Below are 113,332 nucleotides of genomic sequence, written 5' to 3'. Positions count from 1 at the left end.
AGAGAGTTAATTTTATTTTTAATAATTAAACATGCAAAGAATCCTTGCATCAGAAATGAAGAGTTAATTTGTGAAATCATAAATTTAGAAGAATGTACAATGGAAAAATCCATAGAAATAGTTACAGATATGGAATCATTGGGACTCAAATGTTGTTTAAAACTTAATGAAGAGAGACTAGCTTATGATCTTCTAGAATTTGCATTATTAAGAAAATACATCAAACATAATGGAGATTTTATTGATAAAATACATGCATTATGGATGATACATCAACATAGTTCATTTGAAACCGACGATTTAAACAGAAAATATCTAAAAGAATTTAGAGGAAGAACTACATGGAGTGAAAAAACACATGAAAAATTTGACGAGGAGATGAAAGCCATAGAAGCGCGTCGTGCAAAGGCAATTGCAGGCACAATAACAGACATTATCAATAATGAAGATGACGGCGTTCTCAGCGCAGAGACATTTATTCGATATGCAAAGTATATGGGAACATTCTTTGGAAATCGTAAAACTGTTTTGGAGGGATTAATTTCTGATTCTTTTGAAACTAATGATGAATTTCTTTGAAGAAAATACAAGAATCTCAACATCATTATTCCTCAGTGAAGAATTTGATGAGAATACTATGAATACAAATTTGGAATTTAATTAATAAAAAATGAACATTCAAAGATACCACTCACAAAAATTATGATAATTGAATTTGCATTTGATGAAAATTTAGAAAATTTTTATTTAATTACGACATTATTTTTTCCATTATTGTTTTGATTTCCTCCCTTTTATCTTCGTATTCAGAATCATCTAACCAGTCGTTGTATCGATTTTGGCAAAAATCTATGGCATTTTCTAGTTTATTGTTTTTTTCATTTCCAATGTAAGTTTCCAAATCACCTTGTTTTAAGATAAAAATACCAGAAGTGTATTTTGTTTCTATATCTACCACGCTTCCCCCAAAATTATCATTATCTCTAATGAAATAACATTTTATTTTCCAGCTATCAAAAAATAACTTCCATTTACTGTAGTAGTTTTTCCCAATAATGTGAATAAACTCAATTTTTTTCAAATTGGATTTACTTTCTCTAAATTTTTCAAATAAAAATTTGTAACAGTATTCATCCGAATCTCCTTCCACTAGTACCACCTTAGTATTAAACAGAATTTTTGTAGCTCGTGTAAAATCCAAGTACCTTACAAGATCATGGTTATCATTAGTCAGTTGAGGTAAGATAGTTTTAGTAAATTTCTCATCTTTTTTATAAAATCGCTGAACGCCCATTATAGTTTTAGAATTTACAAACACTGGTGAATGTGTCGCAATGATGAATTGCATAGTTTGTAATTTGGCAGATTCTAACATAATCTCAAGACAAGTTTCCTGTAATTGTGGGTGTAAGTGAATTTCCGGTTCATCTAATATCATTTGCCCATTTTCAAGATCATTTCCAAAAATACTAAAAATAAAATGGATCAATCCTCTTTCACCTGAACTTAATTCTTGAACTGATACTTGTTGGCCTGTATCGAAATATCGATAAGAAAAAACATAATCTAAGCTGTTTGGGCTTGTTTTTTTAATATGCAGTCTCATTCCCAAAGTCTTTTTCAAAAGCGTATTGATTTTTACAAATAACTCATCATCGAATGCATCTATAGGATCGGTTCCTGATTCAGTAAATTGTTTACTGCCGATTTCTTCTAACATGTGGTGAAAGGCAAAACCTAATCTCTTTCTTACATACATGAAGATGTATGGTTCTTGCTGTTCTGACTCCAGAAGGTTTGCTCTGCTAAGAGCTAATTTTGCACTGTTAATTTCACTAGATTCATCTCCTCCAACTTTAAAGATGGACTCGATTTGATTGTAATTTCTTTGGCTATTCAGTAGTGCGAATGTATTTTTGAAAAGAGTCCATCCTTTTGCCTCTTCTCTGTTTGCAATATGAATTAGATTTTGTAGTAAACTAAAGAACTGGATATAGAAAAGAACAAAAAGTTCTGCTCCGTTATGTCTCGATGTAATAGATAATTTGCGTGGAGGATTAGATGATTCAAATTCTACCGTAATAGAATCAATCTGCATTAGCTCTTGCTCAGAAATATTTGGGAAAGTAGGAAATTTTTTACAGTATTTTTCACAAAGTGAATTTATTTCTGAAGCATGTTGATGAATAAACCGAAGATTATCTTTATCGCTATTGCTTAATCCTATTGTTGCCTTAATCTTTTGTGCATCTGAAGTTGCATATCGATTCTTTGCGATTCTAACTTCTAGATCTTCCAGTTGAATAGTATTTGTAAAATCGGGTGGTCCACCCTTAATTTTATAGCTTTGAATACTTGCTTCAGAATAACTAGCTTGCTGAATTAGCCCATAATTGATAAACTTGTTCACAATTTCAAGAAAATTACTTTTTCCTGATCCATTTGGCGCAATTAGTGTGTTTATACCATCTTTGAATTTAATTTCCTCACATTCGTCAATATTTTCATGATATTCAAAACTCAGCATATTTGAAATCTTAATAGATACTAAATTCATGAATTACAAGATGTTGTGAAAATATTATATTTTTCTGTAATGCTTTACCGATACAATTAATTTTTGAAAATAATATCAATATATTATTCGTATCTTTTCCAAAAGATAGTAAAGCGGTTTAAATTTAACTACATGTTGAAAAAAATATGAAAATAATACTATGTTATGTGATGTTCATTCTAGTCGTTTTTTCGTTATCTCCGTTTTCAGTAGTTTATTCCCAGTATTCTGAAGATTATTCAGAATACACCTCAGATATTCTGACAGGTTCGTCTGAAGAAATTGAAATTGCATTAAATCATACGAGACAGTTGTTGAATGATAATCCACTTCACAAAGAGGAGAGAACCAATGAATGCGCATATCTGTTAGAATTAAAGCAATTAGACGATGCAGAAGACTGCTTGGTGAAAGCTGTTCTGGATTTTCCTAATGATTCTGTATTGATAGGAAATCTAGCAGCACTCCACTTTGTTCATGGTGATTATGCGGCTGCAAAAATACAGTCTGCAATAGCTCATAATTTGGATCCAGATAATATTGTTGCTCATTCCAATTTATTGTCTGCCCGCGTTATGGCAGGTGATGACCCAGAAGAGGTTTTACGTGAAGCTAATGCTCTCATAAAAAAAGGCAATAACATTGACAATCTTTTCTTAACTACTGCTAAGTTGCTTAATGATAAAAACAGACCAATAGAAGCCAGATCATTTTTAGAAAAAATCACGGTCTCAGATAATACTGATATCAAGTATTTTACACAACTAGGGATTTCATACGGATTGGAACGAGATTTTGAAAATGCTGAAAAATATTTGTTGCAAGGATTTCAAAAAGATCCAAACAACGTAGGTGTTTTAAAGAATTTAGGTAAAGTGTATTCAGATAAAGGGGATGAAAGCAACGATATTGAGTACTATAGAAAATCTCTGGGTTTTTACAATGACGTACTAAAACAAGATCCAGAAAATTTATCTGTAAAAAACGGTGCTGAATATGTTCAAGACAAGATAAATGACATTCAAATGTTTCAACTATATGCAGCTATTAGTCTACTTTTAGTCGCAATAATTTCAACTGTTAGTATCACAATATTTTTTAATTATCGTAAAACCGTAGAAGACGAACGTAAAGAAGCAGTTGAAAAAGATCCCACAAAAAAAGATAAGCTAGGGAAAAAAATAATCACTTCAAAAATTTTCATGGTAGTTTATTCAGGCTTTGCGGTGATTTCCTTATCTGTTCTTATTATTCCCATAATCCAACCCGGCTGGGATTTTTCTGAAAGTACTGATTTAAGTAATTGGGGCACAATGATAGTAGAAATTGCAATAGGCGTAATGATTGCAATGACAATTAAAATTTTAGATGATTCTAAAAACACAAAAATTGCAAGACAGCAAATAGAGATTACAAAATTAGCAAATAAAACAAACACTTTGATCACTAATACCAAAGATGCCGTCGCTGAAATTAAGACAATAGAGAAAAACCAACAGAATCTGATAAAAGAAGTACGAGGATTCATTCAGGAAGAAAACCAACGTATTAAGAAACGTAAAACACGTTTTGGAAATTTAATCTACGAAGATCTATCTAGCATTAAACAGAGATACGATGCTCTGGAAATGTGGATAAAAGATTATCAGAAAAATCCAAATCCAAAACTAAAAGCCGATATTATTAGGAATTCAAAAAATAATGGGGATTCAATAACATTTTTCGCTCAAAACATTACCAGATTCGTTTCAAAAATTGAGAATGATTTTGATGATCCGGTTCTAGGAGTTAATTTAGTAAATCTTTGTAAGAATTATTCGTCTTTGTTCTTTTCAATGGAACAAGATTACGTGTGGACAACTGATGGTTTAACGGGAACCCTTCGAAGCATAAACGAAAATCAAAAATTACTAGATAGGGATCTTCAGCGTATCATTAATGAGGGTGCACACAGCGACGAGCAATAGATACAAAAAATCAATTAATTTTGAATTTTTAGAAAATGTAATTATTTTTTCAGTCATGTACCCAATGATTGTGGTCTCTCCCACAATTCTGACATTTACAACACTGGCAATCATCTTTGAATACATCTGATGCTCTCTCCATTCCTTTTGCAAATCTGATTTGATCCTTTTTTCTCATACTAAGTAACAACATGATTACTCCCGTAGGAATGGTAGCAACTCCAATTAGCATACGTTTCTCAAAGTCTACAAAACTTGAACCATACAACATTACCAAAATTCCAATTCCTAGTACTATGGCTCCAATTACTGCTAGTTTTGGCTTTGCACGTCCTTTACGATAATCCCGATTAGAATGTCGTCTAGGTTTGCGTCCATATCCCATAATTCTATCCTAGGAAGGTATGAAAATAAGATTTTCCAAAAGCAGGCTAAGATTATAGCAAAAATAGATTTATCCTCAAACCTTATTTTTCATACATGGATATTCCTGATTTTGAAACCATAATGGCCCCATTACTGAATACTGTAAAAGATGGTAAAGAATATGCAATGACAGATATTGAAAATAAACTAATTCAGCACTTTGATTTATCTGAAGAAGAACGAAATCAACTAAAACCAAGTAGTTCACATGAAACAATCTTTCAAAATAGAATGCGATGGGCTAGATTTTATCTGAAAAAAGCAGGACTACTTGAAGATCCAAGACGAGGACATACAAAAATTACCTCTCAAGGCATAGAAGTTGCAAAAACAAACCCTCAACGAATTGATATTAAATTTTTGATGCAGTTTCAGCCCTTTGTTGAATTTTACTCTAAAAAGAAGTCACCTGAAATTGAAAGGCCCATGGTCCAATATGGAGAAAATTTTGCAGGATATACACCAGAGGATCTAATCATAGAAGGATATCAAGAACTTAGAGCAAATTTACAAAAAGAATTACTGGATAGATTAGAGAATAACTCTCCACAGTTTTTTGAAAGACTAGTTTTAGAATTGATAAGAAAGATGGGTTATGGAATCGATCACAAGGTACTAGGAAGAACAGGGGATGGAGGAATTGATGGAGTAATTAAAGAAGACAAATTGGGTTTGGATGAAATTTATTTTCAAGCAAAACGCTGGAAGAATACTGTTCCAATACACCAAGTAAGAGATTTCGGAGGCGCACTCTTAGGGAAAAAATCTAAAAAAGGAATTTTCATTACAACATCTGATTTTTCATCAGATGCCTATGAATATGTAAAGACACCAGATGCAAAGATTGTCCTGATTAATGGAGACCAACTAACACAATACATGATTGACTATGATGTTGGTGTACAAACTGCAGAAACATATAGTCTTAAAAAAATAGATGAAGATTATTTTGAGAGTTAATTCTTTTTTGGAATAGAATTTTTTACTTTTCTCTTTTTTGTAGATGGTTGTAACTCTTTTAGAACTGCTTTGATTAACAGATAGTCTCTTTCTAGTATTTTACCCAGAGTTTGATTAATGTCCTTTAGAGTGGGGTCAGTATATTCAAAGGGATTTTCATTCCATCTGATAAATGAGCGTTCTAGGTGGTCTGAATACTCTTGTAGGATTTTGATTGCTTTTGCTTTTGTCATTATGATAAATTCTTACATAAGTTAATCTTATTCTTAATCAGGTATCTGATTAATTCTCTCTAAATCTGAAAATGGGTTTTTTCTTTCAAATTGATTTAGAAGAATATACGCTGCAATTCCAAAACATCGAACTGCATCTTTTTGAGTTATCTGCTTCCAATCATGAACAAATGAATTTCGCTTTTTTCTCATTTCATCGATAACTTTTCTAGAAGAATCAGGTATTTTTCCAACTTGAGATAATACTTCGATTTTATTGTATGCCGTCCATGAGACAAATCCTGCTAATGCATCTGTTTCAACTTTTGTACGAGAAAGAGTTGCAATATGTTTTTTCCAAAATTCATCAATAAAATTTTCTATGAAAACCCAACAGAACATGAAACCTGCAGAAGGGGATAATTCGTATATGTGACTCCAACCCTCAGCCAACAATATGAGGCGGTTTACTAATTTTGTATTTTTTTTATATTTATTAGCACGATTTAGAACAAAATTCATTCGCTCAATAGAAATCCAATTCCTTGGAAAAGCATGAGCTATTCGACCATAACGTCCTCCTTCATCTCTATCTAAGGCAATGTAGTTTCTTTCAGTTAATTTTAAGGCATTAAACTCAATTTGATTTAGATTTTTATGAAAAATAACATGTCCAAGATCAGGAGAAGTTGCCTGTTTGGCATAATGTATGCTGTGTAATATTGATGTGGCAAAAATCAAGTTGATATAATTTAATGTCTTTTTTTTATCGTCTGAAATTACGGCTACAAACCCATCATCAGTTACCAGTGTAACATGATCCTTGAATTTTCTCTTTATCACGATGTTTCTATATGACCGGCCTGATTTTTTTGGTGGGGCCCTAGGTAAAATACCGGGTTTATCATTTATGAATACAAATGGGTAAAAAAATATCCCAAATCCAGTAACACAGTTGTTATCAACGTTCATCAATTTTACATAATTTACAACAAAATAACCATTCTCCAACAAATCATAACGTCCGTTAGTTCTAGATGCGTCGTAAAATTATGCCTAAGAGGGGGTCGTTCTCTTTTTACTCTTTATCGATAAACTCATCAACAGTTGGTGGGTCGGGTGCCAGTCCCTTTCTCTTTCGAATCTCAACTATTGCTTCAGATAATCTAGATTTTGGAACCTCAGCCCACATCTTAAAGTGAGAGTTCCACATTGCTTTTCCAGCAGTTTGTCCTCTCATCTCTTCTGATAGTGTAAAGGTCTCTGATGCTGGAATCTCACCAGTTACAATACTTAGTGCGCCTTTTTGTGACATGTCAAGTACTTTGCCCCTCTTTCCAGAAAGAACAGTTGCTACGTTTCCAACCATGTCAGTTGGCACTCTAACTTCTATAGCTAAAATTGGCTCTAATAGTGAAGTTCCTGCAGTGAGTAGTGCACCCATGCATGCACGACGTGAAGCAGGTCCTAGTTGTGATAGACCTCTGTGTGCAGTGTCCTCGTGTGGAACAAAGTGAGTAAATGTGAATTTACAGTCCCTCATCTGCTCTTTACAGAGTGGACCTTCTTTCATTACTTCTTCAAATCCAGAGTTAATAGAGTCAGTTGATTCGCCAACAAACTGGACACCTTTTGTTCCATTAATCATAACGTTTCCACGTGAATCTAATTTCATAATTCTCTTGATAGTATCAGTGTCCCACCCTTGGGCTTTGAGCAAATCTGCCATCTCCTTTTTGTCTTTCATCTCACCAATTTGGCCAGAACGTAACATGTCACCAATCTTTGGCTCCAGTGGCTCAACTTTCATGAAAATCTTGTTGTGTCTGTTTGGTGATTTTGACATGATAGGCTCACATGCGCCCTTGACAGTCTCTCTATAGTTGATCAAGGGTTCTGATGTAATAATTTCAATTTTGGTATCCTGAATACGATGAGTTGCAACATCAAGGTGCAGTACACCCATTCCAGCAATGATAGTCTCACCGCTTTCTTCATCAATTTTTACAACAAGGTTTGGATCCTCAATGGTTAGTTGACGTAACACCTCAACAAGTTTTGGTAAGTCCTTTGGATGCTTTGGCTCAACTGCAACCTGAACTACTGGTTCAGATACATAGCTTACACCTTCAAACATTTTGATTCCGCTAACAGAGGATATGGTATTACCAGAACGAGCTTCAATTAGTCCCATTAGTGCTGGAATGTTTCCTGCACCAAGCTCACCTACCTGTTCCCTTTGGTTTCCCATGAAAAAGTTTACTGATTGAATTCTTCCTTCACGTTTTGCATCAATGATGTTAATTGTTTGGCCATCTTTTATGGTTCCAGAGAATAATCTACCTACTGCCACAGGTCCTGCTGCCTTGTCAAGTACCATGTTTACTACCATCATGATAGTTGGACCATCATCTTTGCATGCAAGCAAAGCCTTTCCAATATCTGAATCCAAATCACCCTTCCAAATTTTTGGAATTCTGTATCTTTGTGCTTCATGTGGTGGTGGATGATGTTTTACAACCATTCCAAGTACTGCCTCAGCTAGTGGCGCTTTTGCTACTAGTTCATCTACTTTACCATTTTGATAAGCATCAATTACATCTTTGAATGTGATTCCTTTTTCCTTCATAACATCAACGTTGATTGCCCACTTGTCTTTTGCAGAGCCAAATGTTACACTAGCCTCCTGAATCTTTACCTTCCACTTGTCTTTGTAATCAGGTTCTGCATAGGTGTCAATTAGGTCATTAAAGTTAGATACTACATTTGCAAGAGTCTCTTGCATCTTTTCAGGAGTTAATCTCAATTCCTTGATGAGCCTGTCTACTTTGTTGATAAACAAAACTGGTTTTACTCTTTCCTCAAGTGCCATTCTAGTTACGGTCTCAGTTTGAGTCATGATTCCCTCTACTGCATCACATACTACTACTGCACCGTCAATTGCTCGAAGGCTTCTAACTACTCTACCACTAAAGTCTACGTGACCTGGAGTATCAATCATGTTAATGACGTATTCAGTTCCTTTGTGGGTATAGTGTAATGTTACATTTGCTTGGTAAATTGTAATTCCTCTCTCTTGCTCTTCTTTATCAAAGTCCATTGCAAGTGCAGTTCCTGCTGCAGAGGGTGCAATAATTCCAGAGTGAGCTAAAAGGCTATCACTCATTGTTGTCTTTCCGTGGTCTACGTGAGCAATGACACCAAAGTTTCGGATCTGCTCCTTATTTTTGATGATCTTTAAGACCTGCTCAGTTGACTTGTACTTTGCCATATTCGCAAATCCTTGGTCTTGAGGTATTAAATCTTATGAAGAAATATCAGTAGATCATCTTATCACTTGCATTACGTAGTTTTTTTGATGTAACAAAATGACAATCTTTTTGGCCTTTTTTCTTTGCCAAGTTTAATGGAACAAGCTGAGAAAAAAAGGTGTAAAAAAGAAATTGTGAAATTTTATTAGCACTTGGCGGATCAGGATGAATAACGTTTAATCCTATTTTTTTGAGTTGTTTTGCAAGATTAGAATTGTGTGGATTTTTTTTCTCAAAGATTACAATGGTATCGCCAGGAACACATGAGAATAACTCCATGTGTGAGAACTGCTCAATTCTTTCATAGTATGCGTCATATCCCAAAATTTCATAGAGTTTTGCAGCAGCATACATTGCAGAAGGATATGTTAACAGATTTCCTAAAAAGAAGACCCTCTTTCCAAGACTAATTCTTTGTGCCTGTCTTTTTGCACTCTGAAAAATTTTCTTAGAATCTTTAATTTTAAAATGATTCACCAAAGAGATACACATTAATGCAGATTCTAAATAGCTGATACTTCCTGCAGTAAAGACATCATTGTTTGGAAACTTTAATGGAATGATTCGTGAAACTGTTTTGCCAAGTTTGTTTTGAGGGTTTGCAGTTATTCCAATGGAGTGCTTTGCAAGCTTTGCCACCCGGATATTAGATATTGTTCTGCCAGATATTGATACTATACAGACATCATTATTTCTTGGGATAGTAGGATTCTTTAGCAGGTCTAGTGGGTCCATGGCACGCACACGAAATTCAGAGAATGCTTCAGCAAGCATGGATGCTGCAAGGGAATCACCACTGCCACAAAAGATTGTTTTTGATTGTTTGTTCCTTGGGATGACACTACATGGTTTGAATTTTCCCAAACACTCTACCTGAAGGTTGATGTCTTTTTCATATGCCTCTATAGTTTGCACTAAAATGTTGTATTGTACCCCAATTATTATTTTGAGTGTTCTCTAATTTTCTATAATTTCTAGATGAGATTTTTCTAGATGATCGGATATTTTGTTGAGCTCTTTTGTGTTTAGATGAGGTAGTCTCTTTGATGCTTCTCTGATTTTGTCTGCCATATGGGTTGTAATTACCATGGAATAATCAAACAAGTAAAATCATAAGTAAACTAGTATGTTCAAAAAAGAACACAGATTCTTTGTGACTTTGATTTTTATATCCAAGTTTTTGAGCTAGACTGTGGAAATTTCAGTTGGACATACTCCTGATTCTGATGATGCATTCATGTTTTATGGAATGTTTACAGGAAAGGTTCAATCATCAGATTTTACTGTAAAGCATGTCATTGAAGATATTGAAAAGCTAAACAGAAAAGCGATAAATCCAGTATTAGATGTCACTGCAGTCTCTGTTCATGCATGCGCCTACATTCCAGGATATACCATTCTAAGAAGTGGGGGAAGTTTTGGGATAGGATACGGACCAATTGTTACTGCAAAAAAATCCATGACACTTGATGAGCTAAAAGATTCAAAGATTGCAATTCCAGGAAAGATGACTTCGGCATTTTTGCTACTACAACTAATGATTGGAAAATTTGACTATGTCGAGATGAATTTTAGTGACATTCCAAAGGCAGTCAGTGATGGAAAGGTGGATGCAGGACTAGTCATTCATGAAACGCAGCTGTCCTATGAGCAAGAGGGAAACAAAAAGCTCTTTGATGTAGGGGAGTGGTGGAATGACACCACAAATGGATTGCCAGTACCACTAGGAATCAATGTAATGAAGACATCACTAGGTACTGATTTGATATCAAAGTTTGATAGATATCTCCAGGATTCCATAGAATATGGATTGAAGAATCTTGATGATGCAATGGAGTATGCCATGCAGTATAGCAGAGGAAAATCAAAGGATTTGATTGAGAAATTTGTAATGATGTACGTAAATGATGTAACTGTAAACATGGGTGATTCAGGTGAAAAATCAATTAGAACATTTTTTGAGATGGCAAAAGAAAAGAATCTTGTGCCAGACTTTGAGCTAAAAATAGCTCCATAATTATACTCCAATTTCCAATATACAACATGGGTGACGGAATCGGAGGTCCTGTGATTAATTGTCTCTCAGGCGACATTTTTGAAATGTCAGTGACACATTTTCGCAAGGACAACAAGGAGCAGTATGATGTGCTAGAAAGAATTCAGATATCAAAGATCGATAATCCAGATGAGCCACAGTACCAAGAAAAGACAAAAGAAGATCTAGAGCGAGCACTGAAAGGAAAGTTTGTCACATGTAATGTAATGTACAGAGACAAAAAGACAGACAGATTGGTTTGTAACATTTTTGTTCAAAGACCACCAGAAGGATTCTAGGAAAATACTCTAAATACGGTAAAATGCCAAGTATTATTACAAATGGTTCTAATCGATAGAAAAATTCTACTTGGAGGAATTGCAATGATTGCAGTTGGAACCATTCTCACACTTTATCTAAACGAATCAATGCCAGTTGGAGTTTCTGGAATGTCAGATGAGGAAGCAATTGATCTAATACTAAAACAAAGAGAGAATCAAGACTTTACAACTTTGGCAGGAATTTTAATTGGAGTAGGATTTCTATTGGTACTGATTAGCTTTGGTGCAAGAAGAAAGAGACCAGGCAGTGCTAAAAAGACAGAAAAAAAGCCAGCACAATAATCAAAGATTTTAATCAAACACAGAGTAATTACATTCATTGATTCATGCAGAAATTAGCCTGTATCCGATTGGCACCAACACAACTAGTGCAAGCTTTTACATCGCAAAGGCAATCGAGGTGATTAAAGACTATGAAGGAGTACGATACGAGGTAAATCCCATGGGTACAATTCTGGAATCAACTAGCATTGATAAAATTTATGATGCTGCAAAGATGATGATGGAAGTAATTCACAACCTAGGAGTACATCGAGTAGAAGTAATCATCAAAGTAGATTCAAGGATGGATAAAAACCAAAAGTTAGAAGAAAAGATGGAATCAATAAAAAAGCAGTTAGGTTCCTAGAATTTTTTTAGAACTTTAAAGTGAGTGTTTCTCTGAGCGGGAACGCGTCCAATCTCTTTTACCATGTTTGCAAGCTCTAACACTGAGGAATCAGTAGGCTTTCCTGCAGCACGATAAATCTCCTCAGAGAATGCTGTTCCAACCAAGTCACTTCCACCATTTGATAGTGCAACTTGAGCTAGCTTTTTGCCAAAGGCAACCCAGTATACAGAGATGTTGTTTAACACACCTGCAAGCATCAATCGAGACAATGCAATAACTTTTAGATCATAGATTGATGATGATTCATGAGTAACAAGGTTCTCTTGCTCTAGCTCAGTATTATCAAGACTAAACTTTAATGGAATTAATGTTAAAAATCCATTTGTCTTTTTTTGCAGTTCGCGAATTTTTATTAGATGATCAACTATGTGTTCTGGTTTTTCAATGTGACCATACAGCATTGTAACGTTGCTCTGAATCCCAAGATTATGTGCTTCTTCGATGGTGTTTAGCCATTCTTGTCCACTACACTTTCCACGAACAATCTTTTGTCTAATATCTGGATGAAATAGTTCTGCTCCTCCACCAGGCATAGAGTCAAGACCTGCATCTTTTAGTCTAGATAAGATTTCTTTAGTAGAAATTTTTGTTAGTTTTGAAAGATAGAAGATCTCTGCAGCAGTAAATGCTTTGATATTCAAATCGGGATGATTCTTTTTGATAATTCGCATCATGTCTTCGTAATAGTCAAGTGGTAATTTTGGATGAAATCCTCCAACAATGTGAACTTCAGTAGCGCCCATGTTTTTTGCGATTCCAACTCTTTGCTCAATTTGCTCAGGAGTCAGTGTGTAGGCATCTTCTTCGTCACCTTTACGATAAAAGGCACACATCTGGCAGCTTGCAGCACAAACGTTTGTGTAATTCATGTAGTATGATGCTGCAAAGGTTACAGTATCGCCAACTAGTTTTTTTCGAGTGATATCTGCTACTGCGCCAAGCATGTGAAGATTATCATAATTTAGCAGCTCCATTCCGTCATCAAAGGATAATTCCTCTCCAGCTATTGCCTTCTCAAGTGCCTTTGATTGACCGATTAGTTGCTCTAACATAATCACCTCACCGAATCTGCAAATATATAACTTGAGAGAGGATATACAGTATCATGGTACTTCCTCTAGTTGATGAAGCAGATCCAAAATGTTACCTGTGCCATGAAAAATTCAAAAGTATTGACGAGATGCAAAAGCACCAAAAATCAGCACATAAGGAATTCTTTGAGTTTCATGAACAGACTCAAAAACGCGAGCCAGCACCAGGCGATGTTACTGTTTTTTAGATTCTTTCTTTATTGATTTTAGCAAGTCTTTAGCTATTTCTGTACTGATATTTGGCAGGTCATAGTCTTTGTCAATTGCCAGTGCTTTCTTAAAGTATGATATTGCGTCTTGGAGTTTTCCCATCTCACCTAGTGAAAGGCCCTTGTATGCTAGTGCCATTGCAGATTTTTTATCGATTCGAATTGCCTTGTCATAGTATGAGATTGCCTCATCATATTTTTTCATCGTATGCAGTAAAGAACCAAGGTTAACTAGAAGATCAGTATTTTTGGAATCTATTTTGAGTGCAGATTGGTAAACCTTTAGTGCACTCTTGTATCTTTGCATGGTTTGTAGTGTAACTGCTTTATCAATTAATGCTTGAATGTTTTCTGGTTCTTCATTTAGTGCCTTGTCATAAATTTTCAAGGCCTCATCAAAGTTACCATCTTCACACAAATCATATGCTTCCATTAATAGCTGCATAACCCTTTTGCCCAACAGAATCAATTAACATTTGATAAATCTCATACATTAACCCTTGGTTAAGAGTACACAAAATTATGATGCTTGTTTGTCTCGAGGATCCAATTCGAGGGATTTGTTAAAGCATTCTACTGCCTCATCGTATCTTCCCATACTACGTAAAGTGACACCTTTTAGATTCCAAAGATCAGGATTAGTTTGGTCTTGCAGTAACGCTTGATCAAAAAAAGCCAGTGCACCCTCAAAGTCACCATCTTGGAGACGAGATTTTCCTTTTTGGACCAGCTCACCAATAGTAACCATACAGAGAATCCCTGTCTGTTTATTTTAAACATACGTGTGTTAAACTCTCAATGATATAGAGGTAAGATAATGAGTCTAAACATTCTCATTGCAGAAGACAATCAGTATACTGCATTACAGTATGAGCGAATACTATCAAAGTATGGCCACAAAGTAGTACTCACAAAAGATGGACAGGAGTGTATTGACACATACAAGAGCTCTGCTGGAAAAAAAGAGTTTGAACAATTAGACAAAAATCCATTTGATGTTGTAATTTTAGATCAATCAATGCCAAAGGTCACAGGTTCCCAGGCAGCTGAAGAGATTCTAAAGACAAAACCAAGTCAAAAGATTGTTTTTGCATCAGCATATGGATTAACAGCAGAGAAAAATTCTGATTCCTTTAAAGACAGAGTTCAATTTCTGCAAAAACCATTCTCATTGACAAAACTGGTTAAGACAATTACTGAATAAATCTCAGTATTGATTTACATTCATTCAAAAAAATCAAAAAAAACTAAATGTATTTTTACTTGATTACTCAACATACATCATGGATGAGATTGATGAGAAGATTCTCAGGAATCTGTTAGTAGATGCACGATTATCTGCAAGACAACTATCACTAAAGCTTGGAATGTCAACTGTTACAGTATTATCTCGAATAAAAAAGCTAGAAAAGCAGAAGATTATCAAAGGTTATTCAGCAAGGCTAGATGATGAGCAGCTTGGATATCATCTTACTGCGATTATAGAAGTGGTAGCAAAAAAAGACAAGTTAGTCCAAGTAGAAGAGAAACTATCAGGAATTGAGAATGTTTGTGCAGTGTATGATATTACTGGAAGTACAGATACGTTAATCATTGCAAAATTTAAGGGAAGAAGTGATTTGAGCTCATTTGTGAAGAGTTTATCATCAATTCCAAATGTAGAAAACACAATCACACACGTAGTTCTCAATACGGTAAAAGAAGATTTTAGATTAACATAGGTAAACCATCATGAAGAAATTTCTACTGGTTGGATTTGCATACTTGATGTTTATTCAAGGTGTATCTGCTCAGGAATCAAACGCTACAGATGATGTACCAGACCTTACCATGACAGAGCTAATCATACTCTTTTCGGTATCAATTATTGTGGTAACTGGGATTATACTCTACATCACAAGGGAGATTATCTTTAGAAAAAAGTTAGAGTATGATAAAAAAAATCTAGGCTCTAAAAAGGATAGAGATTATGAAAAGTATCATTCTGATTGGACAGATGACTATGAAGACTTTACTTCAAAAAAGAAGAAATTTGATGATAACTTTAGAAAGGACTTGGAAGAATCAAATCTGCCAAATTTTTACGAGGTGCTTGGAGTTCCAAAGACTGCAACTCAAAATGAAATCAAGACAAAGTTTAGACAGCTTGCAAAGGAATTGCACCCAGATAGAACAAAAGACAAATCATCAGAGGATAAAATGTCAGAGATAAACAGGGCCTATGAGGTATTATCAGATCCTGACAAAAAAGAGCAGTATGACAAGTATCTAAGCTAGGAATATTCAGAGTTTACAACGATAAGATTTAGCTCAACATGAGATGAGCTCTGCATTGAATTAGTCAAGTATGCCTTGATTGAGACTGCTTTTTTTGCACCATCTTCAGATATGCTAGTCATGATTTCAAGTGGATGATAATCAGTATTAGGACCTAGCATGAATTGTGATAATTTTGAGACTATACTGGTATCATCAACTGTTGCTTTCATCTTGTATGCTATCTTATCAGAAAAGTAAACTCCACCTCGCAGAGTTGGAGAATTGACAGGAGTTGTTGATTTTTTTATAGAGACATTCCTTAGATTGAATTTTTGCTCATTGATATCAAGTGAAAAATCTAATGATGTGGCATTATCAGAGATTAACTCCAAAATATTCTCACATTGCATGTGTTTTAAAAAAAATAACTATTGTATTGAATCTTACTGTAAAAATAAGAAAAAAGGGTTAGATTCTAACCACACCTGATTGAAGGACATTTAATTTCTTTAAAAAATCCGCTCTGACTTGTCTCATAGAATTTCGAATTTCAGAGGGAGCGACTTTGTGCTTTTCTTGTAATTGCTCAACGATCTCTTTTTTTGTTACACCATCTTTGTCAAGCAGAGACAGTATATCGTTGTAAAGATTTTGAGTATTTTTCTTCATTGATAAAGCCTGTTTTGTTTTCATAAAAGAAGAGACGGCCAAAGAGGATTAGTTCATTCGTGTGTCATGAATAGACAAACAATTGTTGTTCATACTGGTAAAGCTACACCTCAAATCACATTTTTTTAAAAGAATTTCTTATTGGACAAACAGAATTTCCTTGAAGGATTGATCGTATTTTCTGTTATGACAGGTATTTTACTTCCAGTTAGACTAGTTTTTGTAGAATATGTTTCAGATGACTGGTTTGGTTCGTTTGGAATCATTTCAGCAATTTCAGTTTTAATGATAGTGCTCATCAGAAAGAACAAACTTGGAAAGTTTGGAGTAATTTTCCAAAGACAGATTGATAAAATTCAGCATGGCAAAAAGGGAAAGTTAGTCTATGCACAATCAGTGTTCTTTCTTCTCATATTGGGTGGAACAATCTTTGCAATTGAACAAGGAAACTCCACATATCTTGATATCAAAAATTCAATAGAAACAGAACATGCAGAGTTTTCAAACCCACAGGAACTACTAGAACAGACTGAGCAGATTCAACCACATGAGTGGGTTTATGGCATAATTGGCCTGTTTATGGCAATATTTCTTGCATTTCCACAGGTTGCAGCAGTGTTTGCTGTGTTAAATGACACATTTGATGGCTGGATTCTTCACTTTTACACAGTAGCATTTGTAGAGTACCTAGAATTGATTGCAATCTTGATAGGATATCGTTTTGCATTTAAAACAAAGCCAGATGTGTCATTTCAAAATTCTCATCATTGATTGAAACATCGTTTCAATTCATCTCAAGAGAATCATCCCCTGATACAACTTTAAAAACCAGAATCATACTTTGATAATGATGCAAAGGGTCGCGGTCCCCCACGCTTTAAGAAATGAAATTAGAACTTTGGCATCAGAATGCGGTCTAGATTCTGATTGCTATACTGAGATGTTAGACTATACGATTGATTTGTTTAATTCACAAGGACTTGGGTCAGATTATTTTGGTTATCATAACATTGATCATGAATTAGAAGTGACATATGTCACACTATTAGCTGCCAAATGGGACAGCATATTAAATGAGATAAAAGATGAAGATATGAAGTACCTTTATGCTGCAGCTTTGTTTCATGATTTTGATCCTCAAAAGAGTGTAGACAAACCACACGAAGAAAGCGTCATTAAATTTATCAGCCTTGATAGAAAATTACGAGAACTATTAGATTCTGCAGGATTAGATATTGAGCTCATCAAAGTTTTGATTCACAGAACGACATTTCCTTGGGCAGGCAAGCTGAAAAAAAATGCAGAAGAAAAAATCCAAGAATGTTTTCAAAATTCAGACATTACACGAAACAATCAACAAGCAAGACTGCACTTTATGCAGCTTGGAGAATTTTTATCAATTGTAGACAGAGTTAGCGGGTATACTCTTGGCGACTTTTCAAAAGGAATGGACATGGCAAAAAAGAATGCCCATGCACTTGGTTGGCATCCATCACTTATCACACAGCGTTCTGTTTCATACTTTGAAACGCTCTTAAACGGTGAAGCAGTTCTTACCCAAAGAGTTCTAAAGTCACTGCCTCAAGAAATGAGAAAAAACTTTATGGATAATGTTTTGTCATTTTTTAAGTTAAGAGAAAGAGAGATACAAATTCAAGGCGATTACATATACGATAACCTAAAACTTGTGCCTGTAATTGAAAAGATGAGCACAAGAAACGATGAAGAATTTATCAAAACACTGTATGATATCTATATTGAGCTTCCAAAGCCATTACAATTTGATCGAGAAAACTTTGAGCAGTCAATAAAAAATCCTGAAATAATTTTAAACACATTACGAAAAGGAGATTGCTCTGGGGAGATAATCGGTTTTGCAAAGGGCGGTCCACTTGAAGGATATACTCTCAGACCGGAGATAAGAGATGAAAATTACGGATTAAACAATACTGCATTCTTAGAACCAGTTGCATTGAAGATGGGATACTGGGGACTGCGTGGTGGAAGTGAGATGAGACACTTGTTTACAATGCAAGCTCATGCAAAAAAATTCAAGTATCTAACAAGCTTTGCACTGCGAGACGTAATTAGAAAACGTGTAGAGAGTCATGAGAATGCAGAGTTTGTTGCATTATTTGATCCTGAAAGATGGGACTATTACAGGATTCAACTCTAAATTAATGAATTCAAAATTACTAAAGCTAAAACTCTCAAAAATTATCAAAGGAGAAATCTTTACTCAAAAAGAAGTACTAGCATTTTACTCTGTAGATTCTAGCTCATATCAGGTCTTTCCACGTATAGTAGTGATTCCAAAAGACAGAAAGGATGTCATTAGTATCGTAAAGTTTGCGGTAAAAAATAAAATTCCAATAGTACCCAGAGGAGCAGGCACAGGCCTAGTAGGTAGTGCTCTAGGAAGCGGCATCATCTTAGATATGAGAAATTTTTCCAAGTTTTCACTCTCAAGGAATTATGTAACTCTAGAGCCAGGAGTACAAAAGGGGATTTTAGACAAGGCACTATCGAGTAAAGGAAAAATTTTTGGACCAAATCCTTCAGTTGGCTCTTATTGTGCAATTGGAGGAATGATTGGAAACAACTCTAGTGGAAGCAGGTCATTAAGGTATGGTGCAATAATTGACAATCTTTTAGAGATTACCATAGTCAATGGAGAAGGCAAAGTCATCAAATTTCCAACAAAAAGCAAAACCACACAAAAAATTCTCAGCCTTGCCAAAAGGATAAACAAAGAAAAATTCCCAAAAGTTACAAAAAACTCCTGTGGGTACAGATTAGATAGAATAACGAATCTTGATGATGTTCCAAAGATTATTGCAGGCTCTGAAGGAACGCTTGGAGTAATTCTTTCTGCAAAGTTAAAGATCTATGATAAACCAAAAAAACGAATCCTGTATTTACTAGAATACAAATCTGCACTCGATGCACTAAATGACTGTCATTATATCGTAAAAAGTAATCCAGTTGCCCTTGAATATGTCGATAAAAACACCATAGAAAGCATTCCAGAAAAGTTTTCAAAAAATATTGGTGCAATGCTATTTTTAGAGTATGATTCAAACAACAAGTATCAATTCAAAACACAGCACATCCACGGTAAAGTATTCAAAAAGATAACAAAGGATAAAGAAATCAACACGTGGTGGAAGTACAGAGACTCTTCTTTGGCATATAGCCTCAAAAAGATATCAAAAAAAGAAAGGTCATTTCACATAATTGAGGATGGAACTGTTCCAGTAAAGGAGCTACGAGTGATTTTAGAAACAATACACCAAATAGAAAAAAAATACAAATGCAGATCTATAATCTATGGCCATGCAGGAAACGGAAATTTACATGTTAGACTAATTATGAAAAATCAAAGTGCGCAAACAATTCGAAGTATTGCCCAACACTATTTCAAAAGAATCATCAGTGTTAGGGGAAGCATCACAGGCGAGCATGGAGATGGCTTGGCAAGATCAGAATTTGTTAGAAAACAATATGGGAATCAAAACTATACCATCTTTAAAATTCTCAAAAAAGAGTTTGACCCACATAATATTTTGAATCCGGGCAAAAAGATCACATCAAAACCAATGACTGAAAATCTAATAATCGATTCAGGATTGAAAAGTTCGACTATAACTAAATAAAAATTTGTACGCAAAGGCTTTAGTATCTAAAACATTTGAAAGGGACGTGATAAGATCGCTTGCCTTGATGATGTGCGTTATAGGAATAATGCTCATCCCCCAAGTCTACGCATTAGACCCCTTAGAGCGGGTTCCAATTGAGTTTCCAAGGCTAGTTAATGCGTTTAATTCTCCTGTTTCTGAAAATGTGAATGTAAATCAACAGGTTCAGATAGCCTCAGAGGTGACAAACAAGCAAGGCACGATACAAGATTTTGTGTACATTGTTCAGATTCGAAATGAGGATAACATCATAGTATCACTAGGATGGTCAACGGGAACGCTTCAACCATCTCAAACATTTAGCCAGGCAAGATCCTGGACTCCAGATTCTCCTGGAACATATACAGCAGACATTTTTGTCTGGAAGAGTTTTAGTGAACCAGAGGCATTATCTGAAGGAAAGACCATCAAGATTACAGTCAGCTAGCTAAAATTTTATTGCAAACTCTTTTTGCAAATATTACCCCAACAATTCCCATTACAACTGCAGGTATTAGAGTAATCAAAAAAACATCAGTTATCATTTCAAAGTATACTTGGGGAATTAAGCTAGGCCAAACGGTTTGTTGTGTTAGAATTTCATTATAGGTAAAAGTAGTTAATGGAAAATATATCGCTAGAAAAGAAGCACCCAAAATTCCACCAACAAATAATACAGATTGCTTATGATGATTAACAAATCGTAACAATAGATCTGCAGAAATAATTGGAATCAAGCTTAGAAAATAAAAAGGAATGGTAAATAGTATTGCAGAGTTTGGAAGAATTGCAGTAAAGGAGCTAACCACTAAAAACAAAAATCCAGTTACTGAAAGGACTCCAAACTGATATTTTGAAACTGCAGAGCTTAGCAACAAACAAAAAGATACAAGAAATGGAAATGCAACACTTGCAAAGAGTACTGCAAAAGTTGGATCTGGGTTGAAATTAAAAAATTCAGTATTTGAAAATGGTAATGAACCAGAATGAAACAATCCTGATGCAGATAGCCAAATTGGTAAAACAGCAAGTACAGAAAGATAGTTGAATCGAGAATCATTTTTTTCTTTTATGAATTTAAAAATTCCAACGAGTGAGCCAATTGCAGTTAACAGCATTCCAGTGATTAATGTAAGATGAGGAGGACTCAGCAAACCATCCAATCCAAAATTTGAATGCCAGACAAAATCAAAGGGTCCGGCACCAATAAGAAGTGCCATTCCCAATAATGAAATCAAAATTGATGATTTGAAATTTTGTTTATCAGATATGATTCGCCAGGTGAAAAATGAAACAATTGTTCCTATCAGAGCTATTGCAACCCCAATGTATAGCAAAGCATGAGGAGGAGAAAAAAATGTCTCAGGTTTGTTTAGAAGATGATTTGTAATATCCCAGCTTCCACCTACTGTGACTAGCAAAATACCAAAGCTGGTCATAACAAGACCAAAAAGCAAAACGAGTTTGATTCGTCTAAGTGAGAGGGTAGGTTTTAGAGTCAATTTATCACCATGAAATATCCATTTTCTATAATTATGGCTTTACAGTAACGCTATAGACCTCAACTAATTCTGATTGATGATCCAAAATGCCTTCTTGTGGATAGTGAGATGCATCAGTAAAGTGAGGAATTCCTATTGATTTTACATAGACATCAAATATGCCAGGCTCTGGTGGGGTGATTTGTACTGATATAATATTGACTGTCCCGCTTGGAACAGGTCTACTGTATGCCTCAATTGATGGATATTGTGCGAGGATTGTTTCTTTTCCTCCAGAATATTTTGCACCGATCTCATCTCCAATCTTTACATAATGAGGAGATTGTGTGAAATCATAATTTTTTATTTTCACAGCATCCAAAGTATCATCTAATCTAGGAAATGCAATTGAAACAATTTGGATATCTGCAATATCACCAGTATTTTTTGAAACTACATCTAAAACAAATGATTCGCCGTTTTGAATTTCATTTGAGCTTAATGTAACATCAAGAATTGGAATCGGAACTAGATTGCTCTGTTGGTAGATTTGATTTGGATAAATGTAAAACGTTACAGAAAAAAAGATTGCAATCAAAATTAAAATTCCCAATAAACTTGCAATATACTTTTTATCCATTCTAGATTTACAATTTCCAATACATTTGAATCATTTTGAAAATTTGATCTGCTGCCAACCTTATTTTTTAAACCTAACTTACGATTTATACCTAAAAATGTCCAAAATAGCATAAAAAAGTGCTTTTTTTGGAAATTTTTCAATATCCAATTTGCCATGTAGTTAAATAATTTTCACAGGATTCTGCTAATACGACCTTTTTTGAGTAATAGTATGACTACAGGATATTGTGTCAAGTGCCGTAGTAAAAGGGAGATCAAAGGCGCAAGCCCAACAACCCTGAAAAACGGAAAACCAGCAGTAAAGGGCACTTGCCCAACATGCAACACAAAGATGTTCAGAATAGGCAAAGCCTAGAACATCGTTCTTCTTTTTTAAAAAAAAAGTTAATGCTTTTAGACAAAAATTAATTTTTATATGAAATTATCAAAATTCCATCAATAGATTTCAAGCTTGTATTCCCAATACCCCATAAATTGCACCAACAAGATTGCTCAAGCGGTAGGGTTTTTGAATTATCACAGAGGCACCAATCTTTTTTATCGAATCAGGATTCGACAGATCACATCCTGTATACACTATAATCTTTGACTCGGAATCAAATTTTTGAATTTCTTTGATGGCAAAGAATCCATCATACTGCGGCATTGTTAAATCAGTAACAATGACATCTGGTTTGTAATACTGATAAAGTTCTACTGCCTCCATTCCATTTTCCCCAACACCAACTACATTCATTCCGTTCATTTCTAGCAGCTCCTTGAGTACATCTGTAATATCAGAGTCATCATCCACAATTACAACTCTTGGTCTTATCGATTCATTTTTTTCGTATTCTTCATGTAGATTCATTGGTAGTATCTATGATCTAATTTTTACAAATATTATTAAAATTTCATGAATTTTTTGCAACAAAGAAAATTTTCCTAAACAATTTTTATTCACTGCAATCATTTGTATGCATTTTCGTGCAATGCAAGCAAAGGCTTACATGCAATGCTTACTGTAAGAAAGTATGAGTGAAGTTAAAAAAACAAAAACAAGTGTCACATTCAGGCTTGATCCAAACAACCTCAGGATATTAAATGAGGAGGCAAAGAAAAAAGAGATTTCACTTAATACACTTGCAAACCAAATTGTAAGCTCTTATGTGGATTGGCATTCTGCAGCTACTCAAGCAGGTTTTGTTTCATTACGAAAACAGTTGATCAAGTTGCTTTTGGAAAAATATTCCGGAAGTGAGATAATGAATATTGCTGAAAAGGTAGCAGCAGATACGACAAAAGACATTGTATTGTTATTACGACAAAAATACAATATCGAAACAGCACTGAATGTGATTGAGACATGGATACGAATATCAAATTATCCATACAGTCACATTATAGATGAAACAAAGCACACTTTTGTTATTCAGCATGACATGGGTGCAAAGTGGTCAATATATCTTTCAGGATTGTACAAATATGTTTTTGAGAGTTTTCAGTTGAAAAAAGTCGATTTTGATTATACAGAAAAATCCCTATCATTTGAGGTTGATACCACCCCTCCCCAATAATATTGCAAAATACTTGCGTCAATACATTATTTGTAACAATGCATCATCATTGTTATCCTACTAAAGAAATATTCAAAAAATTACAGGGTTTTTAAAAACTAATACTTCCATTCATCACTGATTCCATTCCACAGCGATCTAAATGGTTGAGGATCTTTTTTGATCTCTTCTTGAATTCTATTTCTAATTGCAAAGAAAAAGTTCTCCATTGCATCTACACCACCATCATCATACAGTTCTTGACCAATTTGAGAGATCCTTTGTTTTTTTTCTTCTACATCAGATGATTCAGGATTTTGAAGACAGTGAGTCATAAGATCGATTAATTCTTCTTCCAGCATAAAATCCATGATAAAATGCAGATTTTTTATCAGAAATAAAGATTCGTAAAATTATCTGATTAGTTGACTTTGATTATTCCCTTTTGGATTAGAAACTCCACACCCTTTAGGAAATCATTATCTGAGATTTTTCCTTCAGACCACCAGCCTGCATTACTCTTAATCCATGATGGGATTTCAGGAGAGGATTCGCCTGTAGACGATGCAGACACTTTGATTATCTTTTCTTTGACTAGGTATTGAATTCCTGAGACAAAGTCAGAATCACCAATACTGCCTTTTGACCACCATCCAGCATTGTTCTTTATCCATGAAGGAACCTCAGGAGAACTAGTTTCAGTAGTGCCCCCTTTAGATGAGATCTCAAATTCAGTTTGGGATGTAAAGAATTTTGCAAAGTTTTGTTCTCCTTGACCAGTCAAGATTACCTTCATCTGATATTTCCCATCCTTTGCGAGCAATACTGATTCATTGAAGGTTCCACTTGAAGACAAGATTCCAAGATATTTTTGATTAGAGCCAATGTTTGACCAGAATTCTTTTCCTGATGAATCAAGTAGGCTGTATGCAAACAAGATGTTTTTAGCTGGAGCTCCATTAGAGTCAAAGAATGAAAAACTAAATGGGATTTTTTCACCAGATTTTGATTTTGAGTTCCATGAGACTTTTGCTGTGTATCCATTTTCAAATTTAAAGTCCAAGTGATTCAGCTCTGATTTTTCACCAGAGGAGATCTCCACCAACATGGAATTTTTATTAGAATTTTTGTTTTGAATTTGCACTAATTTTTCATGTGATATGCTCAAACGAATTTGGTTCTCATTAGCAGATGAAGAATCAAACAGGATAGAGCTTTGTTTAATTTTTTCTCCTTCTACAAAGACATCTACATCATGACCTTGTTTAAAAATTGAAAAGCTTTTTGGAAGAGATATTGTTTGTTTTATTGCGCCTTCATGGTGTTCTAAATGATTCCAGTCAAATGGAATTTCATATGAAAACTTATTTGATGAATCATCAAACTTGAAGTTTAATACATCACCTGAAAATGACTTTACAGAGATTGGATATTCTTCAGCATTTGCAGTTTTAATGAAAAAGTTTTGTGTAGAAGGAAGTGAAAGAAATGTTTCAAAGTGTAAATCAGTAGTAGTCATTGTTCTAGGATTTGTTGCACCAACAATTGAGACTTTGACATTATAGTCTCCACTCTTATCAAATACAGGACCTTGAATTATTGGAATAGAGCTTCCTCTTGCATAATATGCACCAGCAATTGCATGTTTTTCACCGAGATATTTTGTGCATTTCCATAAATCTTCCTGAGTACATCCAGTAGTGGGTCTGATTTCTAAATCAAGAGTTCCATCTTCATCGTAAAAATACTCATTAGCAACAAGATTATCATCTTGGAAAATTTGCACACGGTATGTTACGCTTTTGATATTGGTATCACTTGTACTATCAAAAAATCGTATGGACAGGTTGGCACTTTTACTATCTCCAAATGAAAAATCCTCAGGAGATAAGACTGAGCTTAGTGCTACCTGCATACCACCAAAGTCAATTGGTGGTGCTAATGAACCACCATGATGCTGAGCAAAAGCAGGGGTAACTGTAATGAATAACATAGAAACGGCAATTAAAACTCCCAGTCCGTAAATCATCGATATCGATATCTGTTAGATACTAAAATACGATTCGGAGTTTTGAAACGTACTCTAAAAGCAATTTACGATAAAAATCAGGATGTTCCTCAAAATAAAAAGAAAAGATTAGTCCCTATTGGAAGGGATCAATGAATGGACAGTTCACTATGTGATCTGAGTCCATCGGTTTTGCGATATTGACTTTGAGTTTGCCTGCTTCTTTGTAGTAGTTGATATCACCAGTTGTCTCTAACAATTTTGCATGATGAGGATCTTCCCATCCAACCAAAAAGATTCTCCACATTGGTGAATAGTTTTCATCACCAGGTGCACCTGCTGCAATTCCAGGTTGGAATCCTAATGGTCCAGTACCCTTAAGTCCATTCATAAATTGGAATAGGTCTACTGCTCCAGAGTTTGCCAAGAGACTTGCAGATGTTGGAGAATAAACTACACCCATCATTTCTGCAGGACCACTCGGGGTAGCGTCAGTTACAATGTAGTAAATTGTTCTACCGTCTGGTCCCCAACCTCTATGTGCAATAAAGGTCACAGTCATTTCTTCAGTATCAATATCTAGTACTTGTCCTCCACCGTATGGTGTTTTATCAGTGAGAGTCTTGTCCTCTTTTACCATCATTTGCCCATCAGGCCATACAATCTGAGGCATGTTGATTACCACAGGTAGTGGTGATAGTGCAACTTCGCCTGCTTTTTCAGCATTTAGAATATCTTCTTCAGACATCAAAAGACGTGCTTTTGATGCATCAGTCCATGTTACATGGATGTGAGAAGTCAATCCGCTGTACATTTCTGGTTGTGCAGGTGTAGATGTAAAGACTTGACCTTGATATCCATGAATACCGTCGCCTTTGACTCCGTTAGTAAAGAAGTATGTCGTAGACAATGCTTCTTCAGGAGCATTAGCTAAAAGTGGAGCTAATTCAACTTTCCAACCTTGCTGTTCGGTAATAACATCAGCATGTTTAGGATCACTGGCATCAGTAATGATATAGTAAACATCTCCGCCATCATAGAATCCATGATGTAATGGAATCGTTGCCGGGACATTTGCTCTAGATAGTTTCAAGCCAGAACTTTCTTTGTGAGCTTCCATGGATTTCATGGATTTGTCTTTCATGTTATCATCTTTCATGTGATCATCTTTCATGTGATCATCTTTCATTGCTGGTTTCTCCATGGATTTCATGGATTCATCTTTCATTGCTGGTTTTTCTTTTGGAGGTACAGTAGTTTGTGTACTTGTGTTTCCAGATTCAAATCCAGCTTTTCCACCAGGAATCTCAGAACAAAGTCTGTCACCACATACCTGAGTTTTAGAACCGTATGATTTTGTTGGAACGCCTTGCCCTTTTGCAGCTTCTGCATCAATTGCAAAGTTTGTCGTCAGTGCCACAGTAAATAGTGGAAGGATTAGTAACAATCCAAGGTACTTGATAGTCTTGTTCATTATGCAAACGATTGGGAAATTAGTTAAAAGACTTTATCCAAATTATGCCGAAATTTCAGAGAATTGGTAATCAATCGAGTCCCAATTTACAACATTCCACCATGCATCAATATAGTCAGCTCTTTTGTTTTGATATTTCAGATAGTAAGCATGTTCCCAAACATCTAGACCTAAAATTGGCCTTCTATTTCTTGTCCAAGGACTAGTTTGGTCTTGAGTGCTAAGATACTCTAATCGCTTAAAGTTATCATCATAGACAAGCCATCCCCATCCACTTCCTTGGATTAAAGCAGTCTTTGCAGAAAATTCCTCTTTGAATTTCTCAAAGCTTCCAAAATAGACATCAATGGCATCTCCAATTTTTCCACCAGGGGAACCTCCGCCATTGGGGCTCATCATCTCCCAAAATAATCTATGATTCTCATATCCCCCGCCAAAGAAATTCACTTTACTTCGAGCAGATTCCGGTACCAAATTCAAGTCAGATAAAATCGCAGAGATGTATGTAGGGTGAAATTGTCCGGCAATACTATCAAGTACAGAGTTTAGGCCATCAGCATATGCCTTGTGATGCTTTGTATGATGAATCTCCATTGTTTTTGCATCAATGTATGGTTCTAGCTCATCATACCCATATCCGAGCGGAGGAAGTTCGTATCGTACCATGACTAGCCCAAACTGAGTTTTTAATTATATTTTTGGGACATCACATTTATGCGGCGCTGAGGGATTTTTCATATGTCAAATCTTGGAACATTGGATTTAGAATTTTTGTATTTAGGAATCAAGAAGAATGGAACGTTTAATGAAAAAGACATTGAAGAGTCAGAGCTAAAAAGACTAGGAGTCGGAAGAACATTGGATGCACTAGCATCGCTTAAGGAAAGAAATCTGATTTTAATGAACAGTGATGGAACGTTTACTATTACAGATACTGCAAAGAATATTTTTTGGGATCATCAAGTACCATTGCGCTTAAAGATTCTAAGAATTTTAGACATCAAAGCATTTCCATTAGAAAAGATAGCCACATATCTAAATGAAGATGAGAAGATAGTTTTTGAAGAGATTGAAAGGTTACGAAAAGAACAGCTAGTCATGATGTCTCCTTTACGAACTGATTCGGGTTTAGAAAAGATGTATGAAATTTTAGATGCAGGAATTGCAGAGATTGAAAAACCTCACAAAATCACACATAGTAAAAACAATGATGAATTAATTGACGAGTTAATTTTACAGATAAAGAAATTACAAATTACTGATGAGCAAAAAAATTCTATCCTAGATAAAATTACACTGATTAAGGAACAATCAAAATAAATTATTTAGTACGTAGTCTGTCTTGAATTTGTGCCAGGATTAGTTGGGCCTTTTCTTTGTTCTCATATGATTCTGCCTTTTCATCCATTATAGCATCAATCTCATAGCTCTTATCGACTAGAACGTTTGCCACATGATCATCAAGGGTACCATTTCCAATCAAATAGTATGCAAATACGGTATTTTTCTGACCAATTCTATGTAGACGGTCTTCTGCTTGCCTGTGAATTGCAGGACTCCAGTCAAGCTCAGCAAAGATTACGTATCTTGCTCTTGTAAGATTAATTCCCACATTGCCAGCACGCAGACCAGCAATCATTAGTTTTGATTTTCCTTCCTGGAAGAGATCAATTTGCTCTTGTCTTGTTTTATCAGTCTGGCCACCAATTACAGATACCGGAGAGAATTCAGCAAGACTCTTGTGCAATAGTTGATGAATCGCCTTGTGATGGCAAAAGACAACTACGCTTTCCTCAATTTCCATGATATTTTTTACAAAGTTGATCACATGAGGTAGTTTTGCAGCTCCTGCTACTTGCCTTTCACTTTGAATTGCACGCTGATATGATGCTGATTTATCAAATTCAGAGGAGGCATCCTTTTGCTCTTCTTCAAGCTTCTTCCAGATTTTATTTAATTCATTGAAATAGTAATCAGTATCAGCATCAATAACTTCCTTGTATCGTACCTTGTCTTTTAGCTCCTTTAAGACATCAGTTTTTTTTCGTCGAAGCATTACATGCTTTTGTAATTCTTTTCGAAGGGATTCACGCTTGTTTTCTAAAACTATAGCTTTTCCCTTCTCATTAATGAAGCAAAAATATCCACAGAATTCTTTAAAGCTTCCAAGCATTCCAGGTCTTAGAATATCAACAATAGGCCATATTTCAGAACCACGATTGTAAATTGGAGTACCGGATAATCCAATTCTATGCTGAATTGTGGGAAGTGCAGCAAGTTTTTTTACAGCAGAGTATTTTTTGGTAGTTTTTGAGCGAAGGTTTTGTACCTCATCACAAACAATTGATTTAATTTTTGTCTTTGCTAAATCAGGAAAACGTTTGTCTAATAATTCGTAATTAATGATGTAAAAGTCATATTCTCCAAGTTCCTCTCTCTTTCCTTTTCTAATAATTGTTGAAGTTGGAATTTGATCATCAAGTATTCTTCCGTTTCTGCTTTTTCGTTTAAGGAATTTTCCAATCTCACGTTGCCAGTTGTTTAGTGTTACAAGTGGTGCGACAATTAATGCTGGAAATGCTTGTGTCTCAGATGCAAGATATGCCAATGTCTGAACGGTTTTGCCCAATCCCATCTCATCAGCAAGTAGTGCATTTCCACTAGATTTTATGAGAAAGTCTAATCCCTCTTTTTGGAAATTTAGCAATGAGCCTTTGAAGAGGTCACTAGGTTTTACACGGTTTAGCTTTTCAGTTTTTTCAATTTTTTCACGTGTAGGATATGATTTTACAATCTTTCTATTCCATGCAGATTTTGATAAGACCTCTAGTGGATAACGATCTAAAATCCATTTTATCTGTTGTATATTTTCAGTGCTGTCTGGAATGATTGCCTCATTTGGCCCATCACCATACCACGATTCTGGAATCAACCGAGAGATCATGTTTACTGCTCTAGAGCCAGTAACTTTCCAGCTCCAAGCTTGCGAGTATCGATCTAAAACGTACTCTAATGTTCCAAAATTTTTCATCAGTATCTCCGTAATTTTTGGAAGGATAGTTTTCTTTACTTATGAATCTTGATTTTCTTTTTGTGCTCAAACATGCTTGTTTTATAATACAATTCAGATCACAGGCCTTATGAAGACCGGAGATCTGCTATCAGGGAAGAATACCAACAATTTAGGGTACATCTCTGCATTTGTCTCTGCAGCATTATTTGGCTCGATCTCAACTTTAGCAAAACCAACAGTGTCAAATGTAGAGCCATTACTTTTAGCAGGAATTGTCTCATTGATAGCAGCTGCTGCATTTACTCCAATAGCTGGAAGAAAAAGGATCAAACTAGATCGTCAAGAGTTTGGAATTTTAGGATTAGTTGCCTTACTGGGTGCAGTACTGGCCCCTAGTTTCTACTTTTTTGGATTACAATCAACTAGTGCATCAGATGCCACAATATTATCAAATTCTGAAATTGTATTTACAGTGATTCTAGCAATACTGTTCTTTAAAGAAAAGATACGACGGACAGGATACTTTTCAATAGGTCTTGTTTTTACAGGGGTGGTTCTGGTTACAATAAATACAGATTTCTCATCAAATGTTTTAGATTTTGCAAATGTTGGAAATCTCTTTATAATTTTGACAATGTTTTGCTGGGCACTAGATAATAACTTGAGTAAAATTCTAACTAAAACAATAGATGTATCACGCATAGTTCATCTAAAGTCCTTACTTGGTGGCATTGCATTATTGGGAATTGTTTTCCTACTTGGAATTCCAATTTCAGTTAGCGAAGAGAGCTGGATTAATTTAATTCTGTTAGGAATAATTGGATTTGCCGCGCCAATGTTTCTATTTTATTATGCAATAAAAAATATTGGAGCAGTCAAAACAATTCTAATCTTTTCAACATCATCAATCTTTGGTGTAGTGTATGCATTTATTTTCTTACAAGAGCAGATACAATACCATCAGATTATTGCCATGGGAATAATGGTTTTTGGAATAATGCTTTTACGAAAAGAGAACATTCACACTACAGACTAGGAGATTATTGGCAATGTATTTGAAATGTCTTTAATTGATTCAGAGAAGTCCATATAATCAAATCGTTGAGGGTGACGCTTTAGGTCATTAATTCCATAACGAAGTCGTTGTTTTACTGAATCAATAGTTTGAGTAATCTTCTTTTTTTCTTCTGGTCCTAGTTTGTCTTTTAGCTCATTTAGGTTGTCTTCAATTTGTTTGATGGTTTTTACTATACTTGTGATTTGATTTTTTTCCTGCTCTGTGATTATTCTTTTTTCATATGCAATTGGCTGTAGCATTCTCATCTGATACAAAAGATAGTAGGTATCGTTTCGTAGTTTACTTCTAACTGTAAATGTACGCAGGGTCTCATGTTCTTTGGCAAGGTGTATTTGTATTGCAAATATAGTAAACGTAAAGAGTAGCACTATGCTTGCTGCAAAAACATTTGTCATATCACATTCTGAATCACATCGAAAAAAATATGGCGCCATATCATGCATGATTGAAGACAGTACGATAATCTCCAATGGGTTGGCAAACATATCAAAATATGGTAATTTTAGAAGAATTAGCTTTTGATGTTCATTTGGACGAACATCGGTTTTCACTCATTGTGAGCTTGCTCGCTGTGAGGCGGGGTGTTTTCATCATGACAATCACAGTTGCACAGGTACGTCTTATGGTCATTCATACAGTCAATGCAGTCATAGTGCTTTCTATTTTCACACGCTCCACAGATCATACCTAGAGTTACTAGAGATTATTTGAAAAGCTTTTCCGATAATGAATTTAAGAGTCAGTAGGTAGTCTCGCTTTTGCCAAGTAGTTCTTGTGTCATCTCCATGTATCTAGCTGGATCCAATTCCTTTGCAAATCCCTTGTCAATGTGAATCAAATAGATAGAGTGTAGCCTAGCATTTTGGATATCAGAGTACTCTATTGGTGGGTTTTTGTAAAATTGATCGCATAGTGATTTTACTTTGTTGATTTCATCTTGCGTTCTAAATTGAGGAGCAACTAGGAATAGTTTTGCCAAAGGTAAGATTCCAATCACAGGCGTTGCTAGTGAAAATTTAGAGCAGTACTTGCTGTATCTTGCAATTTTACTCATTATTCTTGCAGCATAGTAATCCACAGTATCTAGTGCATGCTCAGGTGGTGTAAACCCAGTCTCTATTTCAATAATTGTTGTGCCATCTCCTTTTTTGGCAAATATATCACATACTAGCACATCAGAAACTTGCTTCTCTACATCAACCGAATAGTCATGAGAGATTAAATTTGAAGCACAGATTAACTCTAAAACAGAATGGTTAATCTTTACCAAATTTTTTTGGTACATTTCAATTAATCTTTGCCGAACAAAATTTAGTCTAGGTTTCTGCTCATCATTGAGGTGTAAGGATAGCTTTTCTGTAATCTCATAAACATCATCACGAAACTTTTCTAAATCCATAAATCATCAGAATAATTGACCAAACTAAAGAGATTTCTACTGAAAAGATCTCATTTAATTTGCTTTATAAAAACCACGAATGCTTTTTGGAATTCGCAGTGTAAATGTAGTTGGCGATAAGGTAACATCAATTGTTCCACCGTGTTGCTCTACAATGTTTTTACAAATAGATAATCCAAGACCTGTTCCTGTCTCTTTTGTTGTGTATAGTGGTTCAAACATCTTCTCCATTGTTGCTTTTGTCAATCCATTTCCAGAGTCAGTGAATTTTATCATTGCATTTTCCCCATCATCTAAAATTTTAATCAAAATTTCACCAGATTCATTCATTGCCTGTATACCATTTGTAATCAAGTTGGTAAATACAGCCTCTAACTTTTTGGAATCACAGTTTACTACGACATTTCGATAATCACGAACAATCTTGACAGATTGTGGTACCATGATGTTAGATATTGATGAATCCATGATTTCAGATAATGGAACACGCTTTAGATGTAATTCTGATTGTCTGACAAAATCAAGTACATCTTCGATTTGATAAGAGATTTTTTTAGTTGCAGATTCTATTCTTCGAAGTTTTTCTTGAATAGACTTGTCAAGATCCGTGTGTTGAATTTTTAGTATTTCAACGGTACCCTTGATGACAGATAATGGATTTCTAAGATCATGGGCCAGTCTTGATGCCAGTGTACCAACGGTTGCCATTTTTGATGCCTTTGCAAGCTCTTTTGATTTTTGTTCAACAGTAAATGAAAGTCTCTTTTGCTGAATTTCGAGCTCCTTTTCTCGAACGATAAGACTCTCAAGATCACGTTTCAGTTTTTCATTTAGTTTGTTGTATCTTGCTTTTTCTGATTGTAATTCGGCGTTTGTTTGTTGAAGACGTTTATTTTCATCATCTAAATTATGAGATAGTTCTTGGAGAAAGTCAACCTTTGATTTGAGGTCACGGTTTGTCTTTGCAGCTTCCATAATCTTTTGACTAGATGTGTGTGCCAAGTCTTCTAGTAAAATCTGCTTTTCATCTAGCTCTTGTTTTGCTAGCTCCAAATCTTTTTGTGCCCTAACGGTCATTTTGGAGATTTCATCCAATAGCTTAAAGTTGGACTCTTCTGATGCTTGCAATGACTTTCTACAGTTTTTTGGCTCAAAATCCTATTACACTGTGTATGTTGCTATTGAACACACACTGAACCTAGCCTCAGACTACATCAAAATGTTACACATCACGTAAAAAATAGTAGATATCGGATCTTAACAGGAAAATTTCTGAGCGAGTCTCATGAAGTCACTTGTGGTATTTTTTGGAATTATATCATTATTTGTCATACCTGGAATTGCATCCTCTGAATCAACATTATGGGATTTGCTAATTTCTGCAAGTGTAGAAAATGAACCATTATTCAAGGGAGAGAATCCAATAGTTACAGGTCAAGTGATTAATCATGCTGGAAAACCAGTCTCTAATGTCGATGTAAAAATAAGATTAGATGTACAATCAGTAGTGGTAACAACTGATGAAGAGGGATTCTTTTCTCACGAGTTTACTGGGTTAGACCTCTTACCAGGAACACACATCATTAACATCATGGGAACATCACAGGATGAAAAAATTGGATTAGCAAGCACACAGTTTCAAGTAAAGGGTGAGCTGCAGGTTTCATCGCAGACATCAAAACTGCTTCAAACGCCAGAAGCAATCAAATACTTGAATGCAAAGGCAAGTGACTTTGAAAATGATTCTATTGGCATCACGCTATTCAACTATTATCAAGAGTTACAAAGAAAGCTAGTATTACAGGAATCAATACAAAAGAAGATTGTAGAACAAGATTACATCTTAGAGCAGCATCGTAAGGTATCAACTGAGATTAGTCAAAAAATAATTGATGAAAAGAATCCAGGTGCAGGTACATACTCGGGATGGAAAAAAGATGTCTTTGTGGATAATCTAGACCCCTCAGTAAAAGGAATTATCAAAAATCAGTTAAACTATACTCTAAATGTTTTCAGTGAGGCACAAAAGGCAATGAATGAAGTACTACAAAAGGGAGGAACCATGAAGGAGGCACGTGAAGCATACTTAGCAAAAGCTATAGTTCCACGTGATGTCATGGAAGGATTAACTGTAGAGAAGAAACAAGTGAATGCAACTGTACCGCAAACAGAAGAGATTATCATTCCAGTGGAAATCACGACAAACTCTACACTTTCAAATACTCAAAAATCAAGTGTCGATTTGATTGTAAATGGCACTTCAATTAAGGTAGGGTCTAGTCAGACCACAATATACCTAAACATCAATGGGACACTAATTGAGTTCATAATTAATGGAACGCAGATAATTCCAGTCACAAATTCCTCTCAAAATTAGATATTTTATTCCAAAATGGAACTATATGATACGATCAATTTCCGACCTCGATATATCAAAAGCCCGTTCATGCCCAATTAATGTTTGAAACGAGGGTTAGCTTGGGCAGAGGGATACTCAAAAACCTATCATCGATACTAATCGATGAGCAGGGAGTACCTATTGAAAACATTTGGGAGACCATAGAGGACTTTGGCATAAAGCGGGACGAATTAAAGAAGATAGACCCCACCTACAAAGAACTCTTTGAGATCTATTCAGCAATTAGGGCATACAGAGTTAGTGTAAGGTACCTAAAGGAGCTGAAAAACAAATTCAATCCTGCATAGGGAGAATTTGTAAAATGTTAAACCTCACCTAAGTGAACAAAAAATGGGCATGGGCATAAAATGGACAAGTGTGATCTTAAAGAAAAGTTAGCGATACTAGCTATCACTACCGGAATCTTTCTACCAGTTAGGGTACTCTTTGCATCATATGTATCAGAACACTGGCTTGGAAGTCTAGGACTAGGAACTGCATTTGGATTATTCTTTGTCATAATGATTAAGAAAAAACAGCTTGGATGGTTTGGCAGAATTTTTGAAAAACAGATGAGAAAGACCCTTTCAGGAAAGACTGGCAAGTATCTCTTTGTATTTTTGATAATCTTTGCAACCTACTTTGGTACTAGCCTATATTTGATTGACAGAGGAAATACATTTTATGAATCAGACAAAGAGATATTCTATATTGTAATTTTAGAAAAAGGTACCAATCTAACTATCTCAGATATTCCAATTGAGCAATTAAATGGACCAATAAGAACTGCTGCACCTGAATTTTCCTGGATATACAATATTGACTATGCCATGAGTATTGCATTTGCAATAATGGATGAGTCCACAAATGGATGGTTAGGTCATTTTATCTTTGTAGTATTTGTGGAGCAGTTAGAAGGAATAGGCCTAGTATGGTTCTACAGAAAGACGTTTAAGAAAACAGCCCCTCTGCCTGTAAATTCATAAAAATTGTTTGTGCTCAAGACACATACACAGGATAATAGGCTCTAAATTTTTCAAAGCTGTGCCTAATGAGTTTAAAGCATTCATCTCAAAATAATCAAGACGTTGATTTTGAGTCACTAAGCTCACTTGAGACAGACAAGCTAACCATAGATGAATTACCAAAAATTACTGCAAAATTAGAAGAAAATCTAGAGTGTGAAAGCCTCGAAGTCTTGCTATCCATAGCAGTCAAAGACAGTATTCACAGAATTGTAGAAAATGTAATGGGTACTCTTTCTATAAAAGATGAAAAAAACTATTCCATAGAGGCATTAGGCATCAAGATTCAAAATTTTGTCAAGGACCAAAATGCAGGAACATTTGAGTTCTATGACAGAGCAGGAAAGAACGTCTTTAAAATTGAGCACAGTTTAGGCAACATTGGGACTCAGTTCTTTAAAGATCTAATAACTTCCTCCTTAAAGGCAAACTTTGCTGATGTTTCGTATCATTCAACAGAATCAAATGATTCAGTAAGTGTTGTGTTCAGACAGATCTAAGCTACTTATAGATTTCTCACCAATTATACAGATTCGTTAAATTTTAGATTAGAATATTGCAATACATGTTTGAATCAGAATCAAACTGGTCTAGTCATAATACAGATCTAATTGATTATGTAAAACCATCAAAGTCACTTATTCATTTCAAAACGATCTCAGTTTGTAATTCATGTGGAAATCCATCACCAGATCCACCAAATGATCATTTCTTTGAAGCTCCAAACATGACTCTCTGTGAATCTTGTTATCTTGATTATACAATGTTAAACAATAACTAAGATCACAGTAATACTTCAAGTATAATTTATCAGTCCTACGCGCGTCTTATATTCAAAATTTACAAAATGGAATTATGAAAGTAGACATACCAATTCCATGTCCCTCTTGTGGTGGAAAGATGTACTCAGTTGCATATAATCCAGCATTAAAAATTCTCAAAAACAGAAGCTGGCATGTTTGTAAAGAGTGTAATTTTGAAAGAAACGTAGAGGACTTCAAAAAAGCCATCTGTTGTGCGTAGCAGCAGATTCTTTTTTTCTTTTCCATGTCTGTTCAAAACGCACAGACAAATCAAAATGAACTCATATTAGCATCTAAAGTGGGGCAATGTTACTATTTCCACCAATATTTCATGGATTGCTAGGATTTTTTCTAGTTAGTATCATGGCCCTTTCATTGTTTGTTTTTCCAGAAATTTTTGCAGAAGAATGGACAATTGAGATTCAAAATGGAGCATCAGAAGGCATGTTGGAGATGGCGTTTCTGCCAGACAAAGTTGCATTTGCAAAAGGAGACACAATCAAAATTAGAAACAATGACTCAGTCAATCATCACATAACCAGCGGATTGCCAGACTTTCCTGATTACTATGGATATTTTTTTGATGCAGGAGTAATCAAACCAAAGATGGAATCTATCATTCCATTAAAAGAAGTAAAAAATGAGGCATACTACTATCTGTGTGAAATTCATCCCTGGATGACAGGCAAACTGTTTGTAAGTGATACTATAGTTGCACAGCCTGAAACACAAAATCCAATTACATTAAACAAGAATCTAGTCAGTAAAGGAGAATCAGTAACAGTGACAGGTACTGTACACGCTGATTTTTGGGGCTCAGAGTATCAAATGCAAATTTATGATGAACAAAATAAACTCATAGACATCATTTATGGAAAGTTTGATGATAAATCAAGCTATTCCGAAACTATTGATACCAACATGCTTGTTGCACCTGGAAATTACAAAGTAAATCTAGTCTATGCATTACCAAGTAAAATTGCAAAAGCTAATTTTGAGTTCTCAAATGAATCTCTGTTAGCTCAATCAGATGTTCCTTCATGGATAAAAAATGTAAGCAACCTATGGTGTTCAAGTGATATCAAAGATGCAGAATTCTTAAACGCATTACAGTACATGATCAAAAATGAAATCATTAATGTTGATTCCAAAGTAAAAATCTATTCTGAAAAAAGAGATATTCCAAATTGGGTGAAAAATAACACATGCCTTTGGTCTGATGATAAAATCTCAGACATTGAATTTATCTCCGGTATAGAATATTTGATTAACACTGGTGCAATCAAAGCATAGTTCAAATGTTTTTTTACTGGTCTTAAAACAAATCAATAATGAAGATTCTTCACAAAGGTTCCTGCATTACTTGCAAAAAGACCATATCTCAGCTTGATAGAATGAAAGTTGACCTACAAAAACGAGACTTTTTCAAAGAGCCACTTTCAGAATCAGAACTAAAAAAAATCCTAAAGCTAGCTGGAAAGAAACCCTCAGAAATAATTAGAAAGAGAGACAAGATGTTCAAAGAGCTAAATTTTGAGCAGAAAAGCTACTCTGAATCTCAAATCATAAAATTTATGATAAAATACCCAGGATTGATTCAAAGGCCCATAATCATTACTAAAAACAAGGCTCACATTGGCAAGGTTGATCCCAAAAAAATCTAAAATTACTCGCTGTTTTCTTTTAGAAATATTCGTACAGCTTCAAGATGAGAGCAGTTTGCCTTGATTCCTTTTCCATGGTGAAATTTGTAAAAATTTTTGAAACCAGGACATTCACAAGAATCAGATGTAACAACATATGATTTGTCTGGATCGCTTGAGGACTTTATCTGATAGAGATCATCATCTATTTTTACAACGCCTCCACTTTCAACCAATTTCTTTGCTTTTCGTATAGTATTTGCACTCATTTTGTGATACTAATAACGCATTTAGTAATTATTGTTATGGTAATTATGGAAAAAATTATTTTTCTAGTTTTTCTAAATAAAAAAAACTGATCCAAGATCAGAGACATTCTAAAATAGTTATTTAAAATCCAAGATAATCGGAGAGGGGAGAATACTGGTAGTAGAACGTAGGTTTAACCAAACACCGGGAGATACAAATTTGAGTATCTTAGGATACATGAATAAAATAGGAACCTGGTTGAATCTAAGACAGATTACAACGGGAACACCAGGTTCAGACCTAAACAGAGACAGATTAAAAAAAATCATCGACTCATTTATCGCCAAAGGATTTGTAGAAGTCAGAGATAGTGAAAATCCAAAAGCAAAATTTGAATACAGAATTACTGACAAAGGAAAATCATCATTTAGAAAATGCATAGACTTTGATCCAGATATCAGATTTGTTTTAGGATTACGGGATCCAAAGGGAGTTTAGAACCTAGTCGATCCAAAGCATAGAGTAGCCTTGTTCTTCTTCAAAGATGAGATCAAGCTTAAAGTATTTGGGAATAGAATCCATCAGGTCAACTAATTTGTTTGACTGTAAATCATCATCAAAATCTTTTGCGATACACAGTACACGAAAAACTCTAGAACGTCCCTTTGCCAATGCAGAACATAATGAACTCAAATCATCAAAAGTGACTTGTTTATCGTAAAACTTTACGATAAAATCACCTTTCTTTGTAGAAACAACTGCATCCACTTGTTCAGAACCAACTGATACATCTTTACGAACACGCATTGAATTTGCATATTCTCCTCTTTGGAGCTCTTTTAGTGCAGGAAATACTAGTGAGGATTGATTTAGAATTTTTTCAACTCTTGTTTCTCCTTCAGGAATTGACGTCTCAAAATTTACAAGATATGATTGCCTGATAAATTGTCTCTCTATTGATTCAAATTCTTTTCTATGAGAATGTCCTCGGTATGTAACCCAGAGAAAAAGAAATGACAAAAGACCAATTACAATACCGTTGCCAACCATAAGCCAAATTTGGGTCATATACAGAGTAACTATGCCATCTGCTGGAAAGATCTCTTCAGAATATGGTATAAACGCAAGAAGAGTCACATCCTCATCTGCAAGGTAGATTTCTTCAATGTGGCCGTGCTGGCCTATTTCCTGATGAAAGTAAATTTGAGATGCCGAAATGATTCCAGAAAGCGATACTAATCCAACAATTACAAAGATAATTGTAATTCTATACCAAAAACCAAGTTTAGTGATTGCAGATTCTAATCTTTCAGATAACGTTAAGTTGGCCTCTCCACTTGCCACATAAACCCCCTTAACTTAGCGTATTTAACGAATTGTGACAAATTGTAACATGATACAAAGTCTTCAAAACCGCTTTTATAGATAAAATTGTCTCACTCTCATGTCACAAGCAAATTTCGGACAACCAGTAGTGATTGATTCAGATGTAATTCTTAAAGAGTTTCAAGAAGGACGTTCACTAAAACCAATTGCAAAAAGAATCAAGAAACACAAATCACGAATGGTGATTCCAGAATCAGTATTAGGAGAGATAAATAAAATCACTGGGACAACTCCAATTCAAGTTTTAGACAAAGTTTACGAGTATCACAGACATCCAATCACAATGGATCAGACAGAGGAGATAAAAACAGAATCAGAAAAAATTTCTGGAAAATACACTACATGTGCATATCCAGATAATCTGATTTTGGCAACTGCCAAAGTCACAGGCTCTGCTCTAGTAAGTTTAGACAAAGGTTTGTTAGATACTGCAAAACAGGAAGGAATTCAAGCATTTTTGCCAAGAAATTTCATCAGATGGTGGTAATTAGGAGAAGGATGATGAAGTTTCTTGTTCTAGAACCAAATGAAAGAGTGGCAAAAATGTACCAAAAGTTCTTTGAGCAAAAACAGTATCAGTCATCTATCGTACCCGATGAAACAGAATGTATGAAGGCATTTGAAGCAGGGAACTTTGATTGTGTCATACTAGAAAAGTCAATCTTTGTAGAGAATAAAAGATTGGAGGATCAAATTCTGGAAAAAAATCCAGAACAAAAAATTTTATTTTTATCACCATACATGAATATGGATGCTCCTGGCATATCCAGAGCAACACAAGAGATCATTGAAAAGCCATTTGCCATGGTTAGGCTTCTTAGTCAGATCCAATTTCAAAAATCTAAAAAAATTCTAGTAACGAATTAGAAAAATCATTTGTATAATTAACAAAATTTACCTGTAATAATATAAGTCAAGTTTCTATCCGATTTTTGTGGGAATAAAGCGATACGTCTCAACACGGCTAATCACCATGTTTGGGGTCCTTATGGCAACGCTGCTGCTAACAGTAGCGTTAGTTGGCTCTAACATGGACACCATTTTGACTCAAGGAGTAGTGTTTCAAGTAAGAGCAGAGATTACTGAGAATCCAGAAATCGTAAAGAGTTTTTCAAATGCAGAAGAGTTTGAAAGTTTTGTTCAAGACCAAATCAAACAGAGAGTCAAAACTTTAGGATTAGACGAGCCGTGGTATGCTCCACAAAGAATTGGCCTGACAATGTTTAAGATCTTAACATTAGATTTTGGTCATGCTACATTTCTAACAAGTGATTCAGGTTCATCAGATGTCAAGGAGATCATATTAGAAAAACTTCCACGGACAATTCTGTTGTTTACCACAGCAACAATAATTATTTCAGTTATTGGGATTTTTCTCGGGGCAGTATCAAGTAGTAAAGTTGGCTCAAAGATGGACAGATTAACATCAAGTTTTGCCATTATTAGTTCAAGTTTTCCTGTTTGGTGGATAGGAATGATGATGATCTTTTTGTTTGCATTTGTGTATCAGATCTTCCCGGCAAGGGCAACGCCGTCAATATCACCTACAGACCCAGGTTATTTTGCAGCTTTGCTATACCACATGGCTTTACCATTAATCACTATCGTACTAATTGGGTTTGGGTCTTGGGCATATCTTGTTAGAAACTTTATGGTAGGAATTATGCAGGAGGATTTCATCTCAGCAAAAAAAACTATGGGCATTAATCAAAAAAAGATCATATATCGACATGCATTAAAAAACGCAGCACCTCCAATAGTTACCATTCTTGCACTAAGTCTTTCAGGTTCTTTAGGCGGAGCAATCATCACAGAAGCTGTGTTTGATTGGCCTGGAATGGGAAGATTGTACTTTGAGGCAATTACAGTAATGGACCTACCAGTAATTATTGGTGCAACATATGTTCTGACTGTCTTTTTTTTGATTAGCATATTTGTTGCAGATGTGCTGTACGGTTATTTTGATCCAAGAGTGAGAACGTCATGAGTAATGTAACTACCAATGAGATACGACATGAATTACTACATAGTAAATTGGGCATATCTGGAATTGGAATATTAGCAATTCTTGTTTTGATTTCAGTAATTGCAATAATTGCAATTCCACTTGATACTTTTAAAGAATGGAATAATCCTAGCAGTTGGCTCACTTATCCTAAAACATCAGTTCCAGCATGGGTGAATAGTTTTCAAGCTGAAAAGATTCCAGAACATAGAATTTTACAAGAGACATCATCAGAGAATCAAATTGCTGGAGACCTGTACGTTTACACAGAACAGTTCAAATTTAATTATTCATTTGATGATTATCCAAATGATTTCATCTACGAGTTTACAGCAGATTATGTTGGTTCTCCATTAATTGATATCATAGTAGTGAGACCAGACGGCCTTAGTTTAGATTTAATTTCAACATCACTCCCAAATGCAGAATCATCTGTCATACATAATGAAAGAATTTTTTCAACGGATGAGGTAGTAAAGAAGAATTTGCTATTGCAATCACATAAATTCAATTTTGACTCTACAAAATTGTCTGCTGAAGATATTGTATTTTCAAATCAGATGAATCATGAAATTCTAAAGGGAGATTACGTATTTGTGGTAAAGATGTTTTCTGTCAATTCTGAAAGCAAAATTCAAAGTTCTAGTTTGATCATAGGAGGAAAGGCATTTGGAATTATGGGCACTGATGAGCTAAGACGTGACCTGGCAATAGGCCTACTTTGGGGAACTCCCCTTGCATTGTTTATTGGAATTGTAGTTGCAATAGGCTCTGTCATCATGGGATTACTATATGGAATCTATGCAGGCTACAAAGGAAAGTTTGTTGATGAATCAATGATGAGATTTAATGATATCATATATGCACTGCCTGCTCTTCCATTCCTAATCATACTGGCAGTAACGATTAGCAACAGCATATTTTTGATGATTGGCTTTTTGATGATCTTTGGATGGGTAGGAGTCGCCAAAGTTTCAAGAAGTATGGCACTACAAATTAAGACAAAAGGATATGTCGAAGCAGCAAAGATGATGGGTCAAAAAAACTCAAAGATCATTCTAAAACACATCTTACCCCAGTTGCTACCATACGCCTTTGCAAGCATTGCAATTTCTGTTCCAGCTGCGATAACTACTGAAGCAGGTCTGAGTTTTTTGGGGTTGGGAGACCCTAGTTTTCCAACATGGGGTCAGATTCTTCATGACGCAAACACATTTGGTGCTGCTGCAAGAGGACTTTGGTGGTGGATAATGCCACCGGGGATAATGATTGCAATTACAGGTCTTGCATTTGTATTCATAGGAAATGCATTAGATGCAATAGTTAATCCAAAATTAAAAAAACAGTAAAACTAGAGAGAAAATTTTCTTATGATGTCTAGTGTTGCATCATTTAATTTAAGAGTGTATGCTGCAGCATTAGGATCTTCTGATTCAGATAAAATTTCTGCAAATTTTGTCTTGTCTTTTCCTCTCTCATGCATTCCACCAGATTCTTTAATGCATAAGGGAAATTTTTTCATGTTTAGTTTGTTCTTTGTAAGATAGTCAATGAATTTTTTATAATTTTCAGTCTCATACCAATCTAAGTCTTTTTCCTCACAAGCAACAATCCAAGTATCAATTGAATTTTGATAAATTGCTTTCTTGCGTAGTTCTTCTAAGGTCATCTTTGTAATTTAGAAATCTGCACGCTTCATCTTGGAGCCACAACGTGGGCATTCTCCACCCTTGTAACGATTGTTACAAACAAGACAGACGTACTTTACAGCAGAACCAGCATTAGAATTCATGCCAAAGAATCCTCCAGCACCAGTTCCAGAACCACCATAGCCTCTAAATCGGCTCATGTATCGACGTCTAAGCATTAATGGAAATGCAATAAAGATTGCAATTGCAGCAACCAAGCCGTATGGCGGAGGAAGAAGTAATTGTAAACCTATGCTTACTGCTAGAGATGCAAACAGGAAAATCAAATATGTCTTATAATTGAACAAATCATTGTAATTTCTTTAAAATACCATATAAGGTTTTGTCAGTTTTTTGTCTACTTAGACTATGGATATCGGAATTGAGTTTCCTTTACTATCCCATGCCAAAATATCATCATCCTCATAGGGGGATTTTACAATCATAGATACTAATCCAAAGAAATTATGTAAATCAGTTACTGATGGTTCTGCAGGACCAGTTGGGTGCGAATGTACAGTTCCAACATAGCTAGTATCAAAAGGCAAGAATGAATGTGGAAATCCAGCAAATGTCGGACCCCCGTGTGAAAAAGGAGGAATAACCAAACCATCAATCATTATGTTTCCATTTTTAGATTTTCCTTTAAGAATTAAAATTCCTTCATTTGGATGCTTCATTTTACAATAAGAAAGAATTCCATCGCGTACATCGGCTTTTAGAGAAACACGTCGCTCAAAATTTGATTTTTTAAAAATCATGTTTGGATACTACTCTGAGGTAATAGAATAACGTATGGCAGAGATTCCATCTAATCTCTGCTGTATTTGAGAAATAATTCTAGGTCTAGAGTCATTTAGTTCCTTAACTTCAGATTCCAAGGAGCTAATTCTTGATTCTAGATCTTCTATATTCTCAACATGTTTTTGCAAGGCATGTTCTTGATCCTTTAGTTTTTTTGAATCAAAAACATCAAGTGTAGATTCCAAATCATTTAATTTTGCATTGTATTCAAAGATCTGCTTGATGTATCCATCAAGCATTTCTGTTGTCTCATCAAGATAGGTAAGTGATTTTTGTACATCCTTAACAGATATAGATTCAGAAACGACTGCCTTTCTTACAGACTGAATAATCTCAATTAAGGCAGACTTGTTTTCAGATGTGAGTACATCAAATGGGTCATGAAGTAACTTCTCCAAGAGGTTACGCTTATCCTTATCCAATGAAGATACATACTGATACTTTCCCAAAGGCCTAGAAATCTTTGTGAATTGTAAGTCAATTTCATTTTTTATATCATGCTTTGTGATTTTAAATTCGTCAATTTTTGCATTAATATCTAGATATTTTTTGTATTCCGAACTAGATCTGAGTTGTTTTATGTTATTGTCCACTTCTTCATGTGATTTTTTGGTTTGAAGTAGGGTTTCAGAGAGTTCAGAAATACGATGTTTCTTTTCTTCGATTAAAGACTTTTCTTCATCTAATTGTTTGATGTAATCTAAGATGTCGTTTCTGCTGGAATCTATTTGGGTAAAATTTTGTAGTATTGTTTGTATCTCAGAGTTGTCAGAATTTAGAACTGATAAAATGTTTTTGAGTTTGTCAGCATATTTTTTTGCAAATATGTGTATGACACGGGATTGCCTACCTAAAACATCACCCATTTTTTTTAATGCATGTGATACATCATTACCAAGAGCCACAGCATCATCATAAGAGTCAATTTTTGAGAATTTTTTATTGGCTTCGTTTTTAATTGTGGAGATTACTAGTTTTTTTCCTCTTACCACTAGAACCTTGAGATGCTTATCAATATCATCGACATTCAAGTCATCTTTTTCCAATTCTTTTGCAATTTTGATTAATTCCTCCAAATTAGGATTAATTTTTGCACCAAAGTTGTTTATTTCAGCAATCAGAGTCTTTCTTCGAATTTCTTTGATATCATCGACTATACTTGGAATCTGTTCTATGATAATTTGTTGTTGTTTTGGTTCAACTTTAACTTGATTTTCACTCTTCTTTTTTCCCCAACCAAAGACCATTTTTGTTATTATTCATAAGTCCGATAAATGTGTTAGAGTGTTTGAAAATTTAAATGGTCATCTAGTGAATCGGTAAATCATGAAAAAATACCACACAGGAACAGTCAAAAAAACAGTTACAATCAAGGCATCAAAACAAAAAGTTTGGAAAAAAATTTCAAATATCGTTGGACTGGATTGGCTTGAAGGACAAAAACGTACAACTTACTTGTCAAAGAAAAAAAGAGATGTTGGTTCCATTAGAAAAATTTTCTTTGATAATGGAGATATCGTAGAGGAGCACATAGTCGGCTGGAAAAATAACGAGTATTTTTCATACATTGCAGTAAGTGGATTGCCACTTCGTGCTTATCATGCTACAATATCAATGGAAAGTGGGAAAAATTCCCAAAAAATAACGTGGCAATCGTATTTTAACAGTGAAAAGATGACAAGAAAAGAATTTTCAGATTTTGTAAAATTCCTAAGTTGTTTTTACCAAAATTCATTAAAAAATTTAAAGATTTCTTTGGAGTAGCTATTTTTTTCTAGACATGCTGTCTATCTTTCGCAATAGCATGTTTAATGAGAATGGCTTTTCAATAATGTCTAATTTTCCTAGTAATTTTTCTCCAGTTTGATCCTCAATTAGGCTTCTAAGATAGCCTGATGCAAATAATATTTTTTGATTTGGTTTCTTTGAAAGAATTTCTTTGGCTGCCTTTGTACCACTTTTTTTTGGCATATTATGATCTAACAATACAAGGTCAAATGGGTGTGAATCTATAGAATCAAATTCAGAACTAGACAATGCATCAGCATATTTTTTTACACATTCATTTCCATCACTAGTAATTATTACAGTGTGTCCATTGTTTTCAAGTATCTTTTGATACTGCATTGCAGTAAATTTGTTATCTTCTGCAACTAGAATTCTTAATCCCATATTACTCAATTTTTGGCCAAATTTTGAGTCTATTAGTATCAGTATGTCTAGTGTGAACAACACAATTACACACTCAAACTGTAAATATGATTATGAAGGATTTAACCTGTGAGCGATACAAGATTTACTTTAATTGGAGTCGGATTCATCTTTGCGGGATTTATGATACTTAGCATCTTTGGAAACCAATTCTTCTTTGTATCAATTGAAGCTGAAGAGTTTGGAGAATGTTTTGAATATTTTGAAGATAAACCACCTGTCCAAGTGGATTGTGGACTAAAGACTCAGGATAAAGGAATCTTTCTTGGAGGAGTAGTTGCAACTTTAGCTGTTGGAGTTGTGTTTTTGATAAAGGGTGTCAAAGGACGATGGGATCAAGATGTAAAACCAGAAGACATGGTAGGTCCAGGCCATGACAAACAAACTGGGAAAGATGATTCAGAAAAACCCAACTAAAAACGAGTTATGACAAAAAAGGCTGCAAACCCAATAAGAAAAACTATTCCAGCATAACTTAGAATTTTTAACCAGAGTGGAGGCTGAGAATCCTTTGTGAGATACTTTCCAGTAACTAGTTTAAAGTTAAAGATTGCAATTACAGGTGCAATCAAAAATGATAATGTAGTTGCAAAATCAACGAGTAGTTTCAAATTATCTTGGAATTGGAACACAACAATTAGAGAACCAATGCTCAAGATTAGAATGAAGAATACATAGTACCTTTGGAAACTAGTGCCTGAAGGATTCCAAAGTAGTGTGACTGTTCTGTGAAGAGAGCGAGAATAACCATCTAAAACCGCAATTATAGTACCAAACATTACGCTAAATGCAGAAGCTGCAATAATGATATAGCTCCATTCCCCAATTGTTGTAGTGTATAAGGTTACAACTTTATGAGCAAACATTGAGTTATCATTTGGTAAATCTTCAGTTGTTCCATAAAATATGAAAGCACCCAAAGTTACAAAAAATACTGCCAGTACTGCTGTAATGATATAGCCAATTCGAAATTCGAGTAATGTCTCTTTTAGTGTTGGCTTAAAATTAGTCTGTTTAATTCTCTCCAATGTCCACAAGCTATTCCAACTGGAAAGATCAATGGCAGTTGGCATCCATCCCATCAATGCAATTAAGAAAAATATTCCAGACTGTGACCAAATTTCCTTTGCGATAAATTCCTCCTCAGGTTTTATTGGCCCGTTTATCAGAACTAGTGCAAATGCAATAACAGTGGATACAACCAATACAGAACCAATAATCTTGATCAAACTATCTAATGTTCGATATTTACCAACGCTTAGAATTGTCACACACACAGCAAATAAAATTATTATCGGATATACCCCAAGAAATTCTATTTGAAATAAATTTTCCAAAAACCCTGCAGTGACAAAACCTACTGCAGCTGTTACAAAAAACATAGAGCCTATTGTTATAAAAAAATAAAGCAACAAGGCTTTGCGCTCTAATCTTTGATATCCATCTATTATACTGGTTCCAGTGACATTTGCATAACGGGAGCCATACTCAAAGAAAGGATACTTTAGCAAATTTGCTATCAATACAATTCCCAATAATAGAAATCCATACTCTGCTCCCGCTCTAGTAGATTGTATTAGATGAGACACTCCAATTGCTGTACTTGCAAACAGAATTCCCGGTCCGAGTGTCTTTAAGAGACGACTATATTTTTCCTTCAATTACATTTCAGGGTTTAAGAATGAAAGTATATCAGGCTAATGTCGAAGCAAACCTAGAGATTTTAGACCCATAGTTACTGCAAATATTCCAATAGATAGGAGCACAATAGTTCCTGATGGAGTGATACTAAAGGCATATGATAGTAAAATTCCTCCAACTACAGAAAAGATTGCAAATCCAATCGATATTAGAATGGTCTTCTTGAATCCTTTTCCATACATAATTGCAGTCACATTAGGAATAACAAATAGAGCAGAAATCAAGAGTATTCCAACTAGCTGTATTGATGTAACAACGGTAATTCCTGCAATAAAGACTATCAGATAGTTTAATCGTTCAACATGAATGCCGCTAACTTTGGCTTGCTCTTCATTAAATGTAGAATAAATTAACTGACGATACAACAACAATACAATAATCAGAATTGCCCCAGTTAATCCAAGAATGAGAATTGTATCGTTTGTACTAACTAAAAGAATGCTTCCAAAAAGAAAGCTAAGTATGTCAATTGTAAATCCACCGGAAAGACTAATCAGTACAAGACCTGCTGCAATTCCTGAAGACAGAAGAACTGCCACTGATGCATCCCCAGAAATTCTAAAACTTTGTTTGATTCGTGTAATGATTACTGCACTGATTAAGGAGACAGCATATGCAGTCCAAAGTGGATATATTCCCACAAGCAAACCTGCAGCAATTCCACCAAAGGATGAGTGTGCAACTGCATCACCAAACAATGAGTATCTCCTAAGAACAAGAAACAAACCAATCACAGAGCATAAAATTGCAATTGCAATACCAGAGATTAGAGCTCTCTGCATAAACCCGTAAGATAGAATTTCAAGGGACATGATTACTCGTGGTGATGCATGTGCTCCTGCATTGATGCTTCTGAATACTGCTTAACAAGTTCTTTATTGGTAAAAAAGTCACTTGATATCCCGTGAAAGAATAAAGTTCGATTAAGGCACGCAACTTTGTTTGCTAAATTATTTACTGCATCCATATCGTGTGAAGACCAGATTATGGTAATGTTTTGAGTTTTGTTTAGCTCCTTTAGTATGGAATAAAACATCTCAGTACTTTGTTGATCAATTCCAGTGACAGGCTCATCCAAGATTAGGACTCTAGGATTATTCACAAGTGCCTTTGCAATAAAGACGCGTTGTTGCTGGCCTCCAGACAATTCTCCAATTCTTCTATTTGCAAGCTCATGAATCCAGACGTCTTGAAGTACTGTCTCAACCCTTGATTCATCAATGCCACGACGCATTCCCATCTGAATGACTTCACGCACAGTTGCTGGGAAATTAGCCTCAAAAACTGGCTTTTGAGGCACATATCCAATATCATATAGGTAATCACGAGATTTTCTAATGTCCTTTCCAAAAAACTTGATGTAGCCATCATATTTTGTCAGCAATCCCAGCATACAAGAGAATAATGTTGATTTTCCAGCTCCATTAGGACCAATGATTCCAAGAAAGTCTTTTTCATTTACAGAGAAGCTTATTCCATCTAATGCCTTAACATCACCATATCTAACTGCAAGGTCTTGAATCTCTACTAGTTTTGACATAATGCCACCTTTAGATTCTCAAGATTGTCTTGCATTTTTTTAATATAGGACTCATCATCTGCAATTTCAATTGGCGATAATGTCAAGACGTTTATTCCAATCTCTTTTGCTAAAACTTGTGATGTACGTTCATCAACGCCCTCTTCAGAAAATATTATCGTGATTTCAAATTTGTTTGCTAATTTTACAATGTTTTCAAGGGTCTTGGGATTTGGCTCTGAATGAGGTCCACTGGTATCAACAACGGTATGTTGGGTTAAACCATATTGATTGGCAAAATATGAAAAGGCATTATGGAATGCAAGAAAGTCTCTTTTACAATTAGAAAGTTCATTTGAAATTCTTTGATCAAGTAGAGACAGTTCTTCTTTGAATTGATTTGAATTTTCTCGATATGCAGATTCGTTTTGTGAATCGATTTCAGATAAGGCATCGGCAATGTTTTGAACTTGAATTTGTGCCATTACAGGATTGAGCCAAAAGTGAGGATCAATTGATGACTCATCATCACGTGATTGAATTAACTCTATTCCATGACTAGTGTCTATTATTTTCACTTTGGAATTAATCTCTGAAATATTATCAATCCAGTTCTCAAAACCTGCGCCATTAATTATTACTGCACTTGCACTCTCAATTTTTTGAACATCCTTTATTGTTGGCTCCCAATCATGTGGTTCAACACCTTTTGGTACAAGTAATGATACATTGATGTTATCACCACCTACTTGCTTTGTAAATTCGTATATCGGATAAAATGATGTTAAAATCACAAGTTCAGAATTTGTATTTTCTTGTATCTGAGATGATGAATCAGAAAGCCATAACCCAACTGACAGAGTAGGCATTACAACTAGGATTACTGCTATTGCCAGAATCGACTGATTGGTCATACGCAAACTATGAGGCAATTATTAATAAAGTTAAGAAAAGTTAATAATTTTAATGGTTATCTTTATAAGAAAATTAATAACAATTTACTCATGCCCATTGTCTCCATTTCACTCAATGAGGATATTCTCAATGAATTGGATTCTCTTCAAAAGTCAATGGGATTTACTGGAAGGTCTGAAGCAATAAGGGCAGGAATTCGAAGTTTCGTAGTTGAGGAAAAACAAAAGTCACAGATGACAGGAAATGTTCATGCCATCTTACTTGTAGTTCACAATGATGAGTTTGATCATGTCGTTTCTGGAATAACTCACGATTTTGAGGATCTCATCACTACTCATCTGCACAGTAAGATAGAAGGAGAACGATGTATGGAGCTTTTTGTAATTGATGGAGATGCAAAACGTGTAAGCGTGATTACACGAAACTTTCAGACAAACAAAAAGATGGACACTGTAAAACTAGTTACACTCTAAATTCATTACTTGTAGAATATCACATGGTGTATAATTTTAGACTAGGGTGAATTTCTATAGTATTATTCCAACTGATATCATGAAAAATCACATTGATTTTATGATGAAGATTCAAAGTAATCCGTATTATCCTGTCCCTATTGAAAAGTACTCAGAGTTATTTGATTTTGTTTTAACACAAAATGGTATGATCTATTTTGAGCGATTAAAAAAAGAGTATGATGCAGGAAATGATTTATCTGAAGATGAAAAATTGTACCTTTCAACATTACACCTGGCATATGCAACAATGAAAAAAAGTGTCAAGGAATGTCATGAGTGGCAAGCATACATGTTCTTGATAGGTGAAGAAGTAAACATAGACAAATCTGGAATTAAAGAGAATCTGAAAAGTATGAATTGCATAGTGGATAATCCAAATTATAACCCAAAGCTCTACAAATCACATATTATTTGGAAAAACGATATACTAGATACAATAGACCCTAACTAGCAAACAAAGAAGAGATTCTAAAATAAAATTATTGTATAGCACTTGCTTTTGCTTCTGGTGGAGAGTTTATTGGATCAACTGTTATAGTAACAGTATCACTTGCTTTTCTTCCAAATTCATCAAAGACTCGAAGCTCAAAGACCAGTGTCTTTGTTTGGCCATTTGCCACAGTTGGGCTTGCAAAGGATGCTTTTGCAGAGGATGGAGAGGTCAATTTTACTTCCTCACCAGAGAGTTGTTTCCATGCATATGTCAAGGTCTCACCCTCTGGGTCATGGCTATTACTGCCATCAAGAACAACCTTTACTTTTTCATTTACTATTCTATCAGGACCAGCATCTGCAACAATGTTATTGTTCATTAGATTAACTACAGATAGAACTAGAGAGTCAGAACCAGATAGTCTTCCATCAGATGCACTACATGTCAAAGTAATTTTTGTATCCACTACAACGTTTGGTGCATTAAATGAAATTACACGTTTGCTAGTATCACCCAAAGCCACATTTCCATTAGAAGACCAGTTTATTTGCAAATCATCACCATCGATGTCAGTTGCAGTACACGTAAGGGTAACAGGAGAATTTTCATCAGCAGATACATCTGCACCAACTCTGACTACCGGTGCACTGTTTTCAGGCGATACATATACAATCATTTGATCAGCGGTTCTTGCACCTTCTGAGTCAACTGCAGAGAGTTGGAATACCAATCTTTTTGATTCATTTGATGCCACTTTAGGTGCCATGAAGCTTAGTTTGGTTCCATCAGAGGTAATTTTTACTGCTTCACCACCAACTTGGGTCCAAGTTACAGTTATTGGATCATTATCTGTATCAAATGCATATCCATTAATTGATACACTTGTCTCACCAGTGACTTTACGGTCAGAACCTGCATCAACATAGGGAGGATTGTTTGCACGAGTAATGGTTACCACAACATCATCTGTTCCAGTGTTTCCAAACTGATCAGTGACTTTGAATTCAAATACGGCATCAACTGATTTTGTATCAATTAGTGGTGTGAAAAAGTAAATAATTTGAGGAGAGCGTTCATAATACTCCATCTTCAGTCCTGACTTTTGTGTCCATGAGAACTTTATTCTATCATTATCAGGATCCATTCCAGTTCCAGATAATTCAACTAGACTTCGTTGTCTAACAGAGATATCATCGCCTGCATCAGCAATTGGTGATGCATTCTTTGGAAGAACTTTTACCATTGCTAAATCAGATGCCCATCCATTTGATGGGGAATGTCCAGTCAGTTGGAAAACCAGTAATCTTTCTCTATTATCAGAAAGGTGAGGAGCAATAAAATCAACATTTGCTTCGCCAATTGAGCTAAGTCTAACTCCAGGGCCAGTTAATTGTACCCAAGTGTAGCTAATAGGAGCATTGTTTGCAGTAGTTCCAGAACCTTGTAAAGTGACAGTTTCACCAGAAGTTACAGTTTGTAGTGGTCCTGCATCAATCTGAATTTTGTCATTTCGTAGTATTCCTTCATATGGACGAAGATAGACGATATCACTTCCTTCTCCTCCATAACCATCGGTAACTGTTAATCGAAATGTTACAGGTACTGTGATTTTTGATTTAAGATCATTTGGAGTTAAGGTAAGAAATCTTTCATTTGTAGTGCGTAGAGTGATTGGATCACCAGAAATTTGTTCCCATTTGTATTTTAAATCATCACCATCAGGGTCAATCACACTGCTTACGAATGTTACAACAGTTACTGTATCAGAGATTAGTTGATCACGTCCAGCATCAACTATAGGAGCATGATTAACTGGATTGACAACGACTTCAACGGTTGCAGTACTTTTGGCGTTTTGAGTATCAGTGACAGTTAGTTGAAATGTTAAAACTTTGATTTGTCCGTTTTTTACATCAGGTGCCATAAACATTGGATTGGCACTGGTATATGATGAAAGATTTACAGTCTCCCCGCCAATCTGTTCCCATTTGAAGGTCAGGTCTTCTGCGTCCTCATCGAAACCCTCTCCAAGTAGGGTAACCATCTTGTTTTCTACCACTTCAATTCGTTCAATTTGTTGGGCGTATGAAAACTCTGAATATCCAATTAATAATGAAAAAGCAATCAAAACTGAAAGCAACGCATATCTAGATTCGCTGTTCATTGTCTGTAGAATCGATGGAAATATAGGTAAATAAATTAGATCATCGATTTCTCCATATCGAACTTTATGCTACAGCATTAGCCTTGTTTGTAGACTGTGGTATAGTACCCCAATTCGTTTTTGACCAAAACCGTTCATGGAAATAGTATATTCCAGTTGCAAGAATATTGAAGACTAATGTAATTATTGATGTCTCATAGATGTCATTTGTAAATAGCCAACTTAGAATAAAGAGCATTCCAGTTGTAGAGCCACGATAAATTGCAGTCTTGAGTAATGTTCTTTTTTTGCTATCCATGAAAAAGAGTCTCTTTGCTTTAGGTAATCAAAACGATGTTGTGCAGTAATTGCTACACCGGTTTTTAAGAAAATTTGTTTTGCAAATGAAATTCCTATATAGACGAGTTAAGATTGGACAAAGTCATGGAATTACTCATCAATGGATTGTTTGTTGCAGTTGGACTTGCAATGCTTTACTTTGGAGCAGAATGGCTGGTCAAAGGCTCAGTATCCATTGCACAGAAATTCAAGATTAGTCAGCTAGTAATTGGTTTAACCATTGTTGCCTTTGGAACATCTACTCCAGAATTATCAGTTAGTGTCTCATCAGCAATAAATGGAGTTTCAGATGTGGCACTTGGAAACGTTGTTGGAAGTAATATCGCAAACATTGGACTAATACTTGGAATCTCTGCAATCATCACACCAATTGCAGTTGCAAGACAGACTATACGCAAAGAAGTTCCCATTATGATTGGAGTTTCAGTTCTATTGTTAGCTGTGTCACTTGATGCACAGATCTCAATGATTGAAGGAATTTTATTGGCAATTGGAGTTGTAGTGTTTACTGTTTTTAGTTACAAGAGTGCAAAAAAAGAGGAACAGATTGTAGAATCAACAGATGGAATAGTTAGTGTAAAGACAACCACATATCGCTCTATAATCTTAATTGGGATTGGCCTAGTTCTTCTCACAATTGGTTCCTTTATGACAGTAGATAATGCAGTATTAATCGCACAAAATATCGGCATCTCTGAAAGAGTTATTGGTCTTACTTTAGTTGCAGTTGGTACCTCACTACCAGAATTAATCACATCAGTTGTTGCCGCAAGAAAAGGTCATGCAGACTTGAGTGTAGGCAACATAGTTGGAAGTAATATCTTTAACATATTGGCAATAATTGGAATCTCTGCATCAATTGCAGGAATTACTGTCAGTGATTCAATGTGGAGTGATTATTACATTATGATAATTTTTGCTCTAGTTCTTTTACCCATAATGAGAACTGGCTTTAAGATTAGTAAATTAGAAGGAATCGCGTTGCTTGTAGGTTATCTAATATACACTTCGGTTTTGCTCTTGATGTGATTAAAAGGTTCTAAAGGGATTTGAATTTCTTCATTGCCTCTTTTGCTAATTTTTCAAGATCAGCGACAGAATCTTTTGTTGGGTCTTCAGATGCAATGGCCTTATCATAGTCATCCTGAGTGTTGCTAAATTTTTTCTTTTTTTCTTCCATGATATAATTGGAGTATTGAAACTATTAAATCTCTTATCGCAATTCACAAATAAAAATAGATGGCTGAGTTTAAGGCTCAACCATTGCTAATTTAGCTTTTACGCTGTCATAGTATCCGTTAATCTCCATTGCAGGAACATTAAACGTGGCTGATACTACGTCACCAACTTGGGCGCTACATTCTGAAACAACTACACTAATGCCCAAAACAGATTCGCCAACACAGCCATATTCTGTTACTGCTAGAACTGTCACGTCTTCTGTAACTTGTGTTGGAATTATGTTCCAAGGTGTTAGTGTAAGAACAAGTACCACTGTTAATCCAGCTGCAATCAATGCAATCACTGGAATTGCTGGTGCTTTCTTTTCTTTTTGTATTGATTCTTGCATTTTTTTCTCCTCACTATACTTACGCGTTCACTCAATATAACCAACAGGGGATTTTTTCACTAGTGCCAACAATTTTGAGCACTATAACACTAGAAAAGAAATTCTTGAAAAATGTTTTTGACACCATGAAAAATAGTCATAATGAAAAAAAAATTAACATCTTTTGAAACCAAAAAATGACTTTTTATCTTCAAATTTATGATTAGTTTTAGTACTTGATTGTACTTTACAAAGCATGGCATCAGAGGATAGCGTACGCAAGTTCAAATGCAAAAAATGCGGTTCACGCTTCAAGTATCAAAAAAGATTAGACAAGCACGATGAAATTGCCCACAATAAGAAGAAGGAAAAATGTAGAGCATGTGGTGAGGAATTTCATTCAGAAGATGATCTAAGAAAGCACAAAAAAGTTTGTACGGAAAGAATCTGATTTAAATTATTAGAATGAACTAAGGCAGATTGTGATCATTAATCAAGGCACGATTTAGTTCTGTGAATTTGAAGTAATTTTATTTTTATTAAAATATGCTATTTTAAAACCAATTGAAAAGGTAGTAGGGTTATTTTTTACAGATATAGAGCCGCCTTGATTATTTAGAACCTGTTTGCATCTTGATAGTCCAAGTCCAGTCCCGTTTTCTTTTGTAGTGTATAAGGCCTCAAAGATATTTTCCAGATCAGATTCAGGTATGCCAGGGCCAGAGTCCTGAATATCAACAAAGCACTGTTTATCAACTTCTGTAACAAAAATTTTGATTTCGCCTTCTTCTCCAATAGCTTGGATAGCATTTAGGACAATATTAGAAAAGATTGAGATGGTTTTTGTTTCATCACATAGTACCGTGCATGAATTCTTTGGCAATTCAATTGTTACAGTTGGTTGAATTACTAAATCTGCAATTGCTTTTTTAATTAATTCAAGTACATCGTGCTTTGAAATTTCGGGAGGATTATCCTTTAGAAATCCCAGAACATCATTTACTTGGCCAACAATGCTTTGAACAGCTTTTTCCATACTCTCAAGGGATTTTAGCATGATCAAATCTTCATTTTTTGAATATCGTAATCGCATCAAATCAACATGTGCTTTGAGAACAGTCAGTGGATTTCTAATGTCATGTGCCATCTTAGCTGAGATCTCCCCCAAGTGTGAAAACCGCTCAACTATTTCATAATCTTGTGATTGCTCTTCTATGATACTCTGTAATTTTTTTTGTGATTCGTGTAAGCTTCGTCTTGCTTCTTCTACTCTTTTTGTTTGGATATTGATTTTAGAATGTATGTCTCTGCATTCAGATTTTTCTTTTTCAATATTTCTTTTAATAGAATTGATTTTTTTCCTATGCTTTATTGGATTTGTAAAGGAGTTTAGAGAATAATCTTTTGTTTTGGCAAAATCCTGTTTATCTGGAATCTCAGGCTTTGTATCTAAATCATCAGATGAAGAGCCTTTGGAATCTAATTTTTCATTTTCCTCATCTAATCCATCAAACTCAGTTGAATACACATTATTTGGCTCTCTGCTAAATTTGAGAGTTCGCTCCGTTGCCGAGAATGGATCATCATCCATTTTTTTCTCTCTTGCAATGAATTTTGCCATGTATGAGTGTATGAATTTCTTGATTTCAATTGTTGAGTGATCAGTTTTTGCAAACAGTTTTTGTTGATTTACTAATTAGAGATGTGTAAAATGCGCCAGGTAAGGGATTAGCTAAATCAGTTTAACCCCAGCAATCAATCGATATATTCTAGGCGTAAAAAATCACTTTAGATTCCAAACAGGTGCTCGACTACGCCAATTTGATACATGATATGGAATCCCAATACAAGACTGAATGATCCTGCAACATAACGAAATATTTTTTGAACTAGTGCAATTCGGTTTCCAAATGCCAATGGAACACCCATTAGGCTTCCTACCAATGCCATTCCTACCATAGAACCGATTCCAAAAATCACAATAAATCCTAAGACCATACCAACATTATCCAAAGTGCTTGCAGTCAAGACTACAAGGCTTCCGCTTCCTGCCAATCCGTGAATCAAGCCAATCAGGTATGATCTGTGGTTGTGTTTGTGGTTTGAATCGTCATGTTCGTGCTCATCAAAGTGTATTGTTCCGTCTTTGTGTTGATGGGGATGTTTGTGTCTGAATCTTATCTTTTTGTTAAGAATTGTATTGGCTCCCAAAAATACAAGCATCAATCCCACTACAAATTCCAATCCAGAAAAAATCTGAGATTGAATTGTTACTGCAAGGGCATAAACCAAGAAACCAATCAGGACCAGTGTGGTTGTATGCCCTGCGCCCCACAAAATGCCAAGTAGTGATGATCTTGTTAATGATTCCTTGATTAACTGTCTAGTGGATTTTTTAGCAAACTTTGATTTTGAAATCTGCGTGCTTACTGCAGCAACATGATCAGGCTCAAAGGCATGTTGAATCCCAACTGCTAGACCCAATCCCATAACTAGTGCAGGGGTAAGCATTCCAATCTGTTCAATGATTTCTTCTATGATGTATCGGTGATTATCTGCTGAGCAATTATAAAAATTTTAGATTAGAAGATGATAAGACTATGTATTGTGATTATTTTGGTACTAAACAGGTGTGAAAAGTGTCAGGTTTTATTTTTCATCTATTCTAACTTTACATTCTTTAGAAATTCCTCTGATCATCATAAAATAAGTTGCAATCAAGATAGCAATAGCTACCAATCTAATTGGTATTTCATATTCATAAAGAAAAGACAAGGTTGAGGCTGCTGCCACTCCAAATGTTGTAATTATTGAAAACCCTATAGGCCCACAACTTGTACAAACACCTGCACCTATACCAATCAAAGAACCAATAACACCAGTACCTGTCTTTTTGGAATTTGCTTTTAGCATCCTAATTTGATATACTGCCAAGCTCGAAACTAGAGATATTAGTCCAGCTACAACTAGAATTAAAACAAACTGTGGAATCCAGTCTGATGGAATATGGAATGCCCAAAATGGTTCAAAGAAGAGAAATTCTCGTGCAGATAAAAGAAACAGTAGGAGGCATACAAAGATGATCCCAGAGATTATCCAATAGGTAGTTCCAGAGTATACTAATTTGAGTGCCTCCTTATGCAAAGCTTTCACCACTAAGACTCACAACTACATCCCTTTCCATATTTTGGGTTACACACTTTGCAGTCAAGCAAACATCGGTCATCAGGACAGAAACCACAAAATTGTTTTTTTGAAAACCCCATTTATTGTTCACTTTCTAGATAGGCTAAAGATATAGAATCTTTTTTCCATTTTCTGGGTTTGAATAAATTTAGATTGTTTCATGCCTAATTACCATGAAAGAACCAGCCTCGTTCGATTAATTTTTCAACAGTTGATGGCTTTACGCATGCAGGAGAATCATTAGTGATTTTAAACATTAATTGCAGATTGCTGTTACATATTATATCATTAGGAGATACGCCATTTTTCATTTGTTTTAATGGAGTGACATTATATTTCGATAATTCCTTGGAGGCATTTTCAGAAATATTTTTTGTAGTGTTACCTTCAAAATTGCTCTTGTTGTATTCAGTAATCTGTCGTACCTCAAATTCATAGACTAGTGTTTCTGTACCATTTGTAATCAGAATTATCCTATATTTTCCTGGAAGCTCATTATAAAATACAGTTTGAGGGATTTGCCACTCACTATGAGATGTAGACGGAGATATTCCAGTTCCTTTTGTTATTGTTTTCCATACATGATTGTCTCTAAGAATTTTTACCGTATCTGGAATTGTTCCATTTCCAGCTAGTCCATAAAATGTTCCTAGATCAACAATTGTTAATTGTTTAACAGGATCATCTATTATTCCAACTGAGCTGTCTACAACGCCAAATATTGAGACTGATTGAGGTCTAAACGATTCAATACAAGAAAGGGATTGAATCAAGTCATCATGTTTGTCCTTGGTGATTTTGGCATAAACAGTCTTCTCAGAAAATTGGAATTCAATCTGGCCTTGAGCATTAGTAATTAGCTTGTCATGAAATTTTTTCATAGAGGAATCCTGATAGATGTAGACAGAGGCATTTTCAACAGGATTTCCAGATGAAAGTATTGTTAAAGTTAGCTTGTTGTTTATGCATTCATCAATAACAGATAACTCCTCAGCGAAGACCTGATTATTCAAGAATATAGCCATTGCAATCAATATCGAGAATACAAAGTATTTCCTAATCTGCATGACAAGCAATAATTTTTGAAAACCCCATTTATTGTTCACTTTCAAGGTGAATTATAACTATCAAATCTTTTTTTCAGTCTTAACATAGATAAGAACAATACATTACAATTGTAAAGTTCTTTGTTGTTTCATAAAATTTAGAACAACTCACAAGTCATTTTTAATATGCATTTGTTTTTCCTAGTTTAATGTCATCTTTGAAAGCGTCATCGTTGAAGAATAATGCTTGGAAACTTGGAATACTATCATTTGGTTCTGGTGCAATCGTTATGGCACTAGAAATAGTTTCAAGCAGAATTCTTACTCCCGTTTTTGGAAGTTCGACATACACATGGGGAAGCTTGATTGGCGTCATATTAACAGGCCTAAGTCTTGGCTATTTTATTGGAGGAAAAATTGCAGACAGGAATCCAACATTAGAAAAAATATGCTCCATAGTATTTGCAAGTGGATTATTCATCACGATAATTCCATTTCTGAGTCCATCCATAGTTGAGTTTGCCATTACTGTACTGCCAGGAACACAGTACACTGCATTTGTAGCCACGTTTCTTCTCCTGATTTTTCCATCTTCATTGTTAGGTTTTGTATCTCCGTATATGATCAAGCTTGGAGCCAAAGCATTACACAATTTAGGAAATATTTCAGGAAGCCTTTACGCCATGGCGACTCTTGGAAGCATAGTCGGAACATTTTCCACAGTGTTTTTCATTTTGCCAAGTTTTGAAGTGTCACAGATAATTTTTGCATTAGGAGTCGCTTTGATCATTCTTTCCTTGATTGGATTAAAGAAGATTCCAAAGATGATTACGATTGGAATAATCATCATTTTGCTTTTGCCGTGGTCCTCATTTAGCACCAGTGTGGTTCTCCACAAGAAACAGCCCATCTATGAAACAGAAACTCCGTACAGCCATCTGGATGTAATAGACTATGGTACCATTCGTTCTTTGTTCTTGGATGGTGTTGAACATAGTGCAATGAATGAAAATGATCCACTTGCTCTAGTCATAGATTATACTGATTTCTTTCATGTTGGGAGCTTGGTAAATCCTAACATTCAGAATGTCCTGTTTGTAGGCGGTGGTGGATTCTCAGGTCCAAAGAACTTCCTTTTGGTGTATCCAGAGGTTAGGGTGGATGTTGTTGAGATTGATCCTGAGGTGATTGATGTTGCTTACAAATACTTTGAATTAACAGACAATCCAAGGCTACGAATATTCAATGAAGATGCAAGATCATTTCTGACTTCAACAAATAATTCGTATGATTTGATAATTTTAGATGCATATGCTCCAAGCCATATTCCATATCATCTGATTACTGACGAATTCTTCCAAGTTTTAGATTCCAAGCTTAATCCAGATGGCATAGTCATCTCCAACGTAATAGGATCTTTACACGGGGATCATTCTAAATTATTCAAAAGCATCTACAAGACTATGGGGGAAAGCTTTCCCTCACAGTATGTTTTCTTAACTGAGGACGGTCAGAATAATGTGCAAAACATAGTTCTTGTTGCAATAAAAACAGATGTAAGGTTAGACCGAGAATCATTATTGCAGACTGCCAGACAAAACTCCATAACTTATCTTGTTGATGATCTGGAAAAAGAAAATCGTTTTATCAGTTCAAAAATTGAAACCTCAAATGCACTTTTCTTAACAGACAAGTTCTCATCAGTTGAAAATTTGTTAGATCCTTTAACACATCAACCGTATCAGGTGGAAGATCTGACATTTCAGGAAAATCAGAAACCTGTAGAATCTAATGAAGCAATACTTCACTCTCTGATGGCCATCATATGGATTCTATGGGCATTGTACATGGTAGTTCTTTGGAAAAAGAAAGAAGAGGCAACGTTATCCACATAATTCTTTTCCCACAGCCAGCTCAAAGTAAATTTGAGTCTCTAGAGGATTTTAATGGAAATCTCACGCTATTTTTGCAATAGTCGTCTATTGTTTGATCTGACCACCTTAATGTATGACGATATTTGTAAAACAAGAACTGTGATGCTCATCACTACAAATGGGATTACAAAGATGCTTTGAGGAGGGACCGTTTTGTGAAATGATTCTGTATAGTGTATGAAAAGAAAGTATGACGTGTGTATGGCAACTAAATAAAAAACAATGTTAGAGCCAGTATGTACCCATTTCCAAGAGGATGCTCCAAGCCATCTCATTGCTCTGTCTGAGGAGGTAAGTGCAAGAATTGCAATCCACAAGAACGCAACAAACCCAATCGTATTTGCCAGACCAAATCCTGGTTCCATTCTGACAATTCTATCCAACTGCGGAATGAATTCATAGCCAAAGAACCTTTCCACGTTCCAGTTTGCCCACCCATGTGCAATCAAGATTCCGTGAGTTACTGCCATTACTGCAAACCAAATTGCAACTTCTCTTCGAAAAGTAAGCAAGGAGGAAAAACGTGGCCATAATTTGGTTGCAGGTCCAATGATTAGTGTCATAAAGAGCATAGTGTATCCTGAATCTCCAAATGCCCTCCATAATCTCATCTCATCATCCCACTCATAGTGTGCCAACCAGAAAACAAATGCCAAAGCAAATGCAATAGAGCCAACAAGCAAATGCCTTGTGAGTGAATTATTTTTAATACGGATTTTCTTCATTTTTCAGTCTCTCAAATTTTCTAAATTTTTTAAGTTTAATCATGGTTGACACACATCATAATTAATAATTACAGTTTACAATTGTAAAATACTGTTGTTATTAACGTCAAAAAATCAGAGATACTATTGATTTCAAAAGTAAGGACAAGTCTGATTATTGGTTCTGTTTTGTTAATAGCTACAGCAGTATATTATTTTGAATTGTCTTCAACTAGTAACGATATATCAACAAGAGAGATTCCAAAAGTGATAGACTCTGAAGAACAGCTAATTAAGCTAAATGATGAATCAGTGGATTATTCTAAATGCAGTGATGAATGGTACATTACTGGATATTTTACTCCAGTAGAAGATGATCATTCTGGAGATATTCTAAAGGTGATCATCGATGACAAAGAACATACTTTCAAGAAAGATTTTGTTGATGCAGTAAGAATAGAGGGTTGGGGAAGAACTCAATCAGGAGAATATCTAGGATGGTATGATGAGTCATATCATCTTAGTGATATACCACTAGATGGAAACGGGCATGAATTAAAGATCAGCACCATTGCTGTTGACAAATCTCTGATTCAATATGGTAACAAGGTAACAATTCCAAGCCTACCTCATCCATGGAACAAACAGGTCTTTAATGCTGAAGATGAAGGACCGTCAATCATAGGAGAGCATATTGATGTATACACGGGTGAAGGAAAGCAAGCAGAATTAGAGACATTCAGGATTACTGGAAATGATAATACTGTATGCATTCTAGAATCATGATGCATCGGCCCATCATTACAGAATGTGAAAAATAGTTCCGTTCATTTTATGGTTATTATTTTAGTCCTTTGTTTGTCCCGATTATCTCATAAAAGCTAACATCGTAAGGAATCTTGAAAACCTCCTGGAATCCTTCAGGCGAATAGCCACCAACATAGAGCATCTTCTTTTGCGAGTCTGCAGCCATGCTTGTGACTGTGAGATTGATATCTTGCATGTCATTCCAAACTTCTCCCTGATCATCAGAATGCACCAAACCGTACATATCTACTGAAGCAAAGAGATGTCCTTCATCATCAAAAACAATGGCATAAACTGTGATTCCTTTATAGTTCAGATGCTTCCATGTCGATCCGCCATCAGAAGATTTGTAGATTCCATTTCCTGTTCCAGCAAATATCGAATCAGAATCATTAGGCGAGATTGCAAGTGCTGAGATGTATTCTGGATACTCTAAGCTGTTCCAAGTGATACCTGCATCAGTTGTCTTAAACAAACCTCGTGCACCACTGTCAAAGCCAATCAGGACATTAGGATCTTGTTTACTAATTGCCATTGCATGAAAATCTGCAGGAGGTTCAATTACGTTTGATACAAATTCCCAAGTCTTTCCTCCGTTGTTGCTTTTGATCAATCCAGTATTCCCACCAGTTGAAGGATGTCCACTTGCATAAAGCGGAATGCCTGGAGAAGGTGGAGCATTAAATGCCATGTAGTCAGATCTTTTCTCATCTACTTTTACGGGAAGATTACCATTCAGGCTTTGGTAGAAATCCCCATGAGCTGCAATGTACAAGATATCAGGATCAACAGGATCCAATCCTATACCGTGCACATGACGCCAGTTGACGGTCTTTTCATCATTAACGGTACTGGAATCAGTAGATTTTGATTGTTCAACAATAACAAGCCCTAAAACTGCGGTTATAGAAGCAACTACAAGTACGACAAAAATCACACTAAGCAAAAATGTCTTGGTGTTATTTTTTTTGTTTAGTGATTTCTTTTTCATGTTATGCATCCTCTCAGTAATAATTATACTATTTTCCAGTTTTTTATTTCTGGAAGGTCTTTTACCTTGGTTCTTTTTTTGGTAATTCTTAATGACTCTCTTAGTTTTGTAGAACGTGGGCTATTTCGTAACTTGCAGCTACAACAGGGACAACGTATCTTATCATGATACATGAATCGATGGCATATACTACACCACTTTTGGCCTGAGCCGTAGCGTCCTTCCCCTCCAATGGGTTTCCTAACTCTAAATTTTTTACATATATCCTTGCAATGAAACATGGGCTATCTATCCATAGAACTTTGTGCTGCAGGCAATGGTGATGTCAAAAATGACTTTTTCTTGGAATAATAGTCATCACCTTGGAATGATGCTTTGAATCTATAGTCGTATTTTGTACTTGGTTCTAGACCAAGTAGAGTTACCTTATGCTCAGTGTGTCCCATATCCATCATGCCACTATCAGTAGCTGTGCTGGAATATGTCTCGTTTATTCCATATTCCACCTCGCAGTTTACCTTGACTTTGGTTGTACCTACAACTTCTACACTGTTTTCAGTAATACTTGTAACTCGAATATTATCAAATCCCACTGGTGTTGAAAGAGCTTCAAGGTCTACCAATTCATTAGATGACATAGACAAGGCGACAAGGATTCCAATAAGTGCTATTCCAGTAAAAATCCCTATCTTGTTTTTTAATACCAAGATATGATACGTGTGATTTTGAGATAAATAACAATACCATTTTACAATTGTAAGGTTCTGTTGTTATATACAATCGGTTTTAATTAGTTGCAATGAGTGAGTCAGAACAAGGTAAAGTTGCAAAGAGTTCCAACAACAAACTGCTAATTTCGTTAGTATCAGCTGCTGTAATTGCCGCATTCCTAGGAGGATATGTTTTTGCTTCTGAATTCAATCCACCACAGCCGATAATAATTCAAAATGCAGAGGATGTTATAGGTCCAACCCGTACTCAGCCAACACAACCCCAGACAGGTTCTACCACTCTGTTTATTTCACTAGATGATGATCCCATCAAGGGAAATCCAGATGCTGAAATTACAATCGTGGAGTTCTCAGACTTTCAATGTCCTTTCTGTGAAAGGTTTCATAGAACGACATTACCATTGCTTGAACAAAACTATTTGTCAACAGGAAAGGTGAATTTTGTGTACAGGGATTTTCCAATTCAGGGAATTCATCCCAATGCAGTTCCTGCAGCATTGGCCTCTGAATGTGCAGATGATCAAGGAAAATTCTGGGAATATCATGATCTGCTGTTTGTGAATCAGAAGAATTGGCAAGATCTTGAGATCCCTGTGGCAGTCAACACATTCAAGCAATATGCCTCGAGTCTTGATCTAGATATGCAAGAGTTTAACGACTGTTTTGAGAGTGGGAAATATCTTGCAGAGATTAACGCAGATCTTGAGGATGGAAGACAATACGGAGTCACAGGTACCCCTGGATTCTTTGTGGGAAATGAAAAAACGGGATTTACAAGGATTATTGGTGCCCAGCCATATTCTGTATTCCAAGAGATTTTAAATGAAAAGCTTTCAAACTAGGCCAAGGCTAGAAGAGCCTAACTTTACAAATGTAAAGTTTAGTGAATAAATATCTAGGCAAGCTAATCATGAATATGACTCACGAACTAGATGAGACAGACGTTGCAATAATCAAGTCCCTAATGGAAGATGGTAGAAAGTCATTTAGACAGATCTCAAGAGAGTTAAAAATTAGCACTCCCACCGTAAAGTTTCGATATCAGAGATTGGTAAATGTCGGCCTGATAAAATCCGTTGTACCTCTAATTGATGCAAGTAAACTTCAGAAAAAACAGCTAACAAAACTTGAGCGAGTTCACACAGAAACAGATGTTCCTAATGTTGATTTCTCAAAAAAGATGTCAGTAAAGATGGTTTGTGATTTATGTGAGGGACCAGTTGGAAAAAAACCAACTGTTTTAAAATTTGCAAACATTGAGAGATTCTTTTGTTGTAGTTCCTGTAAATCACTCTACAAAGAAAAATATCGTGGAAGAATAGAAGCACTCATAAAAAAATCACCCTAAGTCAGAAATTATTTTTTAATTAATGATTCTAACTCTTCTTTTTTTGGTATTCCTGTATATACTAGCTTATCATTTACCACCAAGCCAGGTGCTGTATAGATAGGATATTTCTCAAGATATTCTGGCTTCTGAGTTACATCAATTATGTCGTAGCTTACTCCCATCTTGTCTAACATCTCTTCAAGCCTTGAACAGCTTGAACAATCAGGCGTGGTTAAAACTTCAATCTTAAGAGTCATTATTCAGAAATTGTTCAGGATTTTTCTCAAATGCCCACCTACAGCTAGCACAGCAGAACCTGAATTCTTTTCCTCCATGTGTTATTGTCTCACCTTTATCATTGACGTCCATTCCACAAACAGGATCTTTCATGTTGTAACCTTCCTTTTCTTAGAAATAAAGTATGCTACAATTGGTGAACCTAGTAACAATAACAGAATTAATTCGAAGTTTAGATTAAGTGATTCCTCATGACCATGTTCATGTTCATCCATCATGTACTCTGATGATACTGGCGTCATGTCAATTAATTTGTTCCACCCTTGATGAACAAATGTTTCTTCATACCATTCATGACCTTCTGGAAGTCCATTGATTATCAAAAAAGAACCAATAACTAATAGCATCCATCCAGTTGCTTTCTCAATTGAAGCTCTCTTAACAGTAAGACTCTTTGTTGCGTTAATTCCCAGCACAGCAAGAACGGACATTAGTATTAATGGAATTGCCCTGCCGACTCCGTGCACTACTCCTAGTGAAGCTCCAATTTCCAAGCTCCCAGTTCCTGCAATGTATATCAAAAGCCAATAGAATAATGGATTGGGGCAACCAACTCCTGCATTTCCTAACAGTATACCCATGAAGAATGATTTTGAAAAATCGCCTCTTTTTTGAATGAATTTGGGGGTTCCTGAGTACGAGGGAAGCCGAATTGAGACAAGTTTTAGCTGTGAGAGTCCAAATACGAACGCCGCCACACCAGCAATTAAGAACATAATTGTTGAGATCTGATCCAAGGAGGCTGTCTGACCAAAGTATGCCACTCCTATCCCATAAGCAGTAATGGTTATCGTAAGGCCTGCTCCAAATAGTAATGCCATTGACAGTCCTTTTCTGTATCCCTGTCCCATGCTCATTGGTACTATTATGAATACAAGAGGCAAAGTGCACGGTAGTATAATCATAGAAAGCCCAGCAGCATATGCAATAACAATCCATGACAGATATGATACATGTTCTCCACCTTCAACTGCTATGTTACTTGTGGCAGAAAATATTGCACCAACAAAGATGAGTGAAAATAATGCAAACATTACAATTACCATAGACTTTTTTGTAATGGTCTGATATTCTGACATGATTTAGAATACATGCAGGGATACTTAACGAATAAACTTTACAAATGTAAAATGCACGGTTGTCTTTATGCTCAAATCCAAACAAAGTTTCTTTTTTTACGGAGAGTTTTTCGTGAGTTGTTTGCCCTAGGAGTAATCCGCAATAGACTGTTACAGCAAGGACATCTGTTCTTACTCCATTTCAAAAAGATTGTGCATGTCTGGCAACGCCTTTGTCCGTCTTCATATCTGCTTTTTCCTCGATACGTCTTTGCTTTGAATTTCTGACAAATGCCTTTGCATGAATTCATGATTCTGGGTTAATGCGTTGCTTACAGATACTTAACAATAGAACTTTACAATTGGAAAGGTATCAGAATTAATACAACATCAAAGAAAATTTTTCATTGTACAAATCTAAAAAGATTAAACTGTACATATTACTTGCAGTCATCTGGTTTGTAATATCGTTGCCACTACCTTGGCTGATAAACAATTCTTCCGTTTCTGAATCATCGTTTTACACAATTTTGGGAATTGTTGGTCTCATGTCTATTCCTTTTGTTGTACTTGGTATTGCATGGACGATAAAGCCTGAATTAACAACGTAAAGAAAAAATTCAGAAAAATATTTTGTAGATTACATTTCAAGATATCTCTAAATAGAGCAACTCAAATTATCTGCAAATATGCCAAAACAAAACGTTTGGATAATAATTACAGCTGCTGTTTTCTTTGTAGGAATAGGAGTTGGTTTTACTGCCTTACAAGGCTCTAATCAGGGAAATATCATGATGGATAATCCCCAACATGGAAACATGATGAATACCGAAGCCATGAAGGGATGGATGGCAGATGCCCAGCATGCACAGATGATGTCTGAGGTAATGAGTGACGATCATGATTTCATGATGGAGATGATGGGAGTTATGTTAAATGATCCAAAGATCAGATTGCAGATGGTGGCTCATATGGCTGAGAATCCAGAAGCAATGAAGGACATGTCAAAAGCCATGGGTTCTAGCATGAAAGGTCAGGAAATGATGATGCAGATAATGGAGAATCCAGAAACACGACAGAAGATGATCCAGTACATGAATGAGCACGTAAATGAGATGCAGTCTCTTCTCTCATCAGAAATTTCAGATGAAGAATTTAACTCACAAATGGTTCAAATGATGCAAAGACACATGGAGCAGATGCAGGATATGATGCCCATGAATCACGAGAATCACATGATGAAATAGTAAATCATTCACAAAGATGTTTTTAGTTACTTTCTGCTAGTTAAACCATGAAAGAGATTTTTATTTTTTCAATTCTTCTGATTTTTGCTTTTCCATCAGTTTTTGCTGAGCAGGATTCTCAGGGGTGGAATACTCTTCCAGAATTGCCTGAGAGAAGATCCGAGGCGGGCTCTGCCGCAATAGGTGATAAAATTTTTGTAATCGGAGGACTCGATAATGCTGACAATCCAACAAGGACAGCGTTTGTGTTTGATACGACAAAGGAATCATGGGGTTCCGCAAAACCTATGCCGTTGGAGCTACATCATGCAGGAGTTGCTTCTCATGAGGATAAAGTGTATGTTGTAGGAGGATATCTTGAGGGATGGATTCCAAATGTTTCCCTGTTAATTTATGATTCAAAGAAAGATTCTTGGAGTTTTGGTGCTGAGATGCCTACTGCAAGGGGTGCATTGAGTGCTAAATTTGTTGATGGAAAACTCTTTGCAGTTGGAGGATTCAACAAGTTTACCCGTGCAGAAAACGAGATGTATGATCCATTGACCAACTCATGGGAAACGAAATCATCAATGCCAACTGCAAGAGAACATCTTGCGACAGCGGTTCTTGATGGTAAACTATACGCAGTTGGAGGAAGAGCATTGCAGTCAAACAGTGATTCAAATGAAGTATATGATTACAAAACGGATTCTTGGAGTGTCTTGCCGCCGTTACCAACTGCAAGGAGCGGTCTGTCTGCATCGGTTCTTAGTGGTGCAATCTTTGTTGTTGGAGGTGAAGGACCTCTATACACATTTGAAGAAAATGAGGCATACATTCCTGATGAAGGATGGTTTGTTCAACAGGCAATGCCTATTGCTCGTCATGGGTTAACAACTACTACCGTTGGACAAAACATCTATCTTTTTGGTGGAGGAGTAATTCCTGGTTTTAGCTCTAGTACGATTGTTGAAAAATATCACAATACTGTAGTTCCCGAGTTTGGCCTTTTGGTATCAGTGATACTTGTAATTGGCATGGTATCTGTCATTATGATTTCAAAAACCAAGATTGCAAGAATTCCACAATAAAGTGTGTAGTGTAAAGTTTCAGTTTTGATTCCTAGTGATTTTACAATTGTAAAGTCTACTCCTTTACTATGTATCATTTCAATACCAAATGAAGAAAAATGCAAGTTATACAAACTTCAAAAACAAACAAACTTCACGAGATAACCTATTGGGGGATCAGATCTTCAGTAGGAGTAATCTTTGTAGTTTATGGGCTTCAGAAATTTGATCCAATATGGAGAGAACATCTAATCGGATTCGGATTGCCGCCAGAATTACAGATACCAATAGCCTTGGCTGAAACCATTGGAGGAATATTCCTAATTGCAGGTTTCATGACCAGAATTACTGGAGCAATATTTAGTGTAATACTTCTAGATGCAATCTTTCACATTAGATGGAATAATGGATTCTTCATTGCACAAGGAGGATGGGATTATGATCTTGCTCTTTTAGCAATGGTTCTTTTTGTGATAGTTACTGGCTCAGGCAAACTCTCTGTTGTCTCAAAGATTAGAAAACTGCCAAAAGTTCTTCATTAATTTTTTTTATTTAGCTTAGTATGAATTACTTGGAAAGAATGTCTAATCATATTTGTATCGATATACACGATAAATGTTATCTGAATTTTTTGCCCGATGTTGCCATTTCCCAGATGATTCATCGGTGATATCGATAAAAAATTTCTGTATACTTGGATGTAGTAGCTCATGTATGTCTTGGCCTACAAGAATTTGATTTGATTGTGCCAAGTTTTGAATCTTTGATGCAACATTCATTGTTGGTCCCAACAAATCAACGTATGCTCTTTGTTCATCTGCACCATATCTAACCACGACATTTGTCCCAAAATCAATTCCAATCTTTACGCTAATTTCTTGAAGGTCCGCCTTTTCAGTCAATATTGGGTTTATTCCACGCCTTACAACCTTTAGCATGGATTCTGCACAGCCTACAGCATTATCTACAGTCTTAAACGAGCTAGTCTCATCTTCGACAAAATAGCCTATCACTGCATCGCCGACAAATTTTAGAACATATCCGTTGTGAGCGTTTATGACATAAGCCATCTCCTGAGAAAATGAGCTTATCAGAGTTGAAAGTTTGTTTGGGGGCAATTGCATACTGATTTTTGTAGAACCCACCAGATCCACGTATAATACAGCCGCTTTTACTTGCTGAAACACTCTTTCCCGTAGGAATTTTTCTGAAGAATCAACTACTCTTGTGTACTGATATCCTTTCTCCAAGGAATCATTGACTCTGTTTTGTACATTTTTTATCAGTGTGTTAGAATCTACTGTTTTGTCTACCTCTTTTCTACTCAGAAGTATGTCTATCATGTTTGGATTTTGGTCAGATGTGTGTTCTATGCTGTCAGGATTGTTTTCATTGTTATTATTTGTACTGAGTAAGTTTAATTCAAAAAAAGAATTTGTAATTTTATAAGTGAAATTACATGGGTAAACAATCTAAGAATATTTTTACTTCAGTTCTGTTGTTCTTTCTAGCTGGTCTTTGCGAGATTGGTGGCGGTTACCTAGTTTGGCTTTGGCTGCGTGAGGATTTTAGCTTTGTACTTGGTGCAGTTGGTGGTTTTGTGTTGTTTCTCTATGGGATAGTTCCTACGTTTCAAAAGACTCACTTTCACAGAGTCTATGCAGCTTATGGTGGAGTCTTTATTGTAATGTCGGTATTTTGGGGCTGGTTGATAGATGGTGTACAACCTGACAGCTATGACATCATTGGTACAGTCATTGCAGTTATTGGAGTCTTGATTATTTTCTACTACCCAAGAAAAGGAGAGAAGGTTTGGTCGAAGTAGTTGCATCAACTCTTGGGTTGTTCTTTTTTGCAGCCTTGTTAGAAATTGGTGGAGGTTATCTTGTATGGAAATGGCTACGAGATCATAAAGGAAAGATATTTGGTTTGATTGGTGGTTTGGTTTTGTTTTCCTATGGAATTAGCATGACTTTTCAGCCTGCAGATTTTGGCAAGGTCTATGCTACCTATGGAGGAATCTTTGTTGTTGCATCAATTATTTGGGGATACTGGGTTGACAAAAAGAAACCAGACAGGTTTGAGATAATTGGCTCGATAGTTGTTTTAGTTGGTATAGCTGTGATGTTTTACTTTCCTAGATGAATTGGATAGGATTATCGGTATTCATTAGTAGAAAAAGCTCCAAGAAAGATTCTAGTTTGTCTTAAATTATTTTTGTTTTAATTTAATTTCCAAACCCCGTTGAGATTTGATAATGTACTTGTCTCTAATTCTAACGCTGACCCAATCTATTACCAAAACAACAATGAGTACCACAGACATGAAAACGGCGGCTTTTCCGTATTCAAAGAATTGAATATAATTAATTATGTAGTACCCAATTCCACCAGCACCAACAAGACCCAGTATACTAGTTTGCCGTACATTATAGTCAAACATGTAGAGCATCTGGCCTAAAAGATGCGATGCAGATTCTGGAATTACAACGAATCTAATTAGTTGCAATTTTGAAACCCCAATGGAGCTTATAGCATCCATGGGATCAGAATCAATTGCCTCAATGGTTTCATATTGAAGCTTTGCTACAAAGCCTATGGTATACATAATAATAGCTAAAACTCCCGCAAAGGGGCCGAGTCCTACTATGATGACAAATAAAATGGCCCACAATATGGATGGAAATGTTCGTATCATTGCCAATAATGCTCGGATTGGAGCATACACCCATTTACTGTGAAGATTTCTAGCTGCAAGTATGCTTAATGGTAAAGCGATTGCAACGCCAATCATTGTTCCAATAAAAGCCATCTGAATAGTTTCAAACATTGCTACAAATGCCACTTGGAATAGTTGTGGCTCAACCATAGTCATCTCTTCAGCAATTTTTAGTATTTTCGGAAAGCCATTTACAAAATTTACAGGATTTGCATCGATGTTAATTGATGCTGCAATGATTAATGCAACTATTATTCCAAAGATTAAGTTATTTCTAGGCGTCATCATATAGCTCCAAAATATCTCGTTGTGTCATGTTTCCAGTTTGAAAGTCAACAATACTATCTCCTTCAACACCAATTTCAAGAATTTTTTCTCCCTCTTTTATTACAGCAACTCTATTTGCGTATTCTAATGCAAGATTCATATCGTGATGAACCATCACTGCAGTCAAATTAATTTGCTTTTGTGCTTCAGTGATCAAATCCATTATTTCATGTGCAGTAACATGATCTAATTCAGATACGATTTCATCTGCAAGTAGTATGTCTGGTTTTTGCATTAATGCCCTAGCGATTGCAACTCTTCTTTTTTCGCCCCCGCTTAATTGATACGCTTTTCGTTCCAACTTGTTTTCCAAACCAACCATTTTTAGAATTTTATTAGCTTCATTAATTTCGTTTTCAGGGAAAAGATTGAAGAGTGATTTTATTTTATCTACTCTAGGTAGTGAACCCAACAAAGTATTTTCTAATACGGTAAGATTTTTTATCAAGCCCAATGTTTGCGGTATGTATCCAATCTTTGACATTATTTTTTTAAAGTTTTTATCAGACAGGTTTGGGACTTGATAATCAACACTAACTCTTCCTCTACTAGGATTCATCATTCCATTAATCAATTTGAGTAAAGTAGACTTGCCAGAACCAGATTGTCCCACAATTGCATAATTCACGCCACGATCAATAGACAGTGTAATTTCTCTTAAGGAAAAATTTGCACCGTCGTATGATGCCCAGACATTGTTCATTTGAATGATTGTCTTTGTTGAAATCTTAGGAATTGACATTACTTGCATCATCAGTGTTTGATAGTGCCTTTAATTTGATTTGCTAAATATGTGGAATTTTGGTTTTCGCAATAGCATTACCAAGTTCAGCTAGATGGGCATAATGGTTTACAGGTACAAAGTCTGTTGCCCCAAATAACGCAGATTCAAGTAAATCAGGACGCTCTGACTTCATGTCAAGTACTGCTTTTTCAAAATTTGCAAGTAAGCTTGGTGTTATAAGATCAGTTCGATAGATGATTCCGTGTGTAGGGACTGGACCTTGTTTTTCAATGACCTTGATTTGATTCTGCTCTTCTGGTGTGAGATATCTGAATTTGGCATGGTCACCTCCAGCAGCAATGTCAACTTGACCTGCAATCAATGCATTAAGTGACTGTTGGTATCCGCCACTAAACAAAACGTTACTAAAGTATGTTTTAGGGTCATCTCCAGCTTTGATCAGGCTTTTATCAACAAGTTTTGCCAATGGGAAAAGATAACCGCTTGTAGAAGTAGGACCAGAAAATGCCACGTTCTTTCCTTTGGCATCTTCAAGTGTGTTAATACCACTATCCTTTCTTACCCAAAATTCACTATGATAAAATGTATCCAATTTTTCTCCACCTTCACTCGTAAAGGGACGCACTTCTGCCATAAACAATAAAGCATTTCCATCACTTCGTTCATGTGCTAGTTGTGCAGGTCGTGCACTCATAAAGGCAATTTGAGTAGAGCCTGTTACAAGTGATTCAACAGTAGTTGTTGCATCAATTGGATAGAAAAATTCAGTCTCAATTCCCAACTTTTTTGTAAAGTATTCTTCTAATGCCTTGCCTTGCATTTCAAACTTTTTTGGATCTTCATTAGGCATTACAGCTATTGTAATTTTTTTGAGCTCTGAGGATTTGGATTGTATTGTTATGGTTTCTTTGTCTGCATTGTCAAATCCACCCACTGTGAGACCAACTCCTAGTCCAACAACTGCAGCAATAATTATTCCAGATATCAAAACTATTTTTGATTGCTGGGAATTCATACGATAACAAAAATTAAGGCCTATATTAAGAAATTTCAAATTCTATAAACATAAAATGAAAGTATATAACATGTAGAATCTATTTAATATAAAATTCTAATTTACAAAACATTTACGATTGAACATGACGATGAAACATTTTGTTTTATCATTGTACCAATTTTCTGTAGCATTAAACATTTCAAGAGAAGACAAAGTCAATGGTAGAAGATTCAATTTGTGGAATGATAGTTGAGGAGAAAGATGAATTACTTAATGATACTGTCAATGATACAAATCTCAAATCATTAACAATAACGATAGTGCTACATCACGTGCACTGTGATAAATTCTGAAAGAGTGACATCTGGCTGAATCACGCTAATTAGGACTTTGTAGACTCCAGGTTTCGTAACTTCAGACACAAAAATCTCTATAGGAATATTTGTAAAATTATCCTCTGACTGTCCATTATGAATTGATATGTGAATTTTATCACTTTCTCCAGTAGTACTTTGAATGTCTATTGGACCAACAAAGTTTTCACTAGGAATAATCGTCAACATTACAGAAGACATATCTCCTTGTTTTATCGATAGCTCTTTGGAATCAAATTCAATTTCCAAAGGTAATGGAATGGAGGTGTCTATTACTCCAATATTGTTCTCAACCCATGCGGTAAACCAGATTTGATCATCTGCTTTTGCAAATCCAAATACTTGCGATATTCCACAATCAGTTTTGCCCTCACAATCTGCCCAATTTGGATTTTTGGAAGGAATCAGATATTCAACTAGTTTTTCTGTTTTTGTATCAAGGATTCCAATCATGTTTGCCTGCTGTTCATTAAAAATTAATTTTTCATCATAAATTGAATTCCAGTATGGTCTAGTTATTGGTGTCTTGATTAGTCCAGACGAGTTACCAAATGTAGATTCTCTTGGAAAACTAGTTACATACTTTATAATTTGTTTAGAATCTGGATTAAACTTGACTATGTTACTTGATGCAGTGTCTGAGATCCATAGAGATTCGGCATCATCTATGCTTAATCCGTTTGGTGCCAAAACAACACCTGTAAGATCAAACATTGTTGCCTTGTCATTTGTATGATCATATTTGATTAAAGAGACTGTTCCCTGATACTTCCATGCAATGAACCACATCTCACCGTCCTTGCCAATTGCTGGAGGTCCTGTAAAAAATCCCTCAGGTGTTTTGACTTGTGCGGGAAGAGCCAATCCCGAATCTAGTTCATCATGATCAAGAATTGAAATTTTGTTGCCAGTAAAGTCATTTATCAGAAACGTACCGTCGTTTTCCACTATTAATTGTGGAAACTTCATTGTATGATTACCTGTAAACGTGTACGCAGAGTATTGTTTTTTGTCAATGGAGAATTTCCACAGCCTGTCATACTTTTCGTCTGTAAACCAGATTTCATTATCATCAGTGTATGCGATTCCCCACATCATAGAACCTCCCATAGACCACAGTTCATTTTCATATTCTATGATTTCCTCTGTTTTTGGATCAAACATTCCCACATTTCCAGTATTTGTCTCTGTAAACCACACTAATCCTTCGGGATCAACTACAATGCCCACAGGCTGTGTACAGATGGTAGGAATTTCAAACTCTTTGACATACGAGCTTGAGGTTGAATCCTGAGTCCCACAATGTGAGGGTCTTTCTTTATCAGGGTAATTGTCTGCAGGCGTTCCAGTAACAGAATGTGTTGAAACTTTTGTCTCTTTATTTTCTTCAGTTACAGATGACAGCTCCGATTGTGCCATTACTGCTGCCACTGCGGCAAATAAAATTATGCCACCAATAAGATACAATTTATTGTATTTCTTCACAGCCATTAACCAATTCATTTAGTTATATCTGCAAGCATTGTTTGATGATTGTACTAAGTTTGAAAAGAACTATGGACTGATTTTTCCAAGAAAGGTTCCAATATCTCTTGTTTGATATGTGGCATCCAAGATTTCATCAATCGATGATTGGCTTAGTGTCAAACCCATGCTTAGCAACGCATCAAAGTGATCAGGAACACGACCGTCTTTGGATACATACACCAAGCATTTTTTTTCAAAATACTCGTCATATTTTTGTGTGGAATAGAACTCGTTTTCAGTCAATCCTATGCTTTCAATGTTTTCTCTAATGTAAACCGACATTTCATCATAGATGACCACCTCTTGTACCTCTTGAGATGGTAAATTAATTACTGTAAAGCATCTCAAGGGGGCATCCTCAATAAACATCTCAACTGCAGACTTTTCAGTAACATGAAAGGATGAGCTTTTAGAGGTACCATGGTCTTCAGTAACACTTGCCAGTGTTGGAAATACAATCAATGCAGACGCAGTTAGAAAAACAATTGAAATCACAACATGAATTGAATTCAATTTATGATATTTTCTCCAAGATAATTCAAGATAATGAAAATTTTTCATATAAAGAATAGCTTGTACGCCAAACAGAATTTGATTAAAAATTACAAAATTCTAAAAGAGTCTAGAATCATTCTCACTTGTTCAAGAGAATTACCATCCAAGGCATTGGGGGGAAGTCCTGAATACTGTATCATGTACAATGTATTATTTTGAATCTGCAAGAGTTGCTCTCCATAGGATGTATCGTTTGGTGTTTCAACTGCAATGCCAAACAAGGCCCAATTGTTTTCAGGAGATACCTCATATACATACAAAGTTGATTCGAATCGTTCTTTTAGCTGCCCAATTTGTGTATCAACATATTCAGAGAGCATGACATCTTGTTTTGAGATATCAATTACTGCAACAAGCATGTCTGTGCCATCGTCTTTTTGTACGTAAATTCCACCGACAAATCCTTTGGAATCAAGGAATTCCTTGTCTCCGTTTGCAAGATCAGCAACATCTTGGTTGATGCTCCACTGATGATTTGGCAGGGTTATTTCAAATCCCAAAGCATCGTTAGAATACTTTAATTCAGAGTCTGTGTTCTGAGGGTGGTTTTTCTCAGAAATGGTGATTTTGCCAAAACCCGATTCCAGCTCAGTTCCATCTGATGTCTTGTCAACAACAGAGTCTAGATCAAGATCATCAGAGACTCCTTCATACAGAGGAATTACATCAACATTATCATCTACATTTTGCGTTTCGTGTTCTGGCAGATGTGGAATCTCATCAATGATCATTCCAATTAACAAGCCAACTGGCATTACTATCAGAGCAATTTTTATGAGTTTTCTTTCCTTGGCACAGCTCATGTTTTTCCCCTATACTGGAGTTGAGATCCTACCAGAAACATGATCTATATGCTTTTTTCGTTTCATCAAAAATACAACTGATGCCAACAAGATTCCAGGGATTGCTATTATCAGCACTGCAATCTCATAATAAAACTGAAATGTCTCACGAGGTTGAACTATTTTTTCGGTTGTCACAGTTTTTTCTGGGTTATTGTAAACAATTGCAGTAAAATCAAAGATTCGTCCTGTAGGATTGTCTGTAAAAGAAATCTCCATGCCACCAACGGTGCCAAATGACTGTATGTTTCTAAACTTGACAATGACTTCTCCTGGCTCCTCAAAAATCCATTGCCTAAAGTCTCCTCCTGCACCAGAAACTGCCCCCTCATCCCTGTACAGTTCTTTTCCGTTATGGATTATTATGATATCATACTGAAGCTTTCGTAATGGCTGATCATTTATCGCATCATAAAACCTGTAAATGAAATTAACCTTTTCATGGGTTTTGATCACTTTGGGATCCCATGAAAAATTAATCTCCACAGACTGATCTGGGCTTACTTGTATGATGGGAAATTCTTCGAGTTTCTTACCTGTAGTATCGTGTGGATAATCAGGAATCAAAGGTGCAACTACAATCAGGGCTTCCATCCAGGGATGAATTATGCAATAATAACGATACTGTCCTTCTTCTTCAAATTTCTTTGTCCATGACTCCCCTGGCATGAACCGTCCGCTGTCAAACAAGCCATCAGGTTCGCCAAGTTTCTTGCTTCCCATCCATTCAAACCTTCCAGCTCCCTCTCCGCTTGTAACAGTGTGACCTTCCCTGTCATCATTTACCCAAGTTACAGAATCACCGACAACAATTGAAAGAAGGGGAGGATCATACCATACATCTGTAGGGGTGTTGAGTTCTGGATTAAACGCACCAAATGGAATTGAAACAACATATTCTTCAGCACTTGCTAAAGCCTCAATCACAGTAACAAGCACAACAAAGAGAATTAAAAAAACTAAAAGTTGCCTCATGAAGAAAATGACGATTTCAGAATTAATTAATGATGGTTTTGTTTTATCGTTGTACCAAATTTATGACATGAGCATCTCAGTCTTTTCTGAATATTCCAAATGCAAAAAATGACAGCATCAGCAGAATAAGTCCGTGTGTAATTAATGAATCATAATTTGTAAAAGATGGGGGTGTTGAGAGCAACAGTAGGGAGAGGGCAGTAATTTCTGCAAGACAGATTGAAACAAATGCACACATGACCAAAAACAGTCGTGTTGTTTTAAATGATCTGTATGTTATGACTCCAACTACAGATAAGAACACGGACAGAATTATTGCACAAGTGTGAATTAGAATGTGTAACTCATTTCCATTCTGAAAGCTAGAAATTGAAAATGGTACGGTTGCAAGTATCACTGCAACTAGCGAATACAGCAAAACTTTGTACTTTGTTTTGATGTCCATTGAAGAGTTTTGCATGATTGTAAAACCTTGTATCATTATTAAAAGATCTTCTAGGATGTGTTTTTGTTTTATCGTTGTACTAATTTTTTAAAAAAAAACTGCAATAGTTTGCTAAATCAATTTTATAATGGCTTTGTAATGGAGAAGATGTGTTCTCAAAATCTATTTCATCTTTTGTTGTGTTTTTTCTTTTGTTTAGTTTGACTCCCGCCTTTGGTCATGGCATAGGTGGGGAGACGTTGCCTCCAGTTACAATAGGAGATAGAAACGCAACCATTTATCTGGAAATTGAACCCCCTGTTTATGATCCGAATGCAGGAGAGCAAAGAATTCTGATTCGGTTTTTTGATGCAGATACTGATGCAGTGATTGAGCATGTCACATACATGGTAGAGCTCAAAAAAGACGACAAGAGAATATTCCGACACATGTTTCATGATGACTTGGGAAACCTGATCATGACCATAAAATCCACCGATGATGAAAATATCACCGTATCAGGCAAGGAAGCCCCAGTACTTGGAGGTTACATGAGGGATGGGGACAAGCCACTTGTTTTGCAGGGTCCGATCTTTAAATCAGGTGGCTTGTACGAGTTTAACGTAGAAATTCTAACTTTAGATGAAGATTCCAAAGTACTCGATAAGAGGATTTTTTATCGAGGAGCAATCAGCGTTGCAGACAAAACAAATTACGATGTAAAAGGAGGAGATGATAATGATTACCAGATAGGAATCACCTCGTGGTATGACCAAGTTTCAGATTTCAGATATTCCCCAGAAGAGAGAGAGGTTTCATTTGCAATGCCTTTTGATTGGAGTAAGGAAAACATCGAGCAGGTTCAAGTAGTTCATGAAGAGGTGCACATTCCAAAAAACTTTGGTGAGCTTTTAGTTACAAAATATGATGTCATGGTAAATGGAATACCTCTACCCTCAAACACGGTTGTTGCAGATGACTATTCTGAAGAAGATAGAATTGTGCATGCAATTCTGCCAAAGAGTGAGCTTCTATCAATTAGAGATAAGGCTTCCAAGGTTTCTGACTCTTCAATGTTTTTTACCTTTTCACCAAGTGAGGAAGTTGTTTTGCCACTAGTGTCAAAAACTACCAGTTACGTGTATGATATTTCACTGTGGTGGGAACCACTAGTCATAAAGAGTAATGAGCCTACAAAATTTTTTGTCGATATTTCGGAATCGTATGTGATAGACAAAAAGAAAGTTCCTGTAGAATATGACTTTGTTTTGACGCAGTATGGAGAGGAGATTTTCCGAAAAAGAGTCACTGCAGAGATGAACGCACCGCCTAAGAGTTCTTTTGAGGAGATCACTTTTTCAAAAGATCAGGTTGGACCTGTCATGGTAGCAATAGAAAACATTAATGACACGTTCTTGGGATCTACGGATTTCATGATAGTTGTAGAGCCGCAAGAAACTCCCATACAGGAATTTCCCATACGATTGGAAAGCATTGGCAGTGAAAAAGAAGCAGGAAGTTATTTTGTTGATATTACCTTAATTCCCTTCCCACAAGAAATCAATGAAGAGTCTGAGTTTATCATTACCATCTATGATAAAAAAACAGAGATGCCAATACCAGGGTCCCAATATGACTTTGTGTTACTAGATCAGAAGGGAGATGTTTTGAAGAAGGTAAACGGCTTTGCCAAAGGCGGAGGCAGTTTTGAGAACCATAGGTTTCTAGAAAAAGATCTAGGCACAAATACACTACGAATTGAAAACATCAACAACAGTGATGAGTATGTAGAATTACCAATCACAGTTACTCCCGAGTTTCCGTTTGGGTTCCTTGTAGCATTTTCATTATCATTGGGAATGGGCATAATCTTATGGAAGAGGGCGTTTGGGATACCAAACAGATTACAGATATGAGAATGTATCAGAGAACCTGTCTTTGAGTTCTGAAGTAAAGTCGGGTTTTATTTTTTTGAGTGCGAAAAGGACTTGCTCGTTGTTTGTTAATCTGTATGTCCTTTTGAATCCTGACTCTCTAGATATCAGACCCAATTCGATCAACTGTGTTAATGTCAATGACACCGTGGATGGTGCTTTTTTTGCTTCATTGCGTATTTGAGAAAAAGTGGAATCTGGATGATGCAATAAGAATGTGAGAATACGTTTGCATGTTTCTTTTCTAAGAGAAATGAAACAGTCAAATTCGTTAGGATTTATGTGTGGAAGAAAGAACCATGTTCTCCTGTTTGATCTTTTGATAGTTATTCTAGAGTTTTTTTCTAGATTTGAAATGCAGTTTGAAAGAGTGCCATTGACTAGGCCTGATTTCTGTTTTAGCTCTGAGTAGTTTATTCCGGGATAGTCGTCTATAATTTCGAGTATGTTCTCAAGTTTGGTTTTTTTGGAAGAAAGATAGCGATTCATGTTCTGATATGTAAAAACACGTGTACCCTCCTCAATATATCCTGCTGTTTTGAGCAATTGGTTTTGTGTCATTAATGCTATTCTTCTGTAAACTGTTGCCTGTGGAATTCCACTTTCTTGGGAAATCTCCTTGATGGATTTAGGAGTCTTTGTGATATTGAGAATCGTCTTAACGTCTTTATCAAACTTTAACTTTTGATTGCCAGACATTATCCAGTTTGAGCTAACATCCAAATAAAAAACTTAGATATGTACTGAATGTTTTATCGTTGGAAGATTAAGGATTCATTCCCATCATAGGACCGCCCATCATTTGATTTCCCATCATTCCAGTCATGTTTCCTCTCATCATGCTCATCATTCCCTGATTGTTCATCATGGAGTTCATCATTCCTTGATGTCCCATCATGTTAGTCATCATTTGTTGCTGCATTTGTGGATCATTCATCATTGTAGACATCATTGGACCCATCATTTGGTTCATGTGTTGGGGATTGCTCATCATCATATTGTGCATTTGCTGCATAGCTTGTGGATCATTCATCATGGTACTCATCCACTGGTTCATTGCTTGAGGGTTTTGCATCATGGTTTGATGCCATTGGTTCATTGCATTAGGATCGTTCATCATTTGTTGCATAGCTTGAGGCGACATCATCATTGGTGTAGTTTGGGATGACTGCAAAGCAGCATATCCGATTCCTAAACCTGCAAAAAATACTCCAACTGAAATTCCAATCAAGAGAGCTGTGCTTACCAATTTCAGTTATGATTATGCTTTTTTGCTTAATATACCATCAATACGATTTTCATGTGTAATTCTCAGAATAGGTTCTCAATATCATGTGGTTTATTTTACTAATTTCGTGAAGATTGAGTGAATTCAAATGCCAGATGATGATAACTTGCCAAAAGATCTTGCCCATATCACGCCTTCCTATCGCAGAGCATTATGGATAGTTGTATTGCTCAACGTGGGTTATGGAATAATTGAGTTGGTTGGAGGATTCTTGGTAGATTCCCAAGCACTCAAAGCTGATTCCCTTGATTCTCTTGGTGATGGATTAATCACATTTCTTGGATTACTTGCAATCACATGGAGTCTCAAATGGCGTGCAAATTCAGCTCTCATTCAAGGAATATTTCTGGCTGCAATGGGAATATCTGTTCTAGCTTACACAATATACCGTACACAGGTTTTGAGTACACCTGAAGCTGGTTTAATGGGAGTTTTCGGAATTGTTGCACTCTTGATAAACATCATTGCTGTTGTGGTGTTGATTCCCCATAGGAAAGGAGATGCAAATGTTCGTGCAGTTTGGGTATTTAGTCGCAATGATGCACTTGGAAACATTTTGGTGGTAGTTGCAGCTGGATTTGTCTTTTGGACAAACACATCATGGCCTGATCTTATTGCTGCTGGAATAATCGCATCGATATTTCTACAATCATCTTGGTCTATAATCAGAGATGCCAGAAATGATTTAAAAAAATTCAGGTCCTCCGTCTAGTTCAATTCTGATAGGATTAGGAGGATTTGGTGACTTTTTTTGTACCAAGGAAATTTATGATTGTTAAATCACTGCAAATCGTACTTCACAAAACCAATTTTATCTTATTGTTTTTTGCTAACTTCTATTCTTATGTTTAAATTATTTAAGACCAAAAATTTTTTCTAATTCTGACATAATCTCTTATTCGAGTAATACCTTATTATCTAAAAACATTCAATTTTGTTTATTCTGTTATTCCTTTAATGATTTCATTCAGATGGGTTATGGGGTGATAATTAGACTCGAATTCGTAGACCCCTTTCATTAGAATAGCTTTCACTGGATGCCATCCCTCAGCTTCTACCAATCCCTCATAGTGCTTATCGGGTGGAACCACTGGATGGTACTCGTTTTCATAGTAAACCTCTACAAATTCCCCTTCACATATGGGACATCTGTTGATTCTGGGCTCTTTTTCTACCTGCAGATTGCTATATGATAGGTTTCCAAACCAGGTCACAGACTTGTATCCTTTTTGGATGCCACAGTGAGACAAGAGATAACAGAGTGTTTGGAATGTGGATGATCTTTCTCCAGCTTCTTTTACATACCATCCGTATCTGCCAAATGCATTTCTAATATCTGATTTATTACCAAACCCAACCAAATGAAAATGAGGATAAGGGTACCACTGTCTTGTAGAATGATTGAGCCTGAATGGATGAAAGATGACAGCACCTCCTTCTATCTGTCCCAGTCTCAGAATATGGCTCATCCTCTGACGCAGTATCTTTACTGGTGTACCATGCTGTGAAGGAGGGACAGAAAGAATCAGATGAATTGGAGTTTTGTTTTTACGTTTTTGAGAATATGTATTGATGCGTGTTGTTGCATTGTTTGCCTGCCTTGCTATCCATTTAAGATAACAGGTTTTACAGCGAGCTCTGTAACAGGATCTCTGGAACTGTTTGATATAGTAGAATTTTCCTCTTCCAAGCTTTTCATGTAATGAATCATTAAGGCATCCTATTGTCTTCCACATGCCACACCAATCATGCGGTTCTGATACTGCTGGAAGATGCCAACCTTGAAAGGTTATCTCATACCAGTTTGAAAGAAACTTGTACTCTTCTACGATGTTGGCCACCAAAGACAGACAAGAAATAGTTCGCTCAGAGGCGGGACGAAAGAATTGAGTTAGGGTTTGATTGTGCATTACGCTGTCACTTTTTTCTTATGGCGTGGTTTTCTGCGGAGGGTGGTTTTACAACAAGGGCATAACAGATTATCATGAATAATTGAAAATCGACATTCGGAACAGAATTTGTAACCTAAACAAAACTTTGGGTTTCCAGAATACCCTTCAAACGTATTACAGATTCCTTTACATGACATATTTTATCACAGATTTTTCATGTCATTACAAGTAGGACATGGTTCAAATCCCATGGTTAATTTTTCAAGTCGGTCTAATCCACATTCATAACAATGCAAGAATAGCTTTTCAAAGGGTTTCTTCAGAATCTTTTTACAAATATGACATTTCTTCATTAAATGAATGGTCAGCCTTAACTTTATACGCAATATGTAACATTATGCCATCAACGGTAGCATGCTAGAATTAACCAAAGTACAAACCAGAATTTTAAAAGCAATTTTTGAAATTCAGCATAAAGAGTCTAAAGGTAAAGGAGTCACAAGCTACAATATAAGAAATCAAAAAATCCCAGGGAGAACATTTGATATCAATAAGGATGTTTTACTTTATCATCAAATAATCAGGATAATACGTGAAGAAAAAACTGGGAAACAAACTCGCCTATACTATGAGCTGACACCCATAGGGTTTTTTGCATTGATTAAATCCCTATCAAATGACAAACCAGATGTCCTTTTGAAATACATCAAATTCATTCCTCATTTGGGGGAACAATGGGAAAAGTATTCCTCCGCCATGGGCTCATATCATTATCTTTTGCTAAGATTACTGAAACGAGCTTTGAACGAGCTTGACATACTGACGCAATATAGACTACATACTAGAGATTACAAATTCAGACCACGCATTGAAGAAACTACAACATTTTTGTTTGAGGATAGAGGATTAGAAATTAAACTCTCTGATCTATACTATCCAGCAAAGAAGGAAGAGCGAGGCATACATCATAAAACTTTCTTACAAAAAAAGGAAAAAATCTGGAAGAATATTTTTTCTAAAGATTCTATACAAATATCGGATCGAACGGTAAACAGACTCATTTTCTTATTCTATTTCAATGCAATGAAATTGCACTATGATGATAGATTTGGCTTTCATCTTTTCAATGATTTTCATGCATCTCAGATGGGAGAAAGCACACTAGAAATTCCAAAGGAACATGAAAAAATTGAGGATTTTGAAAAATTAAAAAATGAATACAAGAAAAAATGGGATGATTATGACAAGTTTTGGAAAACAAAACGAAAGGAATTCTTTGACATCATAATAAAAGATGTTTTTGATAATGATTCTTTATTTTTTATTTTTGCGGAAGGGTTTACAAGCTTACTTGCAGTTTACAGCCACAAGCCTACAGTGATAGAACAGATTGATAATCATTTTTCCAAGAAATTAATCGAGAAAGGACTAGAATACGGAATAATTGAAAAGATTCCTAAAGATTCAGACTCTGAATCAAAGTCTTAATTTCATTTTCTGGCAATTTTGGAATTTTTCCCGTCATTAGCATTTGAATTAGTATCTTTCCTGCAAGTTTGTTGGTCACAAAATTCTGTTCACTTGCCTTTTCTTCCAAATCCAAAGCCTTTTGAAGATCTAACGGCTTCCCACATTTGTTACATATTTCAGATTCAGAAGAATTAGGCATCTTGCAGATATGACAAATTTTAGGAGTTACTGGTTTATCGTCAGGCTCGTCTGCCATTCCTAGATGCTTCAGGTATGCCTGTTCCACATCAGAGCTTACAAGATGAACGTAATTAGCAGGCATTTTAGAAGTAGATGTCCATCCATGTCTTATTCTCATTTGAGCTTCAGTCATGTATTTGGCAGTTTCAGTAGCCTCACTATGTCGAAATAACTTCAGATTAATCTTTTTGGTAATTCCTGCTCTTTTGCACACTGTTTGTAAAACTTTGTTTGCAGTAGCATGAGACATAGGTTCACCATAATGATTTACATCAATCTTAATCCAAAGAGGAGAATCAGTAATTTCTTTGAAGGGATGAGAATCAATCCATGAAGCTAAGCTAGGAACAGAAGTAACTAATCTTACAGGACGTGGACCTGTTTTACCATCCACATGAATGACAGCTCCTTTATCATCAAATTTTACATGTTTTATTCTCAGGCTTAAAATTTCTCCAGGTCTTGTCCCTGCTTCTGCATGAACATGAATTAAGGCCTTATCTCTGAGATTGCCCCTACAGGCTCTAAGTAATTTATCAACATCATTTTGTGTTATGAGATCCTCCCGTACAATTTTACTTCTTACCTCTTTTAGTCTGACATTCTTTGTCTCTTCAGGATCCCCAACAATGCGATATTGTCGATCCCCAAGTTTGAACCATCGAAAAAATATTTTTAAAATTTTTTTATGATCCCAAGTTGAGTTGGTTTCCTGCCCAGTTTCAGGGCTATACCTTTGCATCACTTGAAAAACCAAATCGTTAACATCATCTTTTGTAACATCATGCCAATCTTTTTTCAAAAGTCTGCTCAAACTGAGAAGAATTTCAAGGTGTTTTCTTCTAGTTGCCTTTGCCAAAGACTCTCTAACAAGAACCCTGTCATACTTTAGAATAAGTTCAGAGTTTTTGGTGGAAAGTTCTTTTTCAATGCTAGATAGCAGGGAATTGATCGCCCCATCATAGTTATGAATTTGAAATCTTTCTTTTTGAACAAGATTACTCATAAGATAATATCAGTGCATGCAGGGTTTTAAACTCAAAAGTAAGCGCCAGGTAAGGGATTCGAACCCCTGCACGCTTGCGCGTAGCCGTTTTCGAGACGGCCGCCTTACCACTTGGCTAACCTGACAAAATTTTATTGAAATTTCTCCTTAATATGATAACTGCAATTTAGAAAAGACAAAAAACAGGTACTAATACAGAATAACAAATGGGATTAGATCTAAAGCAATTAGTAGTTAGAGAAAAGACAAAGCTGGAATCATTTCAAACCAAAGTAATAGCCATTGATGCATACAATGCAATTTACCAGTTTCTTGCAATAATTCGCGGTCCAGATGGAATGCAGTTATCAGACTCTCAAGGTAGAGTTACAAGCCACATATCAGGCCTGTTCTATAGAAACATCAATTTTCTTTCACTAGGTATCAAGCCAGTCTATGTCTTTGATGGTAAACCTCCGTCATTAAAATCAGCAGAGATTGAAAGAAGGCGTCAGATCAAAAAAGATGCTACCGTAAAATACGAAAGAGCAATTGCAGATGGAAACATGGAAGATGCAAGAAAGTTTGCACAACAGACTACGGCAATGAGGGATGGAATGGTAGAAGACTCTAAAAAAATTCTCTCATTATTTGGGATACCATACATTGATGCACCATCAGAGGGGGAAGCAACTGCAGCTCATATGACTCAAACTGGAGCAGCCTATGCATCAGCTAGTCAAGACTTTGATTCAATTCTGTTTGGAGCAAAACGGCTGATTAGAAACTTTACAAACAGTGGAAGAAGAAAGATTCCAAATAGAAATTCATACATGGAGATAGAGCCTGAAATCATCGAAGCCCAAAAGACACTAGAAGCATTGGGACTAACAAAGGAACAGCTTGTAGATGTTGGAATATTGATTGGAACGGATTTTAATCCTGACGGTTTTGAAAGAATTGGTCCAAAGACTGCACTAAAGATGATAAAGGATCATTCAAGGTTGGAAGATATTCCAAAGATTCAGGAGGAATTAGAAAGTGTCCCCTATGAGCAGATTAGGAAGATCTTTTTGGAGCCAAAGGTATCTGAGATTTCAAATGTGGATTTTGGAGAGATAGATTATGAAGGAATTGTAAAGTATCTTTCAGAAGAAAGAGACTTTTCAGCAGACAGAGTAAACTCCTCACTAAATAGACTCAAAAAAGCAATCGAGAAGAAGAGCCAGACACTAGAGCAGTGGTTCACGTGAGTTTTTTTTTTTGAAAAAATGTTTTCCATGTGACGTTGTGAAATAATTTAAAAAATATCAACCATCATTTTTGTTCCCTTCTTAATCAAAAATGGTGCTAAGAAGGTAGTCAATATTACAACAGTTCCTACAATTGGGAACAAAAACGCACTAATTGCACCCATATCTTGACCTACTTTTAATACAATAAATGAAAATTCCCCTAGCTGTGCCATCGATAGACCAATTCCTAGAGCATTATGACTACCTAGTCTGAAAAGCCTTACACCTGCATATGTTGCAACTGTTTTTCCAATTATTGTTACTATTGTGATTATCACAATTGGAATCCAATATTGTGTAATTATTTGTACGTCCATTAATGCACCGATAGTAACAAAAAATATTGCAACGAAAATTTCTCTTGTTGGGGCTATGAGGGTAGAAATATCATCAGAAAATCTTGTGCCAGCTAATATTACACCAGCAAGAAATGCCCCAGTAGCAGCTGAGAATCCCAAACTATATGACAAATATGACAAACCAAATGCCAATCCCAAAGCTGCTAATATCATAAACTCGTATCGTTCAAAGTTAGAAAGAAAAGAAAACAATTTCGGAATAGAAAGACACCCAATTAAGGCCGTTAGTCCAATGAACATACCAATTTGAGCTATCAACCAAAGCGTGTTATCAAGGCTGAAAGTATCTAGCAAGATGGTAGAATGTAGCATAGAAATGAGTACGGCTGCAATCAAATCCTCAATTATCAGTATTCCGATTATGAGTTGGGATGAGGGTTCCTGTACAACATCCATCTCTTCTAAGACTTTAACAATTATTGCAGTTGAGCTAATTGATAACGCTGCTGCTAAAAACATAGAGTCAATTATTGACCAACCAAATGCTTGTGCCACTCCAAAACCAATAGCTAACATTACAGCTACTTCGATTATTGCAATTACACTGCCAATCTTTCCAATTGATCGAAATTGGGATATCGGAAAAGTTAGCCCTACACCAAATAAAAGCAAGACAATTGCAATGTCAGAGAAATTATGAAGTATTGAAACGTCATCTATCAGGCTAAATGGGCCAAATGGTCCAATCAGAATTCCTGCAACTAAAAATCCCAATACCAGTGGTTGTCTTAATAGGTAGGCAACAATGCCGACACCGGCAGATATAATCAGCAGATACCCTAAATCTCCTATTAATTCTGCCCCAATCTCCAAGATGACTCTTTTTGCTTCTTTCTGGCAGCAGATTATTGGGATATCTAGTCAAAACTCTTTGCCAAAGTCAGTATTTTTTTAGTATGCCAAGCATCTTAACTCAAAATTCATCATCATAAAGTACATCATTTGTGGTGTTGACTCAGAAACATTGCTGCTAAATTTTGACTCAATCAGTGGTTTAGTTAAGAGAAAACTCAGTCAATCTATGCATAAAAGTTAGTCGAACTAGTATTGTATAATTTAGAAATGTGTCAAGAATGATTTTGATTTTAAGAGCCACTCTTTGGAGTTGGCTCTATAACTATTTCATCAATGCTGAATTTTTCTGCAACTGATGATTTTATTTTCTCTACAATTTCATAGACATTATCCAAAGTCATTTTTTGATCTAAAATCACATGTATTTGAGCATAAGAGCCGTGACCTAGTGGCCGAATTTGGACATCTTGTACATCAACGTTGAAACTTGTTGTAATGTGTTCTTTGATTTCATCATGCAAGTCAGGGTCTTTGACAGCATCAAGTAAGACAAGTGAAGATTCCTTGATTGCAGTATATGCCATGTAAAAGATGTAACCGGCTATGATTATTCCTCCAATTGCATCCATGTATTGGATTCCAAAGTATCCAAGTAAGACACTTCCAAAACCAACAAATGATGCGCTACCATCTTTTATGGAATTTTTTGCATCAAGTGTTAATGAGACAAGATTGAATTTTTTTGCTACTCTTCTAACTTGAAATGCACGATATAGAGAAATGCTTCCTGCTGCCAAAAGGGTAACCATTGTAATTTCTGGATTGGTGGTTTCAGATGGATGAATGATTCTCTCATATGCATGGTACACAATGAATGCACCTAAGATCAGAATAGCTATTGCAGCAATGAATGCAGCTAGACTTTCGATTTTTGCATATCCAAAATGAAAACTATCAGAACGAGGTCTGTGAATCATTCTAATTCCAAACCAGACAATAAATGAGACTAGACCATCTGCAATAGAATCAAGTCCATCGGCAAAAAGTGTCAAACTGCCAGTAAACGTAGAAATGAGAATTTCTGCAACGCCAATACCCGCCAGAACCCATATTGAGCCCCAGGCTATTTTTCGTGCCTCTTCAAATGCTTTGGACTTGTCCAAATGTATGGATTTAAAATTATTCATAAATGATTAACGTTATTGGGACCCATCAGAATTCGTCTATTATACTTAATTGATTCAGATTTTAGAATATTGCGCGGTTGTGCTTAAACCTAATTTGTCGGGAGTTTTAACACTCAGCATACTAGGTTAGAAAAACATCAAAAAACATCCCAGAATTTCTAAATAACAGGTTAAGTTAATTTTTCTTGTTTCTCATTTTTTTGTTTTCTTGCTCGGATAATTGATGCAGTAAAGGTAACTCCCAAAAGTGAAAAAACCACAACCAATGAATGTATGACCTCAATATGAATAAATTCAGAAAGGAGCATTTTTACTCCAATAAATCCAAGTATGATTGTCAAGCCATACTTTAGATAATACAGTTTTTCAATTCCAGAGCCAACAACAAAGTACAGACTTCGAAGACCTAGTATAGCAAAAATATTTGAGGAAATTATGATAAAAGAGTCCCGTGTAATTGAAAGAACTGCGGGAATTGAATCCAGTGCAAATACAAGGTCTGTCATCTCTACTGACAATAAAGCAACTAAGAGAGGGGTGACGACAAACTTGCCATTAACTCTCTTGATGAATCTGTGATCATTTGATGTGGAATCAACGGATGTAAATTTATTTAAAATTCTTACTACAATGCTTTTTTCAATCTCTAACTTTTCCTTTTCTTTTTTTGTAATCATTCTAATGCTAGTAAAAATCAGAACTGCCCCAAGCACATACACCATCCAATGAAAAGATTCCAGTAAAGATACACCGGCAAGAATAAAACCAATTCTCATTACAATTGCACCGATTATACCCCACATCAAAACACGATGTTGATGAATGTGGGAAATTCCTAGGGATGTAAATATCAAAACAAAGACAAGCATGTTATCAACACTGAGTGATTTTTCTAGGGCATAACCTGTAGCGTATTCTATTGCTTTTTGAGAACCCATTACAAAATAAATCAAAACTGCAAAGATGCCACCAAGTCCAATCCAGATGATTGTCCATATAGAGTCAGTCAAAAATGGCTGTGATGTTTTGCCATCTTGTAGTTTTTTTCTTTTAAAGAATCTATGAAAGTGGTCTGAAAAAAGATCTATTGAAAGAGTTACACTGACTATGGCAATGAAGATAATCCATAAACTCGTTGGAGCGGTACTTGCTTCCATGTAGGCTTAATCGATGTCCAAGATGATACCATGTATTTAGACATATTGAGAAGAATTGAGGACAGGTATCACTCATTTTTTAAGCAGTCTATCTAGTTTTATCCCAAAAGATAGGCAAGGTGGAAAACAAGGTAAGCAATGGTTTGAATTAAAAAGGAAATTTTTATTTTTTTATCATTTTAGACATTTTGGAAAATTTTTCATCTAACATTTCGGTGGTATTTTGTAATTCAGTTATTTTGTCCTCGTTTGCCTTTTCTCTTAGATTTTTTATTACTTTGAATGCAAATTCGTTTCTATCAAATGGCTTTAGAAGAAAATCACATGCCCCGTATTTTATCGCATCCTGTGTATCATTTTTAGAACCAGACAGACTCATCATCATTACTTTAACGGATGGATCCATTTTTTTCATTAGTCTTAATGTCGTGATTCCATCCATCTCAGGCATTTGTAAATCAAGTAGAACTAGATCTGGTAGAATTTTCTGGAATTTAGTTAATGCTTCTTTGCCATTTTTTGCATCAAAAACATAGGGAGTAATATCGTTCATATCTATTAATTTGTGAAGCAGTTGCCGCATTGAAAGACTATCATCCACTATCAAAATTCTAAAAAACCCTTCCTTAAACTTCATTTAAGAAAATTTTAGAATTTTTGGTAGATAAGAAAATAGATGTTTAAAATACACAAGTAATATTTTCATATTTTGCCTAAAGTTTTTGCCAAAAGACAAAAATTCAGATTATCATTCGTGATTTTTTAATCAATCTTAATATTTGAATCTCAAATTGGTTAATGTATGATATCACACATTTTGGTTCCCTATGATTTTACAAATTTTGCAGATTTAGCATTTGAGAAAGCAATCGAGATTGCAAAGAAATTTGATTCAAAAGTAACATTGATTACTGTTCTTGGAAGCGATACAGACACATCGGGGATGTCGTTTTCTAGGGCACAGGAAGCCCATGATGAAGCAGAATCAAAGGCAAAAGATGGTCTTAACAAAATGAAGGATGCAAAGAAGATGGAAGAAATAGAGATTTCAGTGAAGATCATACATCATTCATCATCAATAGATGGAATCCTCGCCTATGCTGAATCAAACAATGTAGATTTGATTGTTATGGGCTCACATGGAAGATCCGGATTTAAAAAATTGGTTCTAGGAAGTATAGCGTCTGGAATCATAACAAAATCAAATTGTCCAGTTATGATAGTAAAAAAACCAAAAAAACGCTGAACGTAAACCAATTAGAATTGAATTTCAAAAACACATAATTTGTAAACAAGATCTAAAATGAGGCCAACGCATCAAACAAGGAAAATCGAATGAATTTTAATCTGAAAATTGCAGGGATGATTTTAGGTCCACTGCTGTTTTTTATAATTTTACTAATCCCCACACCCGAAGGAATGCCAGAAACTGCAAAGCCAGTATTGGCTATTTCCGTATGGATGATTGTATGGTGGATAACTGAGGCCATTCCGGTTTATGCAACCGCACTACTTCCACTAGGATTAATTCCTCTGCTAGGAGTACTACCCGTAAAGCAAATTGCATCAGAGTATATGCATCCAATCATTGTCTTGTTACTTGGAATGTTCATGATAGCACTTTCAATTGAAAAATCAGGTCTGCATAAAAAAATTGCATTTGAATTAATTTCAGTATTTGGATATTCTCCAAGGCGAATAGTCTGGGGCTTTATGATAACAACTGCGTTAATTTCTACAGTTGTAATGAGCACCACAGTTGTTTTGATATTATTGCCAATTGCAGGGATTATTTTATCATCTTTAGCGAAAACAAATTTTGTAACAACAAAGTTCAAAGTTGTTTTCATGTTGTCTATAGCATATTCGTCTTCAATTGGTAGTGTGGCCACTTTAATTGGAGCCCCGCCAAATCTACTTTATGCGGCAACCGTTATGGAGATGTTCTCTCATAGAGTTACATTTGCAGAATGGTCTATGCTTGGAACTCCCTTAGCATTTTCAATGTTGGTGCTTTGTGGCATGTACATGAATTCACAAATTGGAAAAGGATCTCCCCAAATTACATCAGAAATTAGGCACACTATACTATTAGAAAAATCCCAAATAGGAAAGATCACAGTAGAGCAAAAAACTGTACTTGGAGTTCTTTTAGGAGTGTTATTGCTAATGTTTACAATCCCGTTGTGGCAATCAGAAGGTTCATTGATTACAAATTCAGTAATTGCAATTTTGGGAGGAATATCACTTTTTATTTTACCAAAAACTCGCTCTGAGAGTTTGATGAATTGGGCAGGAATTGAAAGACTTCCATTTGGTTTGTTATTCTTGCTAGGGGGTGGATTTGCATTATCCTTAGCATTTGTGGATTCTGGATTAGCAGATTGGATTGCCCATTCATTGTCATTTGTCAGCAACTACCCATTTGAGTTAATAATTATAATTCTAGTTGCAATGATTATGTTTCTAACTAATGTAAAATCTAACACAGCTACAGCAGCAATTTTCATTCCAATTGTGGGAACTATGGCGATGCTAAATGGATGGTCGCCATTACCAGTATTGTTTGCAATTACCGTTGCAACATCATTTGCCTTTTTGCTCCCGATGGGTACACCTCCAAATGCTCTAATTTATGAAAAAGCACAGATTCCAATAAAGGCAATGATCAAACATGGCATAGTCCTAAACATGATTGCAATTGCATTAATTTCTGGAGTCACGATATGTATCTCCAGTAAAATTCTAATCTAAATTTAGCACATCTTTAATCTTAATTTTACACATGCGTCAACCACTAGATACATCATATTTATCGTCAATGGTTAATGAAAGAGTATTTTTCTCCGCATTTTCCACATCTGTCATGGGAGCCCTTTGCAGGTTTTGATACACCACAAAGACCACAGTATCGCATTATTCCCATCTCAATAAGATTTCTTGAACAGTTTTGTTTTTCTTCTGAATCATGATCTGCCCGTGGTTTGGTACAAAACTCACAAATTTCATCTGCTTCCATTTCCATGTTCTTTGACTCAATCATGAACAATCGAAGATAAAAGAGTAGATGTACAAAGTTTTACTTTAATCGGTAATACACCTTCATGAATTCTGCTGCTTTGTCACTTGCTGTAATCTTTTTGATATTTTTTATTTGTTCATTTTTTAATGACTTTTCAGTTTGATTAACAATTTCTTCCTTACAGACCTCACTGCCGCATACCTTATGGTAAGTTTTCTTCCCAAAATCATTGGTAGTAACTCCTTTACTTTTTTTCATTACAAGAAAACCATCTGGAGTAATGAGATATGCCCAGGCATTAAAAGTGGGAAAAACCAAGGACAGTGCAAGAATCATTGCCGTAGAGGTCAAGAGAATCTTTTTCAAAATGGTCACCGTATAGCTACTTGTTTTTTCTTGTACTTTGATAATCTTTCATAAAATTATCAAAGTGTTCAATCTCTTCTAGTGGAATGCCTTCTAGCTTATCCCATGCTTTTCTAACAGAATATTCTGTTTTTATTTTATTTTCATACATGAAATAACTAGAACTGATAAAGTATTAGGAATAACTAAGAAATTGTGGCATGCCTATTTTTGGTAAATTTGCCAAAAAAGTAGCAGTTGATTAGAATAACCCACGAGATTTCAATAACTATAATCCCAAGAGGGAATATCCAGTAACTATAGCAACAAGGAAGATAAGGCATATTCCTATGGCTTTATTGGTATCATCCATGATTTCGTTTTTTATTTAGCATTAATTAATTTTGATTTCAATTCTATTTGTGTAATTATCAATTTTTGTTGTGTCTAGATTTTGACCTATTTGCAGGTTACTTTAATTATCAATTAGAGTAATCAGTCAGAGCATGGTTAAGCTTTTCAAAAAATCAGGCAGAAAACCAGGCAGTGCCCCAGGTACAATCACTCATCTTGGCAAAAAAACAGATGTTACAAAAATTCAGATTGTAGATTTTGATAAAAAAGAGTTATTAGAAAAAGAAGTCAAAACCATTGAAGAGTCTTTTCCATTTTTTGAGAATCCAACCATCACATGGGTCAACATTGTCGGATTACATGAGGTTAAATCTATCGAAAAAATAGGAATGCGTCTTGGAATACATCCACTAGTTTTAGAAGACATTGCAAATACAGACCAGCATCCAAAGGTAGAAGATTATGATGAGTTTATCTTTGTTGCACTAAAGATGTTTGAGTTTAAGAATTCTAATAGCGAGCTTGAGATGGAACACATTAGCATAGTTTGTGGTAAAAACTACATTCTATCATTTATGGAATCTGCAGATGATGTCTTTGAACCAGTGTGCGTAAGAATAAGAGAAGGCAGAAAAACAATGAGGGAAAGCAAGTCAGACTATCTTATGTATGCGTTACTAGATGCAATTGTAGATAATTATTTCATAGTACTTGAAAATATGGGAGAAAAAATAGAAGATTTAGAAAAGAAGATTGTTCAAAATCCAAAGCAAGTTTACCTCAACACACTACATAAAATGCAAGACGAGATGTTAGTTATCCAAAAATCTCTTCAACCGCTTCGCAAGTTTATTCCTACACTAGAGCATCTCAAAACTCCACTCATTTCCACATCCAGTGCAATTTTCTTTAGAGACCTCAGTGATCACATTATTCAGATAACAGATACTATTGATGCTACAAACAACAAGCTTTCTACAATGAACAATCTTTACCTATCAGTTCTAAATCAAAAGACAAACGATGCAATGAAGATATTAGCATTGATTGCAACCATATTCATTCCAGTGACGTTTTTGGCAGGAGTGTATGGTATGAACTTTGAGTTTATGCCAGAGTTATCATCACCCTTTGGATATCCAATTGTGCTTGGAGTTATGATTGGAATAGGTGTTTCCATGATTGTTTATTTTAAGAAAAAGAAATTACTTTGAGGATTTTTCTTCCAAGTATTTTGTAATCTCTTTTTCCAGAATGCTTTTTTTGCTTCTAATTTCCTGATGCACTAGAAAAAGAAACTCTTGTCCCCAAGCTTGTCCATACTTTTTGCGATACCCTTCTGAGTACTCACCTTCCTTGCTTCCAAGAATCCATCCAAGGATAAAATCAGACTCATTTTTTGGGTTCCATGAGCTTCTCAGCATCGGGTAGTAAACTTCCAAGAATCCATTTAGATCACTTTCAATTCTTTTTAGATCATACTTGATGTATTCTAAAAATTCTTGATCATTCATGTCTTGGAATAATATGACCTAGTATTTTTCTCGAATCTTTTTTTCTAAAACGTCAATGAGTTCGTTGACAAGAAAATCCCCATCGCGTGCGTGATTTATGCCAGTAATCTTCTCCATACGTTTCATCGTCTCATTTGAAATTTGAAGCTGTACCATGCGTAACCTAATCATCATAGTAATATAAGTTGGAGATACAGTTTTGCTCCAAAATTAAAAAATTTTTCCGATTCTGATTCTAAAATTTTGTAATAACAATAGACCTTTTACCGTGGATTTAAGTAACATGAGGACATAATTATAGAGTGAATTTTAGAAAGTGTGTTCATTGTGGCAGGGAATTTCAAAGCATGTTTGATTCCCCAGTATGTTCAACAAAGTGTTCTGTTGAGATATCCTGATAATCTGGGTTTTGTACGTGTTTTAAAAAAAATATTGTTGCTAGCCAAATAAACCGCTAGCAACAAAATATGCTCCTGCACCCATTCCCATAACTGCACCTAATGCCATGCAGATGAGGTCAAACTTTACGACCTTTTTGAATGGGGCGTGAACCATTTTGTTCCATGTGTTTTGAGTGTTCATACATATGCTACACAGAAGAATTAGATAGATTTTGGTAAGCTGTATAGCTGACCAGAATTTATGATCTAGGATTACGTACATAACAAATGCGAGAACAGCTTTTTCCCAGACCAGACAGGAATGACGAATTGGCATTCACAATGTTCTCGCATAATTCACTTAGGAGGTGTAATGATGTATCAGATTAAACAAAAACTAGAGCAAACGCTACCACGTCACAAAAAAGCATACTATGGAATTTACGGAATTTCAATACTTGCAGTAATTATGTTATCATTAACTCTATAGGTTATTGACATAAAGAACTACAATCACAAAGTTGGTTTAGAATCTTTTGTGTGATCAGCAATTCGCTGCTCACTAGGCTTGTGCTTTCCAGTAACGATGTAGTTTATTGCATCACTCATAAACACAGCATGATCACCTATTCGCTCTAGGTATCGCAATAGAAGAGCTTCAGCTAAAGCACATTTTGTATTTTCTGATTCAATTAATTTTGGTAATCTCTCTTTGTAGATTTTATCTATGAAAGCTTCGTCTTCCTGAATCTTGACTGCTTTTCTAACATCAAGCTCTGCAAATGACAAAACGGCTTCTTTTATCATGTGTTTTACTTTTTTTGTAATTTCAAACAGTGATGCGTTTGTGCATTCAGAGATATCACCAAACAAATCTCGAACTTGTGTAATATCATATGCATATCTTCCAAATCTTGAAAACGCATAGGAAATTTCAGTAGAGGAGCGAATCAATCTAAAGTCATCAGCTACTGGCTGATACTTTAGTAACATATCAAAGATCAAATCTTCAACTTCAAAGTATTTGTTACGAATTGAATCAGATAGTGCTCTAACCTTATCTGTAGTATTTTTTCCTTCAAGATACGAATCAACTGCAAGAGATATGCATTCAATTGCCATATCCCCCATCTCTGACATTATCAGAGATAATTTTTCAAGTGAAGGATCAATTAGACGCGGCATTAACCAAACTGCCCCTGAACATATTTTGCGGTTAATTCATTTTTTGGATCAGTGAAAAGCTTCTTTGTTTCTCTAAATTCTATCAAATCACCAAGATACATGAAACCAGTATAATCAGAAACGCGTACGGCTTGTTGCATGTTATGGGTAACGATAATTATCGTAAATTCCTTCTTTAATTCAGTAATAGTTTCTTCAATTTTCTGAGTGGCTATAGGGTCAAGGGCAGATGCAGGCTCATCCATCAAGAGTACTTCAGGCTGAATAGCTAGTGCTCTAGCGATGCATAATCTTTGTTGTTGTCCTCCGGAGAGCTCTATTGCAGGCTTTTTGAGATTGTCTTTGACCTCATCCCAAAGATAGGCCATTTTTAGAGAATCCTCTACAATTTCTTCTAGAATTTTTTTGTCTTTTACGCCATTTAATCGAAGACCTGCTGTGACATTATCATAAATTGACATTGTAGGAAACGGATTTGGCTTTTGAAAAACCATTCCAACTTTTCGCCTATGATAAATTGGGTCGATATTCTTAGAATACAGATCAATTCCATCAATCATTACTTTGCCTACAACTTTGGCATTTTTTGTCATGTCATGCATTCTGTTTAAGCATCTCAGGAAAGTAGTCTTTCCACATCCGGAAGGTCCAATTAATGCAGTTACAGATTTTTCTTTAAACTTCATTGTGATGTTTTTTACTGCAGCAATTCCACTGTAACTGATCGTAACATTTTCAGCAATCATTTTGAATTTTTCATTTGATTCATCAATATGTTTTGAAGTTGATTTTTTTGCTTCTGAGTTTGTTGCTTTCGTAGTCAATGTACTCATTGTTTTACACCTCTATCCTGTTTGATCAATCTTCCAACTAGGCCTCCACCTTGTTTATTTAGAACAAAGTATCGAACACCAACATTTACTGCAAGAATAATCAAAATCAAAACAAGTGCTGCTCCCCAACCCTGTAGCTGTGCGCTATCATATGGAAGTAAAGAAAGACGCCATATTCTTAGAGGTAGTGCATCCATAGGTGTATCAAAGTCACTGAAGAATTGACTGCTTCCGAGAATTGTCATGATTAATGGAGCAGTTTCCCCTCCGATTCGAGAGACAGATAACAAGACGCCGGTTACCAATCCACTTTTTGCAGCTGATAAAACAATTCTCATGATGACAACCCATCTTTTCAGTCCTAACGCCATACCAGCTTCACGGTATGTCACTGGAACCATTTTGAGTGATTCTTCAGTGGTTCTAGCTACTATTGGAAACATGATAAGGGATAATGCAAATGCACCAGCCCATACTGAAAAGTGACCTAGTACCAACACTATAACCAAAAAGGCAAAAATACCGAGAACAATAGATGGAAATTCCATAAACACATCATTAAAAAATCGAATAGATTTTGCCAAACGATTATCTCCAAATTCAGACAAGAATACACCTGAGAGAACACCTATTGGTACGCCAATTAGGCTTGCCATGCCAATAATTATCAAAGTACCCTGAATTGCAGGTCCAATACCGCCATCCCCAGTACCTATGGAACCTGGAACTTGAGTAAGAAATTCTATGCTAATAGCTGCTGCACCATTTTTAAAAACTTCAAGCAGTATGCTGCCAAGTGGAACTATAGCAGTAATAACACACGCGATAACTATCAATCTTACAATTTTATCAACAATTAATCTGCGTTCAACATTTTGTTTAAAGAGAGTTCTATACTCTTGTCTTCGTTGTATGCTAGTCAATTGTTAATAGCTCCCTCTTTGATTTTTAACATTCGCGATACAAGAATGTGTGCTACAATATTGATACAAATTGCAATTCCCAAAAGAACGAGGGCAATTCCAATTAATGCAGGAAGATGTAATGATGCCGGGGATGCTTCTACAAATTCATTTGCAATAATACTTGACATGGTTTGACTTGGTTTGAATAATGAAGATGGAATTGCACTTAATCCTGTTGCATTACCAATTAACATTGTTACAGCCATTGTCTCGCCAACTGCTCTTCCCAGTCCTAAAATTGATGCACCGATTAATCCTGTTTTTGCATATGGGAATACAGCAAGTTTGAACATCTCCCATTTTGTTGCACCAAGCATGTATGCTGCTTCCTTTTGCTGTTGTGGTACTGCCTTCATTATTTCTCTAGACACTGCAGATACGGTAGGAATGATCATTATTGCTAAAATTATACTTGCAGTAAAGATATCCAAACCAAATGGAGTACCTGAAAAAAACCAAATAGTGTCACCAAATGCTGAGTGCAATGGTTTTTCAATAAAATCACGAAAATATTCTCTAAATACAAAAAGTCCCCACAAACCGTAAATTACACTTGGCACTGCTGCAAGCAATTCTACAACAAAGCCCAAAGGATTTCCAATTTTTGGAGGTGCGTCTGAAATGAACATTGCAATTCCAATACTAAGTGGAACTCCAATTGCCATTGCGAGTGCTGCTGTAACTAGTGTTCCTAAAATATACGGCAACGCTCCAAATGATTCTCTTCCTTCTACGGCATTCCAATCAGTGCTAGTAACAAATGAAAAGCCTTCTTCCTCCCATATAGGATACGATTCTGCAGTAAGTTGAAAGATCATCAATGCAATAATTACTAAAACATAGACTCCAGCTATGGTAGCGCCAATTTTGAAAATTTTATCTGTATTTAGTCTCCTTTTTGGGGGATTACTTACGACTTTAGCCACAAATTAAAGCGTCAAAACATGAGTTATCTAAAAAACGGCCATAAATTACATAGAATATGAACAGAATATAGTTCTATATAGAATATGTTCTAAAACAGTATAATCAGAGTAACTAATCATTAATCAATTGCAAAAGACAAACAATGGGAAACAAACACGAAGATTACAAATTGTCGGAGGTTCAACATATGTCGTTTCTCTTCCAAAAAATTGGATCATAGAAATGAATCTTAAACAAAACAGCACAGTTTCCCTTGTAAAAAATCCCAACAATTCCATTACAATATACCAAGAGGAGGGAATTAACAAAGAATCTAGTCAACCAATAGTGTTTATTGGTAAAGATGACTCCACAGAATCAATTAGAAGAAAAATTATTGCAATGTATCTTTCTGGATATAACATCATACAAATAAAAACAAGAGGAATAAAAATTCCGATAACACATTCAAAAGTCATAACAGAATTAGTAAGAAATACTCTTATCGGTACTGAAATAATTGAATCTAGCTCTGAAAAGATTACTCTTCAAGTACTAACTAGACTCTCACAGTTATCGTTTGGAATCGCATTAAACAGAATGTATGATACTACATCAAATATGCATCGTGAAGTAATGGATGCATTAAAAAATCAAGATTTAGGATACGCACAAGAGATTATCAAAATGGATGATGAGGTAGATAGATTTAGCTTATACATGAGAAGAAATCTTAATTTAGCTTTACAAGACGTCCAAGTGTTATATGACTCCGGATTAGAAAATCCTGCAGAGTGCATAGGACATAGAACTGTTGTAAAATGTGTAGAAAGAATTGCAGATCATGCTGCATTGATTGCAAAAAAGATAAAATTTCTTGAGGGCCCATTAAATACTAAAACACTAAAAGAAATTGCAGAAGCAAGTGAAGCATCAGTTAAAGTTTTTGAAGAATCTATTCAAACGTTAATTAAAAGAGATTATGAAAAGGCAGAAAATATTGCATCAAACATTCAAAATATCATTGAAAAAGAAAAAATGATAATGAAAAATCTAAGTGACTCTGATCCAAATAATGCCACTACAAAATTGATTTTAGAAGATATTAGAAGAATTGCAGAATACACAAGAGATATTGTCGAAGTTGTTATTGATGAGAACATCAATAGTGTAATATCAAAATAAAAAAAGAAAAAAAATTATTGATTGTATAGTTGTTCCCTAAGGGTTTGTTCCTTTTGATACTCTACACTACTCTTAGTCTTGGCTACAGGATGACCATTTGTGATTATCTCATAGACAGGATTTACTGGAGAATAGTCATAGCATGAAAACTCAAATTGTTCCAGGTGGGCAAATCCTTTGTCAGAATTCCAACCTTCCTCTTTGTCATATAGAGTCTCTATCTTGTAGTCAGTGATTTTACAGGTTTGATAAGAAAATGAGCGTACAACATCATCATGTTTTATGAACAATACGTCAATATCCATCTTGTTTGATTCTTCTGATCTAGTATTACTTTGGCCTACAAGATTGTGAAATTCATCAGCGTGCTTGTACAGATAAGGAGAGTTATCACTCACAATTTTTTCTAGCTTAAAGATCGGAGGCTTTGTGTTATCAAAGGATTGCATTTGATTAATTGCCTCAAAAGAAACCTGTTCTTCAATACCGTTTTTGTATGTAAAAACAGCTAAAAGTTGTGTTCCTTCAGCAAATGTGTATCCTTTGTCTTCTCCTTTTTCTGCAACGATTTCATTTAATTGAAATCCTGCAATCATAGTTACAGAAAGAATTGCTGCAACACTAAGAGTTATTGCTTTTGTTTTGATTGAAGTCATTGAGTACAATAAAAGAATTTTTCATAATAACTTGTGTGATCATTTTTTTTGTAAAGAACAAAGTGTTACATTAATTCATAGTTCTATATAGTGAAAACAAGAAGCTGGAAAAAATAAATAAAAATTAAAAAAATAATAAAATTAAATTTTGATTATTCCTTGTGATATCAAATACTGAATACTTGCAACATATTCTTCATTTGATATTTCTCCATCAGCCCATAGCTTTGCTACGTTCTTAATCCATTCAGGAATTTCAAGTGAGCTTTTTGCTTGTGCAGCTTGATAATCAAAGAGTTTAGTATCTTTGTATTTTACCATAGCTAGTCCTTGCTTTCCTAATTCCACAACAGAGTCAGACAATGGAACATACAGTAATGAGGGCGAGAAACTTTGTCCATCAGTAATCATCCAGTGTATCATATGAATTACGGCTTTAGCCTCTTCAAGAGATTTTGTAGTCTTTGAAATATCATCATAGACTAGCAGATACGTAAAGCTTGCAATAGGATACGAATTTTTACCAGGTGCATTTACTAGAGTAACTTTACTCCAATCTCCAGCGGGAGAGGGCAAACTCTTTGCAACACCAGCTGATGCAGCAGATATAGTATCCAACGTTGGCTCTATGAATGCAGTCTTGTCTCCATTTTGAATAAATGCATATGACATTCCAGTTTGAAATGCGTATGCAAGCTCTATGTAACCAATTGAATACGGAGTGCTTCTAACAATTCCTGCGACTCCTTCGTTTCCAGCAGCTCCAACACCTACAGGCCATGGAACACTTTTACCGCTACCAACCTTTTCATCAAATTCTGAACTAACTTTTGTCAGATAGTCAGTAAACACAAATGTTGTACCAGAGCCATCAGAACGCTTTGCTACAATTATTTCAGCATTAGGAAGTGTTAAGCCAGAATTATGTGCTGCAATTCTTGGATCATTCCATTTTGTAATCTTGCCAAGGTAAATGTCTGCGATTTCATCACCAGTAAGCTTTAGTCCTTTGTTAGGAACTTCTGGGATATTGTATGCCACTACAACACCGCCAATTGCTTCTGGAATATGTAATGTTCCAGGAGCCAAATCACTCTCTGATTTTTTTAGTGGTGCATCAGAGGCGGCAAAATTTACAGTTTTTTCGATGTGTTGTTTAACACCCCCACCACTACCAATGGACTGATAATTGAGGTTAACATTTGGAAATTCTTTATTGATTTCTACCCTCCATAGATCAATTAGTGGAAATGGAAATGTTGCACCTGCAGCATTGATTTGAAATTGCTTTGATTGGTCAGGAGCATCAGGCTGTGTTGCAGCATATGCTTGTGGCAACAAAACTGAAGCTATGATAGTCGTTAGGATAAGCAACGATGTCTTTGTTTTCATTAATTCAAGTCACTCTATGATTTATTTACAAATGTTAGGCATAGATTATGTATTTTCTATATACTATATAGAAATCAAAATCATTTTAGTGATTCAATATCGATCAAATTGACAGGACAGGTTACGTTTTCTACGATTTTCCTTGAAACACTACCTAGTGAAAAAAGTTTTTTCATTCCTTTGAGTTTTCTTCTCTTTGCCATAACAATTAGATCTACATTGTCATTTGCCACAGCATCAAGAATCTTTTCTGCAGCATCACCAACCTGAACTCTTACTTCGCAAGTAACATTACTCTCCTTGCATTTAGCGATTCTTTTTTCCATCTCTTTTCCCATTTCTTTCCGAATTGATTCGTTTGCATCACGTATACCAGATAGAAGCTGATTTCTTTCAGATTCAGCCAAACCAAATGTCATTGGGTGCTGTATCTCTTCAACCACATGCAGTAGAATAATTTTTGCAGAAGTTCCTTTTGCTGCATGAATTGCATGTTTTAATGCTTCATCACCTGCAGGAGTTCCTGCGTGAGGTACTAGAATGGTTTTGTACATAAGTAACAGATACAGGTTTAGATAATAAACAGATACCTTGCTTATCAGATCTGATAGAAGTAAGCTTTCAAGCTTACCAAGCCTTTTGATCAACACAAAGATATGACATTGCATGAAAACACTCAGAATGGAAGGTAACGAACCGAGTAAAGTTCCAAATTCTGTGAAAAATATTGTTAGTTATTCAGCCTTTGTTCTTGTAATAGTTTACCTTGTAGGACTGATAAACCTAGAATACAAGGCAATTGGTTTAGAGCATCCCTTTTTGACAATTACAGACAATTACGTTCTCATTTTAGATGTGATCTTCTGGGCAATTGTTGGCCTGTTTAGTGTAGAGTTGTTCATTAGTTATCTCAAGGTGCGAAACTCCAAAGAATTTCTAAGAAAATACTGGTTAGAGATTATCATGCTGGTCTTAATGCCAATTTTTGTTGGTTTTAAGTTACTAAAGATAACATTGAAGATTGTAAAACAGATCAAAATAGGAAAAACAGTCTTCAAAATAATTCATAAAATAAAAAAATAGAGTTTTGCTGATTTACATTCCGGCAAATTGACTGCCAAGTAATGAATCAAGCAAACTCGTTATCTCTGGATTCTGTCCTACGTATAGGACGATTATCTTGCCTTGTGTGTAAAAGTGCGGAGTATCCATCCAGCGAATTACATTATTGCCGATTTGGGTGCCGTCTGAAGAAACTGTTTTGCTTGCCATTTGTGCATCTTGTTCTGTTTCAAACTCATAGACATGTGTTTCAATACCACTAATTGAGAGTGTTTTCATTGGGACAGAAAATGAAGAGTCATCAACTGTCTCGATTAGCTCAAAAGTTAAACCTCGTGAGTTAATTGCTTCAAGAAATGTCACATAGTCATTAACTATGCCATCAAAATATTGAACGGGTTCATTACTTGATGGAAGTTTTTTGAGTATGTATTGGTGGTTGAGCTCATCCCATGTTTCATCAGTAACTGCAGAAATTACTTGTCCTTCAGTTACTAGGATGCTCATCACATGTGGTGTAATCACTTGTGTAAGCATTTGTCCATCTCTGTTTCCAAACCCACCCTGTGAGGATTCAAATGCAACCTTAATGTGGTATTGAACTGGAAGTGACTCCAGGACATCCACTGAAATAAGATCCAGTGTTCCATCAATTCCATCAAAAGAGTAGGTTGGACTAGAGCGCACAAATTTTTGGGCAATCTCAATTGCTTTTTCTTCGTCTTTGTTTGCCGTTACAACTAGTTCTGAGGTTTCTGTGCTTAATGCAGGAACCGCATAGAGACCAATTGCAAGTGCAGCTATGACACTAACGCTAGCTGCTATCAAGGCTGGTTTTTTTCGTCTTTGTATTTGTGACATATTTTTGGTCAATTGGCAGATATCGGGTGAAATTATAACCTTTGATTAAATCAGAATTTAACCTTGAGAATGAAAATATCGCTTTACCTTCTCAAACAGATAGTCCTCATCTAACATGGATAGGATAACTACAAGGTCTGCAGAGGAGATAACTCCAAGGATACTATCGTTTTCCAGCACAAGCATGTGATGTGTATTAGTTTTAGTCATTTTTTCAGCGACGCTAAGAATTGATTCTTCTGGACCAACAGAGACTAGCTTTGAGGACATTATTTCAGATATTTGTAAGTTGGGCGATTTTTCAAAATTTGTTACCGCAATTGCGATATCAGTGTATGTTACTATTCCAAAAGGTTTGTTATCTTTGATGATTATTGCAGAGCTGATATTTTTTGCGTACATTTTTTTGCAGACGTCTTTAATGGTGTCATAAGATTGAACAGTGATTATCTCCTTTATCATAAATTCCCTAACAGGAACTGTATTTGACTTGGAATCAGTACTCAATGTCGGTTATTTAATGAGGTACACGGGTATATGGGATTTGTGTAAAACATAATTTGAGACACTTCCCAGCATGTCACCTTTTGCAGAACCTGTTCCTGTTGTACTCATAACTATATGATCATATTTTCCACTCTTTGCAATCTTTACTGTTTCTAGACCAGGCCAACCTCGTACAACTCTAGAATTAAATTTGATTCCTTTCTTGTCTGCAATCTTTTTTGCATTTTGTGTGATAATTTTTCCTTCCTGTAAAAGCTGCTTATCATATGCCTTTGTTCTTGGTCCACCTGCAGGTACATGTGGAATTACATGTAATCCAGTAATTACTCCATCGGTAAGACTTGCAAGGTTTAGTGCATTATCAAATGCCTTTAATGATTGACTAGAACCATCCAAAGGAACTAGAATTTTCTTAAATTGATTTGCCATGACATCATGCAATTATTCCCAATTATTAAGATGACAGCAAATTTCACAGCTGGTAATCAGCTGGTGTTTTTTATAATGTAAAAAAAATGTCAGTTCATCTTGTCCACAGTTAATGATCTAATGAAACCACCTATCACAATTAAAAAAAGTGCAAACTGCTATGACGCAATCAGGGCTTTACTTGATAAAAAAATCAGTAGACTGCTAGTTGAGGATGAAGATAACATCACAGGGATTGTTACACAAAAGGACATTGGGTTGTTTCTTCTAAAAGATACAACAGATAGGAATCTTGAGCAAATACCCCTCAAGGAGATCATAAAGCCACTAAAATCAATTCAAAAATCAGCCAGTATTAATGAATGTGCTCAATTTATGCTCGAAAATCAATTTGGCTCAATTGGAGTTTCAGATGGAACAAAAATCATAGGAGTCATAACAAAAACAGACCTTGCAAGATACTTTCAAGAAACTTATTCCCAGAGAAAAATTGTTGGTGAGTATATGTCACCATATTATGCCTGGGCATATGATGACACTCCTCTATACATAATTGTAAAAAAGATGATTGATGAGAAGATCTCAAGAGTAATCCTTCGTGATCATAATGAAAATCCTGTCGGAGTATTGTCATTTAGGGACCTATTTAGAACAGCACTGCTAGCAGGACAAGAAAAAGACGTACTTGATAATGCAGATCCTGCAATATCTGTGGTATTTGCAAGAAAGGGATTTCTATCCGAAACAGGATTTGGAGGAACTACAAATGCAAAAGAGATAATGAAAGATGAAATCATCACGGTAAACTATGATGATGACCTTGCAAAAGCATGTTCTGTTTTAAATGAAAACAGAATTCATGGTGTCGGAGTATTGTCGAAAAACGGTTCGTTGATAGGAGTGCTAAGTAAAACAGACATTATCAAGGCACTAGCGTTTATTGACTAAGATATCATTTTTGAATAATTGTTAGATCTTCGGATGTATCAATCTCGCTAAATTCTGATTGTTCTTCAAATGGCTTTGTTTCGTTTTGATTGTTAGTAAAGCAAAATACTTTGGATTCTATCCAGTTTGCTTCATCAAGGCTAAATTTTGAACCGCATTTACTACATATAAAATTCTGATGTGGGATTTGAAATCGTTGATCACATTCATTGCAAATGTAAAAGTCATTCATTACGCGATAATCACCACCAATAATTTTGATTCTTTTATTACACTTTGGGCATTGCTCGTTATCGTATGTATCATGGGTGCTGATGTTTCCACAATCATAGTGCTCAATCAAGGTATCCCTCCGAAAATTTTGTCCATCACATGAATCACATGAAAAGAGAGAAATGTTATTTACAGAATTGCAGTCTCTGCATCCAATTTCCCTAATCTTGCTTACTTCGTAAATGACAGATTTTTCTTGTTGTCTTCTCAAAAATGGAAGTAAAGATTTTGGGTCGTAGCTACAGTATTCTGCAAGTCTAACCACGCTTGCCTTTTTTAACGAACGTAGCATTTCTAAGACTCGTCTTCCATCAATTCCAATGTTGTTAAATTCATCAACCTCTTTTTGAATGGTTTCTAAAACGTGATTCACGCTTGATAGGCGAAGTGGTTTTTGCAGATAATGAAATACGCCCATTGAGAATAATTGCCTAATCTTTGGATCCTTCCTATCCAACGAAGTTTCAATTATAATTTTGACGTCAGGTGCTATGGCAAATAGCTTGGAGATCAATCCAGCAGCAGTATTATCTGGTAAGTGATACCCAAGAAAGACAATAGGATCTCGCTTTTCTAATGCCAATCCTTCAAATGTCTTGATTCCCGATTCGGCCGTTTCGCATACAAGGATTTTGGAAAACCCCATTCTTTTCAGATACTGTGTGAGTAGTAAGTTTACGGGAATACTGTGCTCTATTATTAGAACATTTGAATCGGTGATAGACAATCACTCTTTTGATTTTTTTAGATTATTTATGGCGGATTGGTTACACAATAAACGAGCTAATTTTATCAAACTATATTAGATGATTTTAATGATTTTGGAAATTTTCATATTATCATATCTGGAAATTGTGAGTTTGTATTTATTTAAAAAAAACAAGTATGAATCACATGGAAGAATCAAAGTCAAATTTACAGTTAGTCTGTGACAAACTGCTAAAGAGCAGAAGCATTAGATTTGCAGGCTTTCTGGATTACATGGGAAATCTTGTTGCAGGAGGATTCAGAAAAGATGTGGAACCACTAAAGGATGACGCTGAGCGCAAAAAGATGTTTATCGAAGCAGTACTAAGGGTCAGGACTAGACAAGACTTTGATGAGAACTTGGGCCCAGTATCATATGCTGCTGCAAGAAGAAAAAATGTTGTAACAATGACTCTTCCTTTTAAGAAACACGTATTGTTTCTATCACTTGAAGAAGACATCAATATTGATCAAATGGGTCAAAAGATAGTGCAGGCTTGTAATGAGAGTCAATCATGAGATGGCATTTTCAGGATTTTATTTATGGTTCAATTGATGGCGCAGTAACCACATTTGCAATTGTTGCAGGAGTAGTGGGAGCGTCATTATCGCCAAACATTATACTAATTCTAGGGTTTGCAAATTTGTTTGGGGATGGTTTTTCGATGGCAGTATCAAATTATCAAGCATCAAAGGCTCACAAAGAGTACATTGCAATGATGAGAAAAAAGGAAGAGTGGTCAATTGATAACTTGGAGGAACAAGAGAGACAGGAAATCAGGGATATTTACTCAAAAAAAGGATTCAAGGATGAGCTTTTAGAAGAAATTGTTAGAATGATCACATCAAGAAGAAAGGTTTGGGTGGATACTATGATGAGAGAAGAGCTGGGCCTTGTTGATGATGATAAAAAACCTCTTGATTCTGCTCTTAGTACATTCTTTGGCTTTAATGTAATAGGATTGATTCCGTTATTGCCATTTGTTTTCTTTTTAATTTTAGATTGGCAAGTTGACGGGTTGGCATTTTTGGCTTCAGTGATATCTACAGGAGTTGCTTTTTTTCTAGTAGGCATGATTAAAGGAAGAATAGTCAAAAAATCAATCTGGAGTTCAGGGTTGTTTACTTTGTTGATTGGTGGAAGTGCGGCATTTGTTGCATATATTGTAGGATATGGATTACATCTTATTGTAAAATAAAAAAATGATTATGGAATGGTTGCTCGAAGCATCCAAGCCATCTTTTCATGGTTTTCCATAAGACCCGTAAGAAAGTCACTTGTTCCCATGTCGTTGAATTCTTCGTCACATCTTGCAAGGTCTTTTCTTAAGGATTGAATGATTGACTCGTGATCAGTAATCAAATTCTTTACCATCTGAGTATCAGAAGGATAAACGCCTGGCTGTTCTTGCAATCTTGAATGAGACTTCATCTCTTCCAATGTTCCAATTGCTTTTCCGCCAAGTTGTCTGATTCGTTCTGCCACATCATCTATGAATACTGCAAGCTGATCATACTGACCCTCAAAGAATTTGTGATAGTCATTAAAGTGTGGACTAATTACATTCCAGTGATAGTTTCTAGTCTTTGTAACTAAAACGTATTCGTCAGCTAAAAGTTTTGTCAGCATTGATATCACTGCTTCACGGTCGTTTTCTTGCAGTCCGATGTTTACGTCATCTTCAATCATTTTGTCTATTTTTTGTGCCATAATGTACTAGCTGCAATTTTCATATTTATGCATTATATGAAAACAATCTAGTGCTAAAAAAATTAATAATAAATTCTGTCTTGTAACATTGCTTTACCGTATTTTGATTTTTTAATTATTTCAAAAAGAAAATCCATCTCGTTGGGCTTGAAGATTACAGCTACAGGTTCATAACGAAGAATTTTTTCTGCAAGTTGCATTTCATGATGGGCAGTAACTACAATTATTTTTGCATCAGGATCATAAGTTTTTATTTTTTCGATCCCGTATCCACCATCAAACTTAGGCATCATGATATCCATAATTACAAAATCAGGCATGGATTTTTTATAGAGACAAAAGGCTTCATCCCCATTTCGTGCATGGCCCAAAACATCAAAGCCTTTTGCATGAAATAGCTGTTCCCATGTTTCAGTTATGGCAGGTTCGTCATCAATTAGTATCACACTAGTCAATGAATCGAATTAAGATTTTAAAATAATATCTAGATGTTTGTAATTCGATTACATACATAAAATTGAAAAAATTAGGTATTAGATGGGTTTCCCACGATACTGATGTCGGATTACTTTATGGAATAGATTATGTGAGGCAACAACTGTCAGTGAAGCTATTGCGATTCCAATAAAGTTCCTAATTGTCATCATTTCATTTGGTTGTTGAGCTATTAACGACATTTGAAAGACGACATAATAGTTATCAAACAACCAAAATGCCAACGTAACCCAAGACAAGACACCTGCAATAAAATAGCCAAGCCTAGTTTTGTTTCTAACAAAAATTATTGCTGCAATAATTGTAACATACCAGATTGTAGAGCCAAGCAGCCACATTGGATTAAAGACATCTGCCCTGTCATCTAGCCAATAATAACTTGAGCCAACAATTGCAAGTGCAATTAGGGAAACCACAAGAATGTTTTGATTAATCTTAAAACTGGAACGCTCTTCAATTATTTCAGCAGTTGGAGGATTTTTTGCCATATCCTTTGTTGCAATATCTATAGATTCACGAACGGATTTTAGACGCAATGGGATAATTTTGGTAATAGAATCATCCTGAACGACAGTATCGTGAACAAGACTATCAATTAGGGGCCTTGCCAAAGAAGCCTTTACTGGAGTAATCAAATCCACCCAATAAGATGAAAGTCTTGTTGTTAAAAATGGAATTTGAATTACAAACAAGTTTTTGTTCAAATACGCAGAGTATGATCTCATTATTTCCTCG

General features: G+C 35.6%; 139 protein-coding genes, 1 tRNA gene and 1 pseudogene (2 of these 141 running past the window's edge). 57 read left to right on the top strand and 84 right to left on the bottom strand.

Going from position 1 to position 113,332, the window contains the following annotated elements:
• A protein-coding gene (locus tag DWQ18_03955; GenBank protein RDJ34063.1) for a hypothetical protein crosses the window boundary here: on the top strand, positions 1–579 show its 3' portion. It extends 402 nt beyond the left edge of the window; only the last 579 of its 981 coding nucleotides appear in the window; the start codon falls outside the window, past its left edge; the stop codon is at positions 577–579.
• A 172-nt stretch (positions 580–751) separates the two neighbouring features.
• Here the strand turns inward: DWQ18_03955 and DWQ18_03950 are convergent, their stop codons facing one another.
• Entirely contained in the window at positions 752–2,557 is a 1,806-nt protein-coding gene (locus DWQ18_03950) for a hypothetical protein (protein RDJ34062.1), read from the bottom strand.
• 146 nt (positions 2,558–2,703) lie between these two features.
• Between DWQ18_03950 and DWQ18_03945 the strand changes: the two genes are divergently transcribed.
• Positions 2,704–4,524, top strand: a complete 1,821-nt coding sequence (locus DWQ18_03945; GenBank protein ID RDJ34061.1) for a hypothetical protein — start codon at positions 2,704–2,706, stop codon at positions 4,522–4,524.
• A gap of 49 nt (positions 4,525–4,573) precedes the next feature.
• On the opposite strand, the gene DWQ18_03940 is transcribed toward DWQ18_03945, so the two are convergent.
• The gene (locus DWQ18_03940; GenBank protein RDJ34060.1) at positions 4,574–4,909 is read right to left on the bottom strand and encodes a hypothetical protein; all 336 of its coding nucleotides are present in this window, start codon (positions 4,907–4,909) and stop codon (positions 4,574–4,576) included.
• A gap of 95 nt (positions 4,910–5,004) precedes the next feature.
• On the opposite strand from DWQ18_03940, the gene DWQ18_03935 reads away from it, so the two are divergent.
• The gene (locus tag DWQ18_03935) at positions 5,005–5,910 is read left to right on the top strand and encodes a restriction endonuclease (protein ID RDJ34059.1); all 906 of its coding nucleotides are present in this window, start codon (positions 5,005–5,007) and stop codon (positions 5,908–5,910) included.
• Here DWQ18_03935 and DWQ18_03930 read toward each other — a convergent pair.
• The 4 genes from DWQ18_03930 to DWQ18_03915 all read right to left on the bottom strand — a co-directional run bounded on the left by DWQ18_03930 (position 5,907) and on the right by DWQ18_03915 (position 10,348).
• Entirely contained in the window at positions 5,907–6,143 is a 237-nt protein-coding gene (locus DWQ18_03930; protein ID RDJ34058.1) for a hypothetical protein, read from the bottom strand. The genes DWQ18_03935 and DWQ18_03930 overlap by 4 nt on opposite strands.
• Positions 6,144–6,176: 33 nt before the next feature.
• The gene (locus tag DWQ18_03925; protein RDJ34057.1) at positions 6,177–7,133 is read right to left on the bottom strand and encodes a DUF4145 domain-containing protein; all 957 of its coding nucleotides are present in this window, start codon (positions 7,131–7,133) and stop codon (positions 6,177–6,179) included.
• Between the two features lie 67 nt (positions 7,134–7,200).
• Positions 7,201–9,393 carry an elongation factor EF-2 gene (locus DWQ18_03920; GenBank protein ID RDJ34056.1) on the bottom strand — a complete coding sequence of 731 codons (2,193 nt, stop codon included), beginning with the start codon at positions 9,391–9,393 and terminating at the stop codon, positions 7,201–7,203.
• Between the two features lie 46 nt (positions 9,394–9,439).
• Positions 9,440–10,348: a sugar isomerase gene (locus DWQ18_03915; GenBank protein ID RDJ34055.1), complete on the bottom strand. Its 909-nt coding sequence runs from the start codon at positions 10,346–10,348 to the stop codon at positions 9,440–9,442.
• A gap of 277 nt (positions 10,349–10,625) precedes the next feature.
• Between DWQ18_03915 and DWQ18_03910 the strand changes: the two genes are divergently transcribed.
• From DWQ18_03910 to DWQ18_03895, 4 genes are read left to right on the top strand one after another with little or no spacing between them, the layout of a single operon-like run.
• Positions 10,626–11,450: an ABC transporter substrate-binding protein gene (locus tag DWQ18_03910; GenBank protein ID RDJ34054.1), complete on the top strand. Its 825-nt coding sequence runs from the start codon at positions 10,626–10,628 to the stop codon at positions 11,448–11,450.
• 26 nt (positions 11,451–11,476) lie between these two features.
• A complete protein-coding gene (locus tag DWQ18_03905) occupies positions 11,477–11,767 on the top strand; it encodes a hypothetical protein (GenBank protein RDJ34053.1) in 291 nt (96 codons plus the stop codon).
• A gap of 42 nt (positions 11,768–11,809) precedes the next feature.
• Positions 11,810–12,091 (top strand): hypothetical protein, encoded by a 282-nt coding sequence (locus DWQ18_03900; GenBank protein ID RDJ34052.1) that lies wholly within the window; start codon positions 11,810–11,812, stop codon positions 12,089–12,091.
• Positions 12,092–12,128: 37 nt separating this feature from the next.
• A complete protein-coding gene (locus tag DWQ18_03895; GenBank protein RDJ34051.1) occupies positions 12,129–12,437 on the top strand; it encodes a thiamine-binding protein in 309 nt (102 codons plus the stop codon).
• Here the strand turns inward: DWQ18_03895 and DWQ18_03890 are convergent.
• The 3 genes from DWQ18_03890 to DWQ18_03880 form a co-directional block, all read right to left on the bottom strand.
• Entirely contained in the window at positions 12,434–13,531 is a 1,098-nt protein-coding gene (locus DWQ18_03890; protein ID RDJ34050.1) for a radical SAM protein, read from the bottom strand. The genes DWQ18_03895 and DWQ18_03890 overlap by 4 nt on opposite strands.
• 213 nt (positions 13,532–13,744) lie before the next feature.
• Positions 13,745–14,239, bottom strand: a complete 495-nt coding sequence (locus DWQ18_03885; GenBank protein ID RDJ34350.1) for a tetratricopeptide repeat protein — start codon at positions 14,237–14,239, stop codon at positions 13,745–13,747.
• Between the two features lie 60 nt (positions 14,240–14,299).
• Complete coding sequence (locus DWQ18_03880) at positions 14,300–14,527, bottom strand: tetratricopeptide repeat protein (protein ID RDJ34049.1); 228 nt, start codon at positions 14,525–14,527, stop codon at positions 14,300–14,302.
• A 69-nt stretch (positions 14,528–14,596) separates the two neighbouring features.
• Here DWQ18_03880 and DWQ18_03875 point away from each other — a divergent pair, with 69 nt between their 5' ends.
• From DWQ18_03875 to DWQ18_03865, 3 genes are all read left to right on the top strand, one after another.
• The gene (locus DWQ18_03875) at positions 14,597–14,983 is read left to right on the top strand and encodes a response regulator (GenBank protein RDJ34048.1); all 387 of its coding nucleotides are present in this window, start codon (positions 14,597–14,599) and stop codon (positions 14,981–14,983) included.
• A 79-nt stretch (positions 14,984–15,062) separates the two neighbouring features.
• The gene (locus DWQ18_03870) at positions 15,063–15,500 is read left to right on the top strand and encodes an Lrp/AsnC family transcriptional regulator (GenBank protein ID RDJ34047.1); all 438 of its coding nucleotides are present in this window, start codon (positions 15,063–15,065) and stop codon (positions 15,498–15,500) included.
• Between the two features lie 349 nt (positions 15,501–15,849).
• Positions 15,850–16,056, top strand: coding sequence for a hypothetical protein (locus DWQ18_03865; GenBank protein RDJ34349.1), 207 nt, complete (start codon positions 15,850–15,852; stop codon positions 16,054–16,056).
• Here the strand turns inward: DWQ18_03865 and DWQ18_03860 are convergent.
• Together DWQ18_03860 and DWQ18_03855 are read right to left on the bottom strand one after the other, a co-directional pair.
• Positions 16,053–16,448: a hypothetical protein gene (locus DWQ18_03860; protein ID RDJ34046.1), complete on the bottom strand. Its 396-nt coding sequence runs from the start codon at positions 16,446–16,448 to the stop codon at positions 16,053–16,055. The two genes, DWQ18_03865 and DWQ18_03860, sit on opposite strands and share 4 nt — an antisense overlap.
• Positions 16,449–16,506: 58 nt before the next feature.
• The gene (locus DWQ18_03855) at positions 16,507–16,731 is read right to left on the bottom strand and encodes a hypothetical protein (protein ID RDJ34045.1); all 225 of its coding nucleotides are present in this window, start codon (positions 16,729–16,731) and stop codon (positions 16,507–16,509) included.
• Between the two features lie 144 nt (positions 16,732–16,875).
• On the opposite strand from DWQ18_03855, the gene DWQ18_03850 reads away from it, so the two are divergent.
• The 4 genes from DWQ18_03850 to DWQ18_03835 all read left to right on the top strand — a co-directional run bounded on the left by DWQ18_03850 (position 16,876) and on the right by DWQ18_03835 (position 20,832).
• Positions 16,876–17,478: a hypothetical protein gene (locus tag DWQ18_03850; GenBank protein ID RDJ34348.1), complete on the top strand. Its 603-nt coding sequence runs from the start codon at positions 16,876–16,878 to the stop codon at positions 17,476–17,478.
• A gap of 79 nt (positions 17,479–17,557) precedes the next feature.
• A complete protein-coding gene (locus DWQ18_03845; protein ID RDJ34044.1) occupies positions 17,558–18,883 on the top strand; it encodes a hypothetical protein in 1,326 nt (441 codons plus the stop codon).
• A gap of 4 nt (positions 18,884–18,887) precedes the next feature.
• Positions 18,888–20,363, top strand: a complete 1,476-nt coding sequence (locus tag DWQ18_03840) for an FAD-binding oxidoreductase (GenBank protein ID RDJ34043.1) — start codon at positions 18,888–18,890, stop codon at positions 20,361–20,363.
• A 67-nt stretch (positions 20,364–20,430) separates the two neighbouring features.
• Entirely contained in the window at positions 20,431–20,832 is a 402-nt protein-coding gene (locus tag DWQ18_03835; GenBank protein RDJ34347.1) for a hypothetical protein, read from the top strand.
• Here the strand turns inward: DWQ18_03835 and DWQ18_03830 are convergent.
• From DWQ18_03830 to DWQ18_03815, 4 genes are all read right to left on the bottom strand, one after another.
• Positions 20,825–21,886 (bottom strand): hypothetical protein, encoded by a 1,062-nt coding sequence (locus DWQ18_03830; GenBank protein ID RDJ34042.1) that lies wholly within the window; start codon positions 21,884–21,886, stop codon positions 20,825–20,827. The genes DWQ18_03835 and DWQ18_03830 overlap by 8 nt on opposite strands.
• Positions 21,887–21,917: 31 nt before the next feature.
• Complete coding sequence (locus DWQ18_03825; GenBank protein RDJ34041.1) at positions 21,918–22,478, bottom strand: hypothetical protein; 561 nt, start codon at positions 22,476–22,478, stop codon at positions 21,918–21,920.
• The gene (locus tag DWQ18_03820) at positions 22,466–22,663 is read right to left on the bottom strand and encodes a hypothetical protein (GenBank protein ID RDJ34040.1); all 198 of its coding nucleotides are present in this window, start codon (positions 22,661–22,663) and stop codon (positions 22,466–22,468) included. The genes DWQ18_03825 and DWQ18_03820 overlap by 13 nt, the downstream gene beginning before the upstream one ends.
• 289 nt (positions 22,664–22,952) lie before the next feature.
• Positions 22,953–23,357, bottom strand: a complete 405-nt coding sequence (locus tag DWQ18_03815; protein RDJ34039.1) for a response regulator — start codon at positions 23,355–23,357, stop codon at positions 22,953–22,955.
• Positions 23,358–23,520: 163 nt separating this feature from the next.
• On the opposite strand from DWQ18_03815, the gene DWQ18_03810 reads away from it, so the two are divergent.
• On the top strand, positions 23,521–24,063 hold the full coding sequence (locus DWQ18_03810; protein RDJ34038.1) for a hypothetical protein: 543 nt from the start codon (positions 23,521–23,523) through the stop codon (positions 24,061–24,063).
• A 98-nt stretch (positions 24,064–24,161) separates the two neighbouring features.
• On the opposite strand, the gene DWQ18_03805 is transcribed toward DWQ18_03810, so the two are convergent.
• The 4 genes from DWQ18_03805 to DWQ18_03790 form a co-directional block, all read right to left on the bottom strand.
• On the bottom strand, positions 24,162–24,413 hold the full coding sequence (locus DWQ18_03805; GenBank protein ID RDJ34037.1) for a hypothetical protein: 252 nt from the start codon (positions 24,411–24,413) through the stop codon (positions 24,162–24,164).
• A gap of 50 nt (positions 24,414–24,463) precedes the next feature.
• On the bottom strand, positions 24,464–26,071 hold the full coding sequence (locus tag DWQ18_03800) for a peptidase (GenBank protein RDJ34036.1): 1,608 nt from the start codon (positions 26,069–26,071) through the stop codon (positions 24,464–24,466).
• A gap of 115 nt (positions 26,072–26,186) precedes the next feature.
• The gene (locus tag DWQ18_03795; protein RDJ34035.1) at positions 26,187–27,524 is read right to left on the bottom strand and encodes a hypothetical protein; all 1,338 of its coding nucleotides are present in this window, start codon (positions 27,522–27,524) and stop codon (positions 26,187–26,189) included.
• Positions 27,525–27,566: 42 nt separating this feature from the next.
• Positions 27,567–28,190, bottom strand: coding sequence for a superoxide dismutase (locus DWQ18_03790; protein RDJ34034.1), 624 nt, complete (start codon positions 28,188–28,190; stop codon positions 27,567–27,569).
• Positions 28,191–28,262: 72 nt separating this feature from the next.
• Here DWQ18_03790 and DWQ18_03785 point away from each other — a divergent pair, with 72 nt between their 5' ends.
• Positions 28,263–28,844, top strand: coding sequence for a hypothetical protein (locus DWQ18_03785; protein RDJ34033.1), 582 nt, complete (start codon positions 28,263–28,265; stop codon positions 28,842–28,844).
• A 1-nt stretch (position 28,845) separates the two neighbouring features.
• Here the strand turns inward: DWQ18_03785 and DWQ18_03780 are convergent, their stop codons facing one another.
• Positions 28,846–30,555, bottom strand: a complete 1,710-nt coding sequence (locus DWQ18_03780) for an ATP-dependent helicase (GenBank protein RDJ34032.1) — start codon at positions 30,553–30,555, stop codon at positions 28,846–28,848.
• Between the two features lie 109 nt (positions 30,556–30,664).
• Between DWQ18_03780 and DWQ18_03775 the strand changes: the two genes are divergently transcribed.
• Positions 30,665–31,573 (top strand): DMT family transporter, encoded by a 909-nt coding sequence (locus tag DWQ18_03775; GenBank protein ID RDJ34031.1) that lies wholly within the window; start codon positions 30,665–30,667, stop codon positions 31,571–31,573.
• On the opposite strand, the gene DWQ18_03770 is transcribed toward DWQ18_03775, so the two are convergent.
• The 3 genes from DWQ18_03770 to DWQ18_03760 all read right to left on the bottom strand — a co-directional run bounded on the left by DWQ18_03770 (position 31,570) and on the right by DWQ18_03760 (position 34,142).
• Positions 31,570–32,166, bottom strand: coding sequence for a hypothetical protein (locus DWQ18_03770; protein ID RDJ34030.1), 597 nt, complete (start codon positions 32,164–32,166; stop codon positions 31,570–31,572). The two genes, DWQ18_03775 and DWQ18_03770, sit on opposite strands and share 4 nt — an antisense overlap.
• 188 nt (positions 32,167–32,354) lie before the next feature.
• A complete protein-coding gene (locus DWQ18_03765; protein ID RDJ34029.1) occupies positions 32,355–33,014 on the bottom strand; it encodes a hypothetical protein in 660 nt (219 codons plus the stop codon).
• A 54-nt stretch (positions 33,015–33,068) separates the two neighbouring features.
• Positions 33,069–34,142 carry a GHKL domain-containing protein gene (locus tag DWQ18_03760; GenBank protein RDJ34028.1) on the bottom strand — a complete coding sequence of 358 codons (1,074 nt, stop codon included), beginning with the start codon at positions 34,140–34,142 and terminating at the stop codon, positions 33,069–33,071.
• 157 nt (positions 34,143–34,299) lie between these two features.
• On the opposite strand from DWQ18_03760, the gene DWQ18_03755 reads away from it, so the two are divergent.
• The 7 genes from DWQ18_03755 to DWQ18_03725 all read left to right on the top strand — a co-directional run bounded on the left by DWQ18_03755 (position 34,300) and on the right by DWQ18_03725 (position 38,904).
• Entirely contained in the window at positions 34,300–35,391 is a 1,092-nt protein-coding gene (locus tag DWQ18_03755) for a carboxypeptidase regulatory-like domain-containing protein (protein RDJ34027.1), read from the top strand.
• A gap of 101 nt (positions 35,392–35,492) precedes the next feature.
• A complete protein-coding gene (locus DWQ18_03750; GenBank protein ID RDJ34026.1) occupies positions 35,493–35,720 on the top strand; it encodes a hypothetical protein in 228 nt (75 codons plus the stop codon).
• Positions 35,721–35,780: 60 nt separating this feature from the next.
• Positions 35,781–36,398, top strand: a complete 618-nt coding sequence (locus tag DWQ18_03745) for a hypothetical protein (GenBank protein RDJ34025.1) — start codon at positions 35,781–35,783, stop codon at positions 36,396–36,398.
• Between the two features lie 65 nt (positions 36,399–36,463).
• Positions 36,464–36,937: a hypothetical protein gene (locus DWQ18_03740; protein ID RDJ34024.1), complete on the top strand. Its 474-nt coding sequence runs from the start codon at positions 36,464–36,466 to the stop codon at positions 36,935–36,937.
• Positions 36,938–37,002: 65 nt separating this feature from the next.
• Positions 37,003–37,218: a hypothetical protein gene (locus DWQ18_03735; GenBank protein RDJ34023.1), complete on the top strand. Its 216-nt coding sequence runs from the start codon at positions 37,003–37,005 to the stop codon at positions 37,216–37,218.
• Between the two features lie 328 nt (positions 37,219–37,546).
• Positions 37,547–38,533, top strand: coding sequence for a hypothetical protein (locus DWQ18_03730; GenBank protein RDJ34022.1), 987 nt, complete (start codon positions 37,547–37,549; stop codon positions 38,531–38,533).
• A 38-nt stretch (positions 38,534–38,571) separates the two neighbouring features.
• Complete coding sequence (locus DWQ18_03725; GenBank protein ID RDJ34021.1) at positions 38,572–38,904, top strand: arsenate reductase; 333 nt, start codon at positions 38,572–38,574, stop codon at positions 38,902–38,904.
• Positions 38,905–38,906: 2 nt separating this feature from the next.
• On the opposite strand, the gene DWQ18_03720 is transcribed toward DWQ18_03725, so the two are convergent.
• On the bottom strand, positions 38,907–39,152 hold the full coding sequence (locus tag DWQ18_03720; protein RDJ34020.1) for a hypothetical protein: 246 nt from the start codon (positions 39,150–39,152) through the stop codon (positions 38,907–38,909).
• A 217-nt stretch (positions 39,153–39,369) separates the two neighbouring features.
• Here DWQ18_03720 and DWQ18_03715 point away from each other — a divergent pair, with 217 nt between their 5' ends.
• Positions 39,370–39,630 carry a hypothetical protein gene (locus DWQ18_03715; protein ID RDJ34019.1) on the top strand — a complete coding sequence of 87 codons (261 nt, stop codon included), beginning with the start codon at positions 39,370–39,372 and terminating at the stop codon, positions 39,628–39,630.
• Between the two features lie 3 nt (positions 39,631–39,633).
• Here DWQ18_03715 and DWQ18_03710 read toward each other — a convergent pair whose 3' ends face one another.
• The gene (locus DWQ18_03710; GenBank protein RDJ34018.1) at positions 39,634–40,476 is read right to left on the bottom strand and encodes a hypothetical protein; all 843 of its coding nucleotides are present in this window, start codon (positions 40,474–40,476) and stop codon (positions 39,634–39,636) included.
• 100 nt (positions 40,477–40,576) lie between these two features.
• Between DWQ18_03710 and DWQ18_03705 the strand changes: the two genes are divergently transcribed.
• The 4 genes from DWQ18_03705 to DWQ18_03690 all read left to right on the top strand — a co-directional run bounded on the left by DWQ18_03705 (position 40,577) and on the right by DWQ18_03690 (position 43,872).
• Positions 40,577–41,005, top strand: a complete 429-nt coding sequence (locus DWQ18_03705) for a PIN domain-containing protein (GenBank protein RDJ34017.1) — start codon at positions 40,577–40,579, stop codon at positions 41,003–41,005.
• Positions 41,006–41,016: 11 nt separating this feature from the next.
• Positions 41,017–41,385, top strand: a complete 369-nt coding sequence (locus DWQ18_03700; GenBank protein RDJ34016.1) for a hypothetical protein — start codon at positions 41,017–41,019, stop codon at positions 41,383–41,385.
• Between the two features lie 73 nt (positions 41,386–41,458).
• Positions 41,459–42,505 carry an ABC transporter permease gene (locus tag DWQ18_03695; GenBank protein ID RDJ34346.1) on the top strand — a complete coding sequence of 349 codons (1,047 nt, stop codon included), beginning with the start codon at positions 41,459–41,461 and terminating at the stop codon, positions 42,503–42,505.
• Positions 42,502–43,872: an ABC transporter permease gene (locus DWQ18_03690; GenBank protein ID RDJ34015.1), complete on the top strand. Its 1,371-nt coding sequence runs from the start codon at positions 42,502–42,504 to the stop codon at positions 43,870–43,872. Before DWQ18_03695 ends, DWQ18_03690 begins: the two co-directional genes overlap by 4 nt.
• Positions 43,873–43,874: 2 nt before the next feature.
• On the opposite strand, the gene DWQ18_03685 is transcribed toward DWQ18_03690, so the two are convergent.
• The 4 genes from DWQ18_03685 to DWQ18_03670 all read right to left on the bottom strand — a co-directional run bounded on the left by DWQ18_03685 (position 43,875) and on the right by DWQ18_03670 (position 46,262).
• On the bottom strand, positions 43,875–44,192 hold the full coding sequence (locus DWQ18_03685; GenBank protein RDJ34014.1) for a hypothetical protein: 318 nt from the start codon (positions 44,190–44,192) through the stop codon (positions 43,875–43,877).
• Between the two features lie 9 nt (positions 44,193–44,201).
• Positions 44,202–44,498, bottom strand: a complete 297-nt coding sequence (locus tag DWQ18_03680; GenBank protein RDJ34013.1) for a hypothetical protein — start codon at positions 44,496–44,498, stop codon at positions 44,202–44,204.
• Between the two features lie 75 nt (positions 44,499–44,573).
• Positions 44,574–44,972, bottom strand: coding sequence for a peptidase (locus DWQ18_03675; protein RDJ34012.1), 399 nt, complete (start codon positions 44,970–44,972; stop codon positions 44,574–44,576).
• Between the two features lie 9 nt (positions 44,973–44,981).
• Positions 44,982–46,262 carry an exonuclease SbcC gene (locus DWQ18_03670; protein ID RDJ34011.1) on the bottom strand — a complete coding sequence of 427 codons (1,281 nt, stop codon included), beginning with the start codon at positions 46,260–46,262 and terminating at the stop codon, positions 44,982–44,984.
• A gap of 79 nt (positions 46,263–46,341) precedes the next feature.
• Between DWQ18_03670 and DWQ18_03665 the strand changes: the two genes are divergently transcribed.
• Positions 46,342–46,779, top strand: a complete 438-nt coding sequence (locus tag DWQ18_03665; GenBank protein ID RDJ34010.1) for an SRPBCC family protein — start codon at positions 46,342–46,344, stop codon at positions 46,777–46,779.
• On the opposite strand, the gene DWQ18_03660 is transcribed toward DWQ18_03665, so the two are convergent.
• Entirely contained in the window at positions 46,780–47,187 is a 408-nt protein-coding gene (locus DWQ18_03660) for a response regulator (GenBank protein RDJ34009.1), read from the bottom strand.
• A 162-nt stretch (positions 47,188–47,349) separates the two neighbouring features.
• On the opposite strand from DWQ18_03660, the gene DWQ18_03655 reads away from it, so the two are divergent.
• Positions 47,350–47,643, top strand: a complete 294-nt coding sequence (locus DWQ18_03655) for a hypothetical protein (GenBank protein RDJ34345.1) — start codon at positions 47,350–47,352, stop codon at positions 47,641–47,643.
• Here the strand turns inward: DWQ18_03655 and DWQ18_03650 are convergent.
• The 4 genes from DWQ18_03650 to DWQ18_03635 are packed head-to-tail and all read right to left on the bottom strand — an operon-like array spanning position 47,640 to position 51,360.
• Positions 47,640–48,887 carry a divalent metal cation transporter gene (locus tag DWQ18_03650; GenBank protein ID RDJ34008.1) on the bottom strand — a complete coding sequence of 416 codons (1,248 nt, stop codon included), beginning with the start codon at positions 48,885–48,887 and terminating at the stop codon, positions 47,640–47,642. The genes DWQ18_03655 and DWQ18_03650 overlap by 4 nt on opposite strands.
• Positions 48,888–48,923: 36 nt before the next feature.
• Positions 48,924–49,709 (bottom strand): metal ABC transporter permease, encoded by a 786-nt coding sequence (locus DWQ18_03645; protein ID RDJ34007.1) that lies wholly within the window; start codon positions 49,707–49,709, stop codon positions 48,924–48,926.
• A gap of 32 nt (positions 49,710–49,741) precedes the next feature.
• Positions 49,742–50,467 (bottom strand): metal ABC transporter ATP-binding protein, encoded by a 726-nt coding sequence (locus tag DWQ18_03640; protein ID RDJ34006.1) that lies wholly within the window; start codon positions 50,465–50,467, stop codon positions 49,742–49,744.
• A complete protein-coding gene (locus DWQ18_03635; GenBank protein ID RDJ34005.1) occupies positions 50,455–51,360 on the bottom strand; it encodes a zinc ABC transporter substrate-binding protein in 906 nt (301 codons plus the stop codon). Before DWQ18_03635 ends, DWQ18_03640 begins: the two co-directional genes overlap by 13 nt.
• Before the next feature lie 90 nt (positions 51,361–51,450).
• On the opposite strand from DWQ18_03635, the gene DWQ18_03630 reads away from it, so the two are divergent.
• Both DWQ18_03630 and DWQ18_03625 read left to right on the top strand, forming a co-directional pair.
• Positions 51,451–51,834, top strand: coding sequence for a ribbon-helix-helix protein, CopG family (locus DWQ18_03630; protein ID RDJ34004.1), 384 nt, complete (start codon positions 51,451–51,453; stop codon positions 51,832–51,834).
• Between the two features lie 79 nt (positions 51,835–51,913).
• Positions 51,914–52,327 carry a hypothetical protein gene (locus DWQ18_03625; protein RDJ34003.1) on the top strand — a complete coding sequence of 138 codons (414 nt, stop codon included), beginning with the start codon at positions 51,914–51,916 and terminating at the stop codon, positions 52,325–52,327.
• Between the two features lie 28 nt (positions 52,328–52,355).
• Here DWQ18_03625 and DWQ18_03620 read toward each other — a convergent pair whose 3' ends face one another.
• Positions 52,356–54,473, bottom strand: a complete 2,118-nt coding sequence (locus DWQ18_03620; protein RDJ34002.1) for a peptidase — start codon at positions 54,471–54,473, stop codon at positions 52,356–52,358.
• 64 nt (positions 54,474–54,537) lie between these two features.
• Positions 54,538–54,771, bottom strand: a complete 234-nt coding sequence (locus tag DWQ18_03615) for a DUF2061 domain-containing protein (protein ID RDJ34001.1) — start codon at positions 54,769–54,771, stop codon at positions 54,538–54,540.
• A gap of 125 nt (positions 54,772–54,896) precedes the next feature.
• On the opposite strand from DWQ18_03615, the gene DWQ18_03610 reads away from it, so the two are divergent.
• Positions 54,897–55,841, top strand: a complete 945-nt coding sequence (locus DWQ18_03610; protein ID RDJ34344.1) for a sodium:calcium antiporter — start codon at positions 54,897–54,899, stop codon at positions 55,839–55,841.
• Positions 55,842–56,061: 220 nt separating this feature from the next.
• Here the strand turns inward: DWQ18_03610 and DWQ18_03605 are convergent, their stop codons facing one another.
• Complete coding sequence (locus tag DWQ18_03605; protein ID RDJ34000.1) at positions 56,062–56,382, bottom strand: hypothetical protein; 321 nt, start codon at positions 56,380–56,382, stop codon at positions 56,062–56,064.
• Positions 56,383–56,617: 235 nt separating this feature from the next.
• On the opposite strand from DWQ18_03605, the gene DWQ18_03600 reads away from it, so the two are divergent.
• Positions 56,618–56,812 (top strand): hypothetical protein, encoded by a 195-nt coding sequence (locus DWQ18_03600; GenBank protein ID RDJ33999.1) that lies wholly within the window; start codon positions 56,618–56,620, stop codon positions 56,810–56,812.
• 54 nt (positions 56,813–56,866) lie between these two features.
• On the opposite strand, the gene DWQ18_03595 is transcribed toward DWQ18_03600, so the two are convergent.
• The 4 genes from DWQ18_03595 to DWQ18_03580 form a co-directional block, all read right to left on the bottom strand.
• Positions 56,867–57,982, bottom strand: coding sequence for a sensor histidine kinase (locus DWQ18_03595; protein ID RDJ33998.1), 1,116 nt, complete (start codon positions 57,980–57,982; stop codon positions 56,867–56,869).
• Between the two features lie 167 nt (positions 57,983–58,149).
• Positions 58,150–58,902 carry a high frequency lysogenization protein HflD gene (locus DWQ18_03590; protein ID RDJ33997.1) on the bottom strand — a complete coding sequence of 251 codons (753 nt, stop codon included), beginning with the start codon at positions 58,900–58,902 and terminating at the stop codon, positions 58,150–58,152.
• A 108-nt stretch (positions 58,903–59,010) separates the two neighbouring features.
• Positions 59,011–59,505, bottom strand: a complete 495-nt coding sequence (locus tag DWQ18_03585; GenBank protein RDJ33996.1) for a hypothetical protein — start codon at positions 59,503–59,505, stop codon at positions 59,011–59,013.
• 206 nt (positions 59,506–59,711) lie between these two features.
• Positions 59,712–60,653: a hypothetical protein gene (locus DWQ18_03580; protein ID RDJ33995.1), complete on the bottom strand. Its 942-nt coding sequence runs from the start codon at positions 60,651–60,653 to the stop codon at positions 59,712–59,714.
• A 149-nt stretch (positions 60,654–60,802) separates the two neighbouring features.
• Between DWQ18_03580 and DWQ18_03575 the strand changes: the two genes are divergently transcribed.
• A complete protein-coding gene (locus tag DWQ18_03575; protein ID RDJ33994.1) occupies positions 60,803–62,488 on the top strand; it encodes a hypothetical protein in 1,686 nt (561 codons plus the stop codon).
• 65 nt (positions 62,489–62,553) lie between these two features.
• Here the strand turns inward: DWQ18_03575 and DWQ18_03570 are convergent, their stop codons facing one another.
• Positions 62,554–63,252 (bottom strand): hypothetical protein, encoded by a 699-nt coding sequence (locus DWQ18_03570; GenBank protein ID RDJ33993.1) that lies wholly within the window; start codon positions 63,250–63,252, stop codon positions 62,554–62,556.
• A gap of 99 nt (positions 63,253–63,351) precedes the next feature.
• Between DWQ18_03570 and DWQ18_03565 the strand changes: the two genes are divergently transcribed.
• A complete protein-coding gene (locus tag DWQ18_03565) occupies positions 63,352–64,017 on the top strand; it encodes a hypothetical protein (GenBank protein ID RDJ33992.1) in 666 nt (221 codons plus the stop codon).
• A gap of 55 nt (positions 64,018–64,072) precedes the next feature.
• On the opposite strand, the gene DWQ18_03560 is transcribed toward DWQ18_03565, so the two are convergent.
• Positions 64,073–65,029 (bottom strand): exo-alpha-sialidase, encoded by a 957-nt coding sequence (locus DWQ18_03560; GenBank protein RDJ33991.1) that lies wholly within the window; start codon positions 65,027–65,029, stop codon positions 64,073–64,075.
• Between the two features lie 284 nt (positions 65,030–65,313).
• Entirely contained in the window at positions 65,314–65,736 is a 423-nt protein-coding gene (locus DWQ18_03555) for a hypothetical protein (protein RDJ33990.1), read from the bottom strand.
• A 92-nt stretch (positions 65,737–65,828) separates the two neighbouring features.
• Between DWQ18_03555 and DWQ18_03550 the strand changes: the two genes are divergently transcribed.
• Together DWQ18_03550 and DWQ18_03545 are read left to right on the top strand one after the other, a co-directional pair.
• A complete protein-coding gene (locus DWQ18_03550; GenBank protein ID RDJ33989.1) occupies positions 65,829–66,602 on the top strand; it encodes a DsbA family protein in 774 nt (257 codons plus the stop codon).
• A 74-nt stretch (positions 66,603–66,676) separates the two neighbouring features.
• On the top strand, positions 66,677–67,108 hold the full coding sequence (locus tag DWQ18_03545; GenBank protein RDJ33988.1) for an AsnC family transcriptional regulator: 432 nt from the start codon (positions 66,677–66,679) through the stop codon (positions 67,106–67,108).
• An 8-nt stretch (positions 67,109–67,116) separates the two neighbouring features.
• Here DWQ18_03545 and DWQ18_03540 read toward each other — a convergent pair whose 3' ends face one another.
• The 4 genes from DWQ18_03540 to DWQ18_03525 all read right to left on the bottom strand — a co-directional run bounded on the left by DWQ18_03540 (position 67,117) and on the right by DWQ18_03525 (position 68,756).
• On the bottom strand, positions 67,117–67,347 hold the full coding sequence (locus tag DWQ18_03540; GenBank protein ID RDJ33987.1) for a thioredoxin family protein: 231 nt from the start codon (positions 67,345–67,347) through the stop codon (positions 67,117–67,119).
• Positions 67,337–67,480, bottom strand: coding sequence for a YHS domain-containing protein (locus tag DWQ18_03535; GenBank protein RDJ33986.1), 144 nt, complete (start codon positions 67,478–67,480; stop codon positions 67,337–67,339). The genes DWQ18_03540 and DWQ18_03535 overlap by 11 nt, the downstream gene beginning before the upstream one ends.
• On the bottom strand, positions 67,477–68,466 hold the full coding sequence (locus DWQ18_03530; GenBank protein RDJ33985.1) for a cytochrome C biogenesis protein: 990 nt from the start codon (positions 68,464–68,466) through the stop codon (positions 67,477–67,479). The genes DWQ18_03535 and DWQ18_03530 overlap by 4 nt, the downstream gene beginning before the upstream one ends.
• A 71-nt stretch (positions 68,467–68,537) precedes the next feature.
• Positions 68,538–68,756 carry a hypothetical protein gene (locus tag DWQ18_03525; GenBank protein RDJ33984.1) on the bottom strand — a complete coding sequence of 73 codons (219 nt, stop codon included), beginning with the start codon at positions 68,754–68,756 and terminating at the stop codon, positions 68,538–68,540.
• A 96-nt stretch (positions 68,757–68,852) separates the two neighbouring features.
• On the opposite strand from DWQ18_03525, the gene DWQ18_03520 reads away from it, so the two are divergent.
• The 4 genes and pseudogenes from DWQ18_03520 to DWQ18_03505 all read left to right on the top strand — a co-directional run bounded on the left by DWQ18_03520 (position 68,853) and on the right by DWQ18_03505 (position 71,283).
• Positions 68,853–69,056 (top strand): hypothetical protein, encoded by a 204-nt coding sequence (locus DWQ18_03520; GenBank protein RDJ33983.1) that lies wholly within the window; start codon positions 68,853–68,855, stop codon positions 69,054–69,056.
• A gap of 78 nt (positions 69,057–69,134) precedes the next feature.
• A pseudogene (locus DWQ18_03515) lies at positions 69,135–69,491 on the top strand (hypothetical protein).
• 248 nt (positions 69,492–69,739) lie between these two features.
• Positions 69,740–70,762: a galactose oxidase gene (locus DWQ18_03510; GenBank protein ID RDJ33982.1), complete on the top strand. Its 1,023-nt coding sequence runs from the start codon at positions 69,740–69,742 to the stop codon at positions 70,760–70,762.
• 98 nt (positions 70,763–70,860) lie between these two features.
• On the top strand, positions 70,861–71,283 hold the full coding sequence (locus tag DWQ18_03505) for a DoxX family protein (protein RDJ33981.1): 423 nt from the start codon (positions 70,861–70,863) through the stop codon (positions 71,281–71,283).
• Positions 71,284–71,325: 42 nt separating this feature from the next.
• Here the strand turns inward: DWQ18_03505 and DWQ18_03500 are convergent, their stop codons facing one another.
• Entirely contained in the window at positions 71,326–72,084 is a 759-nt protein-coding gene (locus tag DWQ18_03500) for an adenylate/guanylate cyclase domain-containing protein (protein ID RDJ33980.1), read from the bottom strand.
• 116 nt (positions 72,085–72,200) lie between these two features.
• Here DWQ18_03500 and DWQ18_03495 point away from each other — a divergent pair, with 116 nt between their 5' ends.
• On the top strand, positions 72,201–72,566 hold the full coding sequence (locus tag DWQ18_03495; GenBank protein ID RDJ33979.1) for a YnfA family protein: 366 nt from the start codon (positions 72,201–72,203) through the stop codon (positions 72,564–72,566).
• Positions 72,554–72,886, top strand: a complete 333-nt coding sequence (locus DWQ18_03490; GenBank protein RDJ33978.1) for a YnfA family protein — start codon at positions 72,554–72,556, stop codon at positions 72,884–72,886. The genes DWQ18_03495 and DWQ18_03490 overlap by 13 nt, the downstream gene beginning before the upstream one ends.
• Positions 72,887–72,952: 66 nt before the next feature.
• Here the strand turns inward: DWQ18_03490 and phnE are convergent, their stop codons facing one another.
• The 8 genes from phnE to DWQ18_03450 all read right to left on the bottom strand — a co-directional run bounded on the left by phnE (position 72,953) and on the right by DWQ18_03450 (position 80,282).
• Complete coding sequence (gene phnE, locus DWQ18_03485) at positions 72,953–73,744, bottom strand: phosphonate ABC transporter, permease protein PhnE (GenBank protein ID RDJ33977.1); 792 nt, start codon at positions 73,742–73,744, stop codon at positions 72,953–72,955.
• Positions 73,734–74,540 carry an ATP-binding cassette domain-containing protein gene (locus DWQ18_03480; GenBank protein RDJ33976.1) on the bottom strand — a complete coding sequence of 269 codons (807 nt, stop codon included), beginning with the start codon at positions 74,538–74,540 and terminating at the stop codon, positions 73,734–73,736. The genes phnE and DWQ18_03480 overlap by 11 nt, the downstream gene beginning before the upstream one ends.
• Positions 74,541–74,571: 31 nt before the next feature.
• Positions 74,572–75,546 (bottom strand): phosphate/phosphite/phosphonate ABC transporter substrate-binding protein, encoded by a 975-nt coding sequence (gene phnD, locus DWQ18_03475; GenBank protein RDJ33975.1) that lies wholly within the window; start codon positions 75,544–75,546, stop codon positions 74,572–74,574.
• A gap of 305 nt (positions 75,547–75,851) precedes the next feature.
• The gene (locus DWQ18_03470; GenBank protein ID RDJ33974.1) at positions 75,852–77,393 is read right to left on the bottom strand and encodes a lyase; all 1,542 of its coding nucleotides are present in this window, start codon (positions 77,391–77,393) and stop codon (positions 75,852–75,854) included.
• A 63-nt stretch (positions 77,394–77,456) separates the two neighbouring features.
• Positions 77,457–77,990 (bottom strand): hypothetical protein, encoded by a 534-nt coding sequence (locus tag DWQ18_03465; protein RDJ33973.1) that lies wholly within the window; start codon positions 77,988–77,990, stop codon positions 77,457–77,459.
• Between the two features lie 41 nt (positions 77,991–78,031).
• On the bottom strand, positions 78,032–78,787 hold the full coding sequence (locus tag DWQ18_03460; GenBank protein RDJ33972.1) for a hypothetical protein: 756 nt from the start codon (positions 78,785–78,787) through the stop codon (positions 78,032–78,034).
• Between the two features lie 9 nt (positions 78,788–78,796).
• Positions 78,797–79,801 carry a hypothetical protein gene (locus DWQ18_03455; GenBank protein ID RDJ33971.1) on the bottom strand — a complete coding sequence of 335 codons (1,005 nt, stop codon included), beginning with the start codon at positions 79,799–79,801 and terminating at the stop codon, positions 78,797–78,799.
• Positions 79,802–79,877: 76 nt separating this feature from the next.
• The gene (locus tag DWQ18_03450; GenBank protein ID RDJ33970.1) at positions 79,878–80,282 is read right to left on the bottom strand and encodes a hypothetical protein; all 405 of its coding nucleotides are present in this window, start codon (positions 80,280–80,282) and stop codon (positions 79,878–79,880) included.
• Positions 80,283–80,395: 113 nt separating this feature from the next.
• On the opposite strand from DWQ18_03450, the gene DWQ18_03445 reads away from it, so the two are divergent.
• Entirely contained in the window at positions 80,396–82,141 is a 1,746-nt protein-coding gene (locus DWQ18_03445; protein RDJ33969.1) for a peptidase, read from the top strand.
• On the opposite strand, the gene DWQ18_03440 is transcribed toward DWQ18_03445, so the two are convergent.
• Together DWQ18_03440 and DWQ18_03435 are read right to left on the bottom strand one after the other, a co-directional pair.
• Positions 82,130–82,858, bottom strand: coding sequence for a hypothetical protein (locus DWQ18_03440; protein ID RDJ33968.1), 729 nt, complete (start codon positions 82,856–82,858; stop codon positions 82,130–82,132). The genes DWQ18_03445 and DWQ18_03440 overlap by 12 nt on opposite strands.
• A gap of 67 nt (positions 82,859–82,925) precedes the next feature.
• Complete coding sequence (locus DWQ18_03435; protein ID RDJ34343.1) at positions 82,926–83,309, bottom strand: hypothetical protein; 384 nt, start codon at positions 83,307–83,309, stop codon at positions 82,926–82,928.
• A gap of 226 nt (positions 83,310–83,535) precedes the next feature.
• Between DWQ18_03435 and DWQ18_03430 the strand changes: the two genes are divergently transcribed.
• Positions 83,536–84,159 carry a cation transporter gene (locus DWQ18_03430; GenBank protein RDJ33967.1) on the top strand — a complete coding sequence of 208 codons (624 nt, stop codon included), beginning with the start codon at positions 83,536–83,538 and terminating at the stop codon, positions 84,157–84,159.
• 226 nt (positions 84,160–84,385) lie between these two features.
• Here DWQ18_03430 and DWQ18_03425 read toward each other — a convergent pair whose 3' ends face one another.
• On the bottom strand, positions 84,386–85,357 hold the full coding sequence (locus DWQ18_03425) for a hypothetical protein (GenBank protein ID RDJ33966.1): 972 nt from the start codon (positions 85,355–85,357) through the stop codon (positions 84,386–84,388).
• Positions 85,358–85,753: 396 nt separating this feature from the next.
• Between DWQ18_03425 and DWQ18_03420 the strand changes: the two genes are divergently transcribed.
• Positions 85,754–86,827: a hypothetical protein gene (locus DWQ18_03420; GenBank protein ID RDJ33965.1), complete on the top strand. Its 1,074-nt coding sequence runs from the start codon at positions 85,754–85,756 to the stop codon at positions 86,825–86,827.
• Here DWQ18_03420 and DWQ18_03415 read toward each other — a convergent pair.
• Both DWQ18_03415 and DWQ18_03410 read right to left on the bottom strand, forming a co-directional pair.
• The gene (locus tag DWQ18_03415) at positions 86,796–88,055 is read right to left on the bottom strand and encodes an integrase (GenBank protein RDJ33964.1); all 1,260 of its coding nucleotides are present in this window, start codon (positions 88,053–88,055) and stop codon (positions 86,796–86,798) included. The genes DWQ18_03420 and DWQ18_03415 overlap by 32 nt on opposite strands.
• 43 nt (positions 88,056–88,098) lie before the next feature.
• Positions 88,099–88,180: transfer RNA gene (locus tag DWQ18_03410), tRNA-Ser, on the bottom strand.
• An 81-nt stretch (positions 88,181–88,261) separates the two neighbouring features.
• Between DWQ18_03410 and DWQ18_03405 the strand changes: the two genes are divergently transcribed.
• Entirely contained in the window at positions 88,262–89,287 is a 1,026-nt protein-coding gene (locus tag DWQ18_03405) for a flap endonuclease-1 (protein RDJ33963.1), read from the top strand.
• A gap of 47 nt (positions 89,288–89,334) precedes the next feature.
• Here DWQ18_03405 and DWQ18_03400 read toward each other — a convergent pair whose 3' ends face one another.
• The 4 genes from DWQ18_03400 to DWQ18_03385 form a co-directional block, all read right to left on the bottom strand.
• Entirely contained in the window at positions 89,335–90,501 is a 1,167-nt protein-coding gene (locus DWQ18_03400) for a cation:proton antiporter (GenBank protein ID RDJ33962.1), read from the bottom strand.
• A gap of 272 nt (positions 90,502–90,773) precedes the next feature.
• On the bottom strand, positions 90,774–91,670 hold the full coding sequence (locus DWQ18_03395) for a cation diffusion facilitator family transporter (GenBank protein ID RDJ33961.1): 897 nt from the start codon (positions 91,668–91,670) through the stop codon (positions 90,774–90,776).
• Between the two features lie 170 nt (positions 91,671–91,840).
• Positions 91,841–92,827 carry a hypothetical protein gene (locus tag DWQ18_03390; protein RDJ33960.1) on the bottom strand — a complete coding sequence of 329 codons (987 nt, stop codon included), beginning with the start codon at positions 92,825–92,827 and terminating at the stop codon, positions 91,841–91,843.
• A gap of 163 nt (positions 92,828–92,990) precedes the next feature.
• On the bottom strand, positions 92,991–93,464 hold the full coding sequence (locus DWQ18_03385; protein RDJ33959.1) for a response regulator: 474 nt from the start codon (positions 93,462–93,464) through the stop codon (positions 92,991–92,993).
• A gap of 165 nt (positions 93,465–93,629) precedes the next feature.
• Between DWQ18_03385 and DWQ18_03380 the strand changes: the two genes are divergently transcribed.
• A complete protein-coding gene (locus DWQ18_03380; protein ID RDJ33958.1) occupies positions 93,630–94,073 on the top strand; it encodes a universal stress protein in 444 nt (147 codons plus the stop codon).
• An 89-nt stretch (positions 94,074–94,162) separates the two neighbouring features.
• On the top strand, positions 94,163–95,581 hold the full coding sequence (locus DWQ18_03375) for an SLC13/DASS family transporter (protein ID RDJ33957.1): 1,419 nt from the start codon (positions 94,163–94,165) through the stop codon (positions 95,579–95,581).
• A gap of 64 nt (positions 95,582–95,645) precedes the next feature.
• Here the strand turns inward: DWQ18_03375 and DWQ18_03370 are convergent, their stop codons facing one another.
• Positions 95,646–95,846 (bottom strand): hypothetical protein, encoded by a 201-nt coding sequence (locus tag DWQ18_03370; GenBank protein RDJ34342.1) that lies wholly within the window; start codon positions 95,844–95,846, stop codon positions 95,646–95,648.
• A 60-nt stretch (positions 95,847–95,906) separates the two neighbouring features.
• Positions 95,907–96,215 (bottom strand): hypothetical protein, encoded by a 309-nt coding sequence (locus DWQ18_03365; GenBank protein RDJ33956.1) that lies wholly within the window; start codon positions 96,213–96,215, stop codon positions 95,907–95,909.
• 485 nt (positions 96,216–96,700) lie between these two features.
• On the opposite strand from DWQ18_03365, the gene corA reads away from it, so the two are divergent.
• Complete coding sequence (gene corA, locus DWQ18_03360; GenBank protein RDJ33955.1) at positions 96,701–97,762, top strand: magnesium and cobalt transport protein CorA; 1,062 nt, start codon at positions 96,701–96,703, stop codon at positions 97,760–97,762.
• Here the strand turns inward: corA and DWQ18_03355 are convergent.
• The 6 genes from DWQ18_03355 to pstC all read right to left on the bottom strand — a co-directional run bounded on the left by DWQ18_03355 (position 97,754) and on the right by pstC (position 102,351).
• Positions 97,754–98,062, bottom strand: a complete 309-nt coding sequence (locus tag DWQ18_03355; GenBank protein ID RDJ33954.1) for a hypothetical protein — start codon at positions 98,060–98,062, stop codon at positions 97,754–97,756. The two genes, corA and DWQ18_03355, sit on opposite strands and share 9 nt — an antisense overlap.
• 438 nt (positions 98,063–98,500) lie before the next feature.
• On the bottom strand, positions 98,501–98,779 hold the full coding sequence (locus DWQ18_03350) for a hypothetical protein (protein ID RDJ33953.1): 279 nt from the start codon (positions 98,777–98,779) through the stop codon (positions 98,501–98,503).
• A gap of 176 nt (positions 98,780–98,955) precedes the next feature.
• Positions 98,956–99,627: a phosphate uptake regulator PhoU gene (locus DWQ18_03345; protein RDJ33952.1), complete on the bottom strand. Its 672-nt coding sequence runs from the start codon at positions 99,625–99,627 to the stop codon at positions 98,956–98,958.
• Positions 99,627–100,373, bottom strand: a complete 747-nt coding sequence (gene pstB / locus DWQ18_03340) for a phosphate ABC transporter ATP-binding protein (protein RDJ34341.1) — start codon at positions 100,371–100,373, stop codon at positions 99,627–99,629. The genes DWQ18_03345 and pstB overlap by 1 nt, the downstream gene beginning before the upstream one ends.
• 83 nt (positions 100,374–100,456) lie before the next feature.
• The gene (gene pstA / locus DWQ18_03335; GenBank protein ID RDJ33951.1) at positions 100,457–101,383 is read right to left on the bottom strand and encodes a phosphate ABC transporter permease PtsA; all 927 of its coding nucleotides are present in this window, start codon (positions 101,381–101,383) and stop codon (positions 100,457–100,459) included.
• A complete protein-coding gene (pstC, locus tag DWQ18_03330; protein ID RDJ33950.1) occupies positions 101,380–102,351 on the bottom strand; it encodes a phosphate ABC transporter permease subunit PstC in 972 nt (323 codons plus the stop codon). Before pstC ends, pstA begins: the two co-directional genes overlap by 4 nt.
• A gap of 127 nt (positions 102,352–102,478) precedes the next feature.
• On the opposite strand from pstC, the gene DWQ18_03325 reads away from it, so the two are divergent.
• Positions 102,479–103,516 carry a phosphate uptake regulator PhoU gene (locus DWQ18_03325; GenBank protein RDJ33949.1) on the top strand — a complete coding sequence of 346 codons (1,038 nt, stop codon included), beginning with the start codon at positions 102,479–102,481 and terminating at the stop codon, positions 103,514–103,516.
• Between the two features lie 14 nt (positions 103,517–103,530).
• Here the strand turns inward: DWQ18_03325 and DWQ18_03320 are convergent, their stop codons facing one another.
• The 3 genes from DWQ18_03320 to DWQ18_03310 form a co-directional block, all read right to left on the bottom strand.
• A complete protein-coding gene (locus tag DWQ18_03320; GenBank protein ID RDJ33948.1) occupies positions 103,531–104,172 on the bottom strand; it encodes a hypothetical protein in 642 nt (213 codons plus the stop codon).
• Between the two features lie 141 nt (positions 104,173–104,313).
• The gene (gene pstS / locus DWQ18_03315; protein RDJ33947.1) at positions 104,314–105,564 is read right to left on the bottom strand and encodes a phosphate ABC transporter substrate-binding protein PstS; all 1,251 of its coding nucleotides are present in this window, start codon (positions 105,562–105,564) and stop codon (positions 104,314–104,316) included.
• An 80-nt stretch (positions 105,565–105,644) separates the two neighbouring features.
• Entirely contained in the window at positions 105,645–106,118 is a 474-nt protein-coding gene (locus DWQ18_03310; protein ID RDJ34340.1) for a universal stress protein, read from the bottom strand.
• Between the two features lie 127 nt (positions 106,119–106,245).
• On the opposite strand from DWQ18_03310, the gene DWQ18_03305 reads away from it, so the two are divergent.
• Positions 106,246–106,647, top strand: coding sequence for a hypothetical protein (locus DWQ18_03305; protein ID RDJ34339.1), 402 nt, complete (start codon positions 106,246–106,248; stop codon positions 106,645–106,647).
• Between the two features lie 12 nt (positions 106,648–106,659).
• Here DWQ18_03305 and DWQ18_03300 read toward each other — a convergent pair whose 3' ends face one another.
• Genes DWQ18_03300 through DWQ18_03290 form a run of 3 tightly spaced genes read right to left on the bottom strand, consistent with a single transcriptional unit; the run spans position 106,660 to position 108,423 of the window.
• On the bottom strand, positions 106,660–107,487 hold the full coding sequence (locus DWQ18_03300; GenBank protein ID RDJ33946.1) for a hypothetical protein: 828 nt from the start codon (positions 107,485–107,487) through the stop codon (positions 106,660–106,662).
• A 57-nt stretch (positions 107,488–107,544) separates the two neighbouring features.
• Complete coding sequence (locus DWQ18_03295) at positions 107,545–107,994, bottom strand: CBS domain-containing protein (protein ID RDJ33945.1); 450 nt, start codon at positions 107,992–107,994, stop codon at positions 107,545–107,547.
• 6 nt (positions 107,995–108,000) lie between these two features.
• A complete protein-coding gene (locus DWQ18_03290; GenBank protein RDJ34338.1) occupies positions 108,001–108,423 on the bottom strand; it encodes a universal stress protein in 423 nt (140 codons plus the stop codon).
• A 120-nt stretch (positions 108,424–108,543) separates the two neighbouring features.
• Here DWQ18_03290 and DWQ18_03285 point away from each other — a divergent pair, with 120 nt between their 5' ends.
• A complete protein-coding gene (locus DWQ18_03285; GenBank protein RDJ34337.1) occupies positions 108,544–109,371 on the top strand; it encodes a CBS domain-containing protein in 828 nt (275 codons plus the stop codon).
• A 4-nt stretch (positions 109,372–109,375) separates the two neighbouring features.
• On the opposite strand, the gene DWQ18_03280 is transcribed toward DWQ18_03285, so the two are convergent.
• On the bottom strand, positions 109,376–110,371 hold the full coding sequence (locus DWQ18_03280; GenBank protein RDJ33944.1) for a response regulator: 996 nt from the start codon (positions 110,369–110,371) through the stop codon (positions 109,376–109,378).
• 167 nt (positions 110,372–110,538) lie between these two features.
• Between DWQ18_03280 and DWQ18_03275 the strand changes: the two genes are divergently transcribed.
• Positions 110,539–110,910 carry a hypothetical protein gene (locus DWQ18_03275; protein RDJ34336.1) on the top strand — a complete coding sequence of 124 codons (372 nt, stop codon included), beginning with the start codon at positions 110,539–110,541 and terminating at the stop codon, positions 110,908–110,910.
• Positions 110,907–111,590 carry a hypothetical protein gene (locus tag DWQ18_03270; protein RDJ33943.1) on the top strand — a complete coding sequence of 228 codons (684 nt, stop codon included), beginning with the start codon at positions 110,907–110,909 and terminating at the stop codon, positions 111,588–111,590. Before DWQ18_03275 ends, DWQ18_03270 begins: the two co-directional genes overlap by 4 nt.
• A gap of 8 nt (positions 111,591–111,598) precedes the next feature.
• Here the strand turns inward: DWQ18_03270 and DWQ18_03265 are convergent, their stop codons facing one another.
• From DWQ18_03265 to DWQ18_03255, 3 genes are all read right to left on the bottom strand, one after another.
• Positions 111,599–112,102, bottom strand: coding sequence for a DNA starvation/stationary phase protection protein (locus tag DWQ18_03265; GenBank protein RDJ33942.1), 504 nt, complete (start codon positions 112,100–112,102; stop codon positions 111,599–111,601).
• Positions 112,103–112,164: 62 nt separating this feature from the next.
• Complete coding sequence (locus DWQ18_03260; GenBank protein RDJ33941.1) at positions 112,165–112,557, bottom strand: response regulator; 393 nt, start codon at positions 112,555–112,557, stop codon at positions 112,165–112,167.
• A 78-nt stretch (positions 112,558–112,635) separates the two neighbouring features.
• Positions 112,636–113,332, bottom strand: the 3' portion of a protein-coding gene (locus DWQ18_03255) for an NAD-dependent epimerase/dehydratase family protein (protein ID RDJ33940.1). Its footprint extends 680 nt past the window's final position; only the last 697 of its 1,377 coding nucleotides appear in the window; its start codon lies beyond the right edge, outside the window; the stop codon is at positions 112,636–112,638.

It is taken from the genome of Thermoproteota archaeon, from assembly GCA_003352285.1.
GTDB lineage: Archaea > Thermoproteota > Nitrososphaeria > Nitrososphaerales > Nitrosopumilaceae > PXYB01.
This window is presented reverse-complemented; position numbering and strand designations above follow the sequence as displayed.

Coding starts and splice junctions, on each gene's coding strand:
- DWQ18_03685 (RDJ34014.1), bottom strand. CDS start 44,192: ATGACCTTAGAAGAACTACGCAAGAAAGCAATTTATCAAAATTCAATT.
- DWQ18_03355 (RDJ33954.1), bottom strand. CDS start 98,062: ATGAATGATCAAGAATTTTTAGAATACATCAAGTATGATCTAAAAAGA.
- DWQ18_03425 (RDJ33966.1), bottom strand. CDS start 85,357: ATGCACAATCAAACCCTAACTCAATTCTTTCGTCCCGCCTCTGAGCGA.
- DWQ18_03740 (RDJ34024.1), top strand. CDS start 36,464: ATGAGTTTAAAGCATTCATCTCAAAATAATCAAGACGTTGATTTTGAG.
- DWQ18_03305 (RDJ34339.1), top strand. CDS start 106,246: ATGGAAGGTAACGAACCGAGTAAAGTTCCAAATTCTGTGAAAAATATT.
- DWQ18_03530 (RDJ33985.1), bottom strand. CDS start 68,466: ATGTCAGAATATCAGACCATTACAAAAAAGTCTATGGTAATTGTAATG.
- DWQ18_03720 (RDJ34020.1), bottom strand. CDS start 39,152: ATGAGTGCAAATACTATACGAAAAGCAAAGAAATTGGTTGAAAGTGGA.
- DWQ18_03655 (RDJ34345.1), top strand. CDS start 47,350: ATGATACTTAGCATCTTTGGAAACCAATTCTTCTTTGTATCAATTGAA.
- DWQ18_03310 (RDJ34340.1), bottom strand. CDS start 106,118: ATGTACAAAACCATTCTAGTACCTCACGCAGGAACTCCTGCAGGTGAT.
- DWQ18_03715 (RDJ34019.1), top strand. CDS start 39,370: ATGAATAAAATAGGAACCTGGTTGAATCTAAGACAGATTACAACGGGA.
- pstS (RDJ33947.1), bottom strand. CDS start 105,564: ATGAAAACAAAGACATCGTTGCTTATCCTAACGACTATCATAGCTTCA.
- DWQ18_03635 (RDJ34005.1), bottom strand. CDS start 51,360: ATGACCAATCAGTCGATTCTGGCAATAGCAGTAATCCTAGTTGTAATG.
- DWQ18_03870 (RDJ34047.1), top strand. CDS start 15,063: ATGGATGAGATTGATGAGAAGATTCTCAGGAATCTGTTAGTAGATGCA.
- DWQ18_03940 (RDJ34060.1), bottom strand. CDS start 4,909: ATGGGATATGGACGCAAACCTAGACGACATTCTAATCGGGATTATCGT.
- phnE (RDJ33977.1), bottom strand. CDS start 73,744: ATGACGCCTAGAAATAACTTAATCTTTGGAATAATAGTTGCATTAATC.
- DWQ18_03840 (RDJ34043.1), top strand. CDS start 18,888: ATGAATTCAAAATTACTAAAGCTAAAACTCTCAAAAATTATCAAAGGA.
- DWQ18_03380 (RDJ33958.1), top strand. CDS start 93,630: ATGATATCACACATTTTGGTTCCCTATGATTTTACAAATTTTGCAGAT.
- DWQ18_03790 (RDJ34034.1), bottom strand. CDS start 28,190: ATGGTACGATACGAACTTCCTCCGCTCGGATATGGGTATGATGAGCTA.
- DWQ18_03900 (RDJ34052.1), top strand. CDS start 11,810: ATGGTTCTAATCGATAGAAAAATTCTACTTGGAGGAATTGCAATGATT.
- DWQ18_03905 (RDJ34053.1), top strand. CDS start 11,477: ATGGGTGACGGAATCGGAGGTCCTGTGATTAATTGTCTCTCAGGCGAC.
- DWQ18_03735 (RDJ34023.1), top strand. CDS start 37,003: ATGTTTGAATCAGAATCAAACTGGTCTAGTCATAATACAGATCTAATT.
- DWQ18_03810 (RDJ34038.1), top strand. CDS start 23,521: ATGAGTGAAGTTAAAAAAACAAAAACAAGTGTCACATTCAGGCTTGAT.
- DWQ18_03815 (RDJ34039.1), bottom strand. CDS start 23,357: ATGAATCTACATGAAGAATACGAAAAAAATGAATCGATAAGACCAAGA.
- DWQ18_03800 (RDJ34036.1), bottom strand. CDS start 26,071: ATGATTTACGGACTGGGAGTTTTAATTGCCGTTTCTATGTTATTCATT.
- DWQ18_03300 (RDJ33946.1), bottom strand. CDS start 107,487: ATGTCACAAATACAAAGACGAAAAAAACCAGCCTTGATAGCAGCTAGC.
- DWQ18_03385 (RDJ33959.1), bottom strand. CDS start 93,464: ATGAAGTTTAAGGAAGGGTTTTTTAGAATTTTGATAGTGGATGATAGT.
- DWQ18_03625 (RDJ34003.1), top strand. CDS start 51,914: ATGAAAAATCACATTGATTTTATGATGAAGATTCAAAGTAATCCGTAT.
- DWQ18_03575 (RDJ33994.1), top strand. CDS start 60,803: ATGTCATCTTTGAAAGCGTCATCGTTGAAGAATAATGCTTGGAAACTT.
- DWQ18_03430 (RDJ33967.1), top strand. CDS start 83,536: ATGCCAGATGATGATAACTTGCCAAAAGATCTTGCCCATATCACGCCT.
- pstB (RDJ34341.1), bottom strand. CDS start 100,373: ATGATTGCTGAAAATGTTACGATCAGTTACAGTGGAATTGCTGCAGTA.
- DWQ18_03645 (RDJ34007.1), bottom strand. CDS start 49,709: ATGCAGAGAGCTCTAATCTCTGGTATTGCAATTGCAATTTTATGCTCT.
- DWQ18_03610 (RDJ34344.1), top strand. CDS start 54,897: ATGGAATTACTCATCAATGGATTGTTTGTTGCAGTTGGACTTGCAATG.
- DWQ18_03505 (RDJ33981.1), top strand. CDS start 70,861: ATGCAAGTTATACAAACTTCAAAAACAAACAAACTTCACGAGATAACC.
- DWQ18_03930 (RDJ34058.1), bottom strand. CDS start 6,143: ATGACAAAAGCAAAAGCAATCAAAATCCTACAAGAGTATTCAGACCAC.
- DWQ18_03820 (RDJ34040.1), bottom strand. CDS start 22,663: ATGGCAAATTGGATATTGAAAAATTTCCAAAAAAAGCACTTTTTTATG.
- DWQ18_03690 (RDJ34015.1), top strand. CDS start 42,502: ATGAGTAATGTAACTACCAATGAGATACGACATGAATTACTACATAGT.
- DWQ18_03285 (RDJ34337.1), top strand. CDS start 108,544: ATGAAACCACCTATCACAATTAAAAAAAGTGCAAACTGCTATGACGCA.
- DWQ18_03745 (RDJ34025.1), top strand. CDS start 35,781: ATGGACAAGTGTGATCTTAAAGAAAAGTTAGCGATACTAGCTATCACT.
- DWQ18_03495 (RDJ33979.1), top strand. CDS start 72,201: ATGGGTAAACAATCTAAGAATATTTTTACTTCAGTTCTGTTGTTCTTT.
- DWQ18_03320 (RDJ33948.1), bottom strand. CDS start 104,172: ATGACTTCAATCAAAACAAAAGCAATAACTCTTAGTGTTGCAGCAATT.
- DWQ18_03705 (RDJ34017.1), top strand. CDS start 40,577: ATGTCACAAGCAAATTTCGGACAACCAGTAGTGATTGATTCAGATGTA.
- DWQ18_03370 (RDJ34342.1), bottom strand. CDS start 95,846: ATGGAAGCAGATGAAATTTGTGAGTTTTGTACCAAACCACGGGCAGAT.
- DWQ18_03785 (RDJ34033.1), top strand. CDS start 28,263: ATGTCAAATCTTGGAACATTGGATTTAGAATTTTTGTATTTAGGAATC.
- DWQ18_03860 (RDJ34046.1), bottom strand. CDS start 16,448: ATGCAATGTGAGAATATTTTGGAGTTAATCTCTGATAATGCCACATCA.
- DWQ18_03405 (RDJ33963.1), top strand. CDS start 88,262: ATGGGATTAGATCTAAAGCAATTAGTAGTTAGAGAAAAGACAAAGCTG.
- DWQ18_03615 (RDJ34001.1), bottom strand. CDS start 54,771: ATGGATAGCAAAAAAAGAACATTACTCAAGACTGCAATTTATCGTGGC.
- DWQ18_03390 (RDJ33960.1), bottom strand. CDS start 92,827: ATGGAAGCAAGTACCGCTCCAACGAGTTTATGGATTATCTTCATTGCC.
- DWQ18_03880 (RDJ34049.1), bottom strand. CDS start 14,527: ATGGTTACTATTGGTGAGCTGGTCCAAAAAGGAAAATCTCGTCTCCAA.
- DWQ18_03435 (RDJ34343.1), bottom strand. CDS start 83,309: ATGATGATGTCGCCTCAAGCTATGCAACAAATGATGAACGATCCTAAT.
- DWQ18_03480 (RDJ33976.1), bottom strand. CDS start 74,540: ATGATGCAAGTAATGTCAATTCCTAAGATTTCAACAAAGACAATCATT.
- DWQ18_03395 (RDJ33961.1), bottom strand. CDS start 91,670: ATGAATAATTTTAAATCCATACATTTGGACAAGTCCAAAGCATTTGAA.
- DWQ18_03265 (RDJ33942.1), bottom strand. CDS start 112,102: ATGGCACAAAAAATAGACAAAATGATTGAAGATGACGTAAACATCGGA.
- DWQ18_03755 (RDJ34027.1), top strand. CDS start 34,300: ATGAAGTCACTTGTGGTATTTTTTGGAATTATATCATTATTTGTCATA.
- DWQ18_03670 (RDJ34011.1), bottom strand. CDS start 46,262: ATGGTCTTTGGTTGGGGAAAAAAGAAGAGTGAAAATCAAGTTAAAGTT.
- DWQ18_03510 (RDJ33982.1), top strand. CDS start 69,740: ATGAAAGAGATTTTTATTTTTTCAATTCTTCTGATTTTTGCTTTTCCA.
- phnD (RDJ33975.1), bottom strand. CDS start 75,546: ATGAATTCCCAGCAATCAAAAATAGTTTTGATATCTGGAATAATTATT.
- DWQ18_03920 (RDJ34056.1), bottom strand. CDS start 9,393: ATGGCAAAGTACAAGTCAACTGAGCAGGTCTTAAAGATCATCAAAAAT.
- DWQ18_03595 (RDJ33998.1), bottom strand. CDS start 57,982: ATGGCAAAATTCATTGCAAGAGAGAAAAAAATGGATGATGATCCATTC.
- DWQ18_03675 (RDJ34012.1), bottom strand. CDS start 44,972: ATGATTTTTAAAAAATCAAATTTTGAGCGACGTGTTTCTCTAAAAGCC.
- DWQ18_03450 (RDJ33970.1), bottom strand. CDS start 80,282: ATGATACAAGGTTTTACAATCATGCAAAACTCTTCAATGGACATCAAA.
- DWQ18_03725 (RDJ34021.1), top strand. CDS start 38,572: ATGAAGATTCTTCACAAAGGTTCCTGCATTACTTGCAAAAAGACCATA.
- DWQ18_03270 (RDJ33943.1), top strand. CDS start 110,907: ATGAGATGGCATTTTCAGGATTTTATTTATGGTTCAATTGATGGCGCA.
- DWQ18_03290 (RDJ34338.1), bottom strand. CDS start 108,423: ATGGCAAATCAATTTAAGAAAATTCTAGTTCCTTTGGATGGTTCTAGT.
- DWQ18_03525 (RDJ33984.1), bottom strand. CDS start 68,756: ATGAATTCATGCAAAGGCATTTGTCAGAAATTCAAAGCAAAGACGTAT.
- DWQ18_03455 (RDJ33971.1), bottom strand. CDS start 79,801: ATGAGGCAACTTTTAGTTTTTTTAATTCTCTTTGTTGTGCTTGTTACT.
- corA (RDJ33955.1), top strand. CDS start 96,701: ATGGTTAAGCTTTTCAAAAAATCAGGCAGAAAACCAGGCAGTGCCCCA.
- DWQ18_03570 (RDJ33993.1), bottom strand. CDS start 63,252: ATGAAGAAAATCCGTATTAAAAATAATTCACTCACAAGGCATTTGCTT.
- DWQ18_03845 (RDJ34044.1), top strand. CDS start 17,558: ATGCAAAGGGTCGCGGTCCCCCACGCTTTAAGAAATGAAATTAGAACT.
- DWQ18_03600 (RDJ33999.1), top strand. CDS start 56,618: ATGGCATCAGAGGATAGCGTACGCAAGTTCAAATGCAAAAAATGCGGT.
- DWQ18_03855 (RDJ34045.1), bottom strand. CDS start 16,731: ATGAAAACAAAACAGGCTTTATCAATGAAGAAAAATACTCAAAATCTT.
- DWQ18_03630 (RDJ34004.1), top strand. CDS start 51,451: ATGCCCATTGTCTCCATTTCACTCAATGAGGATATTCTCAATGAATTG.
- DWQ18_03560 (RDJ33991.1), bottom strand. CDS start 65,029: ATGAAAAAGAAATCACTAAACAAAAAAAATAACACCAAGACATTTTTG.
- DWQ18_03700 (RDJ34016.1), top strand. CDS start 41,017: ATGATGAAGTTTCTTGTTCTAGAACCAAATGAAAGAGTGGCAAAAATG.
- DWQ18_03375 (RDJ33957.1), top strand. CDS start 94,163: ATGAATTTTAATCTGAAAATTGCAGGGATGATTTTAGGTCCACTGCTG.
- DWQ18_03875 (RDJ34048.1), top strand. CDS start 14,597: ATGAGTCTAAACATTCTCATTGCAGAAGACAATCAGTATACTGCATTA.
- DWQ18_03605 (RDJ34000.1), bottom strand. CDS start 56,382: ATGCAAGAATCAATACAAAAAGAAAAGAAAGCACCAGCAATTCCAGTG.
- DWQ18_03620 (RDJ34002.1), bottom strand. CDS start 54,473: ATGAACAGCGAATCTAGATATGCGTTGCTTTCAGTTTTGATTGCTTTT.
- DWQ18_03765 (RDJ34029.1), bottom strand. CDS start 33,014: ATGGATTTAGAAAAGTTTCGTGATGATGTTTATGAGATTACAGAAAAG.
- DWQ18_03440 (RDJ33968.1), bottom strand. CDS start 82,858: ATGTCTGGCAATCAAAAGTTAAAGTTTGATAAAGACGTTAAGACGATT.
- DWQ18_03420 (RDJ33965.1), top strand. CDS start 85,754: ATGCTAGAATTAACCAAAGTACAAACCAGAATTTTAAAAGCAATTTTT.
- DWQ18_03460 (RDJ33972.1), bottom strand. CDS start 78,787: ATGAGCTGTGCCAAGGAAAGAAAACTCATAAAAATTGCTCTGATAGTA.
- DWQ18_03665 (RDJ34010.1), top strand. CDS start 46,342: ATGAAAAAATACCACACAGGAACAGTCAAAAAAACAGTTACAATCAAG.
- DWQ18_03890 (RDJ34050.1), bottom strand. CDS start 13,531: ATGTTAGAGCAACTAATCGGTCAATCAAAGGCACTTGAGAAGGCAATA.
- DWQ18_03780 (RDJ34032.1), bottom strand. CDS start 30,555: ATGAAAAATTTTGGAACATTAGAGTACGTTTTAGATCGATACTCGCAA.
- DWQ18_03795 (RDJ34035.1), bottom strand. CDS start 27,524: ATGAACAAGACTATCAAGTACCTTGGATTGTTACTAATCCTTCCACTA.
- DWQ18_03350 (RDJ33953.1), bottom strand. CDS start 98,779: ATGCCAATTCGTCATTCCTGTCTGGTCTGGGAAAAAGCTGTTCTCGCA.
- DWQ18_03535 (RDJ33986.1), bottom strand. CDS start 67,480: ATGAAAGATCCTGTTTGTGGAATGGACGTCAATGATAAAGGTGAGACA.
- DWQ18_03945 (RDJ34061.1), top strand. CDS start 2,704: ATGAAAATAATACTATGTTATGTGATGTTCATTCTAGTCGTTTTTTCG.
- DWQ18_03470 (RDJ33974.1), bottom strand. CDS start 77,393: ATGGCTGTGAAGAAATACAATAAATTGTATCTTATTGGTGGCATAATT.
- DWQ18_03730 (RDJ34022.1), top strand. CDS start 37,547: ATGTTACTATTTCCACCAATATTTCATGGATTGCTAGGATTTTTTCTA.
- DWQ18_03805 (RDJ34037.1), bottom strand. CDS start 24,413: ATGGATTTTATGCTGGAAGAAGAATTAATCGATCTTATGACTCACTGT.
- DWQ18_03465 (RDJ33973.1), bottom strand. CDS start 77,990: ATGAAAAATTTTCATTATCTTGAATTATCTTGGAGAAAATATCATAAA.
- DWQ18_03835 (RDJ34347.1), top strand. CDS start 20,431: ATGATGTGCGTTATAGGAATAATGCTCATCCCCCAAGTCTACGCATTA.
- DWQ18_03640 (RDJ34006.1), bottom strand. CDS start 50,467: ATGTCAAAACTAGTAGAGATTCAAGACCTTGCAGTTAGATATGGTGAT.
- DWQ18_03935 (RDJ34059.1), top strand. CDS start 5,005: ATGGATATTCCTGATTTTGAAACCATAATGGCCCCATTACTGAATACT.
- DWQ18_03950 (RDJ34062.1), bottom strand. CDS start 2,557: ATGAATTTAGTATCTATTAAGATTTCAAATATGCTGAGTTTTGAATAT.
- DWQ18_03415 (RDJ33964.1), bottom strand. CDS start 88,055: ATGAGTAATCTTGTTCAAAAAGAAAGATTTCAAATTCATAACTATGAT.
- DWQ18_03540 (RDJ33987.1), bottom strand. CDS start 67,347: ATGACTCTTAAGATTGAAGTTTTAACCACGCCTGATTGTTCAAGCTGT.
- DWQ18_03500 (RDJ33980.1), bottom strand. CDS start 72,084: ATGATAGACATACTTCTGAGTAGAAAAGAGGTAGACAAAACAGTAGAT.
- DWQ18_03345 (RDJ33952.1), bottom strand. CDS start 99,627: ATGCCGCGTCTAATTGATCCTTCACTTGAAAAATTATCTCTGATAATG.
- DWQ18_03545 (RDJ33988.1), top strand. CDS start 66,677: ATGACTCACGAACTAGATGAGACAGACGTTGCAATAATCAAGTCCCTA.
- DWQ18_03275 (RDJ34336.1), top strand. CDS start 110,539: ATGGAAGAATCAAAGTCAAATTTACAGTTAGTCTGTGACAAACTGCTA.
- DWQ18_03775 (RDJ34031.1), top strand. CDS start 30,665: ATGAAGACCGGAGATCTGCTATCAGGGAAGAATACCAACAATTTAGGG.
- DWQ18_03660 (RDJ34009.1), bottom strand. CDS start 47,187: ATGGGATTAAGAATTCTAGTTGCAGAAGATAACAAATTTACTGCAATG.
- DWQ18_03550 (RDJ33989.1), top strand. CDS start 65,829: ATGAGTGAGTCAGAACAAGGTAAAGTTGCAAAGAGTTCCAACAACAAA.